Origin of the sequence: Hyphomicrobium methylovorum (genome assembly GCF_013626205.1) — a bacterium.
GTDB lineage: Bacteria > Pseudomonadota > Alphaproteobacteria > Rhizobiales > Hyphomicrobiaceae > Hyphomicrobium_B > Hyphomicrobium_B methylovorum.
This window is the reverse complement of record NZ_QHJE01000001.1, coordinates 965,391-1,080,733: the sequence shown is the minus strand read 5'-3', so window position 1 is coordinate 1,080,733 and position 115,343 is coordinate 965,391. Positions and strand designations below refer to the sequence as shown.

Annotated in this window: 98 protein-coding genes, 3 tRNA genes and 1 pseudogene (1 of these 102 only partly in view); 41 read left to right on the top strand and 61 right to left on the bottom strand. The window is 58.5% G+C overall.

What is annotated here, in order from left to right; translation table 11 throughout:
• Window positions 1-74 precede the first annotated feature (74 nt).
• Together DLM45_RS05325 and DLM45_RS16460 are read left to right on the top strand one after the other, a co-directional pair.
• A complete protein-coding gene (locus DLM45_RS05325) occupies window positions 75-464 on the top strand; it encodes a hypothetical protein (RefSeq protein WP_210269801.1) in 390 nt (129 codons plus the stop codon).
• Between the two features lie 26 nt (window positions 465-490).
• A pseudogene (locus DLM45_RS16460) lies at window positions 491-1,459 on the top strand (recombinase family protein); the annotation flags it as partial.
• A gap of 559 nt (window positions 1,460-2,018) precedes the next feature.
• On the opposite strand, the gene DLM45_RS05315 reads toward DLM45_RS16460, so the two are convergent.
• Both DLM45_RS05315 and DLM45_RS05310 read right to left on the bottom strand, forming a co-directional pair.
• A tRNA-Arg gene (locus DLM45_RS05315) sits at window positions 2,019-2,095 on the bottom strand.
• 187 nt (window positions 2,096-2,282) lie between these two features.
• A complete protein-coding gene (locus DLM45_RS05310) occupies window positions 2,283-2,597 on the bottom strand; it encodes a hypothetical protein (protein WP_181336111.1) in 315 nt (104 codons plus the stop codon).
• 235 nt (window positions 2,598-2,832) lie between these two features.
• Here DLM45_RS05310 and polA point away from each other — a divergent pair, with 235 nt between their 5' ends.
• On the top strand, window positions 2,833-5,826 hold the full coding sequence (gene polA / locus DLM45_RS05305; protein ID WP_181336109.1) for a DNA polymerase I: 2,994 nt from the start codon (window positions 2,833-2,835) through the stop codon (window positions 5,824-5,826).
• Window positions 5,827-5,896: 70 nt separating this feature from the next.
• Here polA and DLM45_RS05300 read toward each other — a convergent pair whose 3' ends face one another.
• A complete protein-coding gene (locus DLM45_RS05300) occupies window positions 5,897-7,216 on the bottom strand; it encodes a polyhydroxyalkanoate depolymerase (RefSeq protein ID WP_246317166.1) in 1,320 nt (439 codons plus the stop codon).
• 376 nt (window positions 7,217-7,592) lie between these two features.
• Here DLM45_RS05300 and DLM45_RS05295 point away from each other — a divergent pair, with 376 nt between their 5' ends.
• Window positions 7,593-8,825: an NTP/NDP exchange transporter gene (locus tag DLM45_RS05295; protein WP_343062243.1), complete on the top strand. Its 1,233-nt coding sequence runs from the start codon at window positions 7,593-7,595 to the stop codon at window positions 8,823-8,825.
• A gap of 61 nt (window positions 8,826-8,886) precedes the next feature.
• Here DLM45_RS05295 and infA read toward each other — a convergent pair whose 3' ends face one another.
• From infA to DLM45_RS05280, 3 genes are all read right to left on the bottom strand, one after another.
• On the bottom strand, window positions 8,887-9,171 hold the full coding sequence (gene infA, locus DLM45_RS05290) for a translation initiation factor IF-1 (protein ID WP_181336103.1): 285 nt from the start codon (window positions 9,169-9,171) through the stop codon (window positions 8,887-8,889).
• 109 nt (window positions 9,172-9,280) lie between these two features.
• The gene (locus DLM45_RS05285; RefSeq protein WP_181336100.1) at window positions 9,281-9,487 is read right to left on the bottom strand and encodes a cold-shock protein; all 207 of its coding nucleotides are present in this window, start codon (window positions 9,485-9,487) and stop codon (window positions 9,281-9,283) included.
• A 276-nt stretch (window positions 9,488-9,763) separates the two neighbouring features.
• Window positions 9,764-10,198 (bottom strand): YcbK family protein, encoded by a 435-nt coding sequence (locus DLM45_RS05280; RefSeq protein ID WP_181336098.1) that lies wholly within the window; start codon window positions 10,196-10,198, stop codon window positions 9,764-9,766.
• Between the two features lie 412 nt (window positions 10,199-10,610).
• Between DLM45_RS05280 and DLM45_RS05275 the strand changes: the two genes are divergently transcribed.
• The 3 genes from DLM45_RS05275 to DLM45_RS05265 all read left to right on the top strand — a co-directional run bounded on the left by DLM45_RS05275 (window position 10,611) and on the right by DLM45_RS05265 (window position 11,817).
• The gene (locus tag DLM45_RS05275; RefSeq protein ID WP_181336096.1) at window positions 10,611-11,066 is read left to right on the top strand and encodes a hypothetical protein; all 456 of its coding nucleotides are present in this window, start codon (window positions 10,611-10,613) and stop codon (window positions 11,064-11,066) included.
• A gap of 154 nt (window positions 11,067-11,220) precedes the next feature.
• Entirely contained in the window at window positions 11,221-11,466 is a 246-nt protein-coding gene (locus DLM45_RS05270) for a hypothetical protein (protein WP_181336094.1), read from the top strand.
• A 78-nt stretch (window positions 11,467-11,544) separates the two neighbouring features.
• Complete coding sequence (locus tag DLM45_RS05265; protein WP_181336092.1) at window positions 11,545-11,817, top strand: PepSY domain-containing protein; 273 nt, start codon at window positions 11,545-11,547, stop codon at window positions 11,815-11,817.
• 66 nt (window positions 11,818-11,883) lie between these two features.
• Here DLM45_RS05265 and lepA read toward each other — a convergent pair whose 3' ends face one another.
• Complete coding sequence (gene lepA, locus DLM45_RS05260) at window positions 11,884-13,686, bottom strand: translation elongation factor 4 (RefSeq protein ID WP_181336090.1); 1,803 nt, start codon at window positions 13,684-13,686, stop codon at window positions 11,884-11,886.
• 176 nt (window positions 13,687-13,862) lie between these two features.
• Here lepA and DLM45_RS05255 point away from each other — a divergent pair, with 176 nt between their 5' ends.
• Both DLM45_RS05255 and DLM45_RS05250 read left to right on the top strand, forming a co-directional pair.
• Window positions 13,863-14,417, top strand: coding sequence for a hypothetical protein (locus DLM45_RS05255; RefSeq protein WP_181336088.1), 555 nt, complete (start codon window positions 13,863-13,865; stop codon window positions 14,415-14,417).
• Window positions 14,418-14,706: 289 nt separating this feature from the next.
• Window positions 14,707-15,945, top strand: coding sequence for a lytic murein transglycosylase (locus tag DLM45_RS05250; RefSeq protein ID WP_181336086.1), 1,239 nt, complete (start codon window positions 14,707-14,709; stop codon window positions 15,943-15,945).
• Window positions 15,946-16,068: 123 nt separating this feature from the next.
• On the opposite strand, the gene DLM45_RS05245 is transcribed toward DLM45_RS05250, so the two are convergent.
• The 5 genes from DLM45_RS05245 to rpmI form a co-directional block, all read right to left on the bottom strand.
• Window positions 16,069-17,415 (bottom strand): NAD(P)/FAD-dependent oxidoreductase, encoded by a 1,347-nt coding sequence (locus DLM45_RS05245; protein WP_181336084.1) that lies wholly within the window; start codon window positions 17,413-17,415, stop codon window positions 16,069-16,071.
• 39 nt (window positions 17,416-17,454) lie between these two features.
• On the bottom strand, window positions 17,455-19,887 hold the full coding sequence (gene pheT / locus DLM45_RS05240) for a phenylalanine--tRNA ligase subunit beta (RefSeq protein WP_181336081.1): 2,433 nt from the start codon (window positions 19,885-19,887) through the stop codon (window positions 17,455-17,457).
• A 142-nt stretch (window positions 19,888-20,029) separates the two neighbouring features.
• A complete protein-coding gene (gene pheS / locus DLM45_RS05235; protein ID WP_181336079.1) occupies window positions 20,030-21,103 on the bottom strand; it encodes a phenylalanine--tRNA ligase subunit alpha in 1,074 nt (357 codons plus the stop codon).
• Between the two features lie 288 nt (window positions 21,104-21,391).
• Window positions 21,392-21,787 (bottom strand): 50S ribosomal protein L20, encoded by a 396-nt coding sequence (gene rplT / locus DLM45_RS05230; protein WP_181336077.1) that lies wholly within the window; start codon window positions 21,785-21,787, stop codon window positions 21,392-21,394.
• A gap of 106 nt (window positions 21,788-21,893) precedes the next feature.
• Complete coding sequence (gene rpmI / locus DLM45_RS05225; protein WP_013214420.1) at window positions 21,894-22,094, bottom strand: 50S ribosomal protein L35; 201 nt, start codon at window positions 22,092-22,094, stop codon at window positions 21,894-21,896.
• A 466-nt stretch (window positions 22,095-22,560) separates the two neighbouring features.
• Between rpmI and DLM45_RS05220 the strand changes: the two genes are divergently transcribed.
• Window positions 22,561-22,908 carry a hypothetical protein gene (locus DLM45_RS05220; RefSeq protein WP_181336075.1) on the top strand — a complete coding sequence of 116 codons (348 nt, stop codon included), beginning with the start codon at window positions 22,561-22,563 and terminating at the stop codon, window positions 22,906-22,908.
• Between the two features lie 18 nt (window positions 22,909-22,926).
• Here DLM45_RS05220 and DLM45_RS05215 read toward each other — a convergent pair whose 3' ends face one another.
• The 5 genes from DLM45_RS05215 to DLM45_RS05195 all read right to left on the bottom strand — a co-directional run bounded on the left by DLM45_RS05215 (window position 22,927) and on the right by DLM45_RS05195 (window position 27,145).
• The gene (locus DLM45_RS05215; protein WP_181336073.1) at window positions 22,927-23,340 is read right to left on the bottom strand and encodes a GtrA family protein; all 414 of its coding nucleotides are present in this window, start codon (window positions 23,338-23,340) and stop codon (window positions 22,927-22,929) included.
• 614 nt (window positions 23,341-23,954) lie between these two features.
• Window positions 23,955-24,329 (bottom strand): Crp/Fnr family transcriptional regulator, encoded by a 375-nt coding sequence (locus DLM45_RS05210; RefSeq protein ID WP_181336071.1) that lies wholly within the window; start codon window positions 24,327-24,329, stop codon window positions 23,955-23,957.
• A 139-nt stretch (window positions 24,330-24,468) separates the two neighbouring features.
• Window positions 24,469-24,999 carry a translation initiation factor IF-3 gene (gene infC / locus DLM45_RS05205; protein WP_181336070.1) on the bottom strand — a complete coding sequence of 177 codons (531 nt, stop codon included), beginning with the start codon at window positions 24,997-24,999 and terminating at the stop codon, window positions 24,469-24,471.
• A gap of 181 nt (window positions 25,000-25,180) precedes the next feature.
• On the bottom strand, window positions 25,181-25,912 hold the full coding sequence (locus tag DLM45_RS05200) for a hypothetical protein (protein ID WP_181336068.1): 732 nt from the start codon (window positions 25,910-25,912) through the stop codon (window positions 25,181-25,183).
• Between the two features lie 3 nt (window positions 25,913-25,915).
• Window positions 25,916-27,145, bottom strand: coding sequence for a glycosyltransferase family 4 protein (locus tag DLM45_RS05195; RefSeq protein ID WP_181336066.1), 1,230 nt, complete (start codon window positions 27,143-27,145; stop codon window positions 25,916-25,918).
• Between the two features lie 17 nt (window positions 27,146-27,162).
• Between DLM45_RS05195 and DLM45_RS05190 the strand changes: the two genes are divergently transcribed.
• Complete coding sequence (locus DLM45_RS05190) at window positions 27,163-27,966, top strand: alpha/beta hydrolase (protein ID WP_181336064.1); 804 nt, start codon at window positions 27,163-27,165, stop codon at window positions 27,964-27,966.
• A 22-nt stretch (window positions 27,967-27,988) separates the two neighbouring features.
• Here the strand turns inward: DLM45_RS05190 and DLM45_RS05185 are convergent, their stop codons facing one another.
• The 4 genes from DLM45_RS05185 to DLM45_RS05170 all read right to left on the bottom strand — a co-directional run bounded on the left by DLM45_RS05185 (window position 27,989) and on the right by DLM45_RS05170 (window position 31,905).
• Entirely contained in the window at window positions 27,989-29,032 is a 1,044-nt protein-coding gene (locus DLM45_RS05185) for a hypothetical protein (protein ID WP_246317165.1), read from the bottom strand.
• Between the two features lie 136 nt (window positions 29,033-29,168).
• Window positions 29,169-30,032 carry an SDR family oxidoreductase gene (locus DLM45_RS05180; protein WP_181336060.1) on the bottom strand — a complete coding sequence of 288 codons (864 nt, stop codon included), beginning with the start codon at window positions 30,030-30,032 and terminating at the stop codon, window positions 29,169-29,171.
• Window positions 30,029-31,180 (bottom strand): tRNA epoxyqueuosine(34) reductase QueG, encoded by a 1,152-nt coding sequence (queG, locus tag DLM45_RS05175; RefSeq protein WP_343062242.1) that lies wholly within the window; start codon window positions 31,178-31,180, stop codon window positions 30,029-30,031. Before queG ends, DLM45_RS05180 begins: the two co-directional genes overlap by 4 nt.
• Window positions 31,181-31,197: 17 nt before the next feature.
• A complete protein-coding gene (locus DLM45_RS05170; protein ID WP_181336058.1) occupies window positions 31,198-31,905 on the bottom strand; it encodes a glutathione S-transferase family protein in 708 nt (235 codons plus the stop codon).
• A gap of 135 nt (window positions 31,906-32,040) precedes the next feature.
• On the opposite strand from DLM45_RS05170, the gene DLM45_RS05165 reads away from it, so the two are divergent.
• On the top strand, window positions 32,041-32,838 hold the full coding sequence (locus DLM45_RS05165) for an undecaprenyl-diphosphate phosphatase (protein ID WP_181336056.1): 798 nt from the start codon (window positions 32,041-32,043) through the stop codon (window positions 32,836-32,838).
• Window positions 32,839-33,008: 170 nt separating this feature from the next.
• Here the strand turns inward: DLM45_RS05165 and DLM45_RS05160 are convergent, their stop codons facing one another.
• From DLM45_RS05160 to DLM45_RS05135, 6 genes are all read right to left on the bottom strand, one after another.
• Window positions 33,009-33,473, bottom strand: a complete 465-nt coding sequence (locus tag DLM45_RS05160) for a PTS sugar transporter subunit IIA (RefSeq protein WP_181336054.1) — start codon at window positions 33,471-33,473, stop codon at window positions 33,009-33,011.
• Window positions 33,474-33,560: 87 nt separating this feature from the next.
• On the bottom strand, window positions 33,561-34,232 hold the full coding sequence (gene hpf / locus DLM45_RS05155; RefSeq protein ID WP_343062241.1) for a ribosome hibernation-promoting factor, HPF/YfiA family: 672 nt from the start codon (window positions 34,230-34,232) through the stop codon (window positions 33,561-33,563).
• Window positions 34,233-34,399: 167 nt separating this feature from the next.
• Window positions 34,400-35,935, bottom strand: a complete 1,536-nt coding sequence (gene rpoN / locus DLM45_RS05150; protein WP_181336052.1) for an RNA polymerase factor sigma-54 — start codon at window positions 35,933-35,935, stop codon at window positions 34,400-34,402.
• Between the two features lie 46 nt (window positions 35,936-35,981).
• Window positions 35,982-36,845, bottom strand: a complete 864-nt coding sequence (lptB, locus tag DLM45_RS05145) for an LPS export ABC transporter ATP-binding protein (protein WP_181336050.1) — start codon at window positions 36,843-36,845, stop codon at window positions 35,982-35,984.
• A gap of 70 nt (window positions 36,846-36,915) precedes the next feature.
• On the bottom strand, window positions 36,916-38,850 hold the full coding sequence (gene lptC, locus DLM45_RS05140) for an LPS export ABC transporter periplasmic protein LptC (RefSeq protein WP_181336048.1): 1,935 nt from the start codon (window positions 38,848-38,850) through the stop codon (window positions 36,916-36,918).
• Between the two features lie 126 nt (window positions 38,851-38,976).
• Window positions 38,977-39,597, bottom strand: a complete 621-nt coding sequence (locus DLM45_RS05135) for a ribonuclease D (protein WP_181336046.1) — start codon at window positions 39,595-39,597, stop codon at window positions 38,977-38,979.
• 172 nt (window positions 39,598-39,769) lie between these two features.
• Here DLM45_RS05135 and DLM45_RS05130 point away from each other — a divergent pair, with 172 nt between their 5' ends.
• From DLM45_RS05130 to DLM45_RS05120, 3 genes are read left to right on the top strand one after another with little or no spacing between them, the layout of a single operon-like run.
• Window positions 39,770-40,657, top strand: a complete 888-nt coding sequence (locus DLM45_RS05130; RefSeq protein ID WP_181336044.1) for an NAD-dependent epimerase/dehydratase family protein — start codon at window positions 39,770-39,772, stop codon at window positions 40,655-40,657.
• Window positions 40,654-41,895 carry a class I SAM-dependent methyltransferase gene (locus DLM45_RS05125; protein ID WP_181336042.1) on the top strand — a complete coding sequence of 414 codons (1,242 nt, stop codon included), beginning with the start codon at window positions 40,654-40,656 and terminating at the stop codon, window positions 41,893-41,895. The genes DLM45_RS05130 and DLM45_RS05125 overlap by 4 nt, the downstream gene beginning before the upstream one ends.
• Window positions 41,896-41,898: 3 nt before the next feature.
• Window positions 41,899-42,675, top strand: coding sequence for a glycosyltransferase family 2 protein (locus tag DLM45_RS05120; RefSeq protein ID WP_181336040.1), 777 nt, complete (start codon window positions 41,899-41,901; stop codon window positions 42,673-42,675).
• Window positions 42,676-42,689: 14 nt separating this feature from the next.
• Here the strand turns inward: DLM45_RS05120 and DLM45_RS05115 are convergent, their stop codons facing one another.
• Complete coding sequence (locus DLM45_RS05115) at window positions 42,690-44,033, bottom strand: tetratricopeptide repeat protein (protein ID WP_181336038.1); 1,344 nt, start codon at window positions 44,031-44,033, stop codon at window positions 42,690-42,692.
• Window positions 44,034-44,166: 133 nt separating this feature from the next.
• Complete coding sequence (locus DLM45_RS05110) at window positions 44,167-45,897, bottom strand: sulfatase-like hydrolase/transferase (RefSeq protein WP_181336036.1); 1,731 nt, start codon at window positions 45,895-45,897, stop codon at window positions 44,167-44,169.
• Between the two features lie 883 nt (window positions 45,898-46,780).
• On the opposite strand from DLM45_RS05110, the gene DLM45_RS05105 reads away from it, so the two are divergent.
• From DLM45_RS05105 to DLM45_RS05090, 4 genes are all read left to right on the top strand, one after another.
• Window positions 46,781-48,679, top strand: a complete 1,899-nt coding sequence (locus DLM45_RS05105) for a PQQ-dependent dehydrogenase, methanol/ethanol family (RefSeq protein ID WP_181336034.1) — start codon at window positions 46,781-46,783, stop codon at window positions 48,677-48,679.
• Between the two features lie 141 nt (window positions 48,680-48,820).
• Complete coding sequence (locus tag DLM45_RS05100) at window positions 48,821-50,629, top strand: quinoprotein dehydrogenase-associated putative ABC transporter substrate-binding protein (protein WP_210269800.1); 1,809 nt, start codon at window positions 48,821-48,823, stop codon at window positions 50,627-50,629.
• A gap of 12 nt (window positions 50,630-50,641) precedes the next feature.
• Window positions 50,642-51,844 carry an ABC transporter substrate-binding protein gene (locus DLM45_RS05095; RefSeq protein ID WP_181336030.1) on the top strand — a complete coding sequence of 401 codons (1,203 nt, stop codon included), beginning with the start codon at window positions 50,642-50,644 and terminating at the stop codon, window positions 51,842-51,844.
• Between the two features lie 22 nt (window positions 51,845-51,866).
• Entirely contained in the window at window positions 51,867-52,844 is a 978-nt protein-coding gene (locus DLM45_RS05090; RefSeq protein ID WP_181336027.1) for a PQQ-dependent catabolism-associated beta-propeller protein, read from the top strand.
• 92 nt (window positions 52,845-52,936) lie between these two features.
• Here DLM45_RS05090 and DLM45_RS05085 read toward each other — a convergent pair whose 3' ends face one another.
• Together DLM45_RS05085 and DLM45_RS05080 are read right to left on the bottom strand one after the other, a co-directional pair.
• Window positions 52,937-54,286 (bottom strand): MFS transporter, encoded by a 1,350-nt coding sequence (locus tag DLM45_RS05085; RefSeq protein WP_181336025.1) that lies wholly within the window; start codon window positions 54,284-54,286, stop codon window positions 52,937-52,939.
• Window positions 54,287-54,657: 371 nt separating this feature from the next.
• Window positions 54,658-55,713 (bottom strand): YeiH family protein, encoded by a 1,056-nt coding sequence (locus DLM45_RS05080; protein WP_181336022.1) that lies wholly within the window; start codon window positions 55,711-55,713, stop codon window positions 54,658-54,660.
• A 369-nt stretch (window positions 55,714-56,082) separates the two neighbouring features.
• Between DLM45_RS05080 and DLM45_RS05075 the strand changes: the two genes are divergently transcribed.
• Window positions 56,083-56,901, top strand: coding sequence for a hypothetical protein (locus tag DLM45_RS05075; RefSeq protein ID WP_181336020.1), 819 nt, complete (start codon window positions 56,083-56,085; stop codon window positions 56,899-56,901).
• A gap of 93 nt (window positions 56,902-56,994) precedes the next feature.
• Here DLM45_RS05075 and DLM45_RS05070 read toward each other — a convergent pair whose 3' ends face one another.
• From DLM45_RS05070 to DLM45_RS05045, 6 genes are all read right to left on the bottom strand, one after another.
• Window positions 56,995-58,098, bottom strand: coding sequence for a LysR family transcriptional regulator (locus DLM45_RS05070; protein ID WP_181336018.1), 1,104 nt, complete (start codon window positions 58,096-58,098; stop codon window positions 56,995-56,997).
• A 615-nt stretch (window positions 58,099-58,713) separates the two neighbouring features.
• Window positions 58,714-59,754, bottom strand: coding sequence for a 2Fe-2S iron-sulfur cluster binding domain-containing protein (locus tag DLM45_RS05065; RefSeq protein WP_343062240.1), 1,041 nt, complete (start codon window positions 59,752-59,754; stop codon window positions 58,714-58,716).
• Between the two features lie 40 nt (window positions 59,755-59,794).
• Window positions 59,795-60,166, bottom strand: coding sequence for a Rieske 2Fe-2S domain-containing protein (locus DLM45_RS05060; RefSeq protein WP_181336014.1), 372 nt, complete (start codon window positions 60,164-60,166; stop codon window positions 59,795-59,797).
• 19 nt (window positions 60,167-60,185) lie between these two features.
• Entirely contained in the window at window positions 60,186-60,668 is a 483-nt protein-coding gene (locus tag DLM45_RS05055; protein WP_343062239.1) for a nuclear transport factor 2 family protein, read from the bottom strand.
• An 88-nt stretch (window positions 60,669-60,756) separates the two neighbouring features.
• Window positions 60,757-62,016, bottom strand: a complete 1,260-nt coding sequence (locus DLM45_RS05050) for an aromatic ring-hydroxylating oxygenase subunit alpha (protein ID WP_181336005.1) — start codon at window positions 62,014-62,016, stop codon at window positions 60,757-60,759.
• Between the two features lie 315 nt (window positions 62,017-62,331).
• Window positions 62,332-63,078 (bottom strand): TSUP family transporter, encoded by a 747-nt coding sequence (locus tag DLM45_RS05045; RefSeq protein ID WP_181336003.1) that lies wholly within the window; start codon window positions 63,076-63,078, stop codon window positions 62,332-62,334.
• A gap of 434 nt (window positions 63,079-63,512) precedes the next feature.
• On the opposite strand from DLM45_RS05045, the gene DLM45_RS05040 reads away from it, so the two are divergent.
• Together DLM45_RS05040 and DLM45_RS05035 are read left to right on the top strand one after the other, a co-directional pair.
• Window positions 63,513-64,388 (top strand): amidohydrolase family protein, encoded by an 876-nt coding sequence (locus DLM45_RS05040; RefSeq protein WP_181336001.1) that lies wholly within the window; start codon window positions 63,513-63,515, stop codon window positions 64,386-64,388.
• Window positions 64,389-64,802: 414 nt separating this feature from the next.
• Entirely contained in the window at window positions 64,803-66,794 is a 1,992-nt protein-coding gene (locus DLM45_RS05035) for a DEAD/DEAH box helicase (RefSeq protein WP_181335999.1), read from the top strand.
• A gap of 206 nt (window positions 66,795-67,000) precedes the next feature.
• Here DLM45_RS05035 and DLM45_RS05030 read toward each other — a convergent pair.
• Window positions 67,001-67,086: transfer RNA gene (locus DLM45_RS05030), tRNA-Leu, on the bottom strand.
• 223 nt (window positions 67,087-67,309) lie between these two features.
• Here DLM45_RS05030 and DLM45_RS05025 point away from each other — a divergent pair.
• Window positions 67,310-68,284 carry a complex I NDUFA9 subunit family protein gene (locus tag DLM45_RS05025; RefSeq protein WP_181335997.1) on the top strand — a complete coding sequence of 325 codons (975 nt, stop codon included), beginning with the start codon at window positions 67,310-67,312 and terminating at the stop codon, window positions 68,282-68,284.
• Between the two features lie 106 nt (window positions 68,285-68,390).
• Here the strand turns inward: DLM45_RS05025 and DLM45_RS05020 are convergent, their stop codons facing one another.
• Window positions 68,391-68,669 (bottom strand): BQ00720 family protein, encoded by a 279-nt coding sequence (locus DLM45_RS05020; RefSeq protein WP_246317161.1) that lies wholly within the window; start codon window positions 68,667-68,669, stop codon window positions 68,391-68,393.
• 135 nt (window positions 68,670-68,804) lie between these two features.
• Window positions 68,805-69,260, bottom strand: a complete 456-nt coding sequence (locus DLM45_RS05015) for an Hsp20 family protein (protein WP_181335995.1) — start codon at window positions 69,258-69,260, stop codon at window positions 68,805-68,807.
• 251 nt (window positions 69,261-69,511) lie between these two features.
• On the opposite strand from DLM45_RS05015, the gene DLM45_RS05010 reads away from it, so the two are divergent.
• Window positions 69,512-70,186 (top strand): hypothetical protein, encoded by a 675-nt coding sequence (locus tag DLM45_RS05010; RefSeq protein ID WP_181335993.1) that lies wholly within the window; start codon window positions 69,512-69,514, stop codon window positions 70,184-70,186.
• A gap of 146 nt (window positions 70,187-70,332) precedes the next feature.
• On the top strand, window positions 70,333-70,422 hold the full coding sequence (gene pqqA, locus DLM45_RS05005) for a pyrroloquinoline quinone precursor peptide PqqA (protein ID WP_045838205.1): 90 nt from the start codon (window positions 70,333-70,335) through the stop codon (window positions 70,420-70,422).
• A 79-nt stretch (window positions 70,423-70,501) separates the two neighbouring features.
• On the opposite strand, the gene DLM45_RS05000 is transcribed toward pqqA, so the two are convergent.
• The 6 genes from DLM45_RS05000 to DLM45_RS04975 all read right to left on the bottom strand — a co-directional run bounded on the left by DLM45_RS05000 (window position 70,502) and on the right by DLM45_RS04975 (window position 76,848).
• The gene (locus tag DLM45_RS05000) at window positions 70,502-72,319 is read right to left on the bottom strand and encodes an ABC-F family ATP-binding cassette domain-containing protein (RefSeq protein ID WP_181335991.1); all 1,818 of its coding nucleotides are present in this window, start codon (window positions 72,317-72,319) and stop codon (window positions 70,502-70,504) included.
• Between the two features lie 211 nt (window positions 72,320-72,530).
• Window positions 72,531-72,761, bottom strand: coding sequence for a YbdD/YjiX family protein (locus DLM45_RS04995; protein ID WP_181335984.1), 231 nt, complete (start codon window positions 72,759-72,761; stop codon window positions 72,531-72,533).
• A 5-nt stretch (window positions 72,762-72,766) separates the two neighbouring features.
• A complete protein-coding gene (locus DLM45_RS04990) occupies window positions 72,767-74,818 on the bottom strand; it encodes a carbon starvation CstA family protein (RefSeq protein WP_181335981.1) in 2,052 nt (683 codons plus the stop codon).
• A gap of 215 nt (window positions 74,819-75,033) precedes the next feature.
• Window positions 75,034-75,630 (bottom strand): methylated-DNA--[protein]-cysteine S-methyltransferase, encoded by a 597-nt coding sequence (locus DLM45_RS04985; RefSeq protein WP_425485197.1) that lies wholly within the window; start codon window positions 75,628-75,630, stop codon window positions 75,034-75,036.
• A 15-nt stretch (window positions 75,631-75,645) separates the two neighbouring features.
• A complete protein-coding gene (locus DLM45_RS04980) occupies window positions 75,646-76,275 on the bottom strand; it encodes a 2OG-Fe(II) oxygenase (RefSeq protein WP_425485228.1) in 630 nt (209 codons plus the stop codon).
• 144 nt (window positions 76,276-76,419) lie between these two features.
• Entirely contained in the window at window positions 76,420-76,848 is a 429-nt protein-coding gene (locus DLM45_RS04975; protein WP_181335977.1) for a DUF3617 domain-containing protein, read from the bottom strand.
• 203 nt (window positions 76,849-77,051) lie between these two features.
• Here DLM45_RS04975 and DLM45_RS04970 point away from each other — a divergent pair, with 203 nt between their 5' ends.
• Window positions 77,052-77,489 carry a DUF3617 domain-containing protein gene (locus DLM45_RS04970; protein ID WP_181335974.1) on the top strand — a complete coding sequence of 146 codons (438 nt, stop codon included), beginning with the start codon at window positions 77,052-77,054 and terminating at the stop codon, window positions 77,487-77,489.
• Window positions 77,490-77,657: 168 nt separating this feature from the next.
• Here DLM45_RS04970 and DLM45_RS04965 read toward each other — a convergent pair whose 3' ends face one another.
• From DLM45_RS04965 to wecB, 5 genes are all read right to left on the bottom strand, one after another.
• The gene (locus DLM45_RS04965; protein WP_181335972.1) at window positions 77,658-78,983 is read right to left on the bottom strand and encodes a glycosyltransferase family protein; all 1,326 of its coding nucleotides are present in this window, start codon (window positions 78,981-78,983) and stop codon (window positions 77,658-77,660) included.
• Window positions 78,980-83,611: an FkbM family methyltransferase gene (locus DLM45_RS04960; protein WP_181335969.1), complete on the bottom strand. Its 4,632-nt coding sequence runs from the start codon at window positions 83,609-83,611 to the stop codon at window positions 78,980-78,982. The genes DLM45_RS04965 and DLM45_RS04960 overlap by 4 nt, the downstream gene beginning before the upstream one ends.
• Window positions 83,612-83,613: 2 nt before the next feature.
• Window positions 83,614-84,780, bottom strand: a complete 1,167-nt coding sequence (locus DLM45_RS04955; protein ID WP_246317160.1) for an ABC transporter ATP-binding protein — start codon at window positions 84,778-84,780, stop codon at window positions 83,614-83,616.
• 118 nt (window positions 84,781-84,898) lie between these two features.
• A complete protein-coding gene (locus tag DLM45_RS04950; protein WP_246317159.1) occupies window positions 84,899-85,819 on the bottom strand; it encodes an ABC transporter permease in 921 nt (306 codons plus the stop codon).
• A complete protein-coding gene (wecB, locus tag DLM45_RS04945) occupies window positions 85,803-86,939 on the bottom strand; it encodes a non-hydrolyzing UDP-N-acetylglucosamine 2-epimerase (protein WP_181335965.1) in 1,137 nt (378 codons plus the stop codon). Before wecB ends, DLM45_RS04950 begins: the two co-directional genes overlap by 17 nt.
• 642 nt (window positions 86,940-87,581) lie before the next feature.
• Between wecB and DLM45_RS04940 the strand changes: the two genes are divergently transcribed.
• The gene (locus DLM45_RS04940) at window positions 87,582-88,745 is read left to right on the top strand and encodes a glycosyltransferase (RefSeq protein WP_181335963.1); all 1,164 of its coding nucleotides are present in this window, start codon (window positions 87,582-87,584) and stop codon (window positions 88,743-88,745) included.
• Between the two features lie 187 nt (window positions 88,746-88,932).
• Here the strand turns inward: DLM45_RS04940 and DLM45_RS04935 are convergent, their stop codons facing one another.
• The 6 genes from DLM45_RS04935 to DLM45_RS04910 form a co-directional block, all read right to left on the bottom strand.
• A complete protein-coding gene (locus DLM45_RS04935) occupies window positions 88,933-90,105 on the bottom strand; it encodes an ATP-binding protein (RefSeq protein ID WP_181335961.1) in 1,173 nt (390 codons plus the stop codon).
• On the bottom strand, window positions 90,102-90,794 hold the full coding sequence (locus DLM45_RS04930) for a response regulator (RefSeq protein ID WP_181335959.1): 693 nt from the start codon (window positions 90,792-90,794) through the stop codon (window positions 90,102-90,104). The genes DLM45_RS04935 and DLM45_RS04930 overlap by 4 nt, the downstream gene beginning before the upstream one ends.
• Before the next feature lie 240 nt (window positions 90,795-91,034).
• Window positions 91,035-94,172: an efflux RND transporter permease subunit gene (locus DLM45_RS04925; protein ID WP_181335957.1), complete on the bottom strand. Its 3,138-nt coding sequence runs from the start codon at window positions 94,170-94,172 to the stop codon at window positions 91,035-91,037.
• Window positions 94,173-94,179: 7 nt separating this feature from the next.
• On the bottom strand, window positions 94,180-95,352 hold the full coding sequence (locus DLM45_RS04920; RefSeq protein WP_181335954.1) for an efflux RND transporter periplasmic adaptor subunit: 1,173 nt from the start codon (window positions 95,350-95,352) through the stop codon (window positions 94,180-94,182).
• A 467-nt stretch (window positions 95,353-95,819) separates the two neighbouring features.
• A tRNA-Ala gene (locus tag DLM45_RS04915) sits at window positions 95,820-95,895 on the bottom strand.
• Between the two features lie 97 nt (window positions 95,896-95,992).
• Window positions 95,993-96,373, bottom strand: coding sequence for a TIGR02300 family protein (locus tag DLM45_RS04910; protein ID WP_181335952.1), 381 nt, complete (start codon window positions 96,371-96,373; stop codon window positions 95,993-95,995).
• Window positions 96,374-96,588: 215 nt separating this feature from the next.
• Between DLM45_RS04910 and aroA the strand changes: the two genes are divergently transcribed.
• Window positions 96,589-97,929 (top strand): 3-phosphoshikimate 1-carboxyvinyltransferase, encoded by a 1,341-nt coding sequence (gene aroA / locus DLM45_RS04905; protein WP_181335950.1) that lies wholly within the window; start codon window positions 96,589-96,591, stop codon window positions 97,927-97,929.
• The gene (gene cmk, locus DLM45_RS04900; protein WP_181335948.1) at window positions 97,926-98,567 is read left to right on the top strand and encodes a (d)CMP kinase; all 642 of its coding nucleotides are present in this window, start codon (window positions 97,926-97,928) and stop codon (window positions 98,565-98,567) included. The genes aroA and cmk overlap by 4 nt, the downstream gene beginning before the upstream one ends.
• A gap of 10 nt (window positions 98,568-98,577) precedes the next feature.
• Here cmk and DLM45_RS04895 read toward each other — a convergent pair whose 3' ends face one another.
• On the bottom strand, window positions 98,578-98,841 hold the full coding sequence (locus DLM45_RS04895; RefSeq protein WP_181335946.1) for a hypothetical protein: 264 nt from the start codon (window positions 98,839-98,841) through the stop codon (window positions 98,578-98,580).
• Between the two features lie 227 nt (window positions 98,842-99,068).
• On the bottom strand, window positions 99,069-99,656 hold the full coding sequence (locus DLM45_RS04890) for a cytochrome b (RefSeq protein WP_181335944.1): 588 nt from the start codon (window positions 99,654-99,656) through the stop codon (window positions 99,069-99,071).
• A gap of 403 nt (window positions 99,657-100,059) precedes the next feature.
• On the opposite strand from DLM45_RS04890, the gene rpsA reads away from it, so the two are divergent.
• The 12 genes from rpsA to DLM45_RS04830 all read left to right on the top strand — a co-directional run bounded on the left by rpsA (window position 100,060) and on the right by DLM45_RS04830 (window position 112,253).
• On the top strand, window positions 100,060-101,781 hold the full coding sequence (gene rpsA, locus DLM45_RS04885; RefSeq protein WP_181335942.1) for a 30S ribosomal protein S1: 1,722 nt from the start codon (window positions 100,060-100,062) through the stop codon (window positions 101,779-101,781).
• A gap of 196 nt (window positions 101,782-101,977) precedes the next feature.
• Window positions 101,978-102,937 (top strand): signal peptide peptidase SppA, encoded by a 960-nt coding sequence (sppA, locus tag DLM45_RS04880; protein ID WP_181335940.1) that lies wholly within the window; start codon window positions 101,978-101,980, stop codon window positions 102,935-102,937.
• Between the two features lie 34 nt (window positions 102,938-102,971).
• Entirely contained in the window at window positions 102,972-103,274 is a 303-nt protein-coding gene (ihfB, locus tag DLM45_RS04875; protein WP_181335939.1) for an integration host factor subunit beta, read from the top strand.
• 45 nt (window positions 103,275-103,319) lie between these two features.
• On the top strand, window positions 103,320-103,670 hold the full coding sequence (locus tag DLM45_RS04870) for a LapA family protein (protein ID WP_181335937.1): 351 nt from the start codon (window positions 103,320-103,322) through the stop codon (window positions 103,668-103,670).
• A gap of 191 nt (window positions 103,671-103,861) precedes the next feature.
• A complete protein-coding gene (locus tag DLM45_RS04865; RefSeq protein WP_181335935.1) occupies window positions 103,862-104,515 on the top strand; it encodes a phosphoribosylanthranilate isomerase in 654 nt (217 codons plus the stop codon).
• A 40-nt stretch (window positions 104,516-104,555) separates the two neighbouring features.
• Window positions 104,556-105,794: a tryptophan synthase subunit beta gene (gene trpB, locus DLM45_RS04860; protein ID WP_181335933.1), complete on the top strand. Its 1,239-nt coding sequence runs from the start codon at window positions 104,556-104,558 to the stop codon at window positions 105,792-105,794.
• Between the two features lie 117 nt (window positions 105,795-105,911).
• Window positions 105,912-106,739: a tryptophan synthase subunit alpha gene (gene trpA / locus DLM45_RS04855; RefSeq protein ID WP_181335931.1), complete on the top strand. Its 828-nt coding sequence runs from the start codon at window positions 105,912-105,914 to the stop codon at window positions 106,737-106,739.
• Window positions 106,740-106,919: 180 nt separating this feature from the next.
• Window positions 106,920-108,002: an acetyl-CoA carboxylase, carboxyltransferase subunit beta gene (gene accD / locus DLM45_RS04850; RefSeq protein ID WP_181335929.1), complete on the top strand. Its 1,083-nt coding sequence runs from the start codon at window positions 106,920-106,922 to the stop codon at window positions 108,000-108,002.
• 34 nt (window positions 108,003-108,036) lie between these two features.
• Entirely contained in the window at window positions 108,037-109,401 is a 1,365-nt protein-coding gene (locus DLM45_RS04845; RefSeq protein ID WP_181335927.1) for a bifunctional folylpolyglutamate synthase/dihydrofolate synthase, read from the top strand.
• 216 nt (window positions 109,402-109,617) lie between these two features.
• Window positions 109,618-111,138, top strand: coding sequence for an aldehyde dehydrogenase (gene adh, locus DLM45_RS04840; protein WP_181335925.1), 1,521 nt, complete (start codon window positions 109,618-109,620; stop codon window positions 111,136-111,138).
• A gap of 82 nt (window positions 111,139-111,220) precedes the next feature.
• On the top strand, window positions 111,221-111,616 hold the full coding sequence (locus DLM45_RS04835; protein WP_181335923.1) for a DUF779 domain-containing protein: 396 nt from the start codon (window positions 111,221-111,223) through the stop codon (window positions 111,614-111,616).
• A 37-nt stretch (window positions 111,617-111,653) separates the two neighbouring features.
• The gene (locus DLM45_RS04830; RefSeq protein ID WP_181335922.1) at window positions 111,654-112,253 is read left to right on the top strand and encodes a cysteine hydrolase family protein; all 600 of its coding nucleotides are present in this window, start codon (window positions 111,654-111,656) and stop codon (window positions 112,251-112,253) included.
• An 82-nt stretch (window positions 112,254-112,335) separates the two neighbouring features.
• Here DLM45_RS04830 and trxA read toward each other — a convergent pair whose 3' ends face one another.
• Both trxA and addA read right to left on the bottom strand, forming a co-directional pair.
• The gene (trxA, locus tag DLM45_RS04825; RefSeq protein WP_181335920.1) at window positions 112,336-112,668 is read right to left on the bottom strand and encodes a thioredoxin; all 333 of its coding nucleotides are present in this window, start codon (window positions 112,666-112,668) and stop codon (window positions 112,336-112,338) included.
• Window positions 112,669-112,765: 97 nt separating this feature from the next.
• On the bottom strand, window positions 112,766-115,343 hold the 3' portion of the coding sequence (addA, locus tag DLM45_RS04820) for a double-strand break repair helicase AddA (protein WP_181335918.1). 1,019 nt of this gene lie beyond the right edge of the window; the window shows 2,578 of its 3,597 coding nt (coding positions 1,020-3,597); its start codon lies beyond the right edge, outside the window; it ends in the stop codon at window positions 112,766-112,768.

Genomic DNA, 115,343 nt, shown 5'->3' with positions numbered 1-115,343 from the left:
CATTTCATGCGGGCCCCCTCGCTCGGAGCCTCCTTGCGCTTGCTAACCCCGCTCTCGCCGAGGGGCAGGGGTGCATGCGCACCCCTTTTTCAAGTTTCAAGTGTTTGTCTGTCTTCCGCCCGGCGGGCTTCCCCCCGGTCATGATTCTGGAAACTGGCATGGTGCTTCTCAATGAAAGGAAGCGCCGCATGACCACCGATCTCAGACAATTCCTGCCCTATGTCGAACACTGCAATCTCACCGAGGCCCAGAAGCTGGAGCTTCTCGCCGATCTCTGGTCGATTATGGAGAGCTTCGCAGACGAGGCGTGGGGCATTGTCGAAAAGAACGATTTTGCGAATGACAACGACCAATTTTCTCGCATTAAGTCGTTGAATACTATAGACTATATGCATGCAGATAACGCGAACGCGCCTCTGCCCGAAGCCGGGCAAAGCGCCCGCTCGCAAGCAAACAAGGACTAATCCGCCCCGGAAAGACACCGCCTGCCATGACAACCGACACCGCGACCCGCGCCGTTATTTACTGCCGCGTCTCCGACCCCAAACAAGTAACGCGCGGCTCCGGCCTCGGCTCGCAGGAAACGCGCTGCCGTGATTACGCGCGGTCCAAAGGCTTTGAGGTTGTGGAAGTCTTCCGCGATGAAGGCTCATCGGGCAGCGTCATCGACCGTTCCGGCATGCTTTCCATGCTGGCTTTCCTGAAAAAGCATCGCCGCACCGATACGCATGTTGTCATCATCGACGACATCAGCCGCCTTGCGCGCGGGCTCGAAGCGCATATCCAGCTTCGCACGGCGATCTCAGCCGCAGGCGGCAAGCTGGAATCGCCATCCATCGAGTTCGGCGAAGACTCCGACAGCATGCTGGTCGAGAACCTGCTCGCCTCCGTCTCGCAGCACCAGCGCCAGAAGAACGCCGAGCAGACCAAGAACCGCATGCAGGCCCGCGCCGCTAATGGCTATTGGGGATTCTCGCCGCCCATCGGCTACCGCTATGACCGCGTGGCCGGGCATAGCGGCAAGGTGCTCGTGCCGCGTGAGCCGCTCGCCAGCGTTATCAAGGAAGCGTTGGAAGGCTTCGCATCCAACCGCTTTGAAACGCAGGCCGAGGTGCAGCGGTTCTTCCAGAACAATCCCATCTTCCCCAAGAACCGCTCCGGCACCGTTCATCCGAACAGGGTGAGCCAGATTCTCACGCAAGTGCTCTATGCCGGATACATGAGCGTGCCGGAATGGGGAATGTATCGCGTTGCCGCCAAGCATGAGGCGCTGATTACATACGAAACGTTCCTCAAGATTGATGAGCGGCTGCATGGGCGTCAGACTGTTGCGCCGGAACGTGCCGATCTGAGCGATGATTTCCCGCTGCGCGGCTTCGTCAATTGCGCCTGCTGCGACCGGCCCATGACCGCCGCCTGGGCGCGGGGCAGCAAAGGCACGCGATATGCTTATTACTGGTGCTTCACCAAAGGCTGCGAACAGGCTCGCAAGAACATCCGCAAGGCAACGCTGGAAGGCGACTTCGACCGCCTGATAGATTCCGTTCGGCCCACGCAGGAACTGCTGTTCACCGCGCACGCCATGCTCAAGGTACTATGGGAGCAGCGCGAGGCGAACGCCAAGGAACGCGCAGCGCACGCCTCGCGCGAATTGCAGACCGTTGAGCGCAAGATCGAGCAGCTAGTGGCCCGCCTTGTTGAAGCCGACAATCGTGCCGTGATCAGCGCTTATGAAGCGCAGCTTCAAAAGCTTCAGGATCAGAAAAATCTGCTGACTGAAAAAGCAGCCACTGCGAGCCGCCCGAAGAAGAGCTTCGAGGAAAGTTTTCGAACCTCGTTCGCCTTCCTCTCAAACCCCCGGATTCTATGGGATTCTGGCCGCATCGAGCACCGCCGGAAACTGGTGCGTCTCCTGTTTGGCGGTAGGGTGAAATACGATGTTTCTGGAGGACTTCGAACCCCCCAGATCACCAAGCTTTTCGCGGCTTTGCAGGAGTTTTCAAACGACAATTCAGTAATGGCGCACCCGGTAGGATTCGAACCTACGACCTCTGCCTTCGGAGGGCAGCACTCTATCCAGCTGAGCTACGGGTGCCTGAAGAGCCAGACTGATAGCCCATTCGCCTCGTGCCCGCAAATGTCTTACGCGCCGCACGTTCGCGGGATCTAAGGCGCGGCATCAAGCTGAGGTCGGGCGGCAAAGGGGCGGTGATCGGCACACGCCCGCAGCACGCGGGGGTTGAGCCCCGCGTCTCGCCACGGCGCGTGCCAGTGTTGAGCGTTTAGTAGCGGCAGGGACGGGCAACGACGACGCACTTGGCGAGCAAGATCGCGTTCTTTTTGCAATCCCACTGGCGGTCCTGCGCGTTGCGGAAATCGGCATACCGGGGCCCGTAGAGGTTGCGCGCCGTCCGGCGCCATCTGATGCGGGCTTCTTCCCGCGCCTTTGCGGAACCAGCGCCCAAAATTCCCGTGGCCGTGGCAAATCCTTCCACCGGCGCCCGGCACCGCGGCAGCGCTTCGGCACTGAACGTGGTGAGGCCAGTCGTTGCAGCGGCGGCAATCGCAAGGGCCGCAATTCTGGTCGTTGTGCGCATGGCGCTTTCTCCCGCTACGGCCGAATTGCCCGTGGCAACCGGCTCCGTTGAATACCCGGCGTCATCAGCCATGCGGTCCGTTGCACTGTCAACAGACGCCAGGCCCAAGCGCCGGTATGTTCCGGTACTTGGAGAAGTTGGCCGGCACGTTGCGGCCCGGCGGTTTTTCGAGGGCAGACTTGCGGCGTTTTGAGATGACTGGCCTCGGCGCGCGATCGCCCTATAGTGCGGCGCCATGAGCAACAAAGCGAACACCATTCCGCCGTCGGAAAACGCAGCACCGGCAGATGCCGAGATTGTGCCCGTCGGCAAGGGAAGCCACGTCTATCTGATCGACGGATCTGGCTACATCTTCCGCGCATTCCACGCGCTTCCGCCGTTGACGCGTCCGTCCGACGGTCTGCCTGTTGGCGCGGTACACGGCTTTTGCCAGATGCTCTGGAAGCTACTGCGCGAAACGAAAGTGTCCGAAGCGCCGACGCATTTCGCTGTCATATTCGATGCCGGACGCGATACCTTCCGCAATGACATCTATCCGCAATACAAGGCGCAACGTCCGCCGCCGCCGGAAGAGCTGATTCCGCAGTTCGCGCTCATCCGCGATGCTGTTCGAGCCTTCAACGTCGCTTGCATCGAACTCGACCGATACGAAGCGGATGACCTCATTGCCACTTACGCGCGCCACGCTTGCGAAGCCGGTGGCGACGTCACGGTTGTGTCGTCCGATAAGGATTTGATGCAACTCGTGCGTCCTGGCGTCACGATGTTCGATGGCATGAAATCGAAGCGCATCGGTCGCGACGAAGTCATCGAAAAATTCGGCGTTCCGCCGGAGAAGGTGATCGATGTGCAGGCGCTGGCAGGCGACTCGATCGACAACGTGCCAGGCGTTCCCGGCATTGGCATCAAGACCGCGGCCGAGCTGCTCGCGACCTACGGCGATCTCGACTCGTTGCTGGCGCGCGCGGGTGAGATCAAGCAGCCGAAGCGGCGTGAGAAGCTTATCGAATTTGCCGAGCAGGCGCGCATCTCGCGACAGCTCGTAACGCTGAAGGACGACGTACCGCTTGAGATCGCAACGGACGCGCTGTGCGTTCGTGATCCTGATGCACAGACGCTGCTCAGCTTCTTGCGGCAGATGGAATTCAACACGCTAACGAAGCGCATCTCCGAAGGTCTCGGCGTCGAAGCACCACCGCCGCTCGCGGCGTCCGTTGGCGCCAGCGTGAAACCAAAGCCGGTGCCGGGCGGCATCGGAGAGGCCGGAGAAGACACGTCCGTACCAGAAGAATCGTCGCCGGCTGCTGCGGTTGCCGCGGCGGCGGCGAGCGTTCGCGCAAATCCGATAGACCGCAGCACGTATGAAACCGTAACGACACGCGCTGCGCTCCTTGCCTGGATCGATAAAGCGCAAAAGGCAGGACGCGTTGCGTTTGATACCGAAACGACGGCGATCAGTGCGCTCGATGCTGATCTGGTTGGCCTGTCGCTCGCCGTTGCGCCGGGCGAAGCCTGCTATATTCCGTTGGGTCACACCGGTCCGAGCGGTGATCTGTTCGGTGGCGAGGACAATCGCCCCAAGCAGCTCGACGCGATTGAAGCCCTGGAAATTCTGCGGCCGCTTCTCGAAGATCCGTCGATCCTGAAGATCGGCCAGAACATCAAATACGATCTCTTGGTGATGAAGCGCCGGGGCATCGATGTTACGCCGATCGACGACACGATGCTTCTGTCCTACGCGCTCGATGGGGGTCGCGGACAGCACGGCATGGATGCGCTTGCGGAACGCCACCTCGGCCACGCATGCATGACATTCGCGCAAGCGATGGGCCACGCGCCCGGTGCGAAGAAATCCGACAAGACCTTCGCTGCCATGCCGCTCGACAAAGCGACCGAGTACGCCGCCGAAGATGCGGACGTGACGCTGCGGCTCTGGCTGGTGCTGAAGCCGCGCCTGGCCGCTGAGCGTATGACGACCGTGTACGAAACACTGGAACGGCCACTGGTGCCCGTCATCGTCGATATGGAATACGCTGGGATCAAGGTCGATCGCAGCATTCTAACGCGGCTGTCGAACGCCTTCGCGCAACGCACCGTCAAGCTTGAAGAAGAGATCAACGGGCTCGTTGGCCACAAGTTCAATCTCGGCTCGCCCAAACAACTCGGCGAACTGTTGTTCGACCGGTTGAAACTGCCGGGCGGCAAGAAGACCAAAACCGGGCAATGGGAAACGCGCGCAAACGTGCTCGATGATCTCGCCGCCAATGAAGAACTGGATGGAGACGCGCGCCGCCTCGTCAATACGATGCTCGAATGGCGGCAGATGACGAAGCTGAAGTCGACCTATACCGACGCGCTGCCGGAATATATCAACGCCACAACGGGCCGCATCCACACGAGCTACGCGCTGGGCGCGACGACAACGGGGCGCCTCGCATCGTCTGACCCCAATCTGCAGAACATCCCGATCCGCACCAAGGAAGGCCGCGAAATTCGCACGGCGTTTATCGGCGACAACGCGCTAACGCTCGTTTCGGCTGACTATTCGCAGATCGAGCTTCGCGTTCTGGCGCACGTTGCCGACATTCCGCAGTTGAAGAAAGCGTTCGCCAACGGGCTGGACATTCACGCAATGACAGCGTCTGAAATGTTCGGCGTTCCGATCAAGGATATGCCGTCAGAGGTTCGCCGACGCGCCAAGGCGATCAACTTCGGCATCATCTACGGTATCTCCGCGTTCGGTCTTGCAAATCAGCTCGCCATAAGTCGCGAAGAGGCGGGCGACTACATCAAAACCTATTTCCAGCGTTTCCCGGGAATTCGCGACTACATGGACGCGACGAAGAAGGCGGCGCACGCGCACGGCTATGTCGAGACCATCTTCGGTCGCCGCATCCACTACCCCGAGATCAATACCAAGAACCCGTCGATGCGCGGCTTCCTTGAACGTGCTGCGATCAACGCACCGATCCAGGGCTCGGCCGCAGACATCATTCGCCGTGCCATGATCCGCGTGCCAGCGGCCCTCGAGGCGGCGAAGCTGGAGAACGCGCGCATGCTCCTGCAGGTGCACGACGAGCTTGTGTTCGAAGTTGAAAAAGAGAGCGCACCACGCCTCATCGAAATCGCGCGCAAGGTCATGGAAACAGCAGCCGAGCCCGCCGTAAAGCTGTCGGTGCCAATCCATGTTGACGCCAAAGCGGCAGCCAACTGGGATGAGGCCCACTAAGACAAGCGCAGCTTTTACTCAGCCGCAAACCGCGATGCGCTGAGTAGGTGCTCGATGCTGGTCTGATAGATCAGTCGGACGCATGCGAAGCGGGCGCAAGAATGCCATTCAGTGCGGCACCATTCGATTTGTAGTGCTCGCCGTTTGGCGCAGACTTCGGAGCGGATCCGGCAGACTTGGCTTCGCCGCGACGCTTGGCATCGACCATGCGGATGAATTCGCGAATGCGCGGCTGAATTTCCGTCCGCCAACGCGTGCCATTGAAGACGCCATAGTGCCCGACGCCCGGCTGCACATAGTGGACTTTTTCATCGACGGGGACGGACGTACAGAGGTCCTGAGCAGCCTCTGTCTGGCCGAGGCCGCAGATGTCGTCTCGCTCGCCTTCGACCGTGAAGAGAGCGGTTTTCGAAATCGCGCCGCAATCAACCGGCACGCCACGATGCGTGAGCCGCTTGTCGGGAAGCAGGTGTTCCTGAAACACGATCTGCACCGTCTGCAGATAGAACTCGGCCGAAAGATCCATGACCGAGAGATACTCTTCATAGAACGCGTGATGCTGCTTTACGCTGTCGCAATCACCCGCAACCAGATTGTTGAACAGGTCGACGTGCGCATTCATGTGCCGCTCGAGGTTCATGGTCATGAACCCTGTGAGCTGCATGAAGCCCGGATACACCGGCCGCATGAAACCGGTGTGAGGGAAGGGAACGGTCGAGATCACGTTCCGCTCGAACCATTCGATGGGCTTGGCAGCGGCGAGTTCGTTGACCGCCGTCGGATTGCGCCGCGTATCGATCGGGCCGCCCATCAGGACGAGCGACGCGGGATGCACATCTTCGTCCCGGCTTGCCATGACAGCCGTCGCGACAAGCGCGGGAACAGCAGGCTGACATACGGCGATGACGTGCGTGTCAGGTCCGAGCACGCGAACGAAATCGATGAGATAATCGACGAAGTCTTCGAAGTCGAAGCGGCCAGAGGCGATCGGCACATTACGCGCATCAACCCAATCGGTGATGTAGACGTCGTGCTCTTTGATCATCGCTTCCACGGTTCCGCGCAGAAGCGTGGCGTAGTGCCCGGACATCGGAGCAACGATCAGAACTTTGGGATCGGGCCGGTTGTTCGTCTTCGGAAACTCGCGCTCGAAACGTAGCAGATTGCAAAAGGGCCGGGCCGCAACGAGCTTCTCGTGCACAGGAACAGTCTGCCCCGCGTGCGTGACGCTGTTGATACCGAATTCCGGCTTGCCATAGCGGCGTGTGATGTTCTCGAAGACTTCGCACGCAGCGATAAGGTTTTTCCCCACCGCCGTGTAGGCCACGGGGTTCAACGGCCAGTCAATCGTCTGCCGGAACGCCTGCACGCCGAATCGCACAGGGGACATAAACGCATGGGCCATTTCATAGGCATAATAGTTCATCGCGTTCGTAGTCCCTTGTTTTTAATGCAAATTTTAGCGAGCTATCTCCAGCTGCAGAGCAGCATTCTGTTGCATCGCATTAGTATAGAACGATTGTAGTGTGCCTCAATCCAGAAATCGTTTGCTTGCCTAATGATAACGGGCACCGTGCATATTAGGTACAGTCTGTGGAAGTGGCTTCGACGTGAACGCACCGCAATAATAGCCGCAGCGAGAAACCCTGTTCACTAGACTTTAGTTCCGCAGTGCATCATCGGTGGGTCGCTTTATCACCCGCAGGAATCGCATGACCCCCGACAAGCCGACTGACCCACGACTGGCCTTTTGGTTAAGGCGGTTTGTGAAAGTCGAACCAACCGAGACGATGGCACTGCTCGCCTCGTTTGCGATGTTCTTCACGTTACTCTCCGCGTACTACATCATTCGTCCTGTGCGCGACGAAATCGGGGTGATGCTCGGCAAGGATGTGCTGCATCAGCTTTTCAGCATCGTATTCGTCGTGATGCTGGTTCTGGTTCCGCTGTTCGGATTTGTCGCCGCTCGTTTCCAGCGCCGCTACGTGCTTCCGGCAATCTATACGTTCTTTGTGCTGAACCTCGTCGGCTTCTGGATCGCGATGAAAACGATGCCCGGCAGCCAGCTCGCTGCGGGCACGTTTTTTGTCTGGGCCAGCGTTTTCAACCTGTTCGTCGTCTCGCTGTTTTGGAGTCTGATGTCGGAGCTTTGGTCTCATGCCGAAGCGCGCCGGCTGTACGGCTTCATCTCGGCCGGAGGCACGGCTGGCGCACTCGCTGGTCCGCTGCTCACGCAAGGTTTGGTGCGTGCGCTCTCGCCGGTCGATCTCTTGTTGATCTCGGCGGTTTTGCTTCTTGTCTCGATGCTCGCTGGAATTCTCGTTCGCCGCCTGCGACCCGGTCAGGAGGGCGCGGAAACCGATCTCGCCGTTGGCGGCATCTTCGATGGCGCGGTCAAGGTCTTCACGACGCCGATGTTTCTCTACATCGCGCTATTCGTGTTTCTTGCGAACGTCGTCGGCACGTTCTTTTATCTCGAGCAAGCGCGGCTGGTCGCGCTGACAATTCCCGACACAACAACGCGCGTCGAATTCTTTGCCGGACGCGATCTCGCCGTCAGCATTGCAACATTGCTGATCGAGCTGTTCGGAACCGCGCGCGTATTACAGCGCTTTGGTTTGACAGCGGCGCTGCTCGCGCTCCCGATGACGGCCGCGTTCGGAACGTTGTTGCTGAGCTTCGATGCGGCTCTGTGGGTTGTCGCCGCCGTGATGGTCGCTGAACGAGTCGTCGCGTTCGCGCTCGCAAATCCCGCAGTAAAGGTGATCTACACGCTCGCCCAGCCAGACGAAAAATACAAAGTCCAGAACTTCATCGACACCGTCGTGTATCGCGGTGGCGACGCGTCATCGAGCTGGGTCTACGGCGCCGCCGGTGGAGGACTTGGATTCGCATCCGGAACCATCGCTGCGGTGGCCATTCCGCTTGTCGGGCTTTGGCTATGGGTGGCTAAAAACCTGGGGCGCGAACATAGCCGTCACGCTGCCGAAAAAGCGTGACCTGCGTCCGTCCGCGGCAACCGGCCATTCAGGCTCGGTTGGCACGGAAGTACTATTGCAATTAACGGCGGCGCGGCGGTCCACCCGGGCGCGATCCGCCAGCGAAATCTCCGCCACCTGCGCGGATGTCTTTGTGACGGAAGTTGATACGGCCCTTCGTCAGGTCGTACGGCGTCATCTCAACGGTAACACGGTCGCCGGCGAGAATACGAATTCTGTTCTTCTTCATGCGTCCAGAGGTGTAGGCAATCACCTCATGCCCGTTGTCGAGTTTAACGCGGCAGCGGGCATCCGGCAGAACTTCGTCCACGATGCCTTCGAACTCGAGCATCTCTTCTTTCGCCATTCGGTCTCCTGATCTCCTTGAACCGAAATCTGATCGGTCTTCGATATGAAAAGCGGGGAGCAGACGAGCTGCTCCCCGCTTGTGTAAAAAAAGTGAGCCCAAAAATCCCTTAGAGCGGGCGGAGGTTTACGGCAGCGATCTTGCCGTTACGTCCACGCTCAGTTTCGAAGAAGATCTTCTGACCCTCACGAAGCGACTGCAGGCCGGCACGTTCAACCGCCGAGATGTGCACGAAAACGTCGTTGCCACCTTCTTCTGGTTGAATAAAGCCGTATCCTTTTTGACCGTTGAACCACTTGACAGTCCCGTTCGACATTCCAATGCCTCCAAGCAAACGTGCGTCCTCCGGCGGTATGACGGAGGCCATCAAATCGCGCGATGGAGACGTCTTAAAGCAGGCGGTAGCGCTGTCGAAGAGTAAGCCAAGGCGTGTTCGATGGCGACTTTATGCCTTGCTCTAGCGAGAAACGCAAGATCGTCGCAGGATCGCGAGACCCATCCAACTTGGCTGAAAAGCTCGATTTTACGACGATTCTAGTCATCTTCCCCGGGGTGAAGGATTGGCTGGGGCCGGACGCGCCGGCCCCTCCTATCAGGTGCGTCCGCTCGGGCGGTTCAACGCCACGAAGTGCGGTCCGATATCGACGTGGATGTGGTCCATATCGCGATACGTCATCACGCCGCCGGTGCGATGGTTGGCGATGAGCCAGCGAACGACCTCAGCCTTGCGGCCCGGCACACGGAAGTCGATGGCCTTGCCATAGGAGTGGCGCGAGACGTTCCGGGTTCCGGCGATACGCGCGCCGGGACGGCACGTGGAAACGATCTGCACATTTCCAAATTTGCTGCGAATACGGTTCAAAAGTGCGCGTGCATCCCAGGACAGGCACGTGACGGAGCTTCCGCTGCTCGTCATTGCGCGACTTTTCATCTTGCTGTGGTCGCCGTCGTACGATCTGGCATTCGCGATACCTGCCGCGAGCGTGATCAGCATCAACGTAATAATAGCGATAAATCCCTTACTCATGGGAAGAAAGTCCTCATCTTGCGGTGATGGAAAGAAGCCCGAGCCGCTGCAAGGTCACGTCGCCGGAGGCGATCGTTGAGCCAGTAGTGCGGTGGGGGTCATGAGAGCGGGAAGCCGCGAGCGCCAGCTACCCGTAGGTGCCGCCGGCGGAACTGGGATGTCCGGCCTCCCCGTTGAACCTGTGGACCAGGCCGGGGCATTGTCGTGCGGCGCCCGCTCAAAGCATGAAGCAGAAGGCGGAAATGTGGCACGATTGTCTTGGATTGAGTATATACAATTAACGATGATCACGGCGGAGAGACTTTAGACGCGCGCTATAATTTCTGTCTTCGGCATGGAATATTCCCCCGCGCTGGGGTAGCAGACCGCAACGAAAGCGGCTGATGGGACAGCCAAAAAAGGGGAAAAAGTTATGGGCGCATTGAAATGCATCATCGTGGGCTTCATCGCCGGAGCGATAGCCGCGGTCACCGCGCACGAGTTCATCAGCTGGCTGTTTGTTAACTATTGGACCGGCTGGGATGCGACACCATGGAGCATGGAACCGACCCAGAGTCTGCTGATGGCAGACCTGGAATTACCCTGGCTGGTAGGCAACGCGGTTACGGGCGGGCTCTGGGGCGCCCTCTTCGGTTTGTTCCTCGGCTCGGAGCCCGAAGGGCGTCTGACGTTCCGGGGCGCGTTTCTGGGCCTCCTGGGCCCGGGTCTCGTCGGCGCTTTGACTGTGATGCCCTATCTGGCGCACCGCACATCGCCGCTCTTTGAGGGCAACGTCAGCGAGCTGGTGCCGATCCTTTGCATTTCCGCTGGCTTCGGCGCCGTCACCGCCTGGCTCTATGGCCTATTCAGCTACGGCCGCCTTCCCTAGTCACGTTAACCGCGAACGCCGCTTAAAGGCGGTGGAGCACTATTAAGAGCGGCGGCCCTGGTAGGCGGGTTCGCCGCTCCCATCTATCCCTATGCCTCGTCTGACAGCCCCAATGGGCCGCCGGAGGCCGCCAGCATAGGAGATCTGCGAGAGCATGCGCATCGTCGCCATCGCGATCCTGAGCCTTCTCTCCGGCATTTTCGCCCAGAGCGCCTCGGCGCGGGAAGACACACGCGGCAAGCATCGGCCAGCTCCGCCCGAGCGCGAGTGCACGCCGATAAACGGGCGCTACGGCTACTACGGCAACCCCTGGTGCGACACAGGCTCCACGCGACCTCCCGATATTGAGTTTCGCTCGCAGCGCAAGCTCAACCCGCGCGGCCTTCGCAGGTCTCGATAAACCCGAGCAGTTGAACCAATAGGCTGCAAAACGCGTTTGCCACCACGAGCGACATCAACCGCCCGAAAGGACTGATCGATGAGACGAATGATGACCGCCGCCGCGCTGACGTTGGCAATGGGGTTCGCTGCAGGAAACGCTCTGGCAGATAAGGACCGCCCGCCCACCGCCGAGGAAACAAGCGCGATCAGCTCGGCGCTGACCAGTGCCGGATATAAATCGTGGGGTAAGGTGGAACTCGACGATGGCAAGTGGGAAGTCGACGACGCAATCGCCGCTGACGGCAAGAAGTACGATGTCGATCTCAGCACCGACTACAAGATCATAAAGCAAAAACTCGACAACGATTGATAGCGTTGGAGCTTAGGCATTCCGGGCGGCGATCCAACCAGGGTCGCCGCCGTTTTTATGCGCGCGTCAATTGTCGTCCATCTTGAGTGCGTTGATGAACGCTTCTTGCGGAATCTCGACCTTGCCGAATTCGCGCATCTTCTTCTTGCCCGCCTTCTGCTTGTCGAGCAGCTTGCGCTTTCGCGAAATATCGCCGCCGTAGCATTTGGCAAGAACGTCTTTACGCAGCGCCCTGATCGTCTCGCGCGCAATGACCTTCGCCCCAATCGCAGCCTGAATGGGAATCTGGAAGAGATGCGGCGGGATCAGCTCTTTGAGCTTCTCGCACATCGAACGGCCGCGGCTCTCCGCGCGCGAGCGATGCACGACGATTGACAGCGCGTCCACCGGTTCGCCGTTCACCAGGATCGACAGTTTGACGAGATCGCCTTCCTCGTAATCCTTGATGTGATAGTCGAACGACGCGTAGCCGCGCGATACGCTCTTCAAGCGATCGTAGAAGTCGAACACGACCTCGTTCAACGGCAGCTCATACATGACCATCGCGCGAGAGCCGGCGTAGGTCAGCTGCTTCTGCCGGCCGCGCCTATCCTGACAGAGCTTCAGCACCGCGCCCAAATAATCGTCGGGCACCAGGATCGTCGCTTCGATCCACGGTTCCTCGATATGATCGATCCGCACCACCTCCGGCATGTCCGCCGGATTGTGCATCTCGATCATCGATCCGTCGTTCATATGCAGGTGATAGATCACCGACGGCGCGGTCGTGATGAGGTCCAGATTAAACTCGCGTTCGAGCCGCTCCGTTATGATTTCAAGGTGCAAAAGCCCAAGGAAACCGCAGCGAAAGCCGAACCCGAGCGCAGCAGAGCTTTCGGCCTCGAATGAAAAGCTCGCGTCGTTCAGCCTGAGCTTGCCCATGGCTTCGCGCAGGTCTTCGAAGTCCGCAGCGTCCACGGGAAAGAGACCGCAGAAGACGACCGGCTGAGCCGGTTTGAAGCCGGGGAGAGCTTCGGTCGTCGGGTTTTTCTCGTCGGTGATGGTGTCGCCGACGCGCGTGTCGGCAACTTCCTTGATTGCGGCGGTAAAAAAGCCGATCTCGCCCGGCCCGAGATATTCCAGCGTTTCCTGCTTGGGACGGAAGATGCCGACGCGTTCGATCTGATAACTCGCGCCCGTCGACAGAAGCTTGACGCGTTGGCCCTTCTTCAGCTTGCCATCGATGATGCGCACCAGAACGACAACGCCGAGATAGGCATCGTACCAGCTATCGATCAGCATCGCCTTGAGCGGCTTATTTCCATCGCCCTTCGGCGGCGGCAGCCGTTCCACGATCGCGTCGAGAACGGCCTCGATATTGAGACCCGTCTTGGCGGAGACGCCAATGGCCGCCGAAGCGTCGATCCCGATCACGTCCTCGATCTGCTGCTTCACGCGATCGGCGTCTGCGGCGGGCAGATCGATCTTGTTCAGGACTGGAAGGATCTCGAGATCGTTGTCGAGTGCCTGATAGACGTTGGCCAGCGTTTGCGCTTCGACACCCTGGCTCGCATCGACGACGAGAACCGCGCCTTCGCAGGCAGCGAGCGACCGCGAAACCTCGTACGCAAAGTCGACGTGGCCTGGCGTGTCCATCAGGTTGAGCTGATAGGTGTGGCCGTCCTTTGCAGGATAGTCGAGGCGCACGGTTTGCGCTTTGATCGTGATCCCGCGCTCGCGCTCGATGTCCATCGAGTCGAGGATCTGTGCCTTCATCTCCCGGTTTGTGACATTGCCGCAGAGCTGAATCAGCCTGTCCGACAGCGTCGACTTGCCATGGTCGATGTGCGCGATGATCGAAAAATTCCGTATGCGTGAAATGTCTGTCATGGGCGGGGCTCATACCATCCGGAACCCTGGGGCAAAAGGGCTGTTAAGCCTCTGTGCGGGTTCATAGACCGGCTGGATCGCCGCACGTAGGCCATAAGAAGGCTGGCAACCCAAGGGTTGTTATGCGAAAAACCTTGGGACGCCCGCGGAAACGAACGACAGCCTGGAGAGACGCAATGGCGAATTCAGCATTTGAGGCCAACCCCGCCTTCACCAAGCTTGGAGAAGACGCGCGCAAGTCGGTCGTCCAAGCCTTCGAGGCTATGTCGAACTGGCGGGCCGAACTCGGGGAAATCGGCGAGAACAATAGCAACGCCGTTTTCGATAAAATGGCGGAAGCCGCGAAAGCGCTGGGCTGGCCGACGGACTTTGTCGAACTTAGCCGCCGCCAGATGCAGAACGCATCCAAGCTCCAGCTCCAGGCCGTCGATCAGGTCATGGATATGTGGGAGAAGCAGGTCAAGTCATTCGGCACCACCGGCCAGTTCACCGGATTTCCGAACTTCCCAACCTTCGGCGGCGGGTCCACACCCAGCTTCGGCGCCGGATCGAATCTCTTCCCGGGAATGCCAGATTTTTCATCGGGCGCAGCCAATCCGATCCAATTTTGGATGCAGGCCGCTGAGATGTGGCAAAAGGGCTGGCAGCAAGCGATGTCAACCTGGGTGGACGCGCAGCAGAACGCCATGGGCAAGACGAACCCGCCCGGCGGTAAATCGAATTCCCGCTGACGCAATTTATTCTGATGCCCATCTGATGCCTGCGTTTTCAGTGGGCATCATATGAACGTGAGGGGCGGTCATCCGTAGAAGGATGATCGTCTCGGCAGACGCGCGACGACTGCGCAATGCAGATGCTTGAGCATGCGCGTTCAATGCTTATTCAACTCATCACACAAAATGACGGCGTTCAGATCACACCTGCGCACCTTCTGATGCCTATAGCCTCAGAGAAGCCATAGTGTCTTGACCCAGTCCGCGCTGCTGGCAGAGTGCCGGCTTCTCACAATGAAGGCATCCCATGCGCGCTCGTCATTCGATTTTTGCCCCCGCCATGCTTGTGCTCGCCGCAATGTCGACTGGCGCGCAAGCTGAGGCGGCCCCGCCAACGCCTGCCAACAAGCGCAATTGTCAGAATACTGTTCCGTTCAATCGCTGGGTGGCGGATTTCAAAAAGGAAGCGCTCGCCGAGGGAATTCACGCCGAGACCATACAGTCGATGATCGGCGGCCTGACACCGGACATGAGCGTCATCTCGCGAGATCGCAAGCAAAGCTTCTTCTCGCAAACGTTCGCGCAGTTCTACTTCAAGCTCGCCACCAAGAACCGCGAAGACACGGGTCGCGTCTACCTCAAGCGCTATCACGAGCTATTTGACCGCGCGGAGAAGGAGTTCGGCGTTCCGGGGCCTGTCATCACCGGGTTCTGGGCTTTGGAAAGCGATTTCGGAGCCGGGCAAGGCAAGCTGCCGGTCGTGCGTTCGCTGTTGACGCTCGCCTGGGATTGCCGCCGCAGCGATCTGTTCCGCGAAGAATTGAAAGCCGCGATGAAAATCGTCGAGCGCGGCGACCTGACGGCCGACCAGCTGATCGGCTCCTGGGCTGGCGAACTCGGCCAGACGCAGTTCCTACCGCGTCACTATTATAATTTCGCCGTCGACTACGACAACGACGGACGGCGCGATCTCATCAACGACAGGGCCGACATCATCGGATCGACGGCGAAGTTCATCGCCTCTCTCGGTTGGCGCCGCGGCGAGCCCTGGCTCGAGCAGGTGAAGGTCACCAAGGATCTGCCATGGGAAAAGGCCGATCTCGCAATCAAGTTGCCGCGCTCTCAATGGGTCGCATGGGGTGTCACTGGCGTGGGTGATGCGTTGCCGAATGACGAAATGCCAGCGTCGCTCATCTTGCCGATGGGCCGCCATGGCCCCGCGTTCCTGGCCTATGACAACTTCGGTATCTATCCGCAGTGGAACCAGTCGCTGACATACGCAACCACCGCGGCACATCTCGCCGCGCGCATGGCAGGCGCTCCGAACCTGAGCAAGAACATCGGCAACGTTCCGTCGCTCAGCTACGAAGAGCTGAAGGAATTGCAGCGCTTGCTCAACCGTCGCGGACACGACGTCGGCGAGATCGACGGCAAGCTCGGCGCAGGCACGCGCAAAGCGGTCAAGGAAATGCAGTTGGAATTTGGCCTGCCAGCCGACAGCTATCCGACAGCAGAATTGCTCTCCGCTCTCCGCGGCCGCAGCTAATCTAACTCAGCGCTGGCGCCCAAAAGTCGCCAGCGCCACTACTCCCTCGGCAAACCAATCGGTGCCAGCCCCGCGACTGCGCTTCCGGCCGGCTCGCGGAACGCGAGTCGGAAGCGCCATCAATTAATGCAGCTTCACCTGCGGCTGCGTACGGCGCGTCAACAGGCGCGATACCGAGTCGAGTGTCACTTTGATCGGCCCGTGCAGCGCCATCTCGTGCATCTTGTACAGCGACCGGTACATCAGCTTCGCAAACCAGCCTTCGATCCGCAGCGACTTGCCGGAGATGAAGCCCATCAGGTTGCCGACGGTCGAATAGTGCCCAAGCGAAACGAGAGAACCGAAATCGCGGTACTTGAACGGCGTGAGGTTCTTTTCCCCGTGCATCTTCCGCTGCAACTGGCGGACGAGATGCGAGGCTTCCTGGTGCGCCGCCTGAGCGCGCGGTGGGATAGCCTGCGTTTCACCTTCGGGAACCAGATAAGCGGCATCGCCGATAACGAAAATATCGTCGTCACGCGTGGTCTGAAGCGTCGGCTTAACAACCAGCGTATTGGCGCGGCTAACCTCAAGTCCGTCGAGCTTGGAAAGCACATCCGGCCCTTTGACGCCCGCAGCCCAAACAACCAGTTCCGACGGAATGAAATCGCCGTTCGCGAGATTGACACCCTCGGGCGTGACGCTGGTGACGCGGCTTCCGGCACGGACTTCGACGCCGAGACCCGTCAGAATATTCGTCGTCGCGGTGGAAAGGTGCTCCGGCAGCGCAGGTAGAATGCGCGGAGCAGCTTCGATTAGCGTGATCTTGATGTCCTTCTCGGGATCGATCTTGTCGAGACCGAAGGCCACGAGGCCGCGCGCAGCATGATGCAGCTCAGCAGCGAGTTCCGTGCCGGTCGCGCCCGCGCCGATGATGGCGACGTGAAGCTGCCCAGGCCGAACGGGCCCTTGCTGCGCATAGGCGCGCACGCACGCATTCAGCAGGCGGCGGTTGAAGCGCTCGGCTTGCTCCGGCGTGTCGAGCATGATCGCGTTCTCAGCGACGCCCGGCGTTCCGAAATCGTTCGAGACGCTGCCGATCGCCAGCACGAGCGTGTCGTAGTGAAACCAGCGATCCGGCGTGATCTCACGACCGTCTTCGTCGTGCGTCGCCGCGAGATGTACGCGCTTGTTCGCACGATCGAGACCGATCATCTCGCCATAACGATACCGGAATCCATGCCAGTGTCCGTGCGCTTGATACGGCAGCTCATGCCGCCCGGTGTCCATGCTGCCAGCAGCAATCTCATGCAGCAGCGGCTTCCAAACGTGTGTCCGCGCCCGATCGACGAGCGTGATTTCCGCTTTGCCCTTACGTCCGAGTTTATGACCGAGCTGCGTCGCGAGTTCTAATCCGCCTGCGCCACCGCCGACGATAATGATGTGATGAATCTTAGGTTCAGTATCGATAGCGGGTTCTAAAATGCTCATTCTTTTTGCCCTCCCGAAGGCAATGACACGTCCGTGTCGTCAAGTGCGGAGCTCTCCTCCCGTGACCTTCTTCACGTCAGCTATAACTTTCTGAGTCACAGCCTCGATGGCCTGGTCAGTCAAGGTTTCGGCGAGCGGTTGAATAGTGATCTCGATGCCGATCGACTTCTTTCCTTCGGCAGCGAGGTTACCTCCCTCGAACACGTCAAAAACGGTCACGGCGCGAATGAGATCCTTATCGGCATTCGTCGCGGCTTTAATAATATCTCCGGCAGGAACGTCTTTGCCTACCACGAACGCAATGTCACGCGTGACAGGCAACAAGTCGGACGCCGCCAACCGAGCCTTGGCCCGCGACTTCTTCTTTTCCGCTGGCAAAGCGTCGATGAAAACTTCGCACGCAACGGCGGGTGCTTCAACGTCGAGCGCCTTGAGGGTCGCCGGATGCAGTTCGCCGAAATGAGCCAATACAGTCTTCGGTCCAAGTCGCAGCGTTGCGGAACGCCCCGGGTGATACCAGGGAGGGCAATCGCGCGTAACCTGGGCCTTGGACGGATCGACACCCAGTGCCGCGAGCAGAGCGTACGCATCGGCTTTGGCATCGAACAGGCTGACGTCAGCGCTCGCGCCCGCCCAGTGACGTCCCGCACCGTCAAGTGCAGCCGTTCCAGAGCGGACAACGGTCGCGCTCAGGTATTGATCCTCCGGCCGGTCGCCGCGATAGGCCTGCCCAACTTCGAACAGCGCGACGTCCGCGATGCCGCGATTCCGGTTGCGCGTAACGGACGCGAGAAGACCCGGCAGCAGCCCCGGCCGCATCGACGACATCTCAGTCGAAATCGGGTTCGCAAGCTCAACCGCGTCCGATCCGCCGCCGAAGCGCTCCGCCTCAGCTTTCGGAATGAAGCTCCACGTCACCGCCTCGACGCATCCGCGCGATGCCAGCAACCGGCGAGCACGGCGAACGCGTTTCTGCGTTGGCGTCAGCACGGCTTGAGCAATTCCGTGGCCACGCGGTAGAGCAGTGGCGGGAACGCGATCGAGGCCCGCAATACGCACGACTTCTTCAACGAGATCCGCAGGTCCGTGAATGTCCGGCCGCCAGCTTGGCACGCCGATTTTCGCAGCGTTCGGCTTATCCTCGATCGTGAAACCGAGCGCCTTCAGTATAGTCGCGATTTCCGCATCGTCGATCTTGAGACCGGCAAGCTTTTCGACGCGCGCGAAATCAAATGCAATGACGCGATTTTCGATTGGCTCTTTGCCCGCAATTGTCGCCTTCGAGGCTTCGCCGCCGCAGAGCTTCAAAATCATGTCGGTTGCGAGGTCGAGCCCAGGCTTCACCGAAGCCGGATCAACGCCGCGCTCGAAGCGATAGCGTGCATCCGTCTGCAGGCCCACTTTGCGGCCAGTAGCAGCCGTTCGGACAGGATCGAAATATGCACTCTCGATCAGCACGGTCGTTGTCGCTTCAGTCGAACCGGTGGTCTCTCCGCCCATGATACCGCCAAGCCCAAGCGGGCCGGTATCGTCAGCGATGACGCACATCGTCGGGTCGATGGCATGATCCTTGTCATCGAGACCGAGGAAAGATTCGCCCGCTTTGCCGAGCCGCGCGTGGATCGTGCCTTTGAGCTTGTCGGCGTCATAGACGTGCAGCGGACGGCCGCGATCGAGCGAGATGTAGTTCGTCACATCCACGAGCGCATTGATCGGACGTAGGCCAACCGCCTTTAAACGCTGCTGCAACCAGTCGGGTGACGGTCCATTTTTGACGCCGCGCACGGTGCGCGCCGCGAAAACGGGACAGGCGCTTGCTGTCTCCGGCGTGAATTCAAGTTTCACGGGAATCAGGCCGTCACCCGTTTCCTTGATCGGTCCGAGCTTAGGCTCTGGCTTCAGAGTGCCGAGACCTGCTGCGGCCAAGTCACGGGCAATGCCGCGCACGCCTGTGCAGTCGGGCCGGTTCGGCGTCAGCTTAACTTCAATGACCGGATCGTTCAGCCCCGCAGCGTCGATATAGCTTTCGCCAACGCGGTCAGCCCAGTCCTCCGGGAGTTCGAGAATCCCGGCGCTCTCGTCCGAAAGTTCGAGTTCCGCTGCAGAGCACATCATGCCGTTCGAGACGACGCCGCGCACCGGCTTCTTTTCCAGCGTGATTTTCGAACCGGGAATGTAAGTGCCGAGCGGCGCGAACACCGAAACGAGTCCGACGCGCGCGTTCGGAGCGCCGCAGACGACCTCCATCAGCGGCTTGCCCTTCGCGACTTCGACTTGCACGACCTGCAACTTGTCAGCGTTCGGATGCTTCTTCGCTTCGACGATGCGCGCGACCTTGAAAGCCCCAAGCGCCTTTGCCGGGTCTTCGATGTGTTCGACTTCGAGACCAATCGCCGACAACGTCGTCTCGATCTGCTCGAGCGTCGCCGTCGTTTCGAGATGGTCCTTCAGCCAGGACAGCGTGAATTTCATACTTCGTCATCCTCGAACGTGTGAGCCCCGGCGAGCGCGTTCGGGGATCCAGCAGAAAGCGTGTCGCAGACACAATGATGGGCCATCAAGATGCGGATTGCGCGCTCGTGGCCCGTAAGGATGGGCAAATCGCGGCCGCTCATCACGACGACAGCCCGCCGCCAAGCGTCGGTACGTCAAGCATCGAAAAGCCGTAGTGGCGCAGCCATGTCAGATCGCCGGAGAAGAACGCACGCAGATCGGGGATCGCGTACTTCAGCATCGTCAGCCGATCGAGACCGACGCCGAAAGCGAAGCCCTGATATTTTTCCGGATCGAGCCCGCAATTGCGGATCACGTTCGGATGCACCATTCCGCAGCCGAGAATTTCGAGCCACTGTCCGGGCTTGCCGATCGCTTCGGCACCAATGTCGACTTCCATCGACGGCTCGGTGAACGGGAAGTGTGAAGCGCGGAACCGCATCTTCACTTCATCGACTTCGAAGAACGCTTTGCAGAATTCTTGCAGCACCCATTTCAGGTGCCCCATGTGCGTGGCTTCGTCGATCACCAGACCTTCGATCTGATGGAACATCGGCGTATGCGTCTGGTCGCTGTCGCAGCGGTAGACGCGGCCGGGCGCGATGATGCGGATCGGCGGCTTTTGCGAAACCATCGTGCGGATTTGCACCGGGCTGGTATGCGTGCGCAGCAGTAGCCGCGAGCCATCGGGCTTCGGCGAGAAGTAGAACGTGTCGTGGTCCTGCCGAGCAGGATGCTCCGCCGGAATGTTGAGCTTGTCGAAGTTCATTTCGTCCGTCTCGATATCCGGACCTTCCGCGACGGCGAATCCCATGTCGGCGAAAATTTCGATGACTTCGTCGAGAACCTGGCTAACCGGGTGAATGCGGCCTTCCGAAACGGGGCCAAGGCGCACAGGCAGAGTTACGTCGGCGCGTTCTGTCTTGAGGCGCAAGTCGAGCGCGGCATCTTCAAGCGCCGCTTTGCGAGCGTCCAGCGCTTCGCCGATCTTGCCCTTCAACGCATTGACGGTCTGCCCAAAGCTCTTGCGCTCTTCGGCCGGAAGAGAGCCGAGCTTGCTCATCAACTCGGAAACGCGTCCCTTCTTGCCCAGTGCCGAAACACGCACGCCATCGAGCGCGGGAAGGTCCGCGGCGCTGGAAATTTCTTCCAGCAGGTCGGCTTCGAGTTTGGAGAGATCGTTCGAACCGCCCATCAGTTTCTCCTTTGGCGGCGGGATAAGACGCCTATAGCAACAATTGCGCAATGCTTTGACGGCATTGACGTGAAGTGTCGACACGGGAGAAGCGAGCGCCGGAACGCGGCAAGCGAAATGCTGGCAAAGGCGAAAGGCAGGACTTCGCCAAAAACATCTGCGATACGAGCGCTTCCCCACATCGCGATCGGAAAATTCGTACCATCTCGGTGCCGCGTTCCGCCCTCAGCCGCAGTGTTGCGGCGGAGAGCAGAAAAAATTCGCGGCCGTTCGAGACGGAAGCGGCGATTAAGCCGCCTTCTTGGCCTTGTCGGCTTCGGCAACCGGCGAGCTAGCTGCAGCAGCAGCCTTGTCGACGAGAGCCTTGAAACCAGCCGGATCGTTGATCGCGATATCCGAGAGAACCTTGCGATCGACTTCGATGCCGAGGTTCGACAGACCGTTGATAAATCGGCCGTACGTCAGACCGTGTTCGCGAACGGCAGCGTTGATGCGCTGGATCCAGAGAGCGCGGAAATTGCGCTTGCGACGCTTGCGATCGCGATAGCCGTACTGCAGCGCCTTTTCGACGGCCTGCTTAGCGACGCGGATCGTATTTTTGCGCCGGCCATAATAGCCTTTCGCAGCCTTGATAACTTTCTTGTGCTTGGCGTGGGCGGTAACGCCACGTTTAACGCGGGCCATGGAGGAAACTCCTCAGAATTCGTGCTTCAAGATTGATTGGTCTGGTGAACTGGTCCAGCGCTTCTGCCAGCTCCGCGAAACGGAGCGGGACGCGCCAAACAACAACTCACCGGCTGTACGGCATGTATTTCTTGACGATCTTCGCGTCGGAATCGTTCAGCACGCCCGTGCCACGGGCCTTCTGAATGAACTTCGCAGTCCGCTTGATCATGCCGTGGCGTTTGCCGGCCTGGGCGGCGACAACCTTGCCCGTTCCCGTCATCTTGAAGCGCTTTTTGGCGCCGCTCTTGGTCTTCATCTTTGGCATTTTGCTTAAGTCCTTAGTTCGCGCACGGAGCCGCCGGATGCTTGCGCCGAAGCGCTTTGCAAACCTTGTCCTTCGCGAGGAGCACTTGCCTTGGCCACGTGCGAACCGGACAATAGTATCCGGCAGGCGACGAGCTAGGTTGCGCCACGGACCTTTCGGCCCGAAATGCCGATGCCTTCCGGCATCCGCACTCTCGGCCGTTGCGAAACGGCCGGTCTTGCGAAGGATGCTTTTTGCGGTTTCCGCTGATTTTTCAAAAGCATAAGAACCGCCACGGCATGCCTCGCCGGGCGGCTCTGGCCACCTTATACGGGAGAGCCGCCAAAACCGCAATATCGCCCATAGGTGCCTAAGCCGCCACAGCCCGAGCATTTTCGCACGCCGACCGCCAATTCACCGGCGCGGGCTGGGGAACAAAGTGCAAAGTCTCCGCGGTTTACGCCGGGGAAGGCGAGGGAGGGACACCGTGAAGCAGATCATCGACCAGATCGTCAATTTTCTCCAACTGGGCATCACGACGATCTTTCGCTTCATCGAACTCGTTTGGCGGTGGTCCTTCGGCGAGATCATCTCGATCTTCCAATCGGATTGGCAAAGCCTGCCGATATGGAAAATCGCAATCCTGGCCATCGTCGTTCTGGCCATTGTCTATGTGCTGTACCGGGCTGTGTTCGAGCTTTGGCGGGCGGCGGAGCAGATCTTCCGAGCCTTCGTCGGACTTCTGACAGTCCTGATCGCGGTGCTGCCGTACATCCTGATCGCCGGCCTCATTGCCGCCGCCGGTGGCTACGTCATCCAGCACGTCAATTTCTAACGGCGGCGAACGGCTTGCCTAAACCGGCGCGGACTTGTCGATCGGCGCGCCGTTGAAGACGATACGGCTGCGCACGAAATAAAGCGCCACGAAGCAGATCAGCATCGCGATCGTCTTCCCTTCGACGGGCGGCAAGTTCATCAGATGCACGGTGAGCCAGATAACGCTGGCCGTTAGAACGAGACCGAGGCAACCGGTTGCGAAGAATTCGATAAACATCCGGTGTTCGCTTTTATGTGACATATCGCGAACGAATACATACCTTTTCGTAAGAAAATAATTGAAAACGACCGCGACGGCATATGCCACGCAGCTTTGTAAGATCGGCATTCCGAAGTAATGGGTCAAAGACAGGAATATCGAATAGTCGACAATGGTCGATGCGATATTCACTCCGGTATATCGCAACAGATGCTCTGTCTTCGATTGCATTCCGGCTGTCCCCGTTGGTTTTTCGCCTGAAACCGGCCCAAATCACAGGCGACCGACGCCGAGCCCACCCTTATCTCGTGATACCGCCAATGGGAGTATCTCGTATAGGCGATTAAAGATTTAACGCGCGTTAGGCTTGCTTTGATCTGTGCCAAATCGCCCTTACGAGCGTCGTAATGCTCACAATTGGAGCAGGTCCAATTCTGTTTCTCCGTTCAGTTGCTATTCAGGCAAATGGACTGATCGTCTATCTGCACGCACCCCCGCGTGCAGATAGAGACAGAACGGAGACGACCATGCGCTTTGTTCCAATCCTTGCGGCCACAGTGGTCGCATTGGGCCTGTCATTCGCGAGCAGCGGCCCCTCGGCAGCAGCGCCATTCACACCGGCGAAGCAGGCCGAAACTCAAAGTCCGGTACAATCAGTCCAGTATTATCGTTGGCGTGAACGCCGCTATTGGGGCCCGCGCTGGCGTGGCGGATATTGCGGCCGCTGGCGCAGGATTTGCGCTGACCGCTGGGGCTGGGGTGGACCGCGCTTCCGGGGCTGCGTGATCCGGCACGGCTGCTAAAGAGCTTGACCGGCGACGACCGTTTTGGTTGTCGCCGGTCCGCTAGATTTGTTTATTCATGCGGCGCAAGCGCGTCGCGAGCAATCCCATCACGGTCAGCGCGAATTGCGGATCGTGGCGCACGGCCTGCAAGAATGCAGCCTTATCGATGGCGATCAATTCGGTTGGTTCAGTCGCGATTGCAGCGGCGCTGCGAAGCCCGTCGACCACCAGCGCCATCTCTCCGAAAAGACCACCCGCATGCACATTCTCAAGCACTGTGCCGTAGGTGATGATGTCGACGCGACCCTTGCGAACAAGGAACATCACGTCACCCTGGTCTTCTTCCAGGAAGATCTTTTCACCGGCGTCGAAATGCCGGTACGGAGCACCGATACGATCCAATATCGAGAAGTCGAATGATCCCTCGTTGTCCATGGGCCGTCGCCATTTCCAGCTGATACGCTGGGAATGTTAGATCTGCGGGCATCCACGAACAAGGCCTTCTAAAGGCCTCCAAATCTCGGTTTGTATGCGGAAAGAAAATCGGCGGGGCTGGTGGCCCCGCCGCGAAATTTTACTTCGGCGCCAGAACCATCACCATCTGGCGGCCCTCGAAGCGAGGCTCGCTTTCAACTTTTGCGAACGCTTCAGTATCGGCTTTCACCCGCTGCAGCACGGCCATGCCCAGCTGCGAGTGAGCCATCTCACGACCGCGGAAACGCAGGGTGATCTTTACTTTGTCACCCTCTTCGAAGAACCGCTTAATCGCGCGCATTTTCACGTCGTAGTCATGATCGTCGATGCCGGGACGCATCTTGATCTCTTTGAGTTCGACGATCTTCTGGTTCTTGCGCGCTTCGGCAGCCTTCTTCTGTTCCTGGAATTTGTATTTGCCGAAATCGAGAATCTTGCACACCGGCGGTTCGGCATCCGGTGAAATCTCGACGAGGTCGAGGCCAACGCCCTCCGCACGGGCTAGCGCGTCGAATTTTGCAATCACGCCAACATTCTGGCCGGTCTCATCGATGAGGCGGACTTCCCGGGCCCTGATTTGATCGTTGATGCGGGGCCCCTGGTTTTCCCGGCTCGGCGGCTCGGGTCGCATAGGTCTACGGATGGGTGAATTCCTTCTGTTGTTCCAATTGAGCCGGGTTTGAGTCGCCCCGCCCGGTCGAGCCGGACATTGAAAAAAAAGCGGTCGTCAAGTCAAGCGGGAGACTTCGGCAGGCTTACGAATATAAGCATTCTACGGCGGATTTCGATCCGATTTGGCCCAGAGGTGTCACTTAGCGCCAGTGCTCGGCGATCCAGGGCGTCGGCCGCACATGCTTATAGAGCCGTTTCCACGCCGATGTAACGGGCCAGATGCCGTCCCGCGCCTCGTCGGGATCGGGCTTCCCGTGAAAGGCCACAACCCTCGTGGCCGGCGGCAGTTCCGGCGCCTTGAAAAACCGAATTGGCCACACCGGGAGCAGGGAATGCTTGAAACTCAGGCACCACTCCTTCGGGAAAAACACAGTGTCCTTGCTGACCGCAGAAATGTACTGCTGTTCAATCCTGTAGCGCGCGAGAACGGCTTCTGGATCGGCATTGAAGATGTCGTAGATGTACGCCATCCGCTCCGCCGGAAACCGGTAAACGGAGGTGTTGCCGACGCGCTCGTTAAGCTGTGTCCAGTTCTGCGCCACGCAGAACCGCCCCGGCAAGAAATCGAAGAAATCGTCGATCGGCCCGGTGATGACGACGTCGAGGTCAAAAAAGAGCACGTCGCCTTTGAGGTCATGCAACGGTTGCTGCCAAAGCGAGAGCTTGCGCCACGGCGTCCACGAAACGCGTTCGGGGAGATTGATTGGTGGCAGTGGCTGAATTTCTATTCCCGGATCGGCACCCGTCGCGTCATCCGTGAAGCAGATGAGGCGCGTTTCCCGCGCCGTGTTCCGCCGGATCATCGATGCAAGACGGTTGAGGTAGTCGGGACCGTACTTCTGTCCCCACTTGATGCAAATGATGGTCTGCATGGATCAGCTTTCCATATCCGAACTGGCGGAATTCGTGTGCTCCGTACCGGCGAAGGCCTCTTCGAGACGGCTACCGAGGAGTTGATCGTAAACAGCAAGCGTTGAGCGCTGCATGGCGAACGTCGAGAAAGCTGTGGTCACATGCTCGCGTGCCCGCTTGCCCATAGCGGCGCGTGCGCTGGTGTCGAGCGAAAGAGCTTCGCTCAAAGCCGCATCGTAAGCGTCAAGATCTTTGGGCGGAACGAGCCAGCCAGTGCGTGCGTCGGCGGCGACGCGTGGCGGTGCTAGAACTGTCTCCGGCGGCGCTCCGATGTTCGTCGAAATCACCGGGCAGCACATGGCCTGCGCCTCAGCGGCCGCGCGGCCGAATGCTTCCGGCTCACTGGACGCGACGAACGCGGTATGCGCCGCGCCAAACGCTGCCGGCATATCGTCAACATGTCCAACGAGTCGAACGCAGTCTTCGAGATTGAGCGCCGCGATCTGTTGCACGAGACCAGCGCGATAGTCGTCGCGCCCCTGCGCATCACCCGCAAGAATGAACACGCAATCGGGGAAACGCTCGCGAAGCCGGGCCCCTGTTGCAATGATTTCGGTTTGGCCTTTCCAGCGCGTCAGCCTCGCTGCATGCAGTACAATGCGCTGATTGTGCGCTACGCCCCAAGCATGGCGCAGCGCATCGATGCGCGCCGCTGGAACCTTCGCCGGATCGAATGCCGCAAGATCAACTCCGCGATAGATGACGCGCATTCGATCCCTCGAAGTTCCATAGCGCGAAGCGACGAGATCGGCCGTGTAGCGCGAATTTGCAATTACGATATCACCGCGCGCCATCACGCTGTTGTAAAGCCGCTTTGCGCGCCCCGCTTCTTTGTAGATGCCGTGATACGTCGTCACGAACGGCAGCTTCGTTCGCCGTGCGGCCGCGAGTGCGCTCCACGCTGGTGCGCGGCTGCGTGCATGAATGAGATTGACGTTCTCAGTGCGTGCGATCGTTGCAATCGCCTTTGCATTCGCCCAGAGCCGAGCCGGGTTCTTCGTTGCTGCCGGAAACGTAACGAGTTCACCGCCAACCTCTGCGATCCGTCCGGCCATACGCCCGCCTTCGCTCAGCACGATCGCGCGACCACCTCCGCGAACAACCGCCTCGGCGATCTCAATCGTCGAAAGCTCGGCCCCGCCGGTTTCAAGCTCTGGAATGATCTGCAATATGGTGGGGCGCAAAAGGCCCATGCGAGAACTCCGATTGGATGGCGAGGTTGTTTACGGTGACGGAACAGGAACGGCAAACTTTGATCGTTGGCGAAGGCGAAAATGCCCGCCTCATTGCATACCGAGCCAGCTCGAAAGGCGAATCGTCGGGCCCCGGGTTCTTTTGGCTTTCGGGTTTCATGTCGGATATGGGCTCGACTAAGGCAACGGCACTCATCGACTGGGCAGAAAAGCGTGGCCGCGGGGCAACGCTTTTCGACTACTCCGGTCACGGGGCCTCGAGCGGACGTTTCGTCGACGGAACGATCGGACGCTGGCTCGATGAAGCTGTCGCGGTCTTCAAATCGGCGACGCAGGGCGAGCAGATCATCGTAGGATCGAGCATGGGCGGTTACATCGCCCTTCTTCTTCTGCGACGGCTGATGCGGTACGACCCATCTGCGGCCCGGCGCATCAAGGCATTGCTTCTGATTGCGCCCGCGTGGGACATGACCGAAGAACTGATGTGGAAACAGTTCGACGCGAACGCACGTGCCGAGATCGAGGCCCGCGGATATTTCGAACGTCCGTCGGCGTATGACGCGCCCTACACCATCTCGCGAGCGTTGATCGAGGATGGGCGCGCACATCTACTCGCACGCCAACCGTTCGATCCGGGCCGGCCGGTCGTCATTCTTCAAGGCAGACTGGATGAAGACGTGCCCATCGAGCACACGCGCGAGCTGACCGGCTTTCTAACGGGTGGGCATACGAAGCTGATCGAAGTCGCCGACGCGGGACATCGCCTGTCGCGCCCGCAGGATCTCGATCTGCTGTTCTCTGAATTGGAGAAGCTCAGCTAACCCTGCGGCGATCGTCGTTGAATTACTTCCCGTCGTCGGGGCGATCGTCGCCGTCAGGCAGGCTGTCCGCAATGGCGCTTTCGAGTAGCGCCGGACCAGCCGCCTGCGCGGTTTTCTCGGGCACGATCCACATTCTGAATTCGTGCGTGACGAGGGGATTGTTACAAACGAGGTCATCGCCATCCTTGCGGCACGTCGTGTCGGCCGCGATTGTGTAGCCGCCCTTGCCCACGCCACGACTCTCGCCAACCTCGACGAGTTCAACCGGTGCGTCGGGAGCAATCGGAATATTGCGGAACGCGCATGCCGATTTTCCACTGCAGGAATCGCCCATCGGCGTTGCGGTCGTCTTCAGAGCGAGAGCGTTTGAACGCGGCATCGGCTTGGCAGGCGCTTCAAGCCCGTTCGAGATCCAACATTGTTGATCGAAACAGAGGATCGGATCAGGCCGGACGCCGGGATTTCCTCCGAGGTCATCCAGAACGACGAGAACAGTGGCGCGCTCGCCCTTGTTTTCAGACGTTTGGGCTGAGGGCGCAGGCGAACTTTTTGGGGCGCTGCTTGCAGATGCTGGGGCTTCAGCGACGGCGGGCATCGGCGCGGTGCGAGCCGGTGCTGCAGTCAACGGGGCGGGCCGTTGCTCCGGCTCGCGCGCAACAACCGGCTGAGCCGGAAGCGCGTTGTTCTCGATGCCGGTAGTCGAGACTGCCCGAATGAATTGAGCGGAAGGACCGACGGCAAACGCCTTCTGCCGCTCGATCTTCTCAGCGCGCGCTTCCTCAAGCATTTCAATTTCGTAGTCGGCGCCAGGCTTGGGCGGGTCTGCCACCTGAGTGGCCTGCGGAACTTGGACAGGTTTGGCCGCCTGGAAGGGCTTTGCAACCTGAAGAGGTTTCGCGACGGGCGGGGCTTTCACAACCGCTGCTGGCTTCTTCGGCGCTACATTCGGCTCGCTGGCTTCGGAGAATTTTTGCGCAATGGCCTGCGCCGGATTGACGGGCTCGGCGCTCGCGGCTGACGCGAGAGCGGCAAGAGCAGCAGCAAACAGCACAATTCGGGGTGTCATGAGAGTTCGCCCTGGGCATCCACGGCCATCGTGGAAACATGCCGCCTGCACCCTATACCTCAAGGAGCGGCATCGCATTCGGGCGGAATGACGGAAATGGTGTGACGGTAAAAGAATGGACACACCACCCGCTGGCTCACAGCCCGGCGATCGCCTTAAGCCCTTCGCGATAAGTAGGATACGCAAGGTTAACCCCGAGCGCTGACTTCATCCGGGCATTCGATACCTTCTTGCTCTCCGCATAGAAGCTTCGCGCCATGGGGCTGAGCCCGGCGTCCGTCGGGTCGGTCGCTGGCGGGCAGGGTACGTTCAGCAGCGTTGCGCCGTACTCGATCACGTCCTGCGGCGGCGCGGGAAGATCGTCGGTCACGTTGAAAATGTGCGTGCCATCACGGAGATCAAGCGCCGCTTCGACAGCCGTCGCGATGTCGTCGACATGCACGCGGTTCGTGACCTGCCCCGGCTTGAACACGCGCCGCGCGGTGCCCGCTCTCAACTGATCGATGGCGCTTCGTCCGGGGCCATAAATCCCGGGTAGCCTGAAGATGGTAACAGCCTTGTGCGAGTCTGTGCCGAGCTTTGACCACGCAATCTCCGCCTTGAGGCGCCGCATGCCACGATCGCTGCCAGGGTTGGCGAGTGTCGTCTCATCGACCCACTCTCCACCAGAGTCGCCGTAGACGCTGACGGATGAGAAATATCCAAGCCAGCGGATGGTGCCCGCCGCAGCAATGTCATTTCCGTAGACAAGCAAAGCAGGATCGCCCGCTTCGTCCGGCGGGATCGACTGCAGAACGTGCGTTGCCGTGGCGAGAGTTTCAGCCAATGCGTCGTCTCTCGTGCGTCCGTCGAAAAGATGCGCCTGATAACTGGAGCGCTTGAGCGCTTCGACACCCTCAGGCGTTCTCGCTGTGCCCGAGATCGTCCAACCAAGCTGTTTGAGACGCGGCGCAAGAACGCCCGCCGAATAGCCAAGGCCGAAACAAAAAAGATGGCTCATGCCGTCGCCTCGTCGAATGCTGCTGTCCATTCCGCGGCGACTTCAGGATCCGATTCATGAGGTTCATGCTCAAGCCGCAAGCGCGCGGCCTCAGCTTCGTCCATCAAGCGCCGTGCCGACCAGACGGCCATAGCGCGCACCAGGGGAGAGTCATCCTTCAGAAATGGTAAAACCAGCGGAAGAAACGAGCGATCCGCGGAGTTGCCCGCAGCAATCAGCGCGTTGCGGATGACGCGATTTCGCCCCGTGCGTTTGACGGGCGTTCCCGCAAAGCGCACGCGAAACGCGGCATCGTCCAACGCGAGCAGTTCAGCAAGAGGCGGATTTCCTTTTCCCCCGGCCGCAGCGAAGCGCAGTTCTGTCGTTACCTCGGCGAACTTGTTCCACGGGCAAACCGCCAGACAGTCGTCGCAGCCGAATACGCGGTTTCCCATCGGTTTGCGAAACTCGGCCGGAATATGCCCGCGATGCTCGATCGAGAGATAGGCGAGGCAGCGCCGCGCATCGAGCTGATAAGGCGCTGGGAATGCTTTCGTCGGACAGATATCCAGACAGCGCTGGCACGAGCCGCAATGATCCGTCTCGGGTGCGTCGGGTTCAAGCGCTGCGGTCGTCAGAATGGAACCGAGGAAAAGCCAGGAGCCATGCTCGCGCGAAACGAGGTTCGTGTGCTTGCCTTGCCAGCCAAGCCCAGCTTTCGCCGCCAGCGGCTTTTCCATCAGTGGCGCTGTATCGACGAACACCTTGACGTCTTCGCCTGACTTCGCCGCGAACGCGCGAGCCAGCGCCTTGATCTTCTTCTTGACCACGTCGTGATAGTCGCGGCCCTTCGCATAGACCGAAATGATGCCTTCATCGCGCGTTTCGAGTGCGTCGAGCGGATTGTCCTCAGGCGCATACGATTGCCCGATCATGATCGCAGTCTGCGCATCCGGCCAAAGCGTCAGCGGGTCGCCGCGTCGGTCGGCGTTCTCTTCCATCCAGTCCATGTCACCGTGCCGACCAGCGGCAAGGAAATACTTCAGGCGTTCCGAAAGACGGTCATCGCGATGAAGGCGCGCAAAGCCAATCGCGTCGAGGCCAAGCGCACGCGCTTCACGGCGAAGCAGCGCTTTCAGATCAGCGGGAAGAGGGACGGATTGCGACACGATACACTGCGCTTGTCTCAGAAATCGAGATCGGAATAGACCGCCGATGGAGCCGAGCCTGGCACGCGATCGGCAAGCAGCGCCCGAAACGACGGCCGCGACTTGATCCGTTGATACCAGATCTTGACGGCCGGGTATTCGTTCCACGGCATCTCACCAAGATAGTCGACGACCGATATATGCGCAGCCGCCGCAAAATCGGCGAAGCTGAGGTCATCGCCCGCAAGCCAGCGCCGCGCGTCAGCAAGATAACCGGTATAGGCGAGGTGATAGCGCAGGTTCGTGCGCACAGTCCGCAGAATGCTCGGGTCTGGCGAGCCGTGCGTTGGCCGCATCGTCTCGTAAACCTTTTCGTTCAGCAACTCGCGGGACACTTCGCGGTCAAACTTACCGTGATACCAATCGACGAGCCGCCGCACTTCTGCGCGGCCTTCGCGATTTCCGGGAAAGAGCGGCGGAGGCCGCGTCGCCGTCGCACGCGATGGCGGCATCACTTCTTCTGCGATGTACTCCGAAATCGAATAGGCACCGCAGAGCGTTGGCCCGCCGTCGTACTCCAGCACGGGCATTTCACCGGCCGGATTCTTGGCGAGGAAATCCTTGCGCCACTCCCACGGGTTCTCGTCGAGCAGCGCGATCTCCGTTCCATACTCCGCAAGCGCGAGACGTATCGAACGAGACCGTGGGCAAAGCCGATATTGTGTGAGACGGGGAGGGGACGACATTGGTTCGCTTGGCTGTTGAAGCGGCGACTATACCTTCGTCATCGGCCGATTCGAAGGCGCTATGCCAAAGCGCCGCTATAATGGTGGGCGGAATTCTGCTAACGCTCTCGCGCCGCGACAGGGGAGCGAGGGATCATGGAGACTTGGCAAGTCATTTTGCTCGGATTGATCGAAGGATTGACCGAGTATCTGCCCGTATCCTCCACCGCTCATCTTCTCCTGACAGAACAGCTGCTGGGCGTCAGCTCGCCGGGCAGAACATTCGAAGTTCTGATCCAGCTCGGCGCCATCGTGGCTCTGCTGACCGTCTATTCGGGTCGGCTGTGGCAGCTTGCCCGCGATCTGCCCAGCGATGCGCGAACGCGCCGCTTCGTTTTCGCGGTCCTGGTCGCCTTTCTACCGGCGGCGGTGATCGGTGCGCTGGCGCACAAGATTATCAAGGAATACCTGTTCGAATCTCCGTTGATCATCTGCATCGCGTTGATAGTCGGCGGCATCATTCTATTGATCGTAGATCGCATGCCGCTGCGCCCACGCCACCATGACGTGATGGATATTTCTCCATCGACAGCGTTCAAAATCGGCCTTTGCCAGTGCTTGGCGATGATTCCGGGCGTCTCGCGCTCCGGCTCGACCATCGTCGGCGCGATGTTCCTTGGTGCCGATAAGCGCACCGCTGCCGAGTTCTCGTTCTTCCTCGCGATGCCCACGATGGCCGGAGCATTCGCCTATGATCTATACAAAAACTGGAACCTGCTGAGCCCTGATGACGTCGGCAACATTGTGCTGGGCTTTCTGGCAGCGTTCGTCACGGGCGTGATCGTGGTGCGCTATGCGCTAGACTTCATCTCCCGCCGCGGCCTGTCGTTCTTCGGCTGGTGGCGCCTTCTTGTCGGCGGCATAGGCCTTGGCGCGCTCGCCGTCCTGCACTAACGCTGGCGCCTCCAGAGCACCGTCATCCTCGGACCAATGAGCAAAGCGAATGCAGTCCGGGGATCCAGCGCAAGACTCGGCGTAGCCGTCGACACAACTGCGTCGCGCTCGACCGAGGGCGACGATCGCGTGGATGAATAGACGGCCGTCTTTTGCCAGCCGCCGGAGATTTAAGCGGCGTGCGACGCGATCGGCTTGGTGAGAACGCGCCGGAGACCGTCGGCATCTTTCGCGCTACGCAATCCTTCCAGCGTCGCCGGATCTCTTACGAGACGCGAAATGCGCGCCAGCGCCTTGAGGTGATCGCCACCGGCTTGTTCCGGAGCGAGCAAAAAGAACAGCAAATCGACCGGCTCACCGTCATGGGAATCGTACTGCACCGGTTGGTTGAGGCGCGCGAACAGGCACGTAATCGCTTTCACGCCGGAAAGCTTCACGTGCGGAATGGCGATGCCGCGACCGAGCCCGGTCGAGCTCAGCCGCTCCCTCTGCAGCAAAGCCGCGTAGACCTCCTGCGCTTGCATACCGGTCGCCTGTTCGGCTTTCAGCGCGAGTGCTTGCAGAGCTTGCTTCTTGTCGTCGGCATGGAGCCGCGAAATGATCCCGTCACGGGCAAGCATGTCTTCGATGTTCATTGCATCTCCGATGCACTGGTCGGTGCTGCTGACGCCCTGTAAGCGTCAGCAGTTCAGTGAATTCTATTTTAAAAACGTCTGGTAGCTTCAGCCCGCGCCTTGCACCACGCGCGTTCCATCAGCGGCCGACGCAGCAGCTTGAGATTCAGCGTCGATCCACCCGATGTGGCCGTCATTGCGACGGTAGACAACATTCAGTCCCCCGTGTGCGGCATTCCTGAAAATCATGAAGGATGCTTCCGACAAATCAAGCTGCATAACAGCCTCACTCACCGTCATGTGGCCAATATTGCGCTGGCCTTCGGCGATAATAAGCGGATTCGCGTCCTCTCGATGCTCCTGTTCGCCGTCTTCTTCAGTGACGCCGACAACATAGTCGCGCGCCTCAATGCCAGTACGGCGCCGGGCGGCCGCTTCCGCGGAAGAATGGTTCTTAATGCGGCTTTTATAGCGTCTTACGCGCGTTTCAAGTCTATGAGCGGCGGAATCTGCGCTGGAATAAGCATCATCAGATTCACCATGCGTTTCGAGCAGTAACCCACTGGTGAGGCGCACGGAGCACGAAGTCTTAAAAAGCCCGCGTTCACGCTCAAGCCGGATGTGGCCGTCCGGCACTCGACCCAAATACTTCTGCAACACCGCTGTAATTTTATCGCCCGCATACGTTTTGAATGCATCGCCAGCGTCGAGGTTTTTTCCAGTGATTTGGATGGTCATGCCGCCCTGCCTGTATTGCAAATGGTGGTGGACGAAAAGCACACGTGTGCGCTTTTACCTTTGGGCGGATTACGATGACAAACGAGTGTGGCCGCCGCAAGCCGGACCTTCAGGTACTGAAATTATGGGCCGAGCCGCGAATATGTCAAATCACTCTTGGCGTCTTCCAGGCGAATAAAAACAATTAAAAACAGCATCTTACATAAGATCTAAAGAGTTCCACTCAAGTGTTCTGAAAGTCGTTTATCACGGCGCCGTTGAACCGATGATGGAATGCGCATGGCTTCGCGATACTTGGCGACAGTGCGCCGGGCAATATCGACACCTTCAGCCCGCAGCCGATCGACAATTTGGTCGTCCGACAATACGCCGTCAGCCGACTCCGCATCGATCAGTTGCTTGATTCGATAACGCACCGATTCCGAGGAATGGGCTTCGCCATCGCTCGATGATGCGATCGCGGACGTGAAAAAATACTTGAGTTCGAAGATGCCCCTCGGCGTCGCCATGTACTTGTTCGACGTCACGCGCGAAACAGTCGACTCGTGCATCGAAATAGCGTCGGCGATCGTCTTGAGATTGAGCGGTCTCAGATGCTGGACGCCGTACACGAAAAAGCTGTCCTGCTGACGCACGATCTGATCCGCCACTTTCAGAATCGTCCGTGCACGCTGATCGAGGCTTTTTACAAGCCAGTTCGCCGTTTGCAGGCATTCGAACAGGTAATCCTTGTCCCGTTCGTTGTTCGCCGTCTTGGCGACACGCGTGTAGTAGGTGCGGTCGATGAGAACGCGCGGCAGCGTCTCGCTGTTGAGTTCAACATGCCAGCCACCATCTGAAGCCGCACGAACGATCACGTCAGGCACGACCGGCTGCATCTGCACGGAACCGAACTTCAATCCGGGCTTTGGATTGAGGCATTTGATTTCGCGGATCATGTCCGCGAGTTCATCCATGTCGACGGCGACGGCTTTCTTGAGCGCTGTAAGGTTCCGACTTCCCAGCAGATCGAGATTGGCCAGCAGCTTCGCCATCAACGGATCGTAACGGTTCTGATCCTTGAGCTGCAGCGCGAGGCATTCGGCGAGCGATCGCGCGAATACACCGGGCGGGTCGAAGGTCTGCAGTTTGGTCAGTACGGATTCAACGAATTCCAGAGACTTGCCGAGCCGATCGGCAAGAGACGCAAGATCTGCCGGGATGTAACCCGCTTCATCCGTGAGATCGATCAGATACTGCCCGACGATCCGTTCGACGCTGTCGGAGACGGTCAGCGGCAGTTGCTCGCTGAGATGCTGACGCAGCGACACCTGATTGGCGACATAGTCTTCGAGGTCATTGTCCTCGTCGCCGCCGTTGTGCATGCGCTGGGTGACGTTCGCCCATCCAAGACCGGATGCCGAGGGGTCATATGACGGTTCGCCCGTACCCGGTTCCTGAAAGACGTTACCGAAATCCGCGTCGAGCCCGCCGCTCTGATCTTGAACCGGTTCGCGCAGGTCGAGCCAATTGTCGTCTTCGCCCCCGTCCGTGCCGCTGCCGTCGTCGGCTTTCTCGGGTACAGCTTCGGCGTTCTGGGCGGTGGTTTCTTCTCGCTCCAGCAGCGGGTTGCGCTCAAGCTCAGCCTCGACGAATTCGCCGAGTTCGACGTTCGACAGCTGCAAAAGACGGATCGCCTGCTGCAGCTGTGGTGTCATCACCAGCTGCTGGCCCTGTCTCAGCTCAAGTTTTGCAGAAAGCGCCATGCGCTAACCCGCCGCTCCGTCGGTCAAATCCTCAGGAGAGCAATAATCAAGGCGTGTTAACGAACATATCGCCAAGGTACACTCGCCGAACGTCTTCGTTCGATATGATTTCCGAAGGTTTGCCTTGTGTCAGAACCTGACCATCATAGATGATATACGCGCGGTCGATGAGACTTAACGTTTCACGAACGTTGTGGTCCGTGATCAAAACGCCAATTCCGCGTTCCGTCAAATGCCGGACGAGTTGTTGAATATCGCCGACCGCTATCGGGTCGATACCGGCAAATGGTTCGTCCAGCAACATAAACGAAGGCCGGGAGGCCAAGGCCCGGGCAATTTCGCACCGCCGCCGCTCGCCGCCGGAAAGTGCCAGTGCCGGTGATTTACGCAGTCGAGTGATCGAAAATTCCTCAAGAAGTGCGTCCAGCTGCTCTTTCCGCGCCTTCCGGTCAGGCTCGATGAGCTCAAGCACGGCCATGATGTTCTGCTCGACCGTCAATCCACGGAAAATCGAGGCTTCCTGCGGCAGATACCCGACGCCAAGGCGCGCGCGCTGATACATAGGCAGCTTAGTGACGTTCTCGCCATCAAGCGTGATGCGCCCATCGTCCGCGGCTACGAGCCCGGTAATCATGTAGAAAACGGTTGTCTTACCCGCGCCGTTCGGCCCCAAAAGTCCAACGGACTCACCTCGGCCGACGGCTAGGCTGACGCCTTTGACGACCATGCGCTTGCGATAGGATTTCTTAATCCCATAAGCCGTCAGCCAGCCTTCCGCGCCAATGGCATGCGGGTCCTGGTCGCTCGCCTGCCCGTTGACCGCAGCCCCGTTTTGCGGCGCGTGGCCGTTCGAGCCTTGCGGAGCACCGCTGGCCTTTGACTTCAGGCGGAATGGCAGAGCTCTGAACACTATCGTTTCTCCGCACGGCTCGCGAAAATCCGCGGCCAGGAAATGTCTCGAACGGCAGCCATCGTCAAGATCAGGGCGCCGTCCGCGATTGCCAGCCGTCCACTTCAGGTGCGGCCGGCTTCTGTTTCTTGCCCATCAATTGTCCCGGATAGAAAACGGCGCTGGGCCGATCCAGCTTCAAATTGCCGTCACTGTCGGTGCTCACGCCTCCAGCCGATGCCGTCGACTTCGCGGTTCCGGCCGGGGGTTCGGTTTTGATCGTAACCTGGCCGGTATTCAAGTCGATGAGCAGCTTATTGCCTTTGACGATGTTCTTGCCCTGGGTCAGCACCACCGCGCCACCAAGCGTCGCAAGGTTGGTCTTAACGTTCACTTCGGCCCAGTCGCCAGTGGCCTTCTGACCATCCTTTGCAACGATCGATACGTTCTTCTTCGCGCGGATTTGCGTCAGTGACGCACCCGCGGAGGTGTCGCCGTCTGCGCTGCGGCCCAGGCCCGCCTTGCCGTTATAATAGGCAGTCATTTCCGCGGACCGGATCGTGAAGTTACCCTGCAGCGTGATGACATCGCCGCTGAACAACGCAGTCTTGGCGTTGTCATCGACATCAAGCCGCATCGCCGTCACGTCGTACGGCGCATTCGGATCGGTCTTGAACGTCGCGCCGAACGGAATGCCGCCTGCCGACGGGTCGGCATCGTCTTCGCTTGCTTTCGTCGCAGACTGAGCGGGTTTCACGAAGTGTGCTGAAATCCGGCCCGCCGTTGCGTCCGTCGGCGCCGTCAATTGCATTTTGTTGGTGGTCTGATTGAACACGAGGCGACGCCCTTTCAGCACGTTCGCGCCTTGCGTAACGACAACCGGCCCGGTCAGAACCATGGTTTGCGCCGCCTGATTGTATTCGGCCCGGTCACCAACGGCTTTCTTATCGTCGCCTTGCGTCAGAACCACGTCACCGTCGAGCACCGCGACCTGAGACGCTGCATCGAATTGCGCGGTTTGGCTGGTGGCAGTTTCACCTGACGCTTGCACCAGAACGACGGAATCCCGCGCAATGATCGACTTGACCTTCGTGCCCGGCTCTTCGGTCTTGGCCTGCGCCGTCTCTGCGGTCTCCGAGCCCGTCGGCGCAACCTCGCCTTCGTAACTCACCGACATTTCAGGCGCGGAGAGCGTGGCACCCGCTTGCGTCGCGACCACTTTGCCGGTGAAGAGCGCCGTTTTCTTTGTGTCGTCCACATCGAGCCGGTTGGCGGAGACATCTACGGGTTCGCCGGGCTTTCCAAACGGCATTGCCTTCGGTGCCGAAGGATCCTCTGCGGCCGCCGCCACAGGTGCTTTCGTCTTCATGTGCGCGCGCACGTTGTCGACAAAAGTATATTCCTTTGTCTTCTGGCGGATCGTCAGTTGGTTCGAGAGGATCGTGCCCGCACCCATCGCGATGGTCGATGGCTGGTCCGACGTGATGATCCCTTCTTTCGTTTGGATCATTGCGTGCGTCAGCGTCGCGTTGAGGCCGCCGTCTCCTGTAACGCGGATCGAATCCTGCAGCTCAAGCGTGCTCGCTTTGTTGTCGAAGATGCCACGCGCCGCGACGAGATGAGTCTTTTGCTTCTTCGCATCGAGCAGGTCGCCGGTAATGCCTTCGAGATGAACCAGCGTCAGCGACTTCAGATCCTGTTGCGCGGTCTCGGCCTTCACCCAGTAGCGCCCGCCGTCCGCATTGAATCCCTCGTAGTGCGGATTCTTCATTTTCAGATTGTCGGCAACGATCTGCGGGATCTGCAGCGACGGCATGGCGGGGCCGACGCCTTTGCCGCCGAGAACAACCAGAAGGAAAAGCCCGGAAGTCACGAGGGCAAGGAGCGGCAGCGAGATCTTGAGCAGCCGAACATGACGCGAATGGCGGTGCGCCAAACGACGGCTCACCGTGCGGTCACCGGCAAAAACGATGTTAGACGAACGCGAGCGCCCGCCCGCCGTGGCGCTGTCAGATGTGGCAGCCATTGAGGCCCATGCAACTATTCCCCGAGGAAACCTCAATCTCAGCCGGAAATGGGGAGACTTTGGGACGGGAGGCTGGAGATCACGGAAATCCGGAGCCGTGGGTGCCGGTTCTCCGCCGAAAACTGCTTAATGCGCGAAGATGTCGTCATCCTCGAAGCCCGCAAGATCGAGCCGCGCCCGCGTCGGCAGGAAGCTGAACGCCGATTCAGCGAGTTCCTGACGGTCGCTGCGAGCCAGCATTGCATCCAGCTTCGTCTTGATCTCATGCAGGTGCAGCACGTCGTTCGCCGCGTATGCCTTCTGGCTGTCGCTGAGGTTAGCCGCCGCCCAGTCGCTGCTCTGCTGTTGCTTCGAAATCTCGATGCCGAGCAGTTCGCCAACCAGATCCTTCAGTCCGTGCCGGTCCGTGTAAGTGCGAGCGAGCTTCGAAGCGATCTTCGTGCAGTAAAGCGGCCCAGTGGTGACACCGAGATATTGCTGAAGCACGGCCACGTCGAACCGGGCGAAATGGAAAATCTTTAGAGTTGCGGCATCGGCCAGCAGCGCTTTCAGACGCGGCGCCTCATAGGACTTGCCGTCGAATTGTACGAGGTGCGCCGTGCCGTCGCCGCCCGAGAGCTGGACGAGGCAAAGCCGGTCGCGATGCGGTTTCAGTCCGAGCGTTTCGGTATCGATCGCAACGCCTTTCGGAAACGTCAGACCGGCGGGCAGGTCGCCCTTATGCAATTTGATCTTTGGGCCGCTCATCCGCGAATTCCTGGTTTCGTTGCGCCCGGACATGGGGAGACGTTGAGGTGCGTGGCTTTCTCCCATCTGTCAAGACGATGCGAAGCCGCCTGCGCGGCTGTCCCACCGTCAAGCCACGTGCAAGGCGAAGCAGAAACAGTCCGGAGACGATGAAATCCGTCCGGAATCTGCAATGAAAATTCTATTGATCGGACACGGTTACGTCGGGGCTTACCTGCGGCCGCTCCTGATCGGCTCTGGCCTCGACGTGGCTGTTTGCGACCAGAACCCGGATCGCTTGGCCGGCATCCCGAATGCCCTGCGTTGCCGCTATCAAGAATTGACGATCGCGGATCTCGCCAATTTCGACGTCATTCTCTGGTTCGCGGGTCATTCGAGCGTGCCGATGTCGCTCAAGGATCCTGACGGCGCGCTCGCCAACAACTGCCTCGATCTTTTGCATTTCGCGCGCCGCAAGCCGCTTGAAGCACGCCTCATCTACGCAAGCACCGCCAGCGTCTACTCGGTCTTGACCGACGGCGAAATACCGCCCGCGCTGGACGAGTCCGAGACCCGCCTCGATCCGGTCAATCCGTACGACTGTTCGAAAATATCAATTGATGCGCTCGCCCGCTGCTTCACCAATGGCATGACCGGATTGCGCCTCGGCACTGTATGCGGTGAGAGTCCGCTGTTGCGCGCCGAACTGGTCTTCAATGCAATGAACCTCGCCGCAATGCGGAACGGTTGCGTTGAGGTCAGCAATCGTGACTCGCACCGCAACCTGCTCTTCCTGGAAGATCTTGCGCACTACGTTCTGCGCTTGGTCGAGATCGAACAGGAACTGCCGCCAATCCTGAACACCGGGTCTTTGAACACGAGCATAGGCGATCTCGCCGATGCAATCGCGGCCTTCCATGGCGTGCCCGTCGTCGATAAGGGCAGATCGAAAACATATTCGTTCCGCATGAACTGCAATAAAATTCATGCGCTCTGTGGAGCGCCGCCCGAAGCCACGCTGGCCGAGCGGTGTGATCGCTTCCGCAGCATCTACAGCTCCAATCTCAAAGTGGCATCATGACCGCGCCGTGCGTTGCGCAAAGGACGTGCGTGGTGTGCGATGCCGCCGTCACGCCGCTGCTCGATCTTGATGTGCAGCCCCCCGCCAACTTGCTTCTCAGCGACGCGAACGAGCCCTACGAAGCCTTTCCACTGGGATTTGCCGTTTGCCCGTCATGCAGCCACGGCCAGCTCACGCACTTCGTCGACCCCGAACGACTCTTCAAACACTATCTTTATGCGAGCGGTACGAGCGGCACCCTGAAAGCCTATTTCGATTGGTTTTCTGACGCGCTTGCCGCTGTTCAACCAAAAGCGCGCGTGCTCGAAATCGCATCCAACGACGGCTCACTGCTGGCATCTCTCGACGCACGAGGCTTCGACGCAACCGGCGTTGATCCCGCTGAAAATCTAAACGCCATCGCACGCGATGCAGGACGCAAGGTCGTAACGGGCTTCTTTCCTGACGCTCGGCCCGAAGGAACGTTCGATATCATCGTTGCGATGAACGTCGCGGCGCATACGCCCAATCCATCCGCGTTCATGCGAGGCGTGCGCAACAGCCTCTCCGAGGGCGGAACGGCCATTATCCAAACCAGCCAAGCGATGATGATCGCGAACGGCGAGTTCGACACCGTCTATCACGAGCACTACTCGTTCTACACGGTTGCCTCGATGGCGCGCTTGGCAGCAAATGCCGGACTGAGGCTCGACGCAACGCGCCTTGTCTCTGTTCACGGCGTGAGCCTGCTGTTCTTCCTGCGGCGTGCAGAAGACGCGAATACAGAATTTCCATTCGCCGACACGGCACCCTTTGCCGTCGCTTGGCCCGAACCGACACCGCCATTCCTCCGCAAGGATCTCGCGCCTGCGGACGCGCTTGCCGCGTACACGTCTTTCGCCGAGGGCGCACGGTCCGCAATGAAGACCGCGAAAGAACTCGTCGCCGCCCATCAGTCAGCAGGCCGCCGCGTGGCGCTGGTCGGCGTGGCCGCGAAAGCGCTGACGTTCATCCGCGCGGCCGGAATGTCACCAGATATGTACATCGACGAAGCGCCGCTGAAGGTCGGTCTGCACGTGCCCGGCACAAGCCAGGAGATCATGCCGCTGAAGTCCGCCGCGGGACTGTCCGCGGATACGACATTCCTGATCGGCGCCTGGAACTTTGCCGACGAACTCATGCGAAAGATCAGAGCGCTCAATGAGCCCGTCGATCCAAAGTTCGTCATGTATTTCCCAAAGCTTGCTGAGATTGGGTAAGCCATGGTTCGCCGGGTTGTCATCTCGCACTTCTTCAATGAAGCGTACCTGCTGCCGTGGTGGCTGAAGCATCATCGCGATATCTTCGACCACGGCGTCCTGATCGACTACGCTTCGACCGACGGATCGGCTGACATCTGCCGCAGCCTCGTGCCCGGCTGGGAAGTCGTTCAGTCCGAAAACGCATCGTTCGCTGCGATCATGTGCGACTTCGAAGTTATGAAGCACGAACAGCGCTTTCCGGGTGCCTGGAAGCTGGTGCTCAACACCACCGAATTCTTCGTGGCGCCAGGCTTGGAGAAGATGGAGCGCCTTCTCGTTCAGCATGACATGACGGGCGTCCGCTTACCTGGCGCGGTGATGATCGATACGGAGCCGGACGTTGCGCCGGATCCGGCGCTGCCGCTCGTGCAGCAGAAGTCGAGCGGCATTTGGGAAAGCGAGATGGACTTCAAGGGGCTGCAGATTCCCGGCCTCACGTTCCCAACGCGCAGCCGCTTCTATCATCGCTACGAGATTGGCGCGTACACGCCAGGGCGTCACTCGTCACAACTGCCGCGCCAGGTAAACGGTAGCCGCGATCTCGGTTCGATCCATTGGTACGGTTACAGCCCGTGGACAAATGCGTTCAAGGCACGCAAGCTTCAGATCTCGGACCGACGCGATACCTTCGACGTCAAAAACGGATTTGGTGCTCAACATCAGGCGGACATCGATGAACTCGATCGCCGCTGGGCGAAGCTCGCGCCGCTCAGCAATGCGTTGAGCTTGACGGCCTAGCTGCTGCTTATCCGCTATTCGAAGACCGGTAGCCGCGTTGCCCCGATGGCATCGCGCAGGATCGCCGATTGGTCGCGCCGCGAGAACACCTCGAATGCGCGCTGCTCCAACGAATGCCGCGCAGCATCATCTTTCACCAGCGCCACGCAGGCAGAAACGACGTCCGTATAAGGCACCGCTGCCATCGCGCTGCGAATATCCTCGTCGATTTCCGTGTCGGGCCCGCATTCGCTGACGACCGCCTTGCCGTTCGCCAGAAGATAAGATGTCCGCACGATCTCGTGGATGCTGTCTTCGTAGAAGTGCAGATTGAGCACCACTTTCGCTTCCGCAATCGCCCGATCGCGCTCTGCGCCATAAACGCTGAAGATGTGCCGCACGTTCAATCCAGCACGGGTCAGTTCGGTCAGGATCGAGCTGCGTCGTCCGTTGAGACTGCCGTAGAAAAGGACGTCCGTCGTCTGCGGTGCTAAGAGCTTCCGCGTCATGCTCGGCACGTATCCGATCTGGAACCGGCTGACGTGCGGATTGCGGATCAGCCTTTCGATCTGCTGAATATTGCGCGCGCTGTAGTCCCAGACGGCGAGCCGCCGCAGCAACCCGGTATAAATCGGCCGCGCGCCGATGTTGAAGCCGCGCAGCTGTTCCAGATTGACGATCACCGTGTTGTGCGGAATGCGCGCTGCATGCTCTTGCGTGGCGATGAGGTGGCCGCCGAACAGAAGGTTCATTCCTTCAAGGCTCGCCTCGTTCCGGCGTTTGCGAACCGTGATGCCGAGTGCTGTAAGCGCGGATTCGAATCCCGAAATGAGGTCGTCGAACGCGGCTGTATGCGGATTGTTCTCCGGTACGATCGTCACGAGATTGACGACGCGCCAGGCGAGGGGAAGCTGGTCTGCGGACGGCTGTTCAACGACGCCAGAGTTCAAAACCTTGGCGGCCTCAGTCGTAATGCGCAGCTTATGTTTGATATCGGGCGAATCCGGCGCCAGTGCCAGCGCTGTTCCGAATGCCTGAGCGGCGTCGTCCGCCTGTCCAAGCGCAACGAACATATCGCCCAGCATGTCCCAATCAGCCGACGAATTCTTGCCGAGCCCTACGGCTTTCGCTTTGGCCTTGCAGGCAAATTCGATGTTGTCGAGCGCGAGCATGACGGTTGCCAGCGCGTCGTGCGCTTCAGCAGACTTCGAATCCATAAGGATCGATTGAGCGAGCGCTTCCGCAGCGGGATGGAGCTGTCCCAGCCTCGCGTTCTGCAACCCAAGTTCGAGAAGCTCTGCAGCCGATGCGGAGGCAAGATCATCAAGGTTGAGTTCGCCGGAGACTGGCGGCAGGGCGAATTCAGAAAGCGGCTGCATGTGGTCCTCCGGCACCGTTGCGGCGCGCGCGAGTCGACCGGCCGTGAGTCGGTCCGCGCGATTATCCGCGTCTACACCGGCAAGCCTGCATGGGGCTGTCAGAGGCGCTCATAGGCCATTCGAAAGTGAAGCGTCAGCGGGCTTCGATCAATCCCGAGTCCATCAGCCTGCGATGGAAGCTGAGGATCGACTGAGACTTCGAACAGGTGAAATACCGACCCTGACACAGCTCCATGAGGCGAAGCCGCTCCTGATAGGCTTCCGGTAGGGGAATGCGCGCCGCACGAAGCATCACCGTTCCAAGATACGGCACTTCCAGCGTATCGATTGCCGGCATCGGCGGCGGATCATAATTCACGCCGTTGATCGAGTAATAGGTCAGCATTCCCGGACTGTCGGGCGTCAATTTGATGTCTTCGGCATACGCCGTTTCGTCGAAGCCGAGGAGCGTGCGCGTCGCAACCGGCTGGTGGTCGCCATATTGCACGATCAGGAAGCGCTCGTTCGGAAAGCGCTTTTCGAGATTGGCGCGAAATTCGTCGTAGTCCATATGCGCCAGCGAGAGCCGCCGGAGGTATTCGTGCATCTCAGGATCGGTGCCGGGCCCTCCGCCGGAAACCTGCATGTTGGGTTCGAACGTATTGTTGTACGGCAGGTGCGTTGCCGACGTGATGACGAACGTGAAGATCGGACTGTTCGACTCCGCAAGGTTGCGCCCAATGTCGTTCAGCGCATTGTTGTAATAGAATTGATCTCGCTCATTGAAGCGCTTCGCACCCTGCGCACGGTAATCGAAAATTTGTGGCATCCCGACCGTCGAGTAGAAGCGCCCGTTTGAAACGAACGCCTGCGGCACAGGATAGAACACGCTGTTCTTGTAACCGCAGCGCGCCAGAACCTGCGGAACGGCGTCGTGAATCTTGCCCTGCATGAGCGATTGCACGAACGTTCGCATTCCGCCGAAAGAATAGGTCGAAACACCGGCCAGCACGGAAAATTCCGTCAGCCACGATGCGCCGCCGTAAGTTTCCACCCGCAGCTTGTGCAATTGCCCATCGAACGAAAGAAAGAACGGGTCGAGAGCGTGATCGTAGTCGATCTGCGGGAAGAACGACGGCGGAACCGCGCTCTCTTGATGAATCAGAATGATATGCGGCGGCTTCTCAGTAAGTTCGCAACCGGCAATGCTGAAGGGCGGCATCGATTGCGAGCGCGCCGCGTCGAGCAACTGCCCTTTCCATAGCGTCTCAGCCGTTTCAGACCATGACGCATAGAACGACGAAAGATAGAGATTGTCCCAATAGAAGAGCGTGTTTTTCCGCTCGCCCTTGCCGTTGTTGGCCCATGCCGCAGCAGCGATGCAGAGAATAAAAAGAACTGCGCTGATCCGTCTGGGAACGCGCGAAGTGTCGGCACGCCAAAGCACGATCCCGGCAACCACGCTGAGCGCCAGCATACCCACGAGCGCGAGCAGCATCACCTTTTGGCTGCTCCAGAGAAAGACGATCGTCGACCACGAAGTCATATAGAAGACGACGTCGTACGCATGCAGCACCATCTCAAGGTAATGGTGCTTGACGCTCGCCGCGACGACGATGGTGAAAACCATCAACCCGATGAGGGTGATGGAAAACAGCATCCGGCGAGACAGAAACGTCAGCGCCAGAACGAGCGCCGTCGTGATCGAGCTTGCGAAAACCAGTGTGTACAGCGCGCCTTCGTACTGCAGGTGATAGTAGGCCAGCGCGAGCGCGATCGCGATCGTCGCGTACCGGATGTTCGCCTGCGAAAGTGTACCCGCTGCGCTCTTGTCAGCGCGCAGTATCGGACCTTTTTCGGGAGTGCCGATAAGTTCTGTGGTCATGTCGCAGCAGACACCTTGGAGGGATGTGTCCCCGCGTCACCACGGGATAGGGCAGGCATACCGTGTGATGGATTGCGATCAATGTCCATTTCGCACCTGCGTACTCCGCCCCCTCTAAGGCGCAAGCAGGGCGGGGGGATCATTCCTGCATCCAATAGTTGAATGACGCGTGAACATGCCTTCCGGTTGCGGTGCGAAATATACTGCGAGCACAGAATTTAACTGACGAGAGCAATTCTTGAGCGCGCGGCCAGGGGAGGGGGCGACCGCGCTCATGGCTCGGGACAGCCACAACAAGCCATACCAGCAACGATATCGGGTCTCACAGAGGGCACAGCTTTCGTAGACGAAAAGCGCCGGTGAGTCCGCGATCCAAAGTTCGATAAACGAGCTCACTGATACGGAGGGATTTCGCGATACGAATATCCCGATCAGTCAGTCTGCGTCTTAAGGCTATCGCGACTACGTTCGGCGACACGAAACCCGGACTTGCATCTTCGTGCGAGACGAACGTGGCCTCTAAGAAGCTCGAAGCGCTGACGACGTGAGCATCCGTCTCCGGTCGGAATTTTTATGGGAAGACCGTCGAAAAACATCGGGAATTCGTCCCGTGGAGGCGTGGGTAATTGGCACCTAAGGTCGCGCTTGCCACGCTTGCGGTGGGGTGGTGCGAAAGCACTTCCTCCTGAATTTCACACCACCCTCCGCACCTTTGTCAGGCGAGCTCCAAAGCTGTTTTACAAGCTCACGAGCACTCGCATGCCGCCAATGGATACAGCGCAATAGCCTTTGTTTGCGTGGCCGCGGTTAAACGCGAACTGATGCCCCAAGCATCAGCGGCGAAGGCAAGCGTTTGTATCAAAAACGATGGAGAGGAAATCCCATGAGCTTCAGGAAATCGTTCCTGTGGGCGGGCGGGCTTGCGGTGGCGCTCCTGTGCGGCGCCGTGGCCGTGCCAAGCTTCGCCAATGAGCAGATCGAACAGGCAGTGAAGAACCCGGATCTGTGGCCAGCGCCGGGTCGCGACAACAAACTGACGCGGCACTCCCCACTGTCCGATATCAATAAGGACAACGTCGATAAGCTGCAGATGGCGTGGCAGCAGTCGACCGGGGCGCTACGCGGGCATGAGGGCCAGCCTGTCGTGGTCATCCATAACGGCAAGCCGATGATGTACTTTTCATCCGGCTGCCCGAACATGGCCCAGTGCAACATTCTTCAAGCGCTCGATCTCACCGATCCGGATAACCCGATTCAGGTTTGGAACTACGTCAAGAAGACAGATCGCGACGAGACGGCCGTTCCGCGCGCTTGCTGCGATACGGTTCATCGTGGCGTCAACTATGCCGACAACAAAGTCATCTATCATACGCTCGACGGATTTGTGATCGCGCTCGATGCGACAACGGGCAAAGAAGTTTGGGTCGTCAAGCACGCGTATCCCGAACGCGGCGAGACGATCACCGGCCCGACGCTCGTTGCTGAGAACCTCGTTATCGCCGGCTTCGGCGGCGACGAATTCGCGGCGCGCGGCCGTTTGACGGCTTACGATCTCAAGACGGGTAAAGTCGTTTGGAAATGCCATTCGACTGGCCCGGACAAAGACGTCTGCCTGACGAATGAAACCAACAAGGCCCATCCCGAATACGGCACAGCGGGCCATGACATCGGCGTCAGCAGCTATCCGACAACGAATGGTGGTGAGTGGAAGATCGGTGGCGGTTCCTACTGGGCGTGGGGCAGCTACGATGCAAAACGCAAACTCGTATACTGGTCGACTGGCAACCCCGGACATTGGAGCCCGTCGTATCGTTGCGGCGCCAAGACCCACGACGAGTGCAACAACGGTCAGTGGGACAACAAGTGGTCTATGACCATTTTCGCCCGCCACGTTGAAGATGGCACGGTCGCCTGGGCCTACCAGATGACGCCGTTCGATCAATGGGACTACGATGGTGTCAACGAAAATATCCTTGTCGACGACGTCGATATTGACGGCAAAAAACAGGACATTCTCGTTCACTTCGATCGCAACGGCTTCAACTACGTTCTCAATCGCGATGACGGTACGCTTCTGCGCGCCAACAAGTTCGTGACTGTGAACTGGGCCGAAAAGGTCGATCTCAAAACCGGCCGTCCGATCAAGGTCTATGAGCACTCACCGTTTGAGCGCCATCGCAATGTCCAGGCATGCCCGTCGGCAATGGGCGGCAAGGACCAGCAGCCGTGCTCGGTCGATCCAAAAGATCCAACCAAGTTCTATTGCCCGACCAACAACTGGTGCATGGAAGACGAACCGCAAGACCGCACACATACCCAGCAGGGCACGGTGTACGTCTTCGCCAACGTCTACATGTATCCTGAGAAACCGGGCGTGACCGGTAAGATCAAGAAGTTCGACATCGTCTCGGGCAAAACCGATTGGGAAATTCCGGATCCGTATCCGAACTGGTCGGGAACGCTCAACACGGACGGCGGGCTGATGTTCTATGGCTCGAACGGCGGACAGTTCCGCGCCGTCGATCGCAACACCGGCAAGATCCTTTGGGAACGAAAGCTGGCGTCGGGCATCATCGGCAATCCGATCGCATGGAAGGTGGCAGGCAAGGAATACATCTCCATCTTCGCGGGCCTAGGCGGCTGGATCGGCATCCCGGTCACCGCGGGTCTTGATATGGACGACAAGTTCGGCGCGATCGGTGCGACGGCGATGGCGAAAGCCGCCGGCCTCGACAAGATCCCGCAGGGCGGCGTGCTCACCACCTTCCGCGTCTACCCATAAGGCGCGAATAGAACCCTAGACGAAGACGGCGTCCGGACCACATACGGCCCGGACGCCAATTCCGTTTTCGAAGTCTCGAATGAACTTCACCGAGCGCGAGGACTGAATCGCGCTGCCGACACGACCAACAGAGGTCCAATGATGCGTGGCGTGCGAATTCTCCTGCTTGTCGGATTGCTTGTCCTGAATACTTCTCCCGCACCGGCGCGAGATCTGAGCTATCTGAAATCGAAGCCGTTCAATCAATTGACGTCGGCCGAACTTTCCGCCGCGAAGGAAGAGGCGAAGAAATACAAGCTCTCGCATCTCGTCGCTTGCGCAGACCCCGGTAACATGCCGCTTTCTGATAACAAGCGGGAAGGCTTCGAAAACAAGATCGCAGAAGCCGTCGGCCGCAAGCTCGGCGTGGACGTATCGTTCTTCTGGCGCCCCTACATCGAACGCGGACTGACGCGCGAGACGTTCGACAATCACGAATGCCAGGTCCTGCTCGGAATGCCGACCGACTATCCCGACCTCCTAACGTCCGTGCCCCTCTACCGCTCCACCTACGTCCTCGCATATCGGTCGGACAAGGGGATCGACATCAAGAGCATGGACGACCCGGCGCTGCAGAAACTCAAGGTCGGCGTGTTTCAGCAGTCGGCGATGCGAGAAGTTCTGGCGGAGCACGGTATCAAAGAAAATGTCGATCTGCAGATCATCAGTGTCCAAGCCGATCTCAAGCCGGAACAGCAGCCGTGGCGTCAGGTTCAGCGTGTCGTGGATGGCGCTATAGATGTGGCGGCCGTTTGGGGACCATTTGCCGGATGGCTGAAGAAGAACGGCGCGCCGCTCACGATCCAAACCGTCAACACGATTGTCGATAATACGCCGCTGGAATTCTCCATTGGATGGGGCGTGCAGAACACAGACGTCGTTGTAAAGCTCAAGATCGACATGGCGATGGAAGATGCAAAGGACGAGATCGCTAAAATCCTGGCGGACTACGGCGTGCCGCTCGTTCAATGTTCGAATTGCATCGTCGAAGGTACGTTGCCATCACATGGCGTTATTCAGGCGCGGCAAGGCCAAGCCTATGAAGATCGATACCTGACCGTTCAGAAAACACATCAGCACAGCGCCGATGCGACGCCCGATCAGATCGTGACGAATACACGCCTTGAGGCTTGGCTGAAGGACGGCGTCGACGTCAACGCGGAGCTGATGAACGCCATCGTCGGCGCTGACGCGGAGAGGATCAAATTTTTGATTTCGAAGGGCGCTGATGCGAACAAGCCCGATCAGCTCGGTGCGCTGCCGTTGGGTGCAGCCGCAAGCATCCGGCGCACGGACCTCATGCAAATCCTTCTCGATGCAGGTGCGAACGTTGATGCGATCGACAACGACGGTATGACGGCGCTTCAGCACGCAATCAACGTCAATCATGTGCCGTCTGTTGAACTGCTGGCAAAACGCGGCGCCGATCTCGAGAAGGGAACGGAAAAAGGATATACGGCTCTTGAGATCGCCTTATCGGAAGGCAAGTTCTTCGCTGCGCAGGCGCTGCTCGCGGCGGGTGTGCAGGTCAATGTTGCGCACGGCCCGGAGAAGCTGACGCCGCTGATGGTGTGCGCAACGCAACTTCAGCCGCAACAACGTTTGAGCCAGCTTGCCCGCGGTCCGACGCCGCTTGCTCTTGCCGAAGATCTGATCAAGCGCGGCGCAAACACGAATGCGCAAACCAAAGAAGGTATAACGGCGCTTATGATAGCCGCCGGGCAAAACAATGCGCCGATGATCGGCCTCTTGCTGCGCGCAGGCGCAGATCCAAAATTAGCGTCCTTGCAGGGAAAAACCGCTCTCGACATTGCCAAGGAGGCGGGCAATGAAACTGCAATTGGCGCGTTGAAATTCCTGACAAGTGCTACGCCTGCGCCATCCGGCGGTGGCCCGAAATCGACGCAGTGAGAAGTTCGTAACATGCGCATGCGGCGTCTCGCCTGGCTGTTGTCGATTGCTGTGATCTCTGCGGCCAGTGCGGAACCGGCGCCGTCACCAAGCACTCTCAACGTCGAAATCGGTTACCTCGGCTATGAATATCCCGAGCCATTACCGATCTCGCTCGTCGAGCCGCTAGTATCTGATCAAGGTACTCAAGGCGCCCGGCTCGGCATAAGCGACAACAGCGCGACCGGGAAATTCCTCGGGCAGTCCTATCGCCTGACGGAGAAAATCACGCCGCAAGACGGAGACGTTGTGGCGGATGCAAAAGCTCTTCTTCAAACGACGCGCCTGATCGTTGCAGACCTGGAGCCGGAAGCGCTCCTCCGCATCACAGATCTGCCCGAAGCCCGAGACGCTATCATCATCAACGCGCGCGCCAGCGATGACGATTTGCGTGGAAAAAATTGTCGGCACAACCTTTTCCATGTCGCGCCGAGCTGGGCCATGCGCGCCGACGCGCTTGCTCAGTACATGGCCTGGAAGCGTTGGACGCGATGGTTTCTTCTGCGCGGCAATACGAAGGACGACATCGCGTATGCCGATGCCATGAAGCAAGCCGCGGCCAAGTTCGGCAGCAAGATCGTCGAAGAGAGAACGATCACCTTCGATCCCGGCAATCGAAACTCCGAGACGGGGCATCAGCAAATTCAAACACAGATCCCGATGCGAACGCAGTCGCCACCACAGCATGACATCGTCTTCGTCGCCGACACGCCGGACACCTTCGGCGACTATCTGATGTGGCGGACATCTGTCCCCAAGCCGGTCGCAGGCACGCAAGGCCTCACGGCAGTTGCGTGGTCTCCGGTCTATGAAGAATACGGCGGCGTACAATTGCAAACGCGATTTCGCGCCAAGGCAAAACGCGCGATGACCGAACGCGATTACATGGCGTGGCTGGCGGTGCGCGTGTTCGGCGAAGCGGCGACCCGCTCGCAGAAAACAGATGTCGCGGGTTGGCGCGCGTACATCATGTCGAAGCCATTTCAGGTGGCCGGTTTCAAAGGGCAGGGATTGTCATTCCGCTCCTGGGATCGGCAGCTCCGTCAGCCGATCATTCTTTCGGGCCCCCGATCCCTCGTTTCGGTGTCGCCGCAGGAAGGGTTTCTCCATCCGAAGTTTTTGACGGACACGCTCGGCGTCGATGCGCCGGAGTCCGCGTGCAAGATACCAGGTTGATCGCAGCGTAAAGGATTAGAGAATGCTCAAATGTTTGACGCGCGCGAGTGCCGCCACGCTCCTGTTATGCGCCGCGGCGCCAGCCTTCGCCGACAAAATTTTTGTGTCCAATGAACGCGACAACACAGTGACCGTTGTCGATAGCGAGACGCTGAAGATCATCAAGACGATTCCCACGGGCAAGCGACCGCGCGGTCTCGCACTTACGCCCGACTACAAGGAACTGATTGTCTGCATTGGAGATGACAACCGTCTCGACGTCATCGACACAGAGAAACTAGAGGTCGTCAAATCATTCGCCGCATCAGGTCCTGACCCAGAGTTGCTGGCAATCAACCACAAAGGCGATCGCATCTACGTCGCGAACGAAGACGATAGTCTGGTAACGGTGATGGATAGATCGTCGGGGCAGGCGATCACCGAGATATCGGTCGGCGTGGAGCCGGAGGGAATGGCGGTTTCGCCAGACGATACGCTCGTCGTCAATACGTCGGAACAGACGAGCATGGCGCACTTCATCGACGCAAAGACGAACAAGGTTTTGGCGAATATTCTCGTCGATACCCGCCCGCGCGAGGCCACCTTCAGCAAGGACGGAAGCGAAGTATGGGTCTCGGCCGAGGTCGGCGGCACGGTCGCAGTCATCGACACCAAGACGTATGAAACAAAGAAGAAGTTGACGTTCGATGTTCCCGGCGTGCGTCCCGAGCTTATGCAACCGATCGGTATTCGCTTCACGCTGGACGGAAAGACGGCATTCGTCGCATTAGGCCCGTCAAACCGTGTGGCCGTGGTCGACGCCGCGACGCACGAGGTCAAGAGCTACATCTTGGTTGGTCAGCGACCCTGGCATCTTGAGATAAAGCCGGACGGTACGAAGATGTACGTCGCCAACGGCATGACGAATGATCTTTCCGTCATCGATATCGCGACGCAGAAGGCGGAAAAGTCTGTTCCCGTCGGTCGCCTGCCTTGGGGCGTCGCCGTCAAACCCAACTAGAAAACGTCAACGCATATCCGGCTCACGGAAATAAAAAACGGCGCAAATGATTGCGCCGTTTTCAATGTGCAATCGCGAGAAATTTGCAGCGCTTAAAGCTGAACTTCCTCGAGTTCTTTACCTGCGGTTTCCGGCCCAATGTAGTAGCCGATGATCGTCAACACCCATAAGGCGGCAGTCGCGAGGAACGGCGCGGTTGGGCCAAACTCGTGAATGCCCCAGCCGACAAGCAAGGGAGCCAAGATCGATACGGCCCTGCCGCCACCAACCATGATGCCAAATCCAGTTCCGCGAAGCGATGTCCGGAAGAACTCACTGAGGTAGGTATCGCCCACACCCCACAGCCATCCGAGCATACCGATCATCACAGCCCCGTAAATGAGGAACACGTCGAGAGTTTCCGCCGTGGTCGCCATGATCGTGCAGACAATCATAATCAGCGCACCCAGAATTCCCGCTGGCCGCCGCCCGATGAGATCCGAAAGACCGGTCCCAACGAAGGAAAGGAAGAACTGCGCCATGTAAAACAGCATGGCGTAAAAGATCGATTCCGACAGCGTGACATTGAATTTCTGAATCATGAACGTGGTCAGGAAGAAGGTGATGCCCCAATATCCGCATGCGTTCGCGGTATAGAGAAGCCAGCCGATCACGATCCGCTTTTTCGCCCCCGGGATTTTCCAGATGTTCTCCTTCGGACGAGCAATTCCCTGCTCGGCAACGAGCCGTTCCATTTCGACCTGAGCTTCGCGAAAGCGGGGAGAATCCTCAACTGAGCTGCGCAGCCAGTAAACGAGGGCAGCGGGAACAGCAGCGAAGATAAACGCCCACCTCCAACCGTAAACCGGAACGATCGCCAGCGCGGCTATCGCCGCCACGATGTAGCCCAGCGAATAGAGAGAAAACATGATGCCGCCGGTACCCAGGGCGCGATATTTCGGCGGCCACATCTCGGCGGTATATGGCGCCCCAACGGCCAACTCACCGGCACCACCAACGCCGGTAAGAAATCGAAGTCCCGTGATCGCGTACAAATTGCTGACCATCCCGCCTAGAACAGTCGTCGTTCCGTAGAGCGCGATAGAAAATTTGAGAGACTTCTGCCGTCCCACCCGATCGGCAAGATATCCGAAAAAGATTGTGCCGATTGTGTACCCAACGAGGAAAAGCGATCCGATGACGCCGATCGCGGTCACGCTGATGTCGAGCTCCTTCATCATCACAGGGCTCAACATTCCGAAGATATTCACGGCGTATGAATCGAAGCCGTATCCTAACCCCGCAGCAATCGAGACAAGAAAAGCCTGCTTGAACGGAATCGTTTCGCCGGATGGTGTCTGAGAATTCTCCACACTCAGGCCGTCCCCCGGCGGTCCTGCACTCTGCGCTTGGACAATCGCTTTTCCAGGCCGCGACTCTTCAGTCGCTAGTGGTCCCAGCATGGTGTGAAGCTCCCTACTCTTTTCTATTTTTGAGGGAAGCATTACCGCCCAAGACGAGCCGCTGGTAAAATCAATATCCCAAATTTAGGAATAGCTTCTCATGAGGAAAGTGAGAAGACAACGAGGTGGCAAACATCGGTTTTCTCTCACGTCAAGCTATTGAATATTTGAACATTGCGATGCAGCGAACAAGGTCAAGTCAGATTTATTTGTCGAGTGAATAATACAAATTTTCCGTCAGACAGGCTGCAAATCCAGCATTTGCAAAATGGGGCGCCTGCTGATTATCAGCGGAAAAAAACAAGAGGGTAGATCACGCGCTGTCCAAACGCCATCCGATCGCTCTGAGCACCAATCGGAGCTTTCGACTATCAGTGAATGTAAGCCAGACCCAAGGTCATCACGGTCAAAATCACAAGCGTCGTACCTAGAAGATTGACGATGTGACGCCAACCCAAGTCCGCCATGGCTTTGATCGACGTATTGAGACCGATGGCAGAGATGGCGAGCAGAAGTCCCCATGTGCTGAGCTCCACCGTCGCTGATTTGATGACCTGATAGCCACCCGCAATCGCAGGTATCGAGGAGCAGATACTGTTCACGATGCACAGGACGAGAAAGACTATGGCGAAAGTCGGCATCGCCACCCGCGCTTCGCTGCGCGCACTACCGAGGCGGCTGACATAGAATCCAAGGATCAGCACGACGGGCAGGAGCAAAAATACTCGAAACAGTTTCACGATCGCTGCGGCATTGCCGGCCGTATCGGAAACCGCGTAACCGGAGCCCACCACCTGAGCGACGTCGTGAATGGTTGCCCCGAGCATGATGCCAGTGGTTTTGTCGTCAAATCCCAGAATCATGCACAGCGGCGGATAGAAGAGCATCGCCAACGTAGCGAGAAGATTGACGCCGACGACGACAAAAGCAACGTCGGCATCGCGGTTTTGATAATTCGGAAGAACGGTCGAAGTCGCCAGCGCGGCAGACGCGCCGCAGACGGCCGTCGCTGATCCAACCAGCATCCCGAAGAAGACATTCTGCCCGAGAGCCTTCGCCAGCACGAGCCCGGTGACGATGGTGGCCGCCATCGAGACAACGACCATCAGAGCCACCGGCACGCCAAGATCGATGATGTCACCGAAGGCGACTCTCATTCCAAGTAGAGCGACGGCCCATCTCAACAGCGGCTTGGCGCAAAACGTCAGGCCCGGCTTGAACAACTCGTTACGAGAAAGGCTGTGCAGACTGATAGCAAGAACGAGCGCAATCACCATTGCCGGTAGTGGCAACGCCTTTGGCATATGTGGCGCAAGCAATACAGCGACGATAGATACCGATGCTGCGAGCGCAACGCCCGCTACGACATTCCGATACTCCGCAGCACGCGCACCATGTTGTGCACGAGCCGAGATAGAACCTTCCATAGTGCCGTCCCTGCAGTGCCTTCGGCACGCGTGTGTCGATTGCTGTTGCCGAAGCTCGAACGCGAATTTCAATCTCGCGTTCGGAGTCTGAAATCGGACGCCACGAGGAAGCGGCGGCCACGGCAAAACGACTAGCAATCAACAGGTCGGCTATCTATTTGAGGTTCGCTTCTCTTCTATCGTCGCTCTCTATAAATGACGCGTTCGCCATTCGTGGCAAAATGCAAAATAATAAATAGGAAGTATCAATTCCTTAAGTCAGACAACTCTGTTCCGATTGTCGCCGCGACCGCTTAGAGATATTCGGGAAACCACCTGCGAATGCCGCGATCGCATTGCGCGCATCCGACGACAAATGGAGCAAGCTGAATGTCGACAAGCCCAACCGCTGTTCCGGAAGAAGCGTCCATCGACTCATTGCGGGATGCATTTTCGCAATCGCACAACGCGGTGCAGTGGCTTGCGAGAATGGTACGCAGCTTTCGAAGCGTAAATGCAGGCGAAGATGTTGCGCTTCATTGGGACGACGAGCGGAAAGCCTTTGTAACTGATGAATTTGCCGAAGGCCTCAAGATGGAACTTCGGCTTCCGGAGCTGACGTTGCAATTTCTGGAACACGGTCAACCGGTCAAGCATGAACTGCAAATGGAAGGACGCTCGCCCGCGCAGGTGGAAGCCTGGCTTCTTGTCGAGTTGCTGCATCGCGGATTGGACCGCAGCCGCTTTTCAAAGGATCTGCCGTATGACATTCCCAACGCGATGGCTGGAGACAATGTCGAATACTCTCCGGAGTTCCGCGAGGGAGAATTGAAGAAAATCCTCGCCTGGTTCACGGCGGCGGCAGATCTCCTGAAGAACATTGCGCGTAAATCGAGCGGAAAGGATGATGATCCGTCGAGGCTGACGCTGCGCACAAAGGATTTCTCACTCGACGCAAGCGTTGCGCTGCTCGGCCAAGCGCAACCGTCGCCTGGAGATCGGCAGATTTGCGTACGATTCTATCCGCTGCGAGCAGGCGCAGTGGATCCGCACTATCTCGTATCTCGAACCGAGCCCACAGCGACGGCACCGGATATCTTCGAGATCATAAAGGTATCGGGAACGACGGCCGACGAGATCGCCGGAGCGAAGGTTGCGAAGAAAATCGCCGATGCAGTTGCGAAGCTGCAAAAGCTGGCAGCCCAGTAAGACGTCATCCGCAGTCGGCTGAAGCTTACATGCGCCAGTCGACTGCAATTCGTTTTGCGATCAGAGCGAAAGTCGCGCTGTGTTCGCGTTGTTTTAGGCTTCACTCATAATCGCTTTGGCACGGGTCGATAGTGCCTTGCCACGAGACGCGGGCGGTCTTGCTCGCTTCGCTGGCACATGAACTTCAGCACCGACAGTCTCACGTTCGACGGCGTTCGCCGGAATAGGCACATCTACACGATCTCGCCCCGGTCCTTTCATGACGGTCGTGTCGGTGTCATCCGAGAGATGCGCTGCAAGCTCACCGGTCTTGTTCATCTGGCGGACGATTTTGATGAGTGCTTTCGCCATCGGCATCGTCGTCTCGCCCTCTGCCCAGAAAATTGCAACGTCCTGACTCGCAACAGGTTCGACAAGATCAAGAGCGCGAACTCCGGCGTGCAATCCCGGCATCTTGGTGAAATGCGACGGGATGATCGTGCATAGCTCCGTGTACTGTACCTGGAACATCAGATGCAGAATGGATTCGGATTCGATCTTGGGAACCGGCTTGCATCCGACCTTCTGAAACATCTTATCGACGAAGACGCGCTCGCGCAGCCGGGGCCGAAGCATTGCGAGCGGGAGCTGCGCAGCCTCTTCCCAAGTAATCGAAGTGCGCCCGCGATAGTCGTCGGTGTCCGGCACAAGCAGGCTCAGTTTCTCACTGTAGATGGGGAGCGTATTCCGCCGTCCCATGTCGGACGCTTCGAGATATGTGAACGCAACGTCCAGAGAGAATTCATTCAGCCCCAGCCGCATGTCATCGTTACCGATAAACTGCACGTCGATGATGATGCCTGGGTGCCGTTCTCTCACGTGACGAAGAAGAGAAGGCAGAACAGGCGACATGGAGGGCATCGCGCCAATACGGAGGCGACCCTGAAGATTGTTTGACATCGAAGCGATTTCATCGCGCATCGCCTCACAGTTGGAGACCACGCTGCGCGCCCAATGGGCAACCTTCTCGCCTTCCGGCGTCAGTCCGCGAAACCTCTGTCCCCGGCCCCGCAGGAAGATCGGAGCGCCAATCTCAAGTTCGAGAAGCTTAATGCCGGTCGAAAGACTCGGTTGCGTAACGTTGCATCTCTCAGCCGCGCGTCCGAAATGCCCCTCCTCGGCAACCGCAATCAGATACTGAAATTGCTTCAAGAACATTGAGCAGTCTCCTCACTGGCAGCGAGCTACCATCCCGACGAAGGCACCACATAAGATCTGTTCTAATAAATGGCATAGATCGATAGGTCGGTGTGATAGTTTCTCTCTATTTTATAATCTGCCGCCCCTACATTCGAGGCGGCCGAGAGGCCCACTTTCTTTCTCAAAATCGACCAACATCCATGCGCGATGAAATACGCAGTATGCGGCCAATGCTGCGAGAAGACCGATCCGAGATGGCGCCTAGAGAAGCAATGAGAAGTGCGCGCGAGCGAATCAATAGCTCGGCAAATCGCTAAGCAGAAAGCCCGGTTTAATTAGAGAAACGCAGCCAAATAAAATCGGCCCGTGTTCGCGGAAGTGACGGGATAACGCCACGGGCCGCATGCTGCTGCGGCGCACAATTCTGACGATTGAATGTGCTGGTGATCTAAAACGCGCCGACAGCAAGTCGCGGGGATAATTTTGTGCCGCAACTCACAAAGTCGGCCTTATTTCGCCGGTCCTGATGCGCCACTTTTTGTTGAAAACCTAAGTTCCATTCGGCGCGCGGTGTCGGGTTCGCCTCCGCGTGCGATGCGCGGAGCGGCATGAGGCGAACAGATAGAAGCCGCCTCAGCCGAACTTATCGTAGCGAATGGCCTGCGGTGACAGCTGCCCTTCTGTGATCAGAACGCGGAGAGCGGCATCCACCATAGGAGGCGGTCCGGCGAGGTAAGCCATCGCATTCTGGTACTGATTAGCCATCGAAGCGGCCATCGCCGTGTGAACGAACCCGCTGGTAAGCAACACCTGCTCGTAGTTGGGATGACGCTCCTGCGGCGGAGTTTCGTTAGACAGGGCAAGCGTTACGGCCAGACCGCCATCGGACTCGATGACGTACTTTGCAAGCTCATCGAGATAGAAGCCGTCTTGCAATGTTGGCACCCCGAAGAAAACGTGCCCTCGGTGGCGCTTGAAATATTCGGATCGCGTTGCGCGCTCGAGGATCGACATCATCCCGGCGATACCCGACCCGCCAGCCACGATAATCAGATCTTTGTCTTCGCTGGTATCGAACGTTGCGCGGCCGAGCGGGCCGTACACGTCTATCTCTGCGCCGTCGATCTCGTTGGAGAAAAGCCAATCGCAAAACCCGCCCGACGGCTTGCGTTTCACAAGGAAAACGATGCGGTTCGTCTCGGCTTCATAGTTGACCATCGAATAGGCGCGCGCACCGATCACGGAGGGTGTGGTGAGGATCGCAAACTGCCCAGCTTGAAATGCCATCGGCTCTGACAGATTGACCGCAAACTCAACGACGTCGTGGGTCAATCTTCGGCTGTCGCTAATCGTTCCTTTGGTTTTTGCTGGCGTGGCGGCGTCCGCGGTTTGCGTAATCTTTGCAGGCACCCGCACGAGACAATCGGTTTTCGGGCGCGCCTGACACAACAGAATGTCGCCCTTGTCTCGCTTGAGTTTCGCAAGCGCGGGAGATGCCTCCCAACCGATGTCGATCTCGCCGGTCATCAGACGGCCGCGACAGCTACCGCAGGTTCCAGTTGCACATTCGTAGGGAAGGGAGACGCCGGCATTCAGCCCCGCGTGCAGAAGTGCTTCCCCTGGCTGGCAGGGAAATTCAAAGGCACCCGTCGGCGTCTGAATGGTGACTGTCACGATATCTTCGGCGTGCGAGGCGGCCCGTGGCGCCAGGCACTCAGCTTTGGCTAAAGAAGTCATCGTCGAATTCATCCTCGCTTTCAAAATCGTAGACGAGTTCTTCGACCATGTTCACGAACAACGCGCCGTCTTCCTGACGCGTCTCGTAAACCTTCAGCGGCTTTTCGGTTTCGCCGAGCATGCCCAAGGTACGGAGATCCCAAGCCCAAAGATGCTTCGAGCATGTCAGTACGCAATTCGCGACAATTCCTGATTCATCGAGCGGCTCTTCCATATGCGGACAGACCGGTGGAATAGCCCTGAAACCGGAGCCATAGTTCGTAACGAGAACGTTCACCCCTTCGACGTCGAAGAGCTTCGCGGTGTTCACCGCCAGGTCCCCAACGTCGCAAATCTTTTTCCACGTCATTGCGACACTCGTCCCGTAATTAGAGCGGCCAGTGAGAGCCCTTGTCGAGCCGGCGATTGTCTAGCTTGAGCTCGCGCTTCAAGAAGATGCCTTTGCCGTTTTCTATCTTCAGGGTGTCCATGTATCTGCCGATCACGAACAGTCGGCTTTCGCCCGCATCGATGTGCGAATGCGTTCCATCCAGCATGTTCTGAAAAATAAGCACGGAGCTGACGGCCGTTGCCGTCTTCCCATCCTCAGAGGGCTGCACGGAGTAGACCGTGGTGTGCCGATGCAGCGGCGAGTGATCTGTGTTGTGCTTCGGAAGAAGGTCCACAAGATGATGCAGATCCTTCTTGTTCGCTGCGAGATACGTCATGTCGTAATTGATTTCAGGGCTGAACGACGTGATCGAATATTCGAAACTCTCGTCGCACAGCGACAGCCAATCGTTCCACTTCTGAGCATCGAGGAACATCGTTGCTTGATAGATTGCGTCGCGAACGGTCTCGCAGGTTGACACTGTCATCTCTCCAAAGATTATCGTTGGGAGAGGACGAGGCCGTAGCCGTCATCCTCCCACCTTTGTCACTGGGAACGGTTGGGTTTTCCTATTCCGCGGCCGTAACGGCTTCCGTTTCCTTCGGCGCCGAATACGGCTTGTCCGGACTACTCGGAAGTCTGTTCAGCCAGCGACCCCACTCGTCGTAATAGTGGCGCATACCGTTCTCATCGTGGATCGTCTGATTTTCCTGGCGACCATGAAGCACGCGACGCGCTTCAGTTCCTGGCAGCATCGTATTGCCCTGACCTTGAACCCCGATGAGATCCTCATGCAGATTTCGGCCGAATGGTCCCCAGATCGAGTTGTGATGATTGATCCGGGTCATGCGGTCTTCTTTGGAGTCGCTCTTCAAACCCAATCCGCGGAACTCGATCATCGTCTTGTTCGGGCCGAGCGGCGTGACGACGTCACACCGAAGTGCCGAACCGCGCAGATTGAAATTGATGCCAGGGAACAGATCGATCATGTACCACTGGTTAGGCGGCAGATGAGGGAATGACAGCGCCGCGCGGCTTTCGAAGCCTTCGTACTTGTCATAGTTCACTTCGAACGTGCCGACGACAATGTGTCCATTGTCGAATGCTTCGTTCTTCCGCGCGAAGTACGCATCGTTAAATCCCGTGACGCGGTTATGGTAGTGCATGAAGTCGTGATAAAATTCGCAGTTCGTGTCGTGCCACAGTTTGTAGTTCGTATCGACGATGGCCTTATGGTAGTGGAACACTTCCAGCGGCTCAGCTTCGAGTGACTTGCGAAGGCACTCGAACGGCTTGCCAGCCCAGGTTTCCAAATCCGGCGCTTTATCATTCAGGTTGACCCAAACGAACCCGCCGAACTTCACCTCGCAACGAAGGCGACGGAGGCCGACATCGTCTTTGCATAAACGATCCTGGTAGCCTTCCTTTTCACGGCTGACGTAGACGCAGCTACCCTTCATGTCGAACTGCCAGCCGTGGAACATGCAAGTCATGCGCTTCGGATTGCCGGATGGCTGACCCTCGTAGAAGCTGCCGGACGGGCGCCGCTCGATCATCATCCCGCGATGGGGGCAAACGTTCAGGAACGCGCGGACCTGGTTGTCCGGACCGCGGCAAACAATGATGGGTTCGCGTGCGATTGACGACGTGCGGAAATCATAAGGCTTCGGAAGCTCCGACTCGTGGCAGACCGGAATCCACGTGCTTTTGAAGATCTTCTCGTTCTCTTCTTCAAAAATCTCATGGTCGGTGTAAACGCGGCTGTCGATCCACTCGCCTTGTTCGAGCGGGGGCTTGGCCATCCACTGATTGTGGTTTCGTGCAGCCATCCTCGGGCCTCCTTATAGGTCTTGTCCTGAACGATCCGCGTCATTCAACGCGCTTCATCAAGCAATAGCAGTCCGGATAAGGACTGAGGAGGTTTGGGGCGATTAAAGTTCGTTATGCATATATAGGCAGGACCCACGGTTCGTACGCCATTTATGCGTTGCACCTATTCCGCCCTGCGATTGCTTTTAGGCTTTAGACGGCGCGATGCGCTGCCGCGACAAGCATATATAAAGTGGAGCTTTCTATATTGGCCGGAATGCCAATCGCAGGCGTTCTGAAATTGGTTGAAGCGCGGCTGTACAACGCGTGATGAATTACGAAAGAAGTTGGCAGGCGACGTCAATAACGATCACGAAACCCACCAGCACGAGCAGTACCGAAACACCGATCTTGAGTGTCGTCGCTGGCACCTGATGGGCGAGGTGTGCGCCAAACCAGCATCCGATAGCCAACGCGATCGCTAGCGCTCCGCCGAGGTAAAGATTGATTGTGCCCATTGCCAGATTGCTGAGCGTGGCGACGATCGAAATCGGAAGCTGGATGACTTGGCTGAGACCGATCGCGCCAAGAAGCGGCTGCTGTTGCCACATAAGAAGAGGAACAAACAGCAACGGGCCGCCCGTGCCGCTGGCCGTCGACAAAAAGCTTGTAAACGCCCCAGCCGTAGCTAGACGCCCAGATGATAGCGGAGCGCCCGACGGGTGGTCTCCATAAGCCTTGCCGAAGATCGTTTGCAGCCCTGACAGCGCCGCCAGTGCGCCAATCAAACATTTCAGTACCAGCGGTGAAACCGCCTGAACGGCGAGACTACCGAGGAGCGCCGCCGGAACTGCGGAGGCAACGAGAACGCGCGCCGAATTCCACTGAATCGAGCCCTGTCTCGAGTATTGAATCGTTCCGACGATACCCGTGAGGATGAAACCCATCAGAGCGGCGGCGATTGCCATCTGGATCTCAATGCTCATGAGGTAAGTCAGAGCGGGCACAACAATCACGCCGCCAATTCCAACGCTCCCAATCAAGAAGCCAGCAACCAGCCCGATAATAACGATCGTCGTCACGTTCCGCCCCCGGTCTCGGTGGCAGCATAGACGACCCCGCATGAGATTTGGATTGGATGTCTCAATATCAAAGTTCGGCGCATCTTAGTCGCGGCGAACAAGCATTTTCCCAAGCCGCATGGCTCGCCACTGCGAAGCTATTCGAAGCGAGCCACTCAACATTGGTAGAAGCTATAAATGAATCGCTCGCGCCTTACTTCGCGAGATGTTTGCTGCGTCTCGTTCGAATTCAAGAGCACGGAATAATTCGAATTAGGATCGGACTATGGCCTGATCCGAAATTTCAAATTTTTTTTACGTCCGTTACCGCGAAGAGTGGTGCGCGTTCGCGCAGACTGCCGACAAAGGCGATCAAAGGACAGCGTCGCATCCAAGGGGTAGCGGCGTCAGCCTGCGGTTAGGACAACGGAAATGCTGTAATAAAGGAAAACAAAATGCTGTCTCGCAGTGCTCGGCCGATTTTTGACATGCGGAGCCGCCCGGCCTTCTTGCATAAATTTTTTGGATCTACACCTTCCACTCCGGAATATGAGGTTGTGCGCTGGCTCAACAAACGCGTTGGTAGCCGCGACGTCGATCATTTCACACGCGCACCGGACGCAAAAGCATTCGTCGCGGAAATGGACGCAGCTGGAATCACCGCCGCGACGATGGTTGCGAGAAGCGTGCCCGGCGTCCGCGTCACGAACGATGCACTTGCAGAAGTCGCGAAAACCGCGCCCGACCGGCTTCTTGCCGTTGCATCGGTCGATCCGATCGAAATCGGCGTTGAGGCTGCTGTTGCGGAAGCAAAACGCGCTGTTCAGGTTCTTGGCCACAAGGGGATCAACGTCGACGCGGGGTTCTATGCCGAGCCACTCAAAGCCAATGACGATCGCTTGATGCCGCTTTATGAGCTGTGTCAGACGCTCGGCGTGCCGGCATTTGTGATGTCGGGCCCGACGACGCCGGATCTTTCGTTCAACGATCCCTTCGCAGTGGAAGTCGTTGCGAAGACATTTCCAAAGTTGAAGATCGTTTGCTGCCATGGCTTCTATCCGCGCATCGCAGACATCGTGACAGTCGCGTTTCGGAACGAGAACGTATTCGTCTCGCCCGATATGTACACCTTCTCGCCGGGCGGCGGCCTCTACGTAGAAGCGGCAAACGGATTCATGAAAGATCAGTTTCTGTTTGGCAGCTCCTACCCGTTCCGGCCGATGAAGCAGGGCGTAGAAGATTTCCAGGCTCTAGGGCTTTCGGAAGACGCTTATGAAGCGGCGACGTTCAAGAACGCACAGCGGCTGTTCGGTGTCACCGTTGATGCCTAAGTCCGCGATACTCGACTATTGAGTTGCCGCGAGAAGATCGTCCCAAGCGCGAAAGAGTTCTGGCCGCGCTTGGGCAACATGCAGCCCACATTTCTTAGCTCCGCCCCCTCTGAAAATCGAAAAGGGACCGGCTCTGTCCCAGCGTGCAATGGGATCTCCGAAGCGTCCGCCACAACCATCCGACCGTCGCCCGACGATCGGCCAGCAGCCGCTTCCAGGATGAAATGCGGCAAGCCGGGCGGACTCTGATATTAGCGGCCGCCTAACCAACCCGGGAAGCGAGCCAACATGTCCGCTAGTGAGAACCCGGAAAACCGGCTACGCATCCGCAAATATGACATCCTTGGCAGTATGCACCGTCAACTTCATCATTGAAGCCGGGGGCGACGCCTTTCTGCGAAAAGCCTTGTAACCATGACCTTCCCGTCAGCCCATCCCACGCTCGGGCGCGCCCTTGTCGCGCGCGGCTATTCGGTTCCGACCGCCGTCCAGCTTGCGGTTCTCGAAGCCAATACTGCGGGGCGGGATTTGCTGGTGTCGGCTCAGACCGGCTCCGGTAAAACCGTGGCCTTTGGGCTGGCGATCGCCACGACGCTACTGGGGGAAGCTGAGCGGTTGCCCCAGGCCGCCGAACCACTCGCCCTGATCATCGCGCCCACCCGCGAACTCGCTCTGCAAGTGCAGCGCGAACTCGACTGGCTGTACAAGGACACGGGCGCCCGCGTCGTCACCTGTGTCGGCGGCATGGATGCCCGTGCAGAAGCGCGCCAACTCAGCTTTGGCGCGCATATCGTCGTCGGCACGCCCGGCCGTTTGCGTGACCACCTGGAACGGCAGCGTCTCAATCTAACCAAGCTCGCCGCCGTCGTTCTCGATGAGGCGGATGAGATGCTCGATCTCGGCTTCCGCGAGGATCTCGAATTCATTCTCGACGCAACGCCTGAGACACGCCAGACGCTGTTGTTCTCCGCCACCATGCCGCGCGATATCGAAGCACTTGCGCGACGCTACCAGCGCGACGCTGTTCGCATCGAGACGCTGAGGCGTAACGAACAGCACGCCGATATCGAATATCGCGCCATTCGCGTCGTTCCAGGCGATGTCGAGAATGCTGTCGTCAACGTATTGCGATTTTACGAAGCGGGTGCCGCGATCGTGTTCTGCTCGACGCGTGAAGCCGTAAAGCGGACCCACGCGCGCCTCGTAGAGCGTGGCTTCTCCGCTGTGGCGCTTTCGGGTGAACTGACCCAGAACGAGCGTACGCACGCGCTGCAAGCTCTACGTGACGGCCGCGCCCGCGTTCTCGTCGCGACGGACGTGGCAGCGCGCGGGCTCGACTTGCCCGCACTCGCTCTCGTTATTCACGCCGACCTCCCGAACGATGCCGAGACGCTGCTTCACCGCTCCGGCCGCACGGGCCGCGCGGGAAACAAGGGCTTGTGCATGTTGATCGTGCCGTTCAACCGCCGGCGCAAAGCCGATGCGCTGTTAGCCGGTGCCAAACTCAAAATCACATGGGGTCCGGCTCCGACAGCGGACGAGATTCGTGCGCGCGATCAGGAGCGTTTCCTCGCCAGTTCCGTCTTCACCGATCCCGCGACGGAAGAGGACGCGAAGCTCGCGGAGGCCCTCAAGGCCGGACGCACAGCGGATGAGATCGCCCTCGCACTCGTGCGGGCGCATCGCGCCCAATTACCGGCTCCAGAAGATTTGGCCGAGGATACCGGTCCGCCGCCGCGGCGCGATGGTCAATCGCGGGGAGCGCGGGACCGTTTCCAGAATCGCGATGATCGCAGTCATGCGCCACAAGATCGAGACAACGGCGCGAGCCGGGGTGATCGCCGTCCGCCGCGCCCCGTGAGAGATCATGGCGGTGAAATGGTGTGGTTCCGCGTCGACATCGGCCGCGAGCGCAAAGCAGATCCCCGCTGGCTCCTTCCGCTTCTCTGCCGTGCCGGAGATGTGACGAAGTCTGAGATCGGCGCGATTAAGATTTTCGGCCGCGACACGCGCTTTCAGGTCGCCGCCGAATTCGCGGACAAGTTCGCAGAGGCCGCGAGTTCGATGAAGCCCAATGAGGGGCGGATTTCGCGGCTCGGCGCGTCCATGGGCGACGATACGGGGATGGGGGATGGTCCGGCCCACCACACGAGACCGGCGCGGAAAGACGGCGAGCCCAAGGGTGCCAACTCGTCTAATCGGCACTCGGAATCTTACGCCAAGAAGCCATGGCAAGATCGAAAGAAGGGGAAGGGCGAAGGTCATCCCCATCGCAAGGGCGACGGAGCGAAAAGCCAATCCAAGGCTTCAAAGCCTCACGATGGCTCGCCGAAATCACACGGCGCTCACAAGCCAGTGTCTAAATATGCCCACAAGAAGAAGCAGCGCGAAGCCTCGCAGACCTAAGCATCGCGCGTCATCAACCTGAAGCGAGCCGCTCATCCCGCCGGCCGCTCGCCTGCGCGCTGGGCGGTTGCATTCGCCATCCGGCCGGAGCCGAGACGGCTACTCCCACGTGCGCTCGGTCGTCTGTGCACGCACGGCTGAGTAGGTAAGACCCAGCCGCTCGCCGAAACCCGGCCTAGCCCGATTTTTCTAAATTAGTGAGGGGATGGTGCCCAGAAGAGGACTCGAACCTCCACGCCTTTTGAGCGCTGCTACCTGAAAGCAGTGCGTCTACCAATTCCGCCATCTGGGCGATGTGCTTCGCGTGTCAGGTAAATTGAGCGGGGCAGGAAGTCAATCGCCACGGTGCTATGATCGGGCCGCGCGATCGCGGCATCCTGCCCTCGGGGGCATCCGGATGATGATATCGCTGTTCTGACGGCAATTTTTCCCCAGAAGGACATGGTGCCGCTTCCCTTGTCGATTCCACGACGATACATGTTTGTAAGCAGTGCTTGACGGAGCAGAGGAGCGGCATGGCAGACAGCGGGAAACTGGCAACGGTCTTCGGAGGCTCCGGCTTTGTCGGCCGATACATCGTGCGCAGCTTGGCGCAGCGCGGATGGCGTGTTCGAGCGGCGGTCCGCCGCCCGGATCTGGCGGGCTTCCTGCAACCGATGGGGGTTGTCGGGCAAGTCCACGCCGTGCAGGCGAACCTGCGCTTCGCCGACTCCGTTGCACGGGCCCTGGAAGGTGCCGACATCGCGATCAACGCCGTTGGTATTCTTGCGCCAACAGGCGCCCAGACATTCAATGCCGTACATACCGAAGGCGCACGTCACGTCGCCAAGGCAGCTCGCGAACTCGGTGTGAAGCACCTGGTGCATATATCTGCGATCGGCGCAGATCAGGGCGCGAAGGCCGAGTATGCGCGCACCAAAGCTGCGGCAGAGGCAGCCGTCTTCCAGGAGTTTCCGAGCGCTGTTGCTCTGCGGCCGTCGATTGTATTCGGTCCGGAAGACCAGTTCTTCAATCGCTTCGCGGCTCTTGCCCGCTTAAGCCCCGCATTACCGCTGATCGGCGGCGGCCGAACGAAGTTCGAGCCGGTGTTCGTCGGCGACGTTGGGGCGGCCGCGGTCAATGCCGCGACGGGCCTGGGTACGCCCGGTACTGTCTATGAACTCGGTGGTCCAGAAGTTCTCACCTTCAAGCAGCTTCTCGAAGCCACATTACGCTATGCCGATCGCAGTCGGCTGCTCATCCCGGTGCCGTTCTGGATGGCGCAGTTGCAGGCGCTGGCAACATGGCCTCTGCCGAACGCAATTCGACCTATCACGGTCGATCAGGTTCGGCTGTTGAAGTCGGATAATGTCGTATCGGAAGCGGCACGGCGCGAAGGGCGCACACTCACGTCACTCGGCGTCGCGCACCCGGCAGCAATCGAGCTGATCGTTCCGCAATATCTCGAACGCTTCAAGCCGAAGGGCCAATACGCGCATTATCGCGCCTAACCGGCCCCGCGAATACACATCCTCGAAAAACAATGAAGCCGCCCGGCATCGCCGGACGGCTTCGCTAAGAGTCGATCTGCAACCCGACGATGTGATGGCGGCCGCTTTAGTGCAGCGGGGCAATCGCCAGCTCATCTTCCTGCGCATGGCCGATAGCCGCCTGAAGCGTATCTGTCAGCGCGATCGGGGTGCCATCCGCGGCGTGCAGTGAAAAGAGTGGAATACCTTTCGGCAATCCCTGGATCTGAGGAAACATGGTGGTCGCCTCATCAGAGGTCAGCGTCTTGATGTACGCGACTTCTCCGCCGCCCAGATGCGCGAGTTCGAACTCGCTCATTATAGGCGCGATCACGTGGTCAACCGATTTCGTTGTAGTGTGCTTCATGACGCTCTTCCTCCATGTCTTGAGGTCGGGCTCTCTGCGAGTATCCGAAAATTGCGGCCAATCGTGGCCGTAGGGATGTCTGCGCGTTTTCCGATCCTCCGACGATTCGGTCGCGAGGGCTGTAACGGGAAAGACTCAGGTGCCATTGGCTTTTGCTCCAGTCGTCCTTCCGATTTCGATCCGTCTGATGAGACGCTCGGGCTCTAGCCGTTGCAAATCGATAGCCAGAAGTCCGTTTGCAAGGTCGGCGCTTTTGACTTCGATACCGTCCGCTAAAACAAACGTTCGAGAGAACTGCCGGGATGCGATTCCGCGATAGATAAAATCGCGCGCTTTATCGTCCTGCTGTTTACCTCGGATCGTCAGTTGCTTGTCTTCGAGGGTTATCTCAAGATCGTCACGTGAAAATCCCGCAACGGCGAGCGTGATGCGGAGCAAATCCGACACGGAACCGTCGTTTGGGTCCGCGATCCTTTCGATATTGTAAGGTGGATAGCCGTCGCCGCCGCCTTTAGCGGCCCTGTCGATCAGCCTTTCAATGTCCTCGAAACCCAGCAAAAGCGGATTAGAGAGGGCAGTCATGCGTGTCATGCGAAGGTCCTCTATCAAGCGACCGTCAATCGGATTGGAGCGCCCGGGGGCCGCTCTTCAGGCACCGTCGAAATCGCCCGGCGCTTGATAACGATATGGGATCGGCTGACGTACGTTCAAGCTCCGTCGCCGCCACATTTGTCATACAACCAGGGAGCGATCTGTCCGCCGCGGCACGGGGCGATCTGCCTTAGTCCTGCCGGTCTGGGAGGCGATGGAGAGCGGCTTCACCTCTAAGACGGAGATTGCCGATGATCCTGCGACCCGTGTTCGCGCTGCTGATGGTGGCGTCGAGCGCAGCGATGTCTCTTTCCCAAGCCTCCGCCGCCGAGCCAAAAGACGGATCGGCAGCCGCCACGACCGAAGCCGAAGTTGTCCTCACGCCTGAGGAGAAAGCGGAAAAGAAAGCGCGACGGGCCTGCAAGGTTGCTCTCTGCAAAGGCCTCCACGCCAAGGATGCGAACGCGGGCACCGTTGCCTGTCACGTCGTCAAGAGTTGGCGGCAGGAACAGATGGTGAAGCTGGTCGGCAAGCTGAAGGTCAAATGGCCCTATGAGGGCGTGCATTGCGCAACCGACGTCAGCGTCAAGGGCAGCGATCTGGCAAAAGCGATGTCTGAACCGAAGGCTGAGCTTGTTCTCGACAAGCACACGGTAACGTGTTCGGTCGCGAGGAAGGAGCAAGACGCGACCGAGTTCAAATTCGAGTTATCGCCGAAGATCAAGTTCGAGAATGGCAAGGCCGCTTCCGCGCACGCCAATTGGGGGAAGATTGAAGCGCCGACCTTGATCAAGAGCGCATTGTGGACGGCTACAGCGGCCGACAATACCGTCAATATCCTCTCGAGCACGATTGTCGAAGAGGTCAATGAGTTCGCTTCAAAGAAATGCGACGAGGTAAAGGACGAGTGGGCGTCGAAACGCTAGTCCGGCCGCACTGCACAAACCTTTACTGTTACAATGTTATTAGAGGCGCTTATGAGATCCAATCGCAAATACAATTGGCTCTCATTACAACTTGCTTCTAAATAAAACTCCGTAGTGAAGCTACACGTCTCATTTTGGAGGAAACAATGAAAACGTGGTCGAAGCCTGAAGTTCGTGAGCAGGAAGTTGGTCTCGAAGTCACCAGCTACCTCCCGGCCGAAATCGATCTCATCTGATAAGAAGAGGTTGGCCGTTTAGGTCGAACTTCAAGCGATGGCTGAGAGATCAGCCATCGCTTTTTTAATGCGACGCACGTCAACCCACTTGTGCGGCGCGCTTTTCTTCAAGCTCCAGCCATCGCGTTTCGGCATCCTCGAGCCGCTGCTGCGCCTCTGCGATACGCGCGCTTGCAGCGTCGAACTGAGCCCGGTCGCGCGTGAACAATTCGGCGTCTCCCAGCTTCTTGCTGAGCGCCCCGATTTCAGCTTCGAGTTTCGCAATTTCACCAGGAAGCGTTTCGAGCGCGTGCTTTTCCTTAAATGAAAGCTTTCCTTTGGACGCGCCGCGAGACGGCTCGGACGGCGCGGTCGCGGCTTTCCTATCGGACGAATCCGCTTCGGTCTTGCGCCGCTTCGTCAATTCCTCGCCTTTGCGCTGGGCCAGCATATCGGAATAGCCACCCGCATATTCGGTCCATTCGCCATTTCCGGTCGGCGCGATGACACTCGTAACGATGCGGTCGAGAAAATCGCGATCGTGGCTGACGAGCAGAAGTGTGCCCGGATAATCGAATAGCAGCTCCTGCAGAAGGTCGAGCGTTTCGAGATCGAGATCGTTCGTCGGCTCGTCGAGCACCAAGACGTTCGATGGTTTTGCCAGCGCACGCGCGAGCATGAGCCGGGCCCGCTCTCCGCCAGAAAGGACGCGGATGGGTGATAGGCGCTGCTCCGGCAGGAACAGAAAATCCTTCATGTAGCTCGCGACGTGACGAGCCTTTCCGTTGATGACGACCTGATCGCCGCGCCCGCCCGTCAGCGCATCCGATACGGTCCAGTTGGGATCAAGCTCATCGCGCCGCTGATCGAGCGTCACGACCTCAAGGCTTGCGCCATGGCGAATGGTGCCGCTGTCGGGCTCAATCTGCCCGGTCAGCAATTTGAGCAGTGTCGTTTTCCCGACGCCGTTGGGACCGATCACGCCAAGGCGGTCACCGCGCATGATCTTCAGATTGAGGCCGGAGATAAGGTCCGTCTCGCCGTATCCTTTGGAAAGATTTTTCGTCTCGACAATCAGTTTGCCGGACTGGCTGCCTTCCGCCACGTCGAGGCGCACGCTGCCGACGGAGTGGCGCTGATCGCGCACCTCTTGCCGCATCGCGCGCAGTTCGCGAACGCGCCGCACGTTGCGCTTGCGACGGCCGGTAACGCCGCCGTGCATCCATTGGTCTTCGCGAACGATTTTCCGGTCGAGTTTGTGACGCTCGAGTTCTTCCTCTTCGAGCACCTTGTCGCGCCAGTCTTCAAACGAAGCAAAGCTCTCTTCGAGACGTCGCGTCCGGCCGCGATCGAGCCAAACCGTCGAGCGCGAAAGCGTTTCGAGGAAGCGACGATCATGGCTGATCAAAAGCAATGCCGACCGCGTGGACTTGAGATGGTTCTCCAGCCATTCGATCGCGGTGAGGTCGAGATGGTTTGTCGGTTCGTCGAGCAGCAGCACGTCGGGCCTCGCAGCCAGCGCGCGCGCCAAAGCGGCCCGGCGCGCTTCGCCACCCGAAAGCCGCTCCGGGTCGTCGGTACCGTTGAGACCAAGGTCGCTGATCATATAATCGGCAGCGTAATGGTCGTCGGTCGGCCCGAGCCCCGCGACGACGTAATCGCGAACGGTCGCGAAGTCACTGAAGTCCGCTTCCTGAGCCAGATAGCGCACGCTTGCATTGGGATGCTGAAAGCGTTCACCGTGATCCGGCTCCAAAAACCCGGCAGCGATTTTAAGCAGCGTCGATTTGCCTGAACCGTTTCGGCCGACAAGGCAGATGCGATCGCCGGCTGCGACTGTCAGTTCCGCGCTTTCGAGAAGCGGCGTACCGCCGAAAGTCAGCTGGATATCTTTGAGGGTAATGAGAGGAGGTGCCATGCGGCCCTCGTAGCCGTGACGGACGCGAGACGCAATCCCATCTCCCTCAGCTATAACAGCGCTGGCCTCAGCGCTGGCGGCCGGCTCGACGAAGGAGAGTCGCCAGCGCCAAGGGAGACTTCGGCCGGCTTGACAAAGGAGAGTTGCCAGCGCCCAAGGGAGGCTTCGGCCGGCTCGACGAAGGAAGTTGCCAGCAGTCACGCAGGCCAGCTCAACAGCAGCGGCTGATTTTGCCCGTGCCTTCCCCATAGCGATTGGCCTGCCGCTCGCGGAAGAATTCCTCGTACGACATAACCGGTTCCCCAGGATGAGCTTCCTGACGGTGCCGAACATAGCCATCATAGTCCGGCAGGCCGATCATCAGTCGCGCGGTCTGGACGATATCCTTGCCCCAGAGCAACAGGCTCGTGGAGATGCCGGAGGAGGAATTGGGCTTGCTCATCACCATCACTCCGCAGCAACCATCACGGCTTCGCGCGCCGTGACCGTGGGGTTGGAAAGCGCTTTGACGATCGCCGAAATACCAAATCCGATCATCGCGACGACGAGCCCGATCAAAAGCGCGGTCATCGTCGCGTTGACGTGATCGTTGAACACGATCCGGCTCATGTCCTCCAGCGTCTTCGCGGGGGCGATCAACTGTCCGGCACTCAATGCCGTGCCGAACTTCTCGGCATGCGCAAGAAAGCCGATTGCCGGATCGGAGCTGAAAATCTTCAGCCATCCGGCCGTCAGCGTGCACAATGCAACCCAAAACGCCGGAATGATTGTCACCCACGCGTAGCGCTGCCGCTTCATCTTGAACAGGATGACGGTGCAAAGAATGAGCGCGATGCACGCGAGCATCTGATTGGCGATCCCGAACAGCGGCCAAAGCGTATTGATGCCGCCGAGCGGATCGACAACGCCCTGATAAAGGAAATACCCCCACCCTGACACCGCGATGCCCGTCGCGACGACGTTAGCGGTCCAGGAGCGCGTATCTTTGAAGCGTGGGCTGAACGATCCGATGAGATCCTGAATCATGAAGCGCGCCACCCGCGTTCCCGCGTCGACGGTTGTGAGAATGAAAAGCGCCTCGAACAGAATTGCGAAATGATACCAGAAGGCCATCATCGCTTTGCCGCCGACCGCGCTCGAAAGGATTTCCGCCATGCCGACGGCGAGAGTCGGTGCGCCACCGGTACGCGACAGGATCGTCGCCTCGCCGACATCTTTTGCAGCGTCCTTAAGCATCTCCGGCGTGATGGCAAATCCCCAGCCGGAAATCACAGCCGCCGCCGACTCCGGCGTGTTGCCGATCAACGCTGCTGGACTGTTGAGTGCGAAGTAAAGTCCAGGGTCGATCGCTGTCGCTGCGACCAGAGCCATGATCGCAACGAAGCTCTCCATCAACATGCCGCCATAGCCGATGAATCGCGCGTTGATCTCGTTGTCGAGCATCTTCGGTGTCGTTCCCGACGAGACGAGCGCGTGAAATCCTGAAATCGCGCCACATGCGATGGTGATGAAAAGAAATGGAAAGAGGCTGCCGGAGAACACCGGACCAGTACCGTCGATAAATTTCGTCACCGCGGGCATTTTAAGATCAGGCAGCACAAAAAAGATTCCGAGCGCGAGACCGGCGATGGTTCCAATCTTCAGGAACGTCGAAAGGTAATCGCGCGGCGCCAGCAGCATCCAAACCGGCAGCACGGACGCGACAAAACCATAACCGATCAGCATGATCGACAGTTGTTCGCCCGTGAAATCGAACATCGGCCCGAGCACCGGGTCTTCCGCGACGTGGCGCCCGTAAATGAGCGAGGCCATCAGTAGTACGAGGCCGATCAGCGACATCTCGCCAACGCGGCCGGGCCGGATATAGCGCCCCCAGACGCCCATCAGAATCCCGGTCGGAATGGTCATGAAAACCGTGAACGTCGCCCATGGGCTTTGCTTCAGCGCCTTGACGACGACGAGCGCCAGCACGGCAAGCAGGATGACCATAATCAAGAGCACGCCGACCATGGCGACCGTACCGGCGAACTCGCCAATCTCGGAGCGGATCATGTCGCCCATTGAGCGTCCGTCGCGGCGTGTGGATGCCCAGAGAACGATGAAGTCCTGCACGGCGCCAGCGAAGACGACACCGATGATCAGCCACAGCGTTCCGGGCAGATACCCCATCTGCGCGGCGAGCACCGGCCCGACGAGAGGACCAGCCCCCGCGATCGCAGCGAAGTGGTGGCCGAACAGAACAGTCTTATTCGTCGGACAATAGTCGAGGCCGTCGTTAAAGCGGCGCGCTGGCGTCAGCCGGTTGCCATCGAGCTTTAACACCCGCTCCGCGATAAACAGGGCGTAGAAGCGGTAAGCGAGAAAATAGGTGCATATTGCAGCCGTCACGAGCCAGGCGGCGTTGATCGTCTCGCCCCGCGATAGCGCGACCACTCCAAGTGATACCGCGCCAGTGACGGCGACCGCGGACCACAGCACGTAGGCTCGAATGCTCTGCATGGGTAACGCTCAGCTTTGCTTTGTTAAAAAAGTGATGCGGCTTTTAACATGCAAAGCCCTTGTGGGAGGACAAAAAGCCTGGAAGGACTCGGCGCGCCGCGATTGCTCAAGCCTAGGCCATTAGGCTCCAGGTGGACAATCGACGAGTATCAGTCGCTACAGGCGAGCGACTACTTGGTCGATCAAAGCGGTTCGGATCGATGTGCTCGTCCCGGTTAAAGTGGGAGTTCGGCCTGCGATTGCTCGAGCTCAGCCCCACCCTCCAATGCAAGCAGAAAGCGCTTCGCATCGAGGCCACCGGCGAACCCCGTCAACGCGCCATTGCCGCCGATGGCGCGATGGCAAGGCACAATGATCGAGATCGGATTGCGCCCGTTTGCTGCCCCCACGGCCCGCGCACCGTTCGGCACGCCGACCTCCCTGGCGAGATCTCCATAACTGCGCGTTTCGCCATAGGGAATGCGCGTCAACGCCTGCCAAACCTTGCGCTGAAACTCGGTACCTCTAGGCGCGAGGGGTATGTCGAAGGCAGTTCGCGTGCGGGCAAAATATTCTGCTAGTTGCACCGTTGTCGCGCGCAGGATCGGATGATCCGGATCGAATGTCTGCTCATCAAGCATCACCCGCTTGGGATTGTCCTGCGGCCACAGGATCGCAACGAGTCCATAAGGACTCGCCACCAGCTTCAGCTCCCTGACAGGAGACGGCACGAGGCTATATGAGTTCATAGACGTCAATACATCAGCCGTATCTTCGCGGTCCATCGCCCGATTTTCCTGGTGGTCGTCAAAGAGCGGATCGGCGTGCGCCATCGGCGAGGTCTCAACTCATGTTGCGTCGTGGAAGATGATGCCAAGCGTGTGACGGCGGCCGCTTAGAATCTCGCTGACGCCGTGACGAAGGTTGACGCGATAGACCCCGCGTGTGCCGCGGACGGGACGATGATGAACCGCAAACACAACGCCATCTCCTTGCCGCAGCCCCACGACGGCGGCGCGCGATTGCATGCGCGGCCGTTGCTCGGTCAGCACGAACTCGCCGCCGGTGAAATCACGTTCGGGCTCGGATAGCAGGATCGCAACCTGAAGCGGGAAGACATGATCCCCATAGAGGTCCTGATGCAGACAATTGTAGTCGCCCGCAACATATTGCAGGAGAAGCGGCGTCGGCCTCGTCTGTCCCGCATCGTGGCAACGTTTGAGGAATTCGGCGTGCGCCTTCGGATATTGCACGTCGATGCCCATTTCCATGTTCCAGCGGTTGGCGATGCGGGCGAGCTCCGGATAGAGCGCCGTGCGCAACGTCCCGATGGGCTCAGGCAACGGATAGGCAAAGTATTTGTATTCTCCTTTGCCGAAGCCGTGCCGCGCCATGACGATACGACTGCGGAATGACGCGTCCTCAGGATACATGCCGGCAATTGCCGTGCAGGTCTTCGCCGTCAGCAGCCCCGGCATGACTGCGAAGCCCTTCGCGTCGAGACTGGCTGCAACATCTGACCAATCGACGTTCGGCGAAAACGACGGCGTTGTCTCCAGGGCAGCGGCTTGTCTCATCGGTTGTCTCCGGCTTCTGCCTTGCGGTCCAACAGGCCCGCTCTTTCAAGAATGCGGCGGGTCCTTACAGACGCCGACGCGCTTGCCGGTTTGCCGTTCGCTCATGGTCATGTTCTTACCGCCCATCTTCATATCGAACACGCCCGAGAAACGATCGGGCCAAAGCTGGAACTTGGCCCACGCGACCGCTTGATTGTGCCCCTCGCAGACGAGGTCGAAGCTCAGAGTCTGATCCAACAGTTTGACATTAGAGGCGGGACACCGCGCCAACGGATTGTTTTCGCTCAGCACGACAATGCCGTGCGTGTCGCCACCCGTGATGCAGACTTTGGCAGTCTTTTGCACGCCCATATCCTCGACGTGCGGAAGCTCCAGGCGCATCTGCACTTCATATTCGCCGGGCTGCAGAACGGCGTCTTCCGCGCTTGCCGCAGCGGGAATGACGAGCAACGTCATGAGATGTAGAAAGCGCATGCGTATTCCTCCCTGCTGCGCGCATCAGCTTTCACCATGTCAGACGGGGCGCTGCGACCCGTTTCTTGCTTTTGAATTCGGAAGGCCAACGTCCATCGCTCGTCGCCGAGCCCCTGGAGAAGTAAGAAAATTCGACGGCAAGAAACGGATAGCCAACAATCGTCGCGCAACCGCTTCGTTGGAGAAAACCATCGGAGAATCACATGACGGCAGCTCGACGTTTTCTGCTCCTGGTAATCGGCGCGTCTCCATTATGGGCGCAAGGCGCTTGGGCGGACAGCCTGCAGGATGGCCTCTACAAAGTGTCGGTGATGCTCGACATGGGCCAGACCGAGGACCTCAATGCGCGCAAGACGACTGAGATCTGCGTTCGTGCCGACACGCCAGATCATGCGCACGGATTCTTTTTGCTGACGGACAACATCCAACTTGCCCACTGCCCAGTGAAGAACGTCGTCAAGGGCGATAAGCAGATCACGTTCTACATCATCTGCGATGGAATTGACGCCGGACGCGCCTCCGCCGTCTATACGCTCGAACCTGATGCGTTTGAGGGGCGGTACGTCATGCGCATGGGAGGCAAGAACATGACCATGCGCGAAACCCAATCTGGCCGCCGGGTCGGCGATTGCCCGAAGTAAATCTCGATCGGACATTATGTGAAGAGCGGAGGCCGAAAGAAGACTGATCAATAAATACGAGATCTATCTCACTGCCGCAAAATCAATTTGAACCGATGGCGGGCTCATGCCTGCTTAATTCTGGGAGGGAATATTCTTATTCGACGGCGCGCTCGTGGACGAGATTCCCTACGTCGCGTCTCGATCCGCAACCGTACGGCATAATTCTGTTTTCAAGCCCGTCGATAGCTTCAATATTTCGCTGGCGCGGCTTTGCCAATCGCTCCTCGCCGCATAGCTGGAAAGGCGCTGCCGGATGTCAGTGTTGGAGCTTCGCGCGACAGCCGAATCGACCGCCTGAGCAAAGTTCTCGGAGCCGTCAGCAACCGCGACAACATCCGCATATCTTTCGCAATCGGGTAACGGCGAGGATACGACTGGTATTTGGAGAGCGAAGTATTCGTATAGCTTAAGAGGCGATGTGGCCGCCGTGATTTTATTGACCACAAACGGTATCATGCCGACATCGAACCACACCGCTAAGTTTGGAAGTGTATGATAGGGAAACGGCGGCAGGATAAAAAGGTTTTCAGGCAACGCCCTGTTCTCACGCCTCCACTTTGCGAGCGAGCCATCGAAGTCAGGACCTATTAGAACAAAGCTAAAATCGCGCCGGGCGCGAGCGACGCTAGAAACGAGGTCAAAGTCGAGCCAGCAGGCCAAAGCGCCGAAGTAGCCGACTATGGGTTTAGCTAAATCGACAATCGCACGCATCTCTTGCGGCAGAACGCTGTAGTTACGAACAGTTTTGTAGTGCGCGCAATCCACCCCATTAGGTACGAGGGCAAGGTTCTTAGTCCGATAAGTCCGCGCTTCTCGCATCAGATTTGGCGCCACGCATACAACCAGAACGCTTTCCTCTTTAAGAAGGTCTGAGTGGGCCATTAAGTGGTTCTCAGAAATAGGCCCGAGACTGATCCTCGGATCAATCTCGTCAATGTAGTCATAAATAATCTTCCATTGTTGTGCCTGCGCTTCTGGCAAAAAATTCGTGCCGAGTTGGTTGTCCGTTGACATGACCAAAACGATGGCGTTCCCGGGCAGCAAGTCCTGCCAGCGTGTCCGGTAGTTTACTACGATGAGCCGTTCCGAGGCGCTCCAGAACCCTAGCACGCTGTCATAACCGGTGAGCGGCGAACCATAGACGACAACATGCCCTAGCGAAGCTATTGCCTTAGCAAGATGCTGGCAGCGTTGCCGATAGGGAAAGCGATAATCGCAAGTCGCAAGGATTAGAACCGGTGGTCGATCAGCCGGGCTGTTGTCAATTGCGGCACGCAGTTTGGAGAACCACAGTGGTTTAGTAATTTTGCTGACGCCAGGCAGAAGAAATCGGTTCACTGCAACACGCAATAAGGCTTGCCAACCCTCTTGCTTAATAATGTTGATTGCAGTCGCTAGCCGTTTAGGAGCGCGATCGAGAAACGAGCGAATCGGTGCCTGCTCACCTCTCATGAGCGTGCAACACTTTGCTTCGTATACTGGATGCGCAAGCCTCTTGAAGCCAACTCATCAAGTTGATCTTCGTGCGCGAATACTACATTTAAGGGAATCGTCGGCGCGTTAGAAAGTTCGAGGACATGCGCGGACATCCCATCTTTTTGCAGCTGCATTGCAATATAGCCGATTTCCCGCAGTATTGTCCCAACATCAAGAATCGACCGGCTTTTTTCAACTAGCAAAAGCGCCTTGGAAGTTCTTAATGTCCTCATCAGCCCTCGAACCACCTCTCTTTCGAAACCTTCTACGTCAATCTTTATCGCAGTCGGCTTTAGATCGAGACTATCCCCTGGCCTGACGACGGAGTTGGAGCGCAGAAACATGACTCGACCATCGGACGCCATGTCGCGCATATATTTGAGTTGCTGACTAGATTTCAGCGTCGGTAGATCCATCGAAGCCAGAGGCGTGATCGCATAGCCATCGATTATCGGAGTGAAAAGTGTCCGCTCCGACTCTTCCGCCCCTAATCCAAAGTCGAAGATCTCGACAGAGCCGAGTTTGGTCGCTACTTCCTCTAGAATAGGCGCAAGCAAGGTATTGGGCTCAAATGCCTTGATGGGAGTGAAAGGGGCGACAGTCCGTATAGACACGATCGACTGACCACTATTCGCACCTACGTCGAGGATGAGATCGTTGTGCCTCGTGAAATAGCGAAAGATCTCGAACTCAGCTTCGTGGAGTGGACTTGCGCCCACGCGCGACAATGCGGTGGCAGCAGCCTGGGAGACAGGCGCTGACAGATCTAGGACACCTGGCCAGCACTTCTTGTTGTCGTTCGGATTAGCTGGTGCCGAGTTCGTGATGTCGTCTAGAATTGCGATGCCGCCGAGGCCGAGTAGGTCTAGAATGCGTGTGTCCCAATTGTTGGACTTTGTGAAACGTTCCATCTCTTCGCGAGGTGGATTGATTTCCATCCAACTCTTTATGGCGTCGGCAAATCCGTCGACGGATGGCGAAATACTCACTCCAGGAATGTTTGGAATCCCAGCCATTTGCGTGGCGACCACAGGCAGGCCCATGGCGACGTACTCATAAACTTTTAAAGGATTTACAAAGTTGGTGACGTCTCCTGGAATGAACGGGATAATTCCAACATTGGCGTGGAGAAGATAAGCTGGCAGCTCTCGCTGAGGCTTAAGTCCGAGAAAATGGACATTCTCTAGTTCTTGGGAGATTTCCGTTTGTCGTTCGGGATTTACTCCGCCAACCATTACGAAATCAAAACTCGGCAATCTCTTGGCGCAGGCGCACAAAAGGTCCCAGTCGAACCAGTCGCCCCACATGGCGCCAGTGTAGAGAACAACATTGCGACCCTTCGGCAAATCACTAGGACGTTCGAGCGACGATTGCCGAAAGAATAGCCGGTCGTTTACGGCATTCTCAATCAGTGCAACATTGCGACCGCTGCGCTCCACAAGGCGCTCTTGAAGCGTTTTTGCCGAAGCAACGAGAACGTCGGATTGCCGGATGAAACGATGCTCAATCGCTTCGTTGTACCATTCCCATCCGAGTGAAGTCTGCCAGTTGTCGATGTAATCGTAGACGGTTGTGATTCTGTCTTTGAACCTCGACTTGAGAACGTCGATCACCGGCAACAGACTGGGATGGGGAAATTCCGAAATCACCATTACAGATAGGTTCTCGAACCGATCATAGCGATCCGCCAAATTATCTGCACTGAAATCCCGAAGTGCATAAAACTCGAAAAGCGATAAATCGATGTCGAAGTAGAGTTTGCGGCGTTCTTCGAAACTGGGGTAGATATTGACAAACACCACCTTGCAATTGCGGCGAGCGAACGCCATTGCCATCTGGCTGCATCTCTGACCGCCACCAGAATCGGTGAAGGGAACGCCGGACAATATCACCACTAGCTGGTCGATTCCCCGGCGCTCCACATCAATCAGGGCACGTTGCGAGCGCCCCGCAAGGTAGCCGTCGATCCAGGTTTGTGGGAGCCAAGTGTTGCTGGCATCGCGGGCGAGCGCGATTGGGTAAGCCCTGAAGTCGCCATAACCGGACTCGCCATCGCCACTAGCGTATTGATAAGAGAGCAGACTGGCTTGTTCGGCGTTGGACGGTGCGTCCCATATCACCCGCGCTAGGCTACAGACTGCCCAATGCTTCGACGCTTGTCGCAACTGAATCGCAAAGAGCGTGTCCTCTCCGGTTTTGGTGAGGTATTCGGGAAAGCCATTCGTCATTCGAAAAGTTTCGGTTTTCACCGCGAATGCCCGCGCCGATGGTAGGAATGTCGAGAAGTCGATCGTGTCAAAATCCCAGACGAATTGTTTGGAATACTCGTTCTGAATGGAAGCCTCGTATAGACCACAGGCGACATCGAGATCTCGAACTGTGCTGAAGGCTCCGACCAATTCCTTGCAAAAATCTGGCTTCAACACCGAGCCGGCGTCGATAAATACGATGATGCCCGTCGCGACCTTCTCGACTCCGATATTTCTCCCCCGCGCTATGTTGACCTTGCCGGCCTCGACCAGATTTACCTCGAAGGGAGCGGAGACACTCCAGCGTCTCACCAATTCGATTGTTCTGTCCGTACTGCCGCCGTCGACCACGACAAGCTGGTGCGGTCGAACTGTCTGCTTTGCTAGAGAATCCAGAAATTCGACAATTGATTCCGCCTCATTCCTAACGGTTGTCACACAACTGAATGGAAGGCACGATCCGCTGAACGGCTTGTTGATGACGTCGAAACGGATGGGCTTGAGTGGATCAATCAGTGCGTAGGGATCGAACGGCTCCTCAATCATCGTAAAGGCCGACGAAAGCGTCGAAGCGGATTGCGGAACACCCGCTGTGAATTCGTGCCCGCCGCTAAGGCTTGCAGAGGATTGGTTTGGGGTTACAGAACCAAGAGACAGTCGGTTATGCGTCCAGGTCAAAGCGCCAATTAGCCCGTCCCGACGGATCAGACGGATAACGTGCGAGAGGCGCGTCCGCGTTGCTTGCGGTTTCGACGCCAACAGCCGCGCCGCACTGGAAGCCAACCGAAAAGGGTGCGTCGCTCTCCACGATGTCGATCTTGCCATCTCGTTACATTGGAACTCCCACTGATTTCTTTCGAAATCGGTGTTCGCAAATTGCTCGCGAAGCTGGGCGTTGGACACGGCTTCATTTTCTAGGCGGATAGCAAGATCGGAATTCTTTTTTTCCGCGGTCGCTAGTGAGGCCTTTAAGGCCGCTGCTTGTGCAGCATCCTTTTGCTGCGTTAGCTCGAAGTCTGCGAGACGCACGGCGAGGGTAGAGTTCAGCTCTTCAGCTTTCGCAAGAGCGGTTCTCAGCGCGGCAGAACCTTCCATCTCTTGCTGCAAGGCGTGTTCAGCTGCGGAGAGCCGTCGGTCCCGCTTCTGCTGCGCCACTTGAATACTATTTTGCCCAGCGATGTGAGAATTACTGAGCAGCCCCTCGAGCAGTTCCGCAAACTCAAGTGAGTTCCAAACCTCAGCGTCGCTGACACCCTTCATACGCAACGCTTCGAGAATCACGGCAAGCGTTGGCTCGCGTGTCGGTTCGACAGGAAATGCGGTTAAAAATTGCTGCCAGACAGCAGCTTCCGATCGCTCGCTCCGCACCCATTCCGACAATTCGCGATTGCCAAACTTGTCCTGCCCTTTATCGAGTTCGGTCTCCAATTGCTCCCGATTTACGGTTGCGAACCCGCGGCCGGAATAATTCCAGAAACCGGCCTGCTCCAACCGTTGGCGGTCAAGGAGTCCTTTGACACCGTCGTAGCCAACCAACAGGCAGGCTCGGTCCCGTGCCGCTGCTTCCAGGATTACGCGTCCCATACCCGCGACAAGCGAATAGTCCCGCATAATTTCCGGCAGCGAATTATTCCATCCGCGCAGCTCGACGAAATCAAAACCACCCTTATTCAAAAAGTCCAAAAGATAGGGCTTCGCCGGGCCATCGCCGTAAATGTGTAACTGCCTCCGTGCACTGTCCATCTTGGTAATGAGATCCATGAGACCCACCACCTTGGAACTATCGATCCGTCCCGCCCACATCCAGGGTCCATCGAGCGAGCTGCATCGCTCAATCGCTTGTTCCGGAATCTGCACTGCGTTGGGTAGAATGTGGGTCCGGCAAACCGCATTGGCCTGACAAATAAGTTCCACCTCGCGTGAGACGCAGAAAACGTTGCCGGCCGCAGGCAAAACAACCCCGCGAAATAATAGTTCAAGAACGTGACCCTTCATGCTGGTTAGCGAAACAGGGCCATGGAGTGTCAGCACAAACGGCAGTTGTGTAGCCTGCGCGACTAACGCTCCGACGACGTTGCTGTAGAATGGATGCGCATGAATCGCCGTTATATTGTGTGCGCAAATAAACTCGGCCATCTGCGTTAGTGTTTCGCGCAGTTGCCGGAACGACGTGGAGCTAGAGAGAAATAGTCCTCCTATACTTGCTTTGAAGAGTCCGGGTTTCACTTCATCGACTGATCCTCCGCTGGCGAGGAACATCTCCACCCCGTGTGAAGCAAGCGCCCGCGCTTGGCCCTCTATCTGACTTTCCAACCCTCCCCGGCTGAAATCATCGTACACCGTCAATAGGCGCATCGTTACGCTCGCCTCTCAATTTCTATGTTGACCGGCAGAAAAGCGATGCCTCCAGCTCTCACCCTCGGCTCAGCGATCCGAAAGAACAGAACATCCGTCTGTTTGTCGAGATACCGCATGTCACCGGAGATCGAAGCACCGGCAACAGCCACGCTTATGAAGTAGGCATCCTCGCAAAGGTTGAGTGCAATTTGGAATACGACACCAATAACTTCGTCACTCTCCACTGCAACGACATTGCGAGCGTGGTAAAGTGTACTGGTTCCGAAAGCAAAAACACCCTCCACGGTTCTGATTTTGATTCCGATTTGCATCTCGGGGACGTAACTGCTGCACTTTATCTTTAGCTCGACTCGGGCGCTTTGGCCGGGCGTGAAATGCTCGCAGGTGATGCCCGAGTCATTCAACAATCGCACCGAGAGAATAGTAGCGCGCGACTCGCTTGTTTCCGCATCTGCTTGTGTGGACTCGGGATCAGATACAGGTGGAGTTAGCGTAGCCGCTCCCTTCGCGCGGAGCGAGGCATAGGCCACACGATCGGCGTAGAGAAGCGCATGGTATTGATCTACGATTTGGTTGCTGGGCCCGATATTGTGCAGTTCGCCTTGATGCAGCAAAAGCGCACGCTGGCAAAACCGTTCGATCGTAGTCGCTGAATGAGTAACGAGAAGGATCGATGTTCCATTCTTCCGCAGCTTTTCGAGACGATCAAAACACTTACGTTGAAATTTCTCATCACCTACGGCCAGTGCTTCGTCGACCACAAGAATATCGGGCTCAATGCACGCCTGCACAGCAAAAGCAACACGCACGAACATGCCGCTTGAGTATGTTTTCACGGGCCGATCGAAGAATTCACCGATGTCAGCGAACGCCACTATTTCCGCCATGCGCGCTTGGGCTTCACTATTGGAAAGGCCAAGGATGGTCGCATTCAATAGAGCATTCTCACGGCCCGTGAATTCCGGATTGAATCCTGCACCAAGTTCGAGGAGCGCGGCGATGCGACCGCGAGAGTGCACGCTTCCCGTGGTTGCTGACAATGTGCCGACGATTAGCTGCAGAAGGGTCGATTTGCCCGAACCGTTGCGGCCGATGATGCCAACCGTCTCGCCGCGTCCAACTGAAAAGGAGATGTTTTTTAGCGCCCAGAACTCGCTGTAATACAATCGGGGTGCTCTCCCGATAAGCCGCCGGAGCTTCGGCACGATCATCTGCTTGAGACGATCCTCGGGGCGTTCGTAGATGAAGTACGATTTTCCGAGTCCCTCGACCTCGATCGCCACTTCAGATGACATCGGCAAAACCTTGTCGGGTCATCTCAAACCACACCCGTCCAAGCCAAGCCACTATGAGGCCGACGATTGTGAGGATGGCAAGACCAGAAAAATCCGGATCGCGGCCGTAGAGAATGGCAGCGCGCATCTCCTCCACCGGGAGAGTAAGCGGATTGGCGTTGAGCAATGTGCTCCAGCCGTCGGGAAGCATGCTAACTGAATAGAATATTGGCGTAAGGAACATTAGCATCGTAACTCCGAGTCCGACGATCTGCGCTGTATCGCGAACATAAACCCCAAGCGAGGCAAGGAACCAAGACAGGCCCAGTGAGAACAACACCACTGGGGTCACAATCACCGGGAAGTAAATGATCTTCCATGACACGGGTGTTCCCAAAACCAAGCCGAGGACGATAAGTACAACCAGCCCGATCGCGGCGTTGAAAAGCGCAGCCCCTAGTGAAATTACGGGCAGAATCTCCAGCGGGAAAACGACCTTCTTGACGTAATTAACTTGGGCAACGAGAAGATTTGGAGCGCGGTTAGCGGTTTCGGCAATAATATTAAAAACGAGCAAGCCGACGAAAAGAGACAACGCAGAGCTTGTGTTCGACTGATTGGAATCCACGCCAACTGACTGCCAACGGGCTTTGAAAACTACTCCAAATACGAAAGAATAGATGGCAAGTAGCGCGAGATTATTGACTACGTACCAAACTACACCTCCGTACGATCCCTTATAGCGACTTTCAATTTCTCGTCTTGTCATAGCGATAAGAAGATGGCGGCGCAGCCAAAGGTCACTCGCCATGCTGAGTGGATTCCAACGCGCGTAGGATTTCGGTTGGCGATCAATCACAGTGCGGCTCTTGTCCGGTATGGCGTCGGACGCATCACTAGTTGTAGGATTTTGGTCAAGATTGGTCCCCATCGCGACCATATCGCTCCCAGATGCGCGTCACGATACGTCCAGCTGCTTTGCCGTCCCCGTATGGCGAAATTGCCTGCGCCATAGCACGATAGGCGGTTTCGTCTTCAAGGAGCCGGGTCGTTTCGTCGACAATTGTATCCTCATCCGTACCTACGAGCTTCGCCACCCCCGCCTCCACTGCCTCTGGCCGTTCAGTTTGCTCACGTAGCACCAGAACTGGCTTTCCGAGCGCCGGAGCCTCCTCCTGTATGCCGCCGCTATCGGTTAGAATAAGCACGGATGCCTTCATCACCGCCACAAGCTGATTGTAATCGAGGGGATCGCGCAGGTGCACGCGCGGGGTCGAACCCAATCGCTCGTGCGCAATTCTCTTGACGTTGGGATTGGAGTGCACCGGGTAAATTACTTCGATATCCGGATGGCGCTTAATAAGCCGATTGATAGCGGAGAAGATACGTTCGTTCGGGGCGCCAAAGTTCTCTCGCCGATGTGCGGTAAGAAGAATTAAGCGCTGTCCTGCCGGCAAGGTCATTGGCAGATCGGGCGCTCTCTTCGCCACTTCGAGCAGAGCGTCAATGACGGTGTTACCGGTGACAATGATATCTGCTTCACGCACGCCTTCCCTAAGAAGCGCATCAGCGGCTTTTTTTGTCGGAGTGAAATGCAGGGCGGCTAACCGGCTAGCGACAACCCGATTCATTTCTTCAGGAAAGGGATTATTAAGGTCGCCGGTGCGCAATCCAGCTTCGACATGACCAAACGGTATACGATGATAAAACGCGATCATCGCCGCTACCATTACTGTCGTAGTATCGCCCTGCGCGAGCACAAGGTCTAACTTCTGTTTTTGAAAAGCTGCGTCCAGACTTTCAAACAAGCGCGCAGTCAATGCTGGTAAGCTCTGCCGCTCGCGCATCACGTCAAGGTCGATGTCGACTTTGATGCCAAATAGATCGAGCACCTGGTCCAGCATTTGGCGATGCTGAGCAGTGGCAACAACAATACATTCGCACCAGTTAGCAGATTGGAGTGCTTTGATAACCGGAGCCATCTTGATGGCTTCTGGTCGAGTACCGACCACGGCCGCCACAACAAGTCGCTTGGGTCGATGTGCCGTCATGTTTCTCTCGGCATTGCTTAAGTTTTCTGCTCTTCGCGAGGCGCAGGACGGATACCCCTGTTAATCGCACAGGCGAAGATAAGAACGTTCTCCAGGATCGAAGAAGTTAAGCGCGCAAGTTCCAGCCCGCCGCAATACTCAACCCGTCGCCGCGACTATTTAGATTTGGGCCGCTTCGCTTGCAACATAGCCGTTCGGCGAGGCTCTCCGCATGTGACTGAATGAGCTTATCGCGAGGAACGCAGAGCTCCTTTGACAATCGGAGCACCCTCGGATGGAGGGCTAAGGCAAGCCTCGGGAATAATTCTAGAGTCACTGGAGCGTCACATACCTCTCCTACTTTAGACGAAGCGCACACCCTGCTGAGTGGGCCTTGTCAAACTGGACGAGCGGAAGAAAAGGCATGGCTCATGCTGTCATGGCACCGGCCTCAGCGCCAGTAGGGTGACCTGTCTTACAGCAATCGACATTGCACTCGGCAACGCCGCTCGAAATTGTCAAGTCGTCGAAATGGCGGGATTCCTAAGCTGTCTAATCTCGAATATGGAGGCCGCGAAATTCATCATCTTGAACGCTGCTCCCCGGTCTCGCGGGGTGATCTGGGGCACCAAGGTTATTGCGATGCTGGGAAGAGATGTAAGCGTGCCCGTACGCATTCTTTTTCTTTATTGGGGGCGGCGAGGGCTGTCGCGCTTTGCACTGGATCTGGCACATGCGGCTTTGTCCAATGATCGCTTAGATGCTGCCATCAGTGTTTCTCGTCAGAACGAAAGCCTTCCGGCTTTCGCAGAGCTGGGCGACCGTCTCTTACTGGTCGATACGTTCGAGACTAACGCGGGCGCGCTTACGAACGCATGGCGTATACCGCAATTGCAGCGTCAGTTAATCGACTACGTGACAACCCATCGCGTTGAGATGGTTATCGAACTGATGCCGCACGCGTGGTCATCATTCGTTATGCCGGTCGTAAAGGCGCGCGGAGTTCGCTACGCTGTCGTCGTGCACGATGCCGATACCCATCCTGGCGACTACAGATCATCCTCAATCAAGTTGCTCGTTGAGCGCTCGATAACCCAAGCCGATGTCATTTTGACTCTGAGCGAGACTGTGGCCGGGCGTCTCGCGGCAGCCGGGGTTCCGCGTACAAAGATCGCCCGCTTGTTCCACCCCGACCTCGACTTCGGAGGGCTTGCCACGCGCCAGCTACCGAACAAAGGCGATCCGGTGCGGTTAGCGTTCTTCGGCCGCATCATGCCTTACAAAGGGCTGGCTCTGTTCTTGGATACGGTCGAACTGTTGCGCAACGAAGGCATCGCGATCGAGGTCGGCGTGTTCGGCGAGGGTGCGCTCGGGCCAAACGTCGCGCGCCTTGCGATTTTGGGAGCCGAGGTTGTCAACCGTTGGCTCACGGAGGCTGAGATTGGAGCGATGCTGAAGCGTTATCACGCCGTCGTATTGTCCCACATCGAGGCAAGCCAGTCGGGAGTCGCTGCGACTGCTTTCGGCGCTGAGTTGCCCGTGGTTGCCACACCTGTCGGCGGCCTCGTTGACCAAGTGAAGGATGGTGTCAACGGGCTATTAGCTGCGCGTGTTGATGCTGATTCAATGGCAGACGCTGTCAAGCGCATGATTGGAAATTCCCAGCTATATAGCGGGATGTGCAATTATCTCAAAGAAACGAAAGCCGAGCGGTCCATGTCGAGATTCGTTGAGGATTGCGTGACGCTCGCCAGAAGCGAGCGACCAGTTGTCGTCGACACACAGCCGTTGGGCGACGCAGGAAAAAGCTCGTCCTCATCAGCGTGATAGATGGCGCTTGCAATCGCGAACTAATCGGCACGATGCAAGCTAACCGGACGTACGTTGTGGCGCGTTCTGCATTATTACGACATCGGTCTGTCCGTTAGACCGTGCGCCGAGCGGCTCCATGAGACGTCGCGCGCAAACTCCGCGGGGAAAACTCTAGTCGCCAATTAGCACCGAAAGCTGGCACCTATGGCACGGTCTCGATGGGAGTCCGGCTGCGCGTAGGAATCGATTTTCTTTGAGTATGGGGCGGCGCAGCCCGCGGAAGGTGAACTTCGAAGCACGTCCCGTTTGGATCGACCTGATGCACGACCGCCGAACCGCCGTGAGCTTCGGCAATTGCCCGGACGACTGCGAGGCCCAAACCGCTACCGCCGTTTGCACGTGATCGCGAGTCGTCAGCGCGCCAGAACGGCTCGAACACCAAATTCTCAGCGCCTGAAGGTAAACCGGGGCCGCTATCAGATATTCGCAAGATTCCGTTTTCGCTGGTCGCGCGCGTTTCAACGTGCAAATTGCACGGGGCAGCATATCTACGGGCGTTTTCGAGGATGGCGAGTAGCGCCTGCCTCACTCGCGCTCCATCGGCTTGGACGTGCACGCTGCCGAGATCGCAATGCAATTCGATACCGGCGTCCTTGAGATGCGGCGCGACAAAGCTGGCGACGCTGCGCACCTCATCGGCGAGATCGACCGTATCAAGTCGTAGCTCAAGCCGACCGCTTTGGGCCAAGGTAAGAACTTTCAAATCTTCGACGATCCGTGTGAGGCTGTCGACCTGCGCTATGAGACCACGCAACGAGACCTCATCCGGCGTAAATATACCGTCGACGACACCCTGAAGCCGGCCGCGCAATATTGTTAGCGGCGTCCTCAGTTCGTGCGCTATGGCGACATTCCAAGCACGCATATCGGCTTCGGATTGGCCCAACTGACGCGCCATCGCGTTGAAATCATCGACGAGTTGCCCGGTCTCCTCGAACATTGGTCCGTCGGGGACGGCGCGCGCCGTTAAATCGCCGCCTGCAATCTTACGCGCAGCTGTGCCCACAGCGTCGAGGGGACGTATGAGGCGGCGCGCGAAGCGCACAGCGGCGGCGATCGCACCGACGGTACCGATCCCCCAAAGAACGAAAAACACAGACCATTCCAACGCGCCTGGCCAGAGTGCGCTCCAAGGAAGTCCTGTCCCTTCGCGCGCCGCTATCTGATCTGGACAGACCGATAGCAACCACCCGGGGTTGAGATAGAATGCAACGGCGTAGAATAGCGTGATCCCCAAGACCATCGCGGCGAGCGCGATCCCAGTGACCGCGGACATCCAGATGACGAGCTGTCGATTGAGGCCAGTTGTTTTCATGGCAACATCGTCAGCCGATAGCCGACGCCTCTTACGCCCTCGAAAAAGCCGCAAGCTCCGGCCGCCTCGAACTTTCGCCGCAAGTTGCTTGCGTGGCTGTCGACCGTGCGCTCCAACGCATTGCTTTCTGGAAAACAGGCATCGATCAACTCGGCCCTGCTGAACACGCGTGAGGGGGCACGCGCCATGTGAGCAAGGATGCGAAATTCCGTGAGCGTGAGATCCAAGCGAACGCGACCGCTTTCCGCGATGTCGAGGAATGCGACGTGAGCACTTTCGTCGATCTCGACAGGCCCAACGCGCAAGACCGTCTGCGATTTTTGGTTTTGCGTGCGCCGGAGAACGGCTTTCACGCGCGCCACCACTTCGAGCGGATTGAAGGGCTTCACGATATAATCGTCGGCACCGATACGAAGCGCCTGAAGCTTGTCCAGGTCCTCATCCAGCGCGGTGACCATGATGACGGGCGCCGTGCCCTGCTGCCGGATGGCGGAGAGAACCTCATAACCGTCGGCTTTCGGCATCTTCACATCGAGCAAGACGATATCAGGCTTCAGCTTGCGATGCAGTTCGATTGCAGTGCGCCCGTCGGCCGCGCGCACCGTTCGAAGGCCTTCCCTGATGAGATAGGCGTCCAGGATGTCGGCGACCTCGGCGTCATCCTCAGCAATAAGTGCAAGGGCATTCATTCAATGTTCCTGCTGTAGAGCCAGCAAATGTCACTGTGTAGCGCGTATGTCGAGACCGTATGGAGAGCGTGTGGACGCAGTGCGGCAACGCGCTTGGACACTCAGCCAACCGGTCTATCAGGTAGGTAGACCTCAGCATGCGCCGCTATGAGCCATCCGACGTTTGTCTGCATTGATCGAACGAAGCTGCACAAAAGCGATGCTGTAGCCTTAATGTTGTTCGTCAATGCGAACCCGTTTCTAGGTCTGGTAGGCTTCCGAAGCGCTCTGGTCCTTCTCGATCGCCTTCCGCTTCGTCTTGATCGTACCCAGCACGAATACGAAGAAGACGGGAACGAAGAATACGGCCAGGATCGTCGCAGAGATCATTCCGCCGAGAACGCCGGTGCCGATAGCGTTTTGACTAGCGGCACTCGGTCCAGTCGCGATCGCGAGTGGCACCACGCCAAGCGTGAAGGCCAGAGACGTCATGATGATCGGGCGGAATCTGAGCCGTGCGGCCGCGACGGCTGCGTCGAGCACTGACTCCCCGCCAGCGTGACGCTCCTTGGCGAACTCGACAATGAGGATAGCGTTTTTCGCCGCCAGTCCGATGATGGCGATGAGCCCTACCTTGAAATAGAGGTCATTTGGCATGCCCCGCATCGTGACGGCCAAGACCGCGCCGATGATGCCGAGCGGGACGACGAGGATGACCGCTAAGGGAATGGACCAGCTCTCATACAGTCCCGACAAGAGCAGGAAGACGAAGAGAACGCTGAGCGCCAGAAGGAACGGTGCCTGCGCGCCGGATTTGATCTCCTCGAGAGACTGACCTGACCATTCGAAGCCGAAGCCTCCAGGAAGCTCGAAAGCGAGCCGCTCCATTTCGGCGATGGCCGCCCCCGACGAATAACCCGGTGCGGCTGTCCCGGATAGGCGCACGGAAGAATAGCCGTTATAGCCGACGACCTGCGCCGCACCTTTGCGCCACTCGACGACCGCGAATGACGAGAGCGGCACCATTCCGCCGCTGGCATTGCGGACGTTCAGTTTGAGCAGATCTTCCGCTTGCAAGCGACTCCGGTCTTGCGCCTGTACGACCACGCGCTGCATGCGTCCCGCGTTTGGATAGTCGTTGATATAGGACGAGCCGAGATTGGCCGTGATCGTTGCATTGATTTCAGCAAACGTCACTCCGAACGCGCTTGCCTTGTTGCGATCAATGAGGAGCAAGACTTGCGCCGCATCGGGCATCCCTTCCAAGCGCAGGTTGGTAACGATTCCGCCCTGAGTCGCTTTCGTCATCAACTCATTAGCTGCGCGGTTCAGGGCAGCCTGCCCCAAGCCTCCGCGATCCTGCAGACGCAAACTGAATCCGTTCGTTGTGCCGAAGCCTTCTATGGCTGGTGGCGAAAGGGCAAAGACCGTCGCGTCCTTCAATGCGAAGAGCTGAGTGTTAAGCCGATCGGCAACCGCCTGGGCCGAGTCACTTGCACCGCGTTCGCGCCAGTCTTTCAGGGCCGCGAAAATGATGGCGGCGTTGGGGCCATTGCCGGAAAAGCTGAAGCCTTGGATGGATACGACATTGTCGATCGCAGGCTCCGTCTTCAATGTCGCTTCGATCTTCTCTAGCACTGCGACGGTACGATTGCTGCTTGCCTCCGGAGGGCCTTGGACGTCGACGATCAGATAGCCCTGATCTTCATCAGGGACAAATGCGCTCGGTAGGCGGAGGAAGAGATAGCCAGCGCCGGCGACGAGGATCAAGTAGATGATCATCATTCTGCCGGAGCGGCGAACAACCGAGGCGAGGCGGCGCGAGTAACTGGAAGTGAAGCGATCGAACGCGCGATTGAACCAGCCGCCAAGGCCGCCCTTTTCATGATGACCTTTGGGAATTGGCTTCAGAATGGTCGCGCAAAGCGCGGGCGTTAAGGAAAGCGCCAAGAACGCCGAGAAAAGGATCGAGACGACCATCGTCAGGCTGAACTGCCGGTAGATGATGCCGGTCGAACCGGGAAAGAACGCCATCGGCACGAAGACCGATACGAGGACCAACGTAACTCCGAGTATCGCGCCGGTGATCTGTCCCATGGCCTTTCGTGTCGCCTCCCTCGGCGACAACCCTTCCTGGGCCATCAGACGCTCCACGCTTTCGACGACAATGATCGCGTCGTCGACCAGGATGCCGATGGCGAGCACCATTGCGAACATCGTGAGGACGTTGATCGAAAAGCCCGACGCGTACAGGACGGCGAGCGTGCCGAGTAGAGCAACGGGAACGACGAGTGTGGGAATGAGCGTGTAGCGGAAATTCTGCAGGAACACGAACATCAGGATGAACACGAGAACGACCGCTTCGATCAGCGTATGCACGACCTTTTCTATCGAAGCCGACACAAAGGGACTTGTATCGTAGGGGATCGAATATTCGATGCCGCTCGGGAAGAAACGCGACAGCTCCTGCATCTTCTCCTTGATAGCCTTGGCGGTCGCCACGGCATTGCCGGTAGTAGAGAGCTGGATGGCTGCGGTTGCACTCGGCTGACCGTCGAGACGGCTCGAGAAACTGTAATTCTCCGCCCCTATCTCGATCCGAGCCACGTCGCGCAGGCGAACTGCCGATCCGTCCGCGTTGGCACGCAGGATGATCTCGCCAAATTCCTTGGGATCGTTCAGCTGGCCAGTGACGAGAACTGTTGCCGTCAGGTCCTGCGTGATTGGATTGGGTGCAGCACCGATCTGACCGGCGGCGACCTGCGCGTTCTGGGCGGAGATCGCATCGCTGATGTCGCTGTTGGAGATATTGTATCCAACCAACTTGGCAGGATCGATCCAGATGCGCATCGCCCGCTGCGCAGAAAAGAGTTGGGCGCGGCCGACACCCCCAATTCGCCGCAACTCTCCAAGCACGTTGCGGTTTAGGTAGTCACCGAGAGCGACCTCATCGAGCCGACCGTCAGTTGACGTGAGCGAGATGACCATCAGGAAGTCCGTGGAGGCCTCCTCGACGGTGATGCCCTGAGCCGTGACCGCTCGGGGAAGGCGCGACTCGACGCGTCGCAGTGCATTCTGCACCTTCACCGAGGCCTGATCGATGTTTGTGCCCGGCCGGAACGTCGCGGTAATGCCGATGGCTCCGGAGGTGTCTGATGTGGACTCGAAATAGAGGAGGCCTTCGACCCCGTTAAGCTCCTCCTCGATCTGACGCGTAACGCCCTGGTAGATCTCCTGCGGTGAGGCGCCAAGATAGGAGGTGGTTATCGACACCTGCGGCGGCGCAACCTTCGGATATTGCGCAACCGGAAGGAAGGGCAACGCGATGAGGCCTGCGATTGAAATGAAAAGGGCGCACACCCAGGCAAGGACGGGCCGATCGACAAAGAATTTCGCCATGGACGTTCTATCTCACGACCGGTGTTGGGTTGCTGTCGAACGCAGACGCCGAACCATTGATCGGCTTCCAGGGTTCGGCCACGACCTTTCCTCCCGGCTGCACCTTCTGCACGCCGTCAACGACAATCCGTTCGCCAGTCCGGAGTCCTGCATCGACGATCCATTCGCCATCCACCGCCGCTCCCAGCCGGACTGTGCGCGCCTCGACAGTGTCGTCGGCCGATATGACGTAGACCTGAGCCGTTCCGTCTTGTGTTCGAATGACGGATCGCTGCGGTATGGTGATCGTGTTGTCGCGCACAGCCTGCTCAATGCGAGCGCGGACATATAAGCCGGGCAGGAGATTACCGTGCGGGTTCGGGAACTCGGCGCGCAGCGTCACCTGACCTGTCGTTTCATCAACGTTGGCGCTCGCAAAGAGCAGTTTGCCGGGTCGCGCATAAACCGATCCATCATCGAACACGAGGTTGACGCGTGCCTGTCCGGCAGCCGGGCTCTCCAAGCGGCCCTCAGCGACGGCGCGCTTAAGAGCGAGCAACTCCGCGGAAGATTGCGTGAAGTCAGCGTATACCGGATCGATCTGCTGAATGAGCGCGAGATTCTGGTCGGCATCGGTCGCGCTGACGAGGCTGCCCTCGGTAACGAGCGCCCCTCCTATGATCCCCGTGATCGGCGCACGGATTTCCGTGTACCCCAAGTTGATCTTCGCCTCCTCCAGGCCTGCTTCGGCGAGCGCCACATCTGCGTCGGCTTGCGCGGCGGCCGCGGCGGCGGCGTCGAGGTTCGCCGCGCTCGACACAGCGCGCGCCTTCAGCTCTTTCTGCCTTTGGTGATGTTGATGGGCGTTGGCTTGTACGGCTTTTGCTCTCAACAGCATCGCCTCGGCACTGGCGACCCGCACGCGAAAGATCTTCGGATCGATCCGGTAGAGAACCTCGCCTTCTTTGACGAGCGCCCCTTGCTCAAAAACGCGCTCCTGCAGAACGCCTGAAACCTGGGCGCGCACGTGCGCCCTGCGCGTCGCGGCGATCCGTCCGGGGAGATCGCTGATGACCGGCACCCGACGTGCTTCGAGGATCATCGCGCTCACCACCGGTGGTGCCTCGCTGGTCTCGGCCGCTGCCATCGTGAAAGGGACGGACAACACCGCCGTCAGTACTAAGAGGACGGCTGCGCGCATTGGAGTATCCTTCTAGCCATGCAATTCCCCAGCTGCACTTGGGCGTAGCGGGTCGGCTGACCGTCGAGGCAATGTGGAGAGTTGGTGGAGACTAGGGTTTGAGAGATGGCTCGCAATAAAGAATAGCCAGCACTCGCTTCACGGCGACGCGGCCGGCACGATTGAGATTGCAGACAAGATCGAAAGTCGACGGCACCATCACTCGAGCCGTTTCCTGCTGAGGCTGTGGCGTCGAACTCTGCGGGCTCACTGTTTTCAACGAGCGCTTGAAGAAGCGTCGAGCGATGACGGAGACGAGGCGAGCAAGAGTGTGGCGACAGTCGTTCCAGGTGCGGCAGCGGCGCTAGAGATGCAGCATTTCAGAGACTGATTTCATGCCTCATGCATATCGTCGGTTTGACCAACGGCCGGGCATAAGCATCCGACAACATTGCCTAGTCTAAGATATCAAAGACTTAGGCGTTGATTGGTGGAGCCAAGCGGGATCGAACCGCTGACCTCTTGCATGCCATGCAAGCGCTCTCCCAGCTGAGCTATGGCCCCGAACCTTTGGGAACGCGGGGCCAAGGCTGGCCACCGCGGAAGTCCGCCTGATTAAGTCGTTCGAGCGAAAACTGCAAGAACGTTGTGGCGGTGAAAATCAGGACTCCTCGTCGCCCTCACCGGCCGGACCGCCAATGATGTTGGAGACATCGCCTCCTTCTTCCTCTTCTTCTTCCAGGAAGGTCTCGTCGTCATCGCCATTGCCCGAATCGTCGGCCTCGACGTCCACCAGCGCCTCTTCGCCTTCCACTGTCGGCAATTCGCCGTCAGCGTCGTCGTTCTGGGACGCCTTTTTGGCCTTTTTCGCGGCTTGATCCCGCTGTTCCGCTTGCAGAGCTGCAAGTGCGGCTGGTGAAGAAGCGATCACGTAAACGCTGTTGCAGAACGGGCAGGTGATCGGAGTGCGGTCGAGATCGTAGAACCGCTCGTCGCAGCTCTGGCAGGTACGCTTCGTCCCGCGCGCTTGCTTGGTCGCCATAGATAGCCTCGGATACTTCGGAATAAAGAAGCCGTCTGCCATAGGTGCCGGGGACTGTCAAAATGAAAAGCTCTGCCGCCGCCCGAATGCGTCAAGCGCGCCGAGATGGCCGGGGACATCGGCGTTGACATGCTGGCCGCGGGCGGGCCTCTATCTCCCGCTTGAAAACATGCAAAGATCGCCCTCCGATCTTCGATGAGCCTGGATTATTGAACGTGACATCGTCCACTGCGAAACCACTCGCGGCTAATCGCGCGCCCCCGCTTCTGGGCCGGATCCGCATTCCCGGGGATAAATCGATCTCGCATCGTGCGCTGATCTTCGGCGCTCTCGCGACCGGTACAACGCGGGTTCGTGGCCTCCTGGAGGCGGAAGACGTAATCAATACCGGCCGCGCCGTTGCCGCGCTGGGCGCGAGCGTCGAAAAGCGAGGCGACGTCTGGGAGATCAAAGGTCGCGGTCCTGGCGGTCTGCGCCAGTGCGCTGAGCCGCTCGACTTCGGAAACTCCGGTACGGGCGCGCGCCTGATGATGGGCGTCATCGCTGGTCACCCGATGACCGTCGAGATGACGGGCGATCCATCGCTTTCGCGCAGACCTATGCGCCGCGTCCTTGCGCCGCTGATGCAGATGGGGCTCGACGTTGTCGAAACAGGCAAAGAGACGTTGCCGCTGACGCTCCGCGGCACCAACGAGCTCGTGCCGATCATCTATCCGCTGCCGGTGCCGTCCGCTCAGGTGAAAAGCGCCGTCCTTCTCGCGGGTCTTCACGCGGCGGGCGAGACGACGGTCATCGAACATGAGGCGACGCGCGATCACACCGAGCGGATGCTTCGCCATTTCGGAGCGGACGTCCGCATCGTCGATAAAGACGGCACGCGCCACATCACGATCCGCGGCGACGCTGAACTCTCGGGCCGCGACATCGACGTGCCGAGCGATCCGTCGTCAGCAGCGTTTTTGGCAGCCGCCGCGCTAATCGTTCCAGGATCTGATCTAACGATCGAGGGCGTGCTCATCAATCCGACGCGCACGGGTCTGTATCTGACGCTTCAGGAAATGGGCGGAAACGTCACGTTCCTGAATGAGCGTGACGCAGGCGGCGAGCCGGTGGCCGACATTCGCATCCGCGCATCGAAGCTGAAGGGTGTCGATGTGCCAGCCGAACGCGCGCCGTCGATGATTGACGAATATCCGGTGCTCGCCGCAATCGCTGCCTTCGCGCACGGACCGACGCGCATGGATGGCCTCGCCGAGTTGAAGGTGAAGGAAAGCGATCGTCTTGCGGCCACGGCAACGGGCCTTGCCGCGAATGGCATCAAAGCTCGTGTCTCGGGCGATACCCTGATCGTCGAAGGGGAGGGACGCGTGCCGGGCGGCGGGCTGGTGGCGACGCACCTCGATCACCGGATTGCGATGTCGTTCCTGACGGCAGGGCTCGCAAGCGAGAAGCCGATCGTCGTCGACGATACGGAGATGATCGCCACGAGCTTTCCCGAATTCCGCGGGTTGTTGGAAAACCTCGGCGTCAAATTTGAAGAACCGCGCGCCCAATGAGGACAAGCACGATCATCGCCATAGACGGCCCCGCCGCATCCGGAAAAGGAACGCTGGCGAAGCGCCTGGCCGCGCATTTTGGCATGGCATACTTGGATACCGGATTGCTGTATCGCGCCGTTGCCCGCGATGTCGCTGCAGCGGGCGACGCGCTCGACGATCCAGCAAGTGCCCTGAACGCCGCCAGTAAGCTGGATGCGCAATCGCTGGATGATCCGGCGTTACGCGGCCCCCTCGCTGGAGACGCCGCCTCAATCGTCGCAAAAATTCCTCAGGTGCGAGCAGCGTTACTTGAATATCAGCGGTCATTCGCTCGCGCCGACGGCGGCGCCGTTCTCGATGGGCGCGATATTGGCACCGTTGTTTGCCCCGACGCCGACATAAAAATCTTCGTGACGGCATCTGATGAGGCGCGCGCCACGCGTCGTCACATGGAACATGAATCGCGCGGCGAGACGATCGCCTTTGAGAAAGTTCTGGAAGACTTGCGCCGTCGAGACAGTCGCGACAAGGAACGAAACATTGCTCCGCTGGAGCAGGCGGCCGGCGCACTATTTTTGGATACAACCACGCTCGATGCCGATCAGGCGTTCGCGGCGGCGCTGCTCTTGATAGAACACGCGCGCCGCCGGAGCTAAAACGTCAGCACTATTTTCCTGTTTCGCGCTTGTACGTCCGAATGTCTTCTGCAGTCACCTCGCTCGATTTGCCGAGCGCCTGAACGCAGTCATCAGTCAACATTTTGCGGTGCGCGCGCATACATGTGCGCAAGGGAGCGGTGCCCACTTTGTATTTGCTGCAATACGCGGCGTAGTCAGAAGTGCATGCCTTCTTGACTGCATCGCTAACCGCAAACGCGGAACCTGTAGAAAGAATAAAAAACGCCGCCGCCGTCATTGCGATCTTCGGCATTAGGTGGCCTCCCTGAATCAGCCTTGCGAGAAACGTGGACGAGATAATCTAGTTCCGCAGATTCGTCGTCACTTTTGAAGGCACATGCGTGCATGCGTGTTGTGTTCGCACAAGCGATGTTTTGCACGGAAAATCACAAACGCGACGTTGCAAGTTACGTGGCAGCGCAGATCGCGAGACCCATCGCGGGGTCTCGCTGCGAGGATGCTGCATTCGGGACTATAGCGTTAGACGCGTCTTGTAGACATCCGAGTCATAAGGTTGTCGCGGAGAACGTAGTGGTGGACGAGCGCCGCAATGGCGTGACCGAGCGCCAGGATAATGATGGTCCACCCAACCCAGCCGTGCACCTCGCCAAGCAAATGATGTTGGTCGCGCGTGAACGGTTCGAACGGCGAGGGGATCTCCAATCCGAAGAAGCTGACCATCGCTCGCCGTCCGGACCAAGCCGCCAGAAAGCCGAGCACCAATTGCACGACGATGAGCAAATAGAGAGAGTGGTGGGTCGCCTTTGCGGCAATCCGAGTCCAGCCGGTGTTCGCCGCCGCCAACGCCCGGCCGTAAAACGTGCGCCACGCCAGCCGCCCGATGATGACGGCCGTCAACAGCACGCCGAGCGTGTGATGCGTGTACTTCAGCGGTCCTCGGTTCTCACGCTCCAGGAAGCCCCAGGCCTGCGCCGTCAGAAACAATGCCACGATTAGGAAGGCAGTCGCCCAGTGGAACAGGACGGAAACACGGTCGTAGCGATCCTGGTCGGTGCCGAGCGGTGCCTTTTCGATTGCGGCAGCGCCGGCAGGGTATGTCGGGTCCAAAACATATGCTCCTAGGATGCAGTTATTGAGGTTCTAGCCTTTAAGGGGCCCGCATGTATTGGCAAGCAGTGGCCCTCCGCTTAACAGTTTGGCCCAGTTCATCCGTCGCTGAAGCGGCTCGTGGGCCTTGCAAGCCGATCAACCCTCGGTTATATCCCCGGCATTCGACGCCATCGCCGGATTGGTCATGAGGAAGATCAGCCGGTTCGAGTCTCGATAGAGGCTCTGAATTTTGACCGGAAGGGTATTTTACCCATCGCGGTGGCATCAAACATCCGAAATCACAGTGCCCGAGGCTCGGCATCGCTTTAGCGCGTGTCCGTCTGTCGGCGCTTCCATCATTTCAACCTCTGTCGTCCCGGCCGTCCGCGGCACGGGCATTAACGCTTTCAAAGGAGAACGAATGTCTGCCGAAGTTTCAAGAGAGATGAACCCCTCGCGTGATGATTTTGCCGCGCTGCTCGCCGAAAGCCTTGCCAAGGATGACCTGTTCGAAGGTTCAGTCGTTAAGGGCAAGATCGTCGGCATCGAAAAGGATATGGCGATCATCGACGTTGGCCTGAAGATGGAAGGCCGCGTTGCGATGAAGGAGTTCGGCGTCGGCGGTAAGCCGAGCGATCTCAAAGTCGGCGACACCGTTGAAGTCTATCTTGAGCGCGTCGAGAACGCGCTGGGCGAAGCCGTCCTTTCGCGTGACAAGGCTCGCCGCGAAGAAAGCTGGACGCGCCTCGAACGCCTCTACGAAAAGGGCGAGAAGGTTTCCGGCGTCATCTTCAACAAGGTCAAGGGCGGCTTCACTGTCGATCTCGACGGTGCAGTGGCGTTCCTTCCGGGCTCCCAGGTTGATATCCGCCCCGTGCGCGACATCGGCCCGCTGATGCATCAGCAGCAGCCGTTCCAGATCCTGAAGATGGATCGCCGTCGCGGTAACATCGTCGTTTCGCGCCGCTCGGTCCTCGAAGAGAGCCGTGCCGAACAGCGCACCGAGATCGTCGCACGTCTCGCGGAAGGCCAGATCATCGAAGGTCTCGTCAAGAACATCACCGATTACGGTGCGTTCATCGACCTCGGCGGCATCGACGGCTTGCTCCACGTCACGGATATGGCATGGCGCCGCGTGAACCATCCATCGGAGATTCTCAACGTCGGCGATACGGTGAAGGTGCAGATCATCCGCATCAATCCGGAAACGCAGCGTATCTCGCTCGGAATGAAGCAGCTTCAGTCTGACCCGTGGTCATCGATCGAAGCGAAGTATCCGGTTGGCGGTCGCGTCAACGGCACCGTGACGAATATCGCTGACTACGGCGCGTTCGTCGAACTGGAGCCGGGCGTCGAAGGCTTGATCCACGTCTCGGAAATGAGCTGGACCAAGAAGAACACGCACCCTGGCAAGATTGTCTCCACGAGCCAGCAGGTCGAAGTTCAGGTTCTCGAAGTCGACCCGCAGAAGCGTCGCATTTCGCTTGGCCTGAAGCAGACGCAGGAAAATCCGTGGGATGGCTTCCTGACCATTCATCCGAAGGGCTCGATCGTCGAAGGTCCGATCCGCAACATCACCGAATTCGGTCTGTTCATCGGTCTCGACAACGGCATCGACGGCATGGTGCATCTGTCCGATCTCGATTGGCAGAAGGCAGGCGACGAAGTCATCAAGGACTACAAGAAGGGCGACACCGTCAAAGCGATGGTGCTCGATGTCGACGGCGCGAAGGAGCGCATCTCTCTCGGCATCAAGCAGCTCTCCGGTGACCCGGCCGACGCGATGGCGAAGTACAAGAAGGGCGACGCCGTCACCTGCACGGTCACGAGTGTCAGCGAAGCTGGCATCGAAGTTAGAATTGCCGATAGCGAACTGACGTCGTTCGTGAAGCGTGGCGATCTCTCGCGTGACCGTTCGGAACAGCGTCCGGAACGCTTCAACGTTGGCGATAAGGTCGATGCGGCTGTGATCTCGGTCGATAAGGCGGCACGCCGCATTTCTGTTTCGGTCAAGGCTCTCGAGCTTGCCGAAGAGAAGCAGGCTGTGGCGCAGTACGGCTCGTCGGATTCGGGCGCATCGCTCGGCGATATCTTCAAGGCCGCGATCAAGAAGCGCGAAGATGCTGAAGACGGCACCGAGTAAGTCTCGGCTTGATTAAGACGAAGAATACAGGCGCCGGGCATTCCTTGCCCGGCGCTTAACTGTCTGAAGTGACGACCTGTGCGATACCGTTGCCTCGCTCCGGATCGTTCCGGTAACGTCCACGATTGAATGTTTCGAGGGGCGCTCCCTCGCCGCAAATTTGTCCGCAGCCGCTCGCTGATCGAAAGGCGCTCCTATGCTCGAAACAGAAACAGTTCTCGATCGCCGCCGTCTCCGCCGCTCTGTATCGCTCTGGCGAGCTGCAGGCGTCGCAGCCGTCGTGCTCGCTCTTGGCGCGCTGACGCTCGGTAACGACAAGCTGGCGTTGCTTGCTGGTGAAAAGCAGATCGCGCGCATCGCGATTGAAGGCACGATCACCGAAGACCGCGATCAGCTGAAAATGCTGAAGCAAATCGCCGACGACGACAGCGTTGCGGGGGTCATTCTCTATGTGAATAGCCCCGGCGGCACGACCACAGGCGGCGAAGCGCTGTTCAACGGCTTGCGCAACATCTCGGCGAAGAAGCCGGTCGTCGCTCAGTTCGGAACGGTCGCGGCCTCCGCTGGATACATCGTCGGCTTGGCAACGGATCATATCATCGCGCGAGGCAATACGATCACCGGCTCCGTCGGCGTGATCGTGCAGTGGCCGGAATTCGTCGAGCTGCTCAACAAGATCGGCGTCAAGGTCAACGAAGTGAAGAGCGGCCCGTTGAAGGCAAGCCCGTCCCCCTTCGAGCCGCTGGATGAGTCCGGCCGTAAGGTCGCCGAGAACATGGTCAGCGACGGCTTCAAATGGTTTCTGGGCCTCGTTGAGACCCGTCGCGGGATCAAGGTTGCAGACGTTCCGGGCCTGATGGAAGGCCGCGTTTTCTCGGGCCGCGAGGCCATGGCGGCGAAGCTCATCGATGAACTCGGCGGCGAGGATGAAGCGGTTAAGTGGCTGAAAGACGTGAAAAATGTCGATCAGAACGCCAAGGTTGTCGATTGGAAGCCGAGTGCCCCCGGTTCATTCGGCTGGGGTGGCGCACATATCGCGAGCCTGCTGTTTGGATCACAGGCCGGCGATGTGGTAAATTTCTTCTCGCGTGATCGCTCGATTTCTACGCTCGGTCTTGACGGTCTCGTTTCAGTTTGGCATCCTTCTGAAAAATAACGAGAAATGATCGCTGTTGGCTGGGGAGCGGAGCGTGATCAAGTCGGAACTCGTACAGCGGATAGCAACCGCAAATCCACATTTGTACCACCGAGATGTGGAACGCATCGTCAATGTCATCTTCGATGAGATCGTTGATGCGTTGTCGCGAGGTGATCGCGTCGAGCTTCGTGGCTTCGGCGCATTCACCGTCAAGCATCGCGCATCGCGGCAGGGAAGAAATCCCCGCACCGGAACAACGGTGGCTGTTGAAGAAAAATTCGTGCCGTTCTTCAAGACTGGAAAAGAACTGCGCGATCGTTTGAATAAACTCAATGGCGGCGAGCATACGACCTGATGGTCTGCGGGCGTCACGACGTAACTGTATAGAGCGAGGTGAATTGTGCTGAGGCGTATCGTGGCGTTGTTCATCGCGTTTCCGCTTGGCGCTATCCTCGTCGCGATTGCGGTCGCGAACCGTCAGCCAACAAATTTGATCCTCGATCCCTTCCGTCCGGAAAATCCCGCGCTCTCGATCGAGCTTCCGTTTTACATTTATTTGCTTAGCGCACTCGTCGTCGGTGTGATCCTCGGTGGCACAGCCGCATGGATGGGTCAGAGCCGTTGGCGAAAGACGGCTCGCACGCAAGGCCGTCGTGCAGCACGATGGCAAGCGGAAGCAGATCGGCTCGCGCGCGAAAGCGAATTAAACGCGACGAGCGGCAGCAGCGAACTCGCACTCGCGCGCCACTAATTCGCGCCATCCGGTGGCATTTCACCGGCCAGGATCTTCGACCATTTGACGATCTTCGGTTTGGCCGCGGTTCTCTTATGCTTGTTTCTATGTCTTCGAGGTCAAAAAGACGTGGTGCATTCTCAGTTCTTCTCGACGCAAGCGGCGCGCGTGGATGATCGCAGCGTCGCGCTAGAAAGCCCAACTTCGTAATGACGACCGACGCTAAGATTTGCGGCCTGAAGACGGTCGAAGATCTCGACGCGGCAATTGCCGGCGGCGCCGCTTATATCGGCCTCGTCTTCTGCGAGGTAAGCCCGCGCCATCTCGAATTCTCGGTCGCGCGTCGTCTCGCGGAGCATGCGCGCGGTAAGGCGAAGATCGTCGCGCTCTCTGTCGACGCCGATGATGCTGCGATCTCCGCAATCGTTGATGCGACTGCACCGGACATCCTACAGCTTCATGGGCGCGAAAGCCCCGCGCGCGTTGCAGAAGTTAAATCTGCATTCGGCCATCCGGTCATCAAGGCTTTACCGATAAGATCGGCGGACGATCTAGCACTCATTGATGGCTACATCGGCGTGGCAGACCTTATTCTATTCGATGCCAAGCCTCCCGAAGGCGCATCGCGCCCAGGCGGTCACGGACGCTCATTCGATTGGACGATCCTACGCGATCTCAAAGATCGGAATATGCCTTACATGCTGTCGGGTGGTCTTCATCCCGACAACGTCGGCGACGCCATTCAGATGCTGCGTCCTGCCGCCGTCGATGTTTCTTCAGGCGTCGAAAGTGCGCCTGGCATCAAGGATGCCGCGCTGATCGAGCGCTTTCTTCGCGCGGTAAAGACAGCTAATCAATCGTAGAATTTCGGCTTCGCTCCGATGGAGCACCAACGAGGATGCCATGGCGAGCAACGAAAGAACTGGCGCGGCAAAATTAAACAGCTTTGCAGGCGGTCCTGACGATAGAGGCTTTTTTGGTCTCTTCGGCGGCCGCTTCGTCGCCGAAACGCTGATGCCGCTCATTCTCGATCTCGACCGCGCCTACACCGCGGCTAAGGCCGATCCCGAATTTCAGAAGCAGATTGATTTCCTCGGTCTGCATTACGCAGGACGTCCAAGCCCGCTCTATCACGCTGAGCGGATGACGGCCGAACTCGGTGGCGCGAAAATCTATTTTAAGCGCGACGAGCTCAATCACACCGGCTCGCACAAGATCAACAATTGCATCGGACAGATCCTGCTCGCGCGGCGCATGGGAAAGACGCGTATCATCGCTGAGACAGGCGCTGGTCAGCATGGCGTCGCCGTCGCAACCGTTTGCGCGAAGTATGGCATCCCGTGCGAAATCTACATGGGCGCGACCGACGTCGAGCGTCAGTCGCCGAACGTTGCGCGCATGAAACTGCTCGGCGCGAAGCTCAATCCGGTCACGTCAGGCGCGGGCACGCTGAAGGACGCGATGAACGAAGCGCTTCGCGATTGGGTCACCAACGTTCGCGACACCTATTATCTCATCGGAACCGCTGCCGGTCCGCATCCCTATCCGGCGATGGTGCGCGATTTCCAATCCATCATTGGCCAGGAAGTCCGCACACAGATGCAGGAAGCTGAAGGGCGGTTGCCGGACACGCTCGTCGCCTGCATCGGCGGCGGCTCGAACGCGATCGGCCTTTTCCATCCGTTCCTCGATGACAGCGGCGTCGCGATTTACGGTGTCGAAGCTGGCGGCCACGGTCTTGATGTCGAAAACGGTCATGCGGCTTCGATGACGGGCGGCTCGCCCGGCGTGCTTCACGGCAACCGCACCTATCTGCTTCAGGATGGGGACGGGCAGATCCTCGAAGGCCATTCGATTTCCGCCGGACTCGATTATCCCGGCGTCGGCCCTGAGCATTCCTGGCTGAAAGATACCGGTCGCGTTAGCTACGTCGCCATCACAGACAAAGAAGCGCTCGAAGCTTTGCAGGTGTGCACCCGCCTCGAAGGCATCATTCCCGCGCTCGAACCAAGCCACGCGCTTGCGCAAGTCATCAAGCTCGCGCCGACGCTGCCAAAAGACAATCTGCTTGTGATGAATCTCTGCGGCCGCGGTGACAAGGATCTCTTCACGGTCGCAAAGCATCTCGGCATGAAGATCTGATGGTGAGCGGCGCCTGAGCGATGCGCGAATGATCGATCGTCGCGGTGCGGTTACGAAACTGAAGTTGGAATGCTCCGCGAAAGCGGTGAAATCATCGGAAGAGAAGCAGACACAATCATGACGACACCGAGCCGTCTCGACATCCGTTTCGCAAACCTCGCGAAGCAAAAGCGCAAGGCGCTGGTAACGTTCATCACCGCGGGCGATCCAGATCTTGAAACCAGCGCGGCAATTCTCGCAGGGCTGGCCGAAGCTGGCGCCGACGTGATCGAGCTTGGAATGCCGTTCTCTGATCCGATGGCGGACGGACCGTCGATCCAGGCGTCGTCGCAGCGTGCGCTGAAGGCAGGGCAAACGCTGGTCAAGACGTTGGCGATGGTCAAAACCTTCCGCGCAAGCGATGCGGAAACACCGATCGTTCTGATGGGCTACTACAACCCGATTTACGTCTACGGGCCGGAGCGCTTCATCGCGGATGCCAAGGCTGCGGGTGTCGATGGCCTCATCGTGGTCGATGTCCCGCCTGAGGCGGACGACGAATTGTGCATTCCAGCCCTGAAGGCGGGCCTGAACTTCATCCGCTTGGCGACCCCCACGACCGGAAAGGAACGCCTTCCTGCGGTCCTCCAGAACACCTCGGGCTTCGTCTATTACGTCTCCATTACGGGCATCACCGGCGCGGCAGCACCCGTTGTAAACGATGTTCAAGAACGGGTTGCTGCAATAAAGGCGCAAACGCCACTTCCAGTTGTGGTAGGATTTGGAATACGCTCGGGCGAACAGGCTAAAGCGCTTTCTGCGGTCGGAGATGGTGTTGTGGTCGGTTCGGCCCTTGTCTCCAAAATCGAGAAATCGCTGGGCTCGAAGGGTGAGGCCACGCCCGCGACAACCCGCGAGGTTCTTTCGCTTGTGAAAGAGTTAAGCTCAGCACTAAGCAACGGCTAGCGCGGGTCGCCGTTTGGCACTATTGGGATTGCGCATATGCATCCCCATTTTTGTGCGGTGCCTAGCGTGAGCCGCCGGTGTGGCGCTAAAATCAGCCGACACACCGAGAGCGACTATGGTCGTGCCGCGACGAAAGACGGTAAAAACCGCGTCTGATCGGCCTACGAGGAGCCTATCTGAGTGAATTGGATCAATAACGTCGTGCGCCCGAAAATTTCCGGGCTGTTTCCGACGGCAAAGCGTGAGGTTCCTGACAATCTCTGGGTGAAATGCCCCGAGACCGGCGAGATGGTGTTCTACAAGGATCTCGAGGCAAACCAGTTCGTGGTGCCGGGATCGAACTATCACATGCGGATGGATTCCCAGCAGCGGCTGGCCCATCTCTTCGACCTCGGCGAATTCAAAACCATTCAAGTCCCGGCTGTACAGCAGGACCCGCTGAAGTTCCGCGACGGCCGCAAGTATACCGACCGCCTGCGTGACGCGAAGGCGACGACCAAACTCGAAGATGCGGTTCTCGTTGGCGAAGGCCAGCTCGATGGATCGCCCGTCGTTGCAGCCGTGCAGGACTTCCGCTTTATGGCCGGTTCGCTCGGCATGGCGGCAGGCGAAGCGCTTGTTACCGGCATGCTGCACGCTGTTGAAACCAAGTCGCCGTTCATTCTGTTTGCGGCGTCAGGTGGCGCGCGCATGCAGGAAGGCATCCTCTCGCTTATGCAGATGCCGCGCACGACGATCGCCGTGCAGCGCCTGAAAGACGCACATCTTCCTTACATCGTTGTTCTGACCGACCCGACGACGGGCGGCGTAACCGCGTCTTACGCGATGCTTGGCGATGTACACATCGCAGAGCCAGGCGCGTTGATCTGCTTCGCCGGACCGCGCGTTATTCAGCAGACGATCCGCGAACAGCTTCCCGATGGCTTCCAGCGCGCCGAGTATCTGCTTTCGCACGGCATGGTCGATATGGTCGTGCATCGCCACGAACTGCGCACGACGCTCTCGCGCATCGTCAAGCTGCTGATGGGCGGAGCTTCGGCGGCGAAGGAAAAAGATACGCACCGGATGAACGGCAAGCCTTATAAAAACGGTGCTGCTCCCGTTGACGGGGCGATCTTGGAAACGGCTGCGCGAGAATCGAGCGTCGTTGAACCGGAAGCTGTTCCGGCAAGCCAGCGCTTCGAGCCGGGCAAAGATAAAAAGCGTGACGACACCGCTTCATCCTCGTCCGCCAGCTCAAAGGAAGCGCCGCGCGGCGCTTGAGTAGCCAACTTTTTCCTGAACGAAGAACTTCGCCATGGCTCAGTCGAAGACCCTCCCGTCGAGCGATCAACTGCTGGCGGATTTAACGCTGCTGCATCCGAAGCTGATCGACCTCTCGCTCGGTCGGGTGGAGCAACTCCTCGGCAAGCTTGGCCATCCCGAACGCAAGCTTCCGCCTGTCGTCCATATCACCGGAACCAACGGCAAAGGCTCCGTCACGGCGTACATGCGCGCCTTCCTGGAAGCCGCAGGCAAGCGCGTACACGTCTATACCTCGCCCCATCTTGTTCGCTTTCACGAACGTATTTCGCTCGCCGGTGCGGACGGAATTTCGCGTCCCATAGACGAAGACACGCTGGTCAACGTGTTGATGCGTGTGCAGGCCGTCAATGACGGAGATGACATTACGCAGTTCGAGATCACGACCGCCGCGGCGTTCCTCGCGTTCTCGGAAAGGCCGGCCGATGTTGTGCTCCTCGAAGTCGGGTTAGGCGGTCGTCTCGACGCGACAAACGTCGTCTCTGATCCGGCCTTGACGATCATCACGCCGATCTCGATGGACCATGCCGAAAAGCTCGGGCCAACGCTCAGCAAGATCGCGGCTGAAAAGGCTGGCATCCTGAAGCGCGGTGCGCCCGGCATCATTTCGCTGCAACCGGAAGAAGTACTGTCCGTAATCGAGGCGCGCGCCCGCGCGGTCGGTAGCGATCTGACGGTATGGGGCCGAGACTTCGACGCCTACGAGCAGACCGGCCGCCTGATCGTCCAGCGCAATGACCAGTTGCTCGACCTTCCGCTCCCGGCCCTCATTGGCCGTCATCAGATCGTCAACGGCGGAACGGCAGTCGCCGCGGCCCTCGCACTGAATGAGAAGCTTCCGTCGCTCGGGCTTGACGAACGCGCCATCGAGCAGGGTCTTAAAACTGTCGAATGGCCAGCGCGCATGCAGCGCCTGGTCTCCGGTCCGCTCCTCGAACTCCTCGATAGCGAATCCGAGCTGTGGCTTGACGGTGGGCACAATCCCGCCGCGGGCGATGTGCTGGCCGATACGCTCGCGATGCTCGACGAGAAATCACCCAAGCCGGTCTATCTCATTGTCGGCATGATGGGTCAGAAGGATGCGCTGGGCTTCCTGGCCCCGTTCCGTGGCCTCGTGCGCGCGATCTACACCGTGCCGATCCCCGGAGCGAGTGAGACACCGCACGATCAGGAACACCTCGCAGAGGTTGCCCGGAGCGCCGGGATGCAGGCTATAGATCGCGAAAACGTGATTGATGCCCTGCAGACGATTGCATCGCTCCCGCCCGGTCCGAAGCGCATTATGATCTTCGGCTCCCTTTACCTCGCTGGATACGTCCTCACGCTGCAGCAGCAAATCGCCAGCGCGGACGAGTCTTAAGAGCCGTCACCCGCTACACTAATAATGCCCGCTTGAAGCCACGCAGCAGACTTGCGATGGTCTATCGATCATTGGCGGGCAGCCGGCCTCCGCGCCAGCTGCACCTCAGTCCCGACTAATGACCAAGACTACTTCTCTAGTACGAGCACCCCCCTTTGCGCTAAAGTCCCGCCCAAGAATACGCCACAAGCGGCAACGATTTGGAGGAAATGAGCGATGCAGCATGTTGCTATGGATAAGCTGAAAGGCCGTCAGGTCATTAAGCCCCGCTACGACAACTTTATTGGCGGCAAATGGGTAGCGCCCGTACGCGGTCAGTATTTCACCAATCTCACCCCCATCACCGGCCAGCCCGTCTGCGAAATCGCACGCTCGACCGCTGAAGACATCGAACTCGCGCTCGATGCTGCGCACAAGGCGCGCGAAGGATGGGGCCGCGCATCTCCTGCTGAGCGCGCGCGCGTGCTCAACAAGATCGCCGATCGAATGGAAGAAAATCTCGACGTAATCGCACTCGTTGAGACGATCGATAACGGCAAGCCGATCCGCGAAACAACGCACGCGGACATTCCGCTCGCCATCGACCACTTCCGCTACTTCGCTGGCTGCGTTCGCGCGCAGGAAGGCTCTATCTCCGAGATCGACCACGATACGGTCGCTTATCACTTCCACGAACCGCTCGGCGTCGTAGGTCAGATCATTCCCTGGAACTTCCCGATCCTGATGGCCGTCTGGAAGCTCGCTCCGGCACTCGCCGCAGGTAACTGCATCGTGCTGAAGCCGGCCGAGCAGACGCCGATGTCGATCATGGTTCTGATGGACATCATCGGCGATCTTCTGCCGGAAGGCACGATCAACGTCGTGAACGGGTTCGGCGTCGAAGCCGGAAAGCCGCTCGCGCAGAACAAGCGCATCGCAAAGATCGCGTTCACCGGCGAGACGACGACCGGCCGCCTCATCATGCAGTACGCATCGGAAAACATCATTCCGTGCACGCTTGAACTCGGCGGCAAGTCTCCGAACATCTTCTTCGCTGACGTTATGGAAGCGGACGACGAATACTTCGACAAGTGCCTCGAAGGCTTCACGATGTTCGCGTTGAACCAGGGTGAAGTGTGTACCTGCCCGAGCCGCGCGCTCATTCAGCGTTCGATCTATGAAAAGTTCATGGACCGCGCTCTGCAACGCGTCGTCAAGGTCAAGCAGGGTCACCCGCTCGACGCAACAACGATGATCGGCGCCCAGGCTTCAAACGATCAGCTCGAGAAAATCTTGAGCTACGTCGAAATCGGCAAGGGCGAGGGCGCACGCGTCCTGACCGGCGGCAAGCGTGCAAGCCTCAGCGGCGAACTCGCTGACGGTTACTTCGTTGAGCCGACCGTGCTTGAAGGTCACAACAAGATGCGCGTGTTCCAGGAGGAAATCTTCGGACCCGTCCTCGCTGTCACGACGTTCGAGGACGACGCCGAAGCGCTCGCCATCGCCAACGACACGCTTTACGGCCTCGGCTCTGGCGTATGGACCCGCAACGGCACGCGCGCGTATCGCATGGGCCGCGCCATCCAGGCTGGCCGCGTTTGGACGAACTGCTACCACGCCTATCCCGCTCACGCGGCGTTCGGTGGGTACAAGATGTCCGGCATCGGCCGTGAGACGCACAAGATGATGCTCGACCACTACCAGCAGACCAAGAACATGCTGGTGAGCTACAGCCCGAAGGCGCTGGGCTTCTTCTAAGGCGAGTTTGATCTTATCTAGAGGGCATGCGCCGTAAATGGCGCGTGCCCTTTTTCGCATCACGGACGAATGGAGGCTAGCGATGGTTGATCGCGTCTCGGCGACACCGGACACATTGAATCTGATCGGCAAGCTCGAAGGGCTTCACGGGCCTTTGCTGTTTCACCAGTCGGGCGGATGCTGCGATGGCAGCTCGCCGATGTGCTATCCGCGGGGCGAATTCAAAGTCGGCGCGCAGGACGTCTACATGGGCGACATCGGCGGACAGCCGTTCTACATGGGAAAGTCTCAGTTTGAATACTGGCAGCATACCCACCTCGTGATCGACGTCGTGCCGGGGCGGGGCTCCGGATTTTCTGTCGAGTCGCCCGAAGGCGTGCGCTTCCTGACGCGCTCGCGCGTTTTTACCGATGCTGAGAACGATCAGCTCGACACCATCGGGCCGCCGCCGACCGGCGTTGACCATCCGCCTGCTTGAGCAATCCGCAAATCTCTGACTGGAACGAGACACAATCATGACTGCATCCAAGACCCTTCGTGAAGTCGCCGGCCTCGGCCACACGCCGACGACCATCGGTAACTCAGCTCTCATTCTGATCGATTGTCAGAACACATATCGCGAAGGCGTAATGGAGCTTGATGGCGTCGAGCCCGCGCTCGTGGAATGTCAGAAGCTTCTGCAACGCTATCGTGACGCGGGGCGCCCTGTCATTCATATCCAGCACGATGCAGGCGCCGGTTCGCCTTACGATGTCGCCGCGCCGATCGGCGCGATTGCCGACGTCGTAAAGCCGGCGGCAGGAGAACCCGTCGTCGTCAAAAACTATCCGAGTTCATTCGAGAAAACGAACCTTGATGGCCTGCTGAAATCGCTGGGCGTCAAGGACGTGGCAATCGTCGGCTTCATGACGCACGTTTGCGTCAACTCCACTGCGCGCGCCGCATTCAATCATGGATACAACGCAACTGTCGTGGGCAATGCTACGGCAACGCGCTCGTTGCCCAACCCGACGGGCGGCGTCGTAGCCTCGAAAGACCTGCATAACGCGAGCCTCGCCGCGCTGCATGACTTCTTCGCTGTGGTCGTTCCCTCGCAGGAAGACATAGCGCCCTGATCGCAACGATCCACCCGCTGAAACAAAGAAAGGCCCCGGCAAGTGCGCGGGGCCTTTCTCAATTCAGATTACGAACTCGTGCTTAGACAGAAGCGGTAACGCTGGAATTGATCCAGTCTTCCAACTTCTTCTTCTGCACGATTGCGCCCGTGTGCTGCGCAGCAACCTTGCCGCCCTTGAAAATCAACAGCGTCGGCATTGCGCGAATTCCATAGGTGCCGGTAACGCGCGGATTCTCATCCACGTCGACCTTGACCACTTTGACTTTACCAACCAGCTCCTTGGCAACCTGATCGAGAGCGGGCGCCATGGCCTTGCAGGGCCCGCACCAAGTTGCGTGGAAGTCCACGAGAACGGGTTCATCGGACTTCAAAACTTCGTCGTCGAAGCTCGCGTCAGTTACAGCGTTGGCCATTTTCTTCTCCAATCCGGGCCGGGGGGACAAAATCGACCCGCGTTACGGCAGTCGTTCCTTCGATGCCGAAAACCTGATGCCACAAGTAGGTATTGGCTCAGGACGCGTCAAGGCTCTCGACATCAAGGTCCCACAGGCGTGATTCACAGGCGTTCAGAACATCAGCCGGAACGTCCATGATTCGGGGCCCGTCCGTCCAAAGCAGGGCCGCCCGAACGGTTTTGCCCGGGTAAATCCGGCTGAGAGCCATTCTATAAGCCGCAAGCTGGAAGAGGTATGCGTCCGCCACGGAGCCGACATCCGCGGGCGGAGGCCGGTTCGTTTTGTAGTCGACGATCAGAACCTCTCGATCCGTCACCGCAAGCCGGTCGATCTGGCCGGAAAGATCGAGCGCCGGGCCCTTCTTGCCTGGTGGACGCGGAATGACGGCCGCAATCGGCACCTCGGCCATACTGTCGGCGCCGAACAGGGCCGCGAACTGCGGCGCGGAAAGGATCGCAAGCGTCTCCTTGACGATCCCCGCGCGCACGCTGGAGCTAAGGCTCTCGCCACGCCGTGCGACATAGGCCGCTGCAACCCGTTCGCGCTCCGTTTCGGCAACGTCGGGCAGATGCTGCAGCAATGCGTGTGTCAACGTTCCGCGCAAAAAGCGGATTTCCGAATTCGCCGCGAGCGGAGAGGGCGCATCGCGAGAATCCGTCGCCGTCCGCCGCGGCTGCGTGATCGGCTCGCCCTCGGCATCTGGCGCGTAAGGTTCAAGTCGCGACGGCGCTAAGGGGATGGAGAGCTTGGGTTCCACAGGCGCCGCTCGAGACGCAAAGTCAGGCAGCCCCACGATGACGTCTTCGGCGGCGGCTTCTTTCGCTTTCTCTTTGGGCTTCGCCGTCTGTTGCGACTCGTACCTTCGCACGGTGCGCCCGTTGCCGAGATCGACGTCCGTTAGCAGCGGCTCAAGTCCGCGCTCGATCAAGCTATACCAGCAGTCGTCACGCAGATTGCCGCTTTGAAAACCGGACACGTAGAGACGATCGCGTGCACGCGTCATCGCTACGTAAAGCAGGCGGTTGCGCTCGTCACGTTCCAACTCGTCCCGCGTTTGCTGCGCGCGCTGAATTGCTGCGAGCTTGGACGTTCCCTTGATCGACCAAACGATTGGCTCGGTGCGGTCGGCCGAAGGCTCGCCATCCTGCGCAAGCTTCATCAGCCGCGCGCCCTGATCGCCCGAGCGCGTTGAGCACGTATCCGGCAGGAATACGATCGGCGCTTCCAACCCCTTGGCGCCGTGCACGGTCATGACGCGAACTTCGTCTCGACCTTGATTCATGTCGCGCTTGATTGCGGGGTTCGTCTCCCGAAGTTCGGCAAGGAAACGTGTCAGCGACGGCGGTGTGCGATCATCGAATTTCAACGCGACATCGAGGAAATCATCGATCGCGTCAGCGGCTTCGGGCCCGAGCCGGTGCAGCATCTTGAAGCGCACGCCATCACGATCGAGAATCTCGGAATAGAATTCGAATGGCGGAATGAAGTCTGCCTTCCTGCGCCAGCCCTTCAGCGTTTCATAGATCTCTTTGTAGTGGACGTTTGTCTCCGCCGCTTCGATGAACGCCTTCCACAGCGTTCCCTTGCGCTTCGGCGCGATGGCGAGCAGGTCGTCATCATCGAGGCCGAATATCGGACTTTTGAGAACCGTCGCCAGTGCAAGATCATCTTCCGGAAGCGTCAGGAAATCACCAAGGACGATAAGATCCTGAACGGCGATCTGATCCGTCAGCGCGCGCTGGTCCGAGCTCGACACAGGAATCTGCAGTCGCTTCAGAGCGGCAACCATCGGCGCAACGAACGGAGCGCGCTTGCGCACAAGGATCAGGATATCGCCGTAGCGAATTTCCCGTCCCGCCGCGATGAGCACTTCTTTCGTGTCGATCCACGATTTGATCGTACCGGCGATCCGCTCCGCGAGGCGATTTTCAGGAGAACGCTCGCTCGCATCGCTGAGTGGACTCCATGGGTCTGCGAAAGTCTTGTCGTCTTTCTTTTCCGTCGGCCAAAGTTCGATCAGTCCGGCTTCGCCCAGCCGGATCGCGCTATGCACCGGTACACGGTCGCCCATCGTCAGACCCGGCGTCCGCGTCGTATCGGCGAAAACGCTATCGACTCCTGCAAGAACCGGCGCAACCGTGCGGAACGACATCGTCAGCGCCACCGGCCGCCATGCGAGGTTCGCGCCTTCCGCTAGGCGAGCGAAGCGCGTGCCGGCTTCCGCGAACCGCTTCGGATCTGCACCCTGGAACGAGTAGATCGACTGCTTTTCGTCACCAACTGCAAAGACCGTTCGCGGTGTTTCCGACGCGCGAGCGCTATCGGCGAAGAATTCCTCGGCCAGCGCGCTGATGATCTGCCACTGCTCGGGGCTCGTATCTTGAGCCTCGTCGACCAGAATGTGATCGAGGCCGCCGTCAAGCTTGAACAGCACCCACTGCGCTTCGCCGTCTTTGCCGCCAAGCAGGGCTCTCGTCTTGAGAATGAGATCGGCGAAGTCGAGCGCACCCGAGTCCGCGCGTGCTTTCGTGTATCGCTTCAGCACGACGCGCGAAATCGTATGCAGCGCCATCGACGCTTCAACGAGCGCAACCGCTTTCATTTCTTGCAACAGCGCGAAAAACTTTTCCTGC

Excerpts from the sequence above, each read along its gene's own strand:
- polA (WP_181336109.1), top strand. The coding sequence starts at position 2,833 with ATGAGCAACAAAGCGAACACCATTCCGCCGTCGGAAAACGCAGCACCG.
- infC (WP_181336070.1), bottom strand. The coding sequence starts at position 24,999 with ATGCGACCCGAGCCGCCGAGCCGGGAAAACCAGGGGCCCCGCATCAAC.
- DLM45_RS04995 (WP_181335984.1), bottom strand. The coding sequence starts at position 72,761 with ATGAGCAAGCCCAATTCCTCCTCCGGCATCTCCACGAGCCTGTTGCTC.
- DLM45_RS05210 (WP_181336071.1), bottom strand. The coding sequence starts at position 24,329 with ATGGACAACGAGGGATCATTCGACTTCTCGATATTGGATCGTATCGGT.
- DLM45_RS05300 (WP_246317166.1), bottom strand. The coding sequence starts at position 7,216 with ATGTCCCCTGTGCGATTCGGCGTGCAGGCGTTCCGGCAGACGATTGAC.
- lepA (WP_181336090.1), bottom strand. The coding sequence starts at position 13,686 with ATGACAGACATTTCACGCATACGGAATTTTTCGATCATCGCGCACATC.
- DLM45_RS04960 (WP_181335969.1), bottom strand. The coding sequence starts at position 83,611 with ATGCGCCTATTGACGGTGTACGATGATTTCAGCCGGGGAGGGTTGGAA.
- DLM45_RS05270 (WP_181336094.1), top strand. The coding sequence starts at position 11,221 with ATGCGCATCGTCGCCATCGCGATCCTGAGCCTTCTCTCCGGCATTTTC.
- DLM45_RS05215 (WP_181336073.1), bottom strand. The coding sequence starts at position 23,340 with ATGCAATCGAAGACAGAGCATCTGTTGCGATATACCGGAGTGAATATC.
- lptC (WP_181336048.1), bottom strand. The coding sequence starts at position 38,850 with ATGGCTGCCACATCTGACAGCGCCACGGCGGGCGGGCGCTCGCGTTCG.
- DLM45_RS04985 (WP_425485197.1), bottom strand. The coding sequence starts at position 75,630 with ATGGCGCACGCCGATCCGCTCTTTGACGACCACCAGGAAAATCGGGCG.
- DLM45_RS04970 (WP_181335974.1), top strand. The coding sequence starts at position 77,052 with ATGACGGCAGCTCGACGTTTTCTGCTCCTGGTAATCGGCGCGTCTCCA.
- DLM45_RS04895 (WP_181335946.1), bottom strand. The coding sequence starts at position 98,841 with ATGCCGAAGATCGCAATGACGGCGGCGGCGTTTTTTATTCTTTCTACA.
- DLM45_RS05195 (WP_181336066.1), bottom strand. The coding sequence starts at position 27,145 with ATGGGCCTTTTGCGCCCCACCATATTGCAGATCATTCCAGAGCTTGAA.
- DLM45_RS05170 (WP_181336058.1), bottom strand. The coding sequence starts at position 31,905 with ATGTCGTCCCCTCCCCGTCTCACACAATATCGGCTTTGCCCACGGTCT.
- infA (WP_181336103.1), bottom strand. The coding sequence starts at position 9,171 with ATGGCGAAAGAAGAGATGCTCGAGTTCGAAGGCATCGTGGACGAAGTT.
- DLM45_RS05250 (WP_181336086.1), top strand. The coding sequence starts at position 14,707 with ATGCGCGCTCGTCATTCGATTTTTGCCCCCGCCATGCTTGTGCTCGCC.
- DLM45_RS05325 (WP_210269801.1), top strand. The coding sequence starts at position 75 with ATGCGCACCCCTTTTTCAAGTTTCAAGTGTTTGTCTGTCTTCCGCCCG.
- DLM45_RS05075 (WP_181336020.1), top strand. The coding sequence starts at position 56,083 with ATGTCGACAAGCCCAACCGCTGTTCCGGAAGAAGCGTCCATCGACTCA.
- DLM45_RS05015 (WP_181335995.1), bottom strand. The coding sequence starts at position 69,260 with ATGACACGCATGACTGCCCTCTCTAATCCGCTTTTGCTGGGTTTCGAG.
- DLM45_RS04865 (WP_181335935.1), top strand. The coding sequence starts at position 103,862 with ATGACGACCGACGCTAAGATTTGCGGCCTGAAGACGGTCGAAGATCTC.
- DLM45_RS05265 (WP_181336092.1), top strand. The coding sequence starts at position 11,545 with ATGAGACGAATGATGACCGCCGCCGCGCTGACGTTGGCAATGGGGTTC.
- DLM45_RS05010 (WP_181335993.1), top strand. The coding sequence starts at position 69,512 with ATGATCCTGCGACCCGTGTTCGCGCTGCTGATGGTGGCGTCGAGCGCA.
- trpA (WP_181335931.1), top strand. The coding sequence starts at position 105,912 with ATGACGACACCGAGCCGTCTCGACATCCGTTTCGCAAACCTCGCGAAG.
- DLM45_RS05035 (WP_181335999.1), top strand. The coding sequence starts at position 64,803 with ATGACCTTCCCGTCAGCCCATCCCACGCTCGGGCGCGCCCTTGTCGCG.
- DLM45_RS05060 (WP_181336014.1), bottom strand. The coding sequence starts at position 60,166 with ATGACGTGGAAAAAGATTTGCGACGTTGGGGACCTGGCGGTGAACACC.
- cmk (WP_181335948.1), top strand. The coding sequence starts at position 97,926 with ATGAGGACAAGCACGATCATCGCCATAGACGGCCCCGCCGCATCCGGA.
- rplT (WP_181336077.1), bottom strand. The coding sequence starts at position 21,787 with ATGGCCCGCGTTAAACGTGGCGTTACCGCCCACGCCAAGCACAAGAAA.
- trpB (WP_181335933.1), top strand. The coding sequence starts at position 104,556 with ATGGCGAGCAACGAAAGAACTGGCGCGGCAAAATTAAACAGCTTTGCA.
- DLM45_RS05000 (WP_181335991.1), bottom strand. The coding sequence starts at position 72,319 with ATGGCACCTCCTCTCATTACCCTCAAAGATATCCAGCTGACTTTCGGC.
- DLM45_RS05100 (WP_210269800.1), top strand. The coding sequence starts at position 48,821 with ATGCGTGGCGTGCGAATTCTCCTGCTTGTCGGATTGCTTGTCCTGAAT.
- rpmI (WP_013214420.1), bottom strand. The coding sequence starts at position 22,094 with ATGCCAAAGATGAAGACCAAGAGCGGCGCCAAAAAGCGCTTCAAGATG.
- DLM45_RS05130 (WP_181336044.1), top strand. The coding sequence starts at position 39,770 with ATGAAAATTCTATTGATCGGACACGGTTACGTCGGGGCTTACCTGCGG.
- DLM45_RS05080 (WP_181336022.1), bottom strand. The coding sequence starts at position 55,713 with ATGGAAGGTTCTATCTCGGCTCGTGCACAACATGGTGCGCGTGCTGCG.
- DLM45_RS04975 (WP_181335977.1), bottom strand. The coding sequence starts at position 76,848 with ATGCGCTTTCTACATCTCATGACGTTGCTCGTCATTCCCGCTGCGGCA.
- DLM45_RS05160 (WP_181336054.1), bottom strand. The coding sequence starts at position 33,473 with ATGAACATCGAAGACATGCTTGCCCGTGACGGGATCATTTCGCGGCTC.
- sppA (WP_181335940.1), top strand. The coding sequence starts at position 101,978 with ATGCTCGAAACAGAAACAGTTCTCGATCGCCGCCGTCTCCGCCGCTCT.
- pheS (WP_181336079.1), bottom strand. The coding sequence starts at position 21,103 with ATGGGCGGTTCGAACGATCTCTCCAAACTCGAAGCCGACCTGCTGGAA.
- DLM45_RS05280 (WP_181336098.1), bottom strand. The coding sequence starts at position 10,198 with ATGAGTAAGGGATTTATCGCTATTATTACGTTGATGCTGATCACGCTC.
- DLM45_RS04925 (WP_181335957.1), bottom strand. The coding sequence starts at position 94,172 with ATGGCGAAATTCTTTGTCGATCGGCCCGTCCTTGCCTGGGTGTGCGCC.
- DLM45_RS05275 (WP_181336096.1), top strand. The coding sequence starts at position 10,611 with ATGGGCGCATTGAAATGCATCATCGTGGGCTTCATCGCCGGAGCGATA.
- adh (WP_181335925.1), top strand. The coding sequence starts at position 109,618 with ATGCAGCATGTTGCTATGGATAAGCTGAAAGGCCGTCAGGTCATTAAG.
- pheT (WP_181336081.1), bottom strand. The coding sequence starts at position 19,887 with ATGAAATTCACGCTGTCCTGGCTGAAGGACCATCTCGAAACGACGGCG.
- DLM45_RS05040 (WP_181336001.1), top strand. The coding sequence starts at position 63,513 with ATGCTGTCTCGCAGTGCTCGGCCGATTTTTGACATGCGGAGCCGCCCG.
- DLM45_RS05085 (WP_181336025.1), bottom strand. The coding sequence starts at position 54,286 with ATGCTGGGACCACTAGCGACTGAAGAGTCGCGGCCTGGAAAAGCGATT.
- DLM45_RS04845 (WP_181335927.1), top strand. The coding sequence starts at position 108,037 with ATGGCTCAGTCGAAGACCCTCCCGTCGAGCGATCAACTGCTGGCGGAT.
- DLM45_RS04830 (WP_181335922.1), top strand. The coding sequence starts at position 111,654 with ATGACTGCATCCAAGACCCTTCGTGAAGTCGCCGGCCTCGGCCACACG.
- DLM45_RS05025 (WP_181335997.1), top strand. The coding sequence starts at position 67,310 with ATGGCAGACAGCGGGAAACTGGCAACGGTCTTCGGAGGCTCCGGCTTT.
- trxA (WP_181335920.1), bottom strand. The coding sequence starts at position 112,668 with ATGGCCAACGCTGTAACTGACGCGAGCTTCGACGACGAAGTTTTGAAG.
- DLM45_RS05310 (WP_181336111.1), bottom strand. The coding sequence starts at position 2,597 with ATGCGCACAACGACCAGAATTGCGGCCCTTGCGATTGCCGCCGCTGCA.
- DLM45_RS05125 (WP_181336042.1), top strand. The coding sequence starts at position 40,654 with ATGACCGCGCCGTGCGTTGCGCAAAGGACGTGCGTGGTGTGCGATGCC.
- DLM45_RS05285 (WP_181336100.1), bottom strand. The coding sequence starts at position 9,487 with ATGTCGAACGGGACTGTCAAGTGGTTCAACGGTCAAAAAGGATACGGC.
- DLM45_RS05135 (WP_181336046.1), bottom strand. The coding sequence starts at position 39,597 with ATGAGCGGCCCAAAGATCAAATTGCATAAGGGCGACCTGCCCGCCGGT.
- DLM45_RS04935 (WP_181335961.1), bottom strand. The coding sequence starts at position 90,105 with ATGAAAACAACTGGCCTCAATCGACAGCTCGTCATCTGGATGTCCGCG.
- DLM45_RS05070 (WP_181336018.1), bottom strand. The coding sequence starts at position 58,098 with ATGTTCTTGAAGCAATTTCAGTATCTGATTGCGGTTGCCGAGGAGGGG.
- DLM45_RS05245 (WP_181336084.1), bottom strand. The coding sequence starts at position 17,415 with ATGAGCATTTTAGAACCCGCTATCGATACTGAACCTAAGATTCATCAC.
- rpsA (WP_181335942.1), top strand. The coding sequence starts at position 100,060 with ATGTCTGCCGAAGTTTCAAGAGAGATGAACCCCTCGCGTGATGATTTT.
- DLM45_RS05185 (WP_246317165.1), bottom strand. The coding sequence starts at position 29,032 with ATGACACCCCGAATTGTGCTGTTTGCTGCTGCTCTTGCCGCTCTCGCG.
- wecB (WP_181335965.1), bottom strand. The coding sequence starts at position 86,939 with ATGACGGCACATCGACCCAAGCGACTTGTTGTGGCGGCCGTGGTCGGT.
- DLM45_RS05105 (WP_181336034.1), top strand. The coding sequence starts at position 46,781 with ATGAGCTTCAGGAAATCGTTCCTGTGGGCGGGCGGGCTTGCGGTGGCG.
- DLM45_RS05115 (WP_181336038.1), bottom strand. The coding sequence starts at position 44,033 with ATGCAGCCGCTTTCTGAATTCGCCCTGCCGCCAGTCTCCGGCGAACTC.
- DLM45_RS04965 (WP_181335972.1), bottom strand. The coding sequence starts at position 78,983 with ATGAGAGGTGAGCAGGCACCGATTCGCTCGTTTCTCGATCGCGCTCCT.
- DLM45_RS04950 (WP_246317159.1), bottom strand. The coding sequence starts at position 85,819 with ATGGGGACCAATCTTGACCAAAATCCTACAACTAGTGATGCGTCCGAC.
- DLM45_RS04835 (WP_181335923.1), top strand. The coding sequence starts at position 111,221 with ATGGTTGATCGCGTCTCGGCGACACCGGACACATTGAATCTGATCGGC.
- DLM45_RS05095 (WP_181336030.1), top strand. The coding sequence starts at position 50,642 with ATGCGCATGCGGCGTCTCGCCTGGCTGTTGTCGATTGCTGTGATCTCT.
- DLM45_RS05090 (WP_181336027.1), top strand. The coding sequence starts at position 51,867 with ATGCTCAAATGTTTGACGCGCGCGAGTGCCGCCACGCTCCTGTTATGC.
- pqqA (WP_045838205.1), top strand. The coding sequence starts at position 70,333 with ATGAAAACGTGGTCGAAGCCTGAAGTTCGTGAGCAGGAAGTTGGTCTC.
- DLM45_RS05190 (WP_181336064.1), top strand. The coding sequence starts at position 27,163 with ATGGCGAGGTTGTTTACGGTGACGGAACAGGAACGGCAAACTTTGATC.
- DLM45_RS04910 (WP_181335952.1), bottom strand. The coding sequence starts at position 96,373 with ATGGCGACCAAGCAAGCGCGCGGGACGAAGCGTACCTGCCAGAGCTGC.
- DLM45_RS05255 (WP_181336088.1), top strand. The coding sequence starts at position 13,863 with ATGGCGAATTCAGCATTTGAGGCCAACCCCGCCTTCACCAAGCTTGGA.
- DLM45_RS04920 (WP_181335954.1), bottom strand. The coding sequence starts at position 95,352 with ATGCGCGCAGCCGTCCTCTTAGTACTGACGGCGGTGTTGTCCGTCCCT.
- DLM45_RS05200 (WP_181336068.1), bottom strand. The coding sequence starts at position 25,912 with ATGCAGACCATCATTTGCATCAAGTGGGGACAGAAGTACGGTCCCGAC.
- DLM45_RS05020 (WP_246317161.1), bottom strand. The coding sequence starts at position 68,669 with ATGAAGCACACTACAACGAAATCGGTTGACCACGTGATCGCGCCTATA.
- DLM45_RS05165 (WP_181336056.1), top strand. The coding sequence starts at position 32,041 with ATGGAGACTTGGCAAGTCATTTTGCTCGGATTGATCGAAGGATTGACC.
- DLM45_RS05050 (WP_181336005.1), bottom strand. The coding sequence starts at position 62,016 with ATGGCTGCACGAAACCACAATCAGTGGATGGCCAAGCCCCCGCTCGAA.
- DLM45_RS04980 (WP_425485228.1), bottom strand. The coding sequence starts at position 76,275 with ATGCCGGGGCTGCTGACGGCGAAGACCTGCACGGCAATTGCCGGCATG.
- rpoN (WP_181336052.1), bottom strand. The coding sequence starts at position 35,935 with ATGGCGCTTTCTGCAAAACTTGAGCTGAGACAGGGCCAGCAGCTGGTG.
- DLM45_RS04990 (WP_181335981.1), bottom strand. The coding sequence starts at position 74,818 with ATGCAGAGCATTCGAGCCTACGTGCTGTGGTCCGCGGTCGCCGTCACT.
- DLM45_RS04930 (WP_181335959.1), bottom strand. The coding sequence starts at position 90,794 with ATGAATGCCCTTGCACTTATTGCTGAGGATGACGCCGAGGTCGCCGAC.
- DLM45_RS05110 (WP_181336036.1), bottom strand. The coding sequence starts at position 45,897 with ATGACCACAGAACTTATCGGCACTCCCGAAAAAGGTCCGATACTGCGC.
- DLM45_RS05120 (WP_181336040.1), top strand. The coding sequence starts at position 41,899 with ATGGTTCGCCGGGTTGTCATCTCGCACTTCTTCAATGAAGCGTACCTG.
- DLM45_RS05180 (WP_181336060.1), bottom strand. The coding sequence starts at position 30,032 with ATGAGCCATCTTTTTTGTTTCGGCCTTGGCTATTCGGCGGGCGTTCTT.